General features: G+C 60.3%; 109 protein-coding genes, 3 tRNA genes and 1 pseudogene (2 of these 113 cut by a window edge). 56 read left to right on the top strand and 57 right to left on the bottom strand.

Features of this window, described 5'->3' with window-relative positions; all coding sequences use genetic code 11:
* Positions 1-1097: the 3' portion of a DEAD/DEAH box helicase gene (locus RLW41_RS14835; protein ID WP_414461969.1), read on the top strand. The gene continues 781 nt to the left of window position 1, outside the view; only the last 1097 of its 1878 coding nucleotides appear in the window; its start codon lies beyond the left edge, outside the window; it ends in the stop codon at positions 1095-1097.
* Positions 1098-1226: 129 nt separating this feature from the next.
* Here the strand turns inward: RLW41_RS14835 and RLW41_RS14830 are convergent, their stop codons facing one another.
* The 3 genes from RLW41_RS14830 to RLW41_RS14820 all read right to left on the bottom strand — a co-directional run bounded on the left by RLW41_RS14830 (position 1227) and on the right by RLW41_RS14820 (position 3170).
* A complete protein-coding gene (locus RLW41_RS14830; RefSeq protein WP_409562423.1) occupies positions 1227-1916 on the bottom strand; it encodes a Spy/CpxP family protein refolding chaperone in 690 nt (229 codons plus the stop codon).
* Positions 1917-2115: 199 nt separating this feature from the next.
* On the bottom strand, positions 2116-2580 hold the full coding sequence (locus RLW41_RS14825) for a hypothetical protein (RefSeq protein ID WP_414461968.1): 465 nt from the start codon (positions 2578-2580) through the stop codon (positions 2116-2118).
* A gap of 89 nt (positions 2581-2669) precedes the next feature.
* Positions 2670-3170 carry a hypothetical protein gene (locus tag RLW41_RS14820; protein ID WP_409562421.1) on the bottom strand — a complete coding sequence of 167 codons (501 nt, stop codon included), beginning with the start codon at positions 3168-3170 and terminating at the stop codon, positions 2670-2672.
* An 87-nt stretch (positions 3171-3257) separates the two neighbouring features.
* On the opposite strand from RLW41_RS14820, the gene RLW41_RS14815 reads away from it, so the two are divergent.
* Both RLW41_RS14815 and RLW41_RS14810 read left to right on the top strand, forming a co-directional pair.
* Entirely contained in the window at positions 3258-5063 is a 1806-nt protein-coding gene (locus RLW41_RS14815) for a hypothetical protein (RefSeq protein ID WP_414461967.1), read from the top strand.
* On the top strand, positions 5060-6133 hold the full coding sequence (locus tag RLW41_RS14810; RefSeq protein WP_414461966.1) for an autotransporter domain-containing protein: 1074 nt from the start codon (positions 5060-5062) through the stop codon (positions 6131-6133). The genes RLW41_RS14815 and RLW41_RS14810 overlap by 4 nt, the downstream gene beginning before the upstream one ends.
* 199 nt (positions 6134-6332) lie before the next feature.
* Here RLW41_RS14810 and RLW41_RS14805 read toward each other — a convergent pair whose 3' ends face one another.
* Positions 6333-7403 carry an ROK family protein gene (locus tag RLW41_RS14805; protein ID WP_414461965.1) on the bottom strand — a complete coding sequence of 357 codons (1071 nt, stop codon included), beginning with the start codon at positions 7401-7403 and terminating at the stop codon, positions 6333-6335.
* A gap of 96 nt (positions 7404-7499) precedes the next feature.
* On the opposite strand from RLW41_RS14805, the gene RLW41_RS14800 reads away from it, so the two are divergent.
* From RLW41_RS14800 to RLW41_RS14775, 6 genes are all read left to right on the top strand, one after another.
* Positions 7500-7679 (top strand): hypothetical protein, encoded by a 180-nt coding sequence (locus RLW41_RS14800; RefSeq protein ID WP_414461964.1) that lies wholly within the window; start codon positions 7500-7502, stop codon positions 7677-7679.
* Positions 7680-7721: 42 nt separating this feature from the next.
* Positions 7722-7859: a hypothetical protein gene (locus RLW41_RS14795; RefSeq protein ID WP_414461963.1), complete on the top strand. Its 138-nt coding sequence runs from the start codon at positions 7722-7724 to the stop codon at positions 7857-7859.
* Between the two features lie 270 nt (positions 7860-8129).
* Complete coding sequence (locus tag RLW41_RS14790) at positions 8130-8963, top strand: ribonuclease HII (RefSeq protein ID WP_414461962.1); 834 nt, start codon at positions 8130-8132, stop codon at positions 8961-8963.
* Positions 8964-9167: 204 nt separating this feature from the next.
* Positions 9168-9365 carry a hypothetical protein gene (locus tag RLW41_RS14785; protein WP_155831180.1) on the top strand — a complete coding sequence of 66 codons (198 nt, stop codon included), beginning with the start codon at positions 9168-9170 and terminating at the stop codon, positions 9363-9365.
* A gap of 116 nt (positions 9366-9481) precedes the next feature.
* Positions 9482-9640: a hypothetical protein gene (locus RLW41_RS14780; RefSeq protein WP_409562416.1), complete on the top strand. Its 159-nt coding sequence runs from the start codon at positions 9482-9484 to the stop codon at positions 9638-9640.
* A 52-nt stretch (positions 9641-9692) separates the two neighbouring features.
* Positions 9693-10031 carry a hypothetical protein gene (locus RLW41_RS14775; RefSeq protein WP_414461961.1) on the top strand — a complete coding sequence of 113 codons (339 nt, stop codon included), beginning with the start codon at positions 9693-9695 and terminating at the stop codon, positions 10029-10031.
* A gap of 43 nt (positions 10032-10074) precedes the next feature.
* Here the strand turns inward: RLW41_RS14775 and RLW41_RS14770 are convergent, their stop codons facing one another.
* The 4 genes from RLW41_RS14770 to RLW41_RS14755 form a co-directional block, all read right to left on the bottom strand.
* The gene (locus RLW41_RS14770; protein ID WP_409562414.1) at positions 10075-11100 is read right to left on the bottom strand and encodes a response regulator; all 1026 of its coding nucleotides are present in this window, start codon (positions 11098-11100) and stop codon (positions 10075-10077) included.
* A gap of 2 nt (positions 11101-11102) precedes the next feature.
* Complete coding sequence (locus RLW41_RS14765; protein WP_409562413.1) at positions 11103-11552, bottom strand: response regulator; 450 nt, start codon at positions 11550-11552, stop codon at positions 11103-11105.
* A complete protein-coding gene (locus RLW41_RS14760; protein ID WP_414461960.1) occupies positions 11542-12972 on the bottom strand; it encodes a sensor histidine kinase in 1431 nt (476 codons plus the stop codon). Before RLW41_RS14760 ends, RLW41_RS14765 begins: the two co-directional genes overlap by 11 nt.
* Before the next feature lie 160 nt (positions 12973-13132).
* Positions 13133-13723 (bottom strand): NADPH-dependent FMN reductase, encoded by a 591-nt coding sequence (locus RLW41_RS14755; protein WP_409562411.1) that lies wholly within the window; start codon positions 13721-13723, stop codon positions 13133-13135.
* Between the two features lie 166 nt (positions 13724-13889).
* On the opposite strand from RLW41_RS14755, the gene RLW41_RS14750 reads away from it, so the two are divergent.
* Together RLW41_RS14750 and RLW41_RS14745 are read left to right on the top strand one after the other, a co-directional pair.
* On the top strand, positions 13890-15572 hold the full coding sequence (locus tag RLW41_RS14750) for an FAD-dependent oxidoreductase (protein WP_414461959.1): 1683 nt from the start codon (positions 13890-13892) through the stop codon (positions 15570-15572).
* Between the two features lie 119 nt (positions 15573-15691).
* Positions 15692-16183 carry a hypothetical protein gene (locus RLW41_RS14745; RefSeq protein ID WP_409562409.1) on the top strand — a complete coding sequence of 164 codons (492 nt, stop codon included), beginning with the start codon at positions 15692-15694 and terminating at the stop codon, positions 16181-16183.
* 34 nt (positions 16184-16217) lie between these two features.
* Here the strand turns inward: RLW41_RS14745 and RLW41_RS14740 are convergent, their stop codons facing one another.
* Positions 16218-16511: an MliC family protein gene (locus tag RLW41_RS14740; protein ID WP_409562408.1), complete on the bottom strand. Its 294-nt coding sequence runs from the start codon at positions 16509-16511 to the stop codon at positions 16218-16220.
* 184 nt (positions 16512-16695) lie between these two features.
* Between RLW41_RS14740 and RLW41_RS14735 the strand changes: the two genes are divergently transcribed.
* Entirely contained in the window at positions 16696-17067 is a 372-nt protein-coding gene (locus RLW41_RS14735) for a carboxymuconolactone decarboxylase family protein (RefSeq protein WP_013946492.1), read from the top strand.
* A 141-nt stretch (positions 17068-17208) separates the two neighbouring features.
* Here the strand turns inward: RLW41_RS14735 and RLW41_RS14730 are convergent, their stop codons facing one another.
* From RLW41_RS14730 to RLW41_RS14720, 3 genes are all read right to left on the bottom strand, one after another.
* Positions 17209-18120 carry an alpha/beta fold hydrolase gene (locus RLW41_RS14730; protein ID WP_414461958.1) on the bottom strand — a complete coding sequence of 304 codons (912 nt, stop codon included), beginning with the start codon at positions 18118-18120 and terminating at the stop codon, positions 17209-17211.
* Positions 18117-18578, bottom strand: coding sequence for a DUF1330 domain-containing protein (locus tag RLW41_RS14725; RefSeq protein ID WP_414461957.1), 462 nt, complete (start codon positions 18576-18578; stop codon positions 18117-18119). The genes RLW41_RS14730 and RLW41_RS14725 overlap by 4 nt, the downstream gene beginning before the upstream one ends.
* Positions 18579-18893: 315 nt before the next feature.
* A tRNA-Ser gene (locus RLW41_RS14720) sits at positions 18894-18983 on the bottom strand.
* Between the two features lie 171 nt (positions 18984-19154).
* On the opposite strand from RLW41_RS14720, the gene RLW41_RS14715 reads away from it, so the two are divergent.
* Positions 19155-19610 (top strand): hypothetical protein, encoded by a 456-nt coding sequence (locus RLW41_RS14715; protein ID WP_414461956.1) that lies wholly within the window; start codon positions 19155-19157, stop codon positions 19608-19610.
* A gap of 118 nt (positions 19611-19728) precedes the next feature.
* Positions 19729-20403, top strand: coding sequence for a peptide-methionine (S)-S-oxide reductase MsrA (gene msrA / locus RLW41_RS14710; protein WP_414461955.1), 675 nt, complete (start codon positions 19729-19731; stop codon positions 20401-20403).
* Positions 20404-20625: 222 nt separating this feature from the next.
* On the opposite strand, the gene mepA is transcribed toward msrA, so the two are convergent.
* Positions 20626-22134: a penicillin-insensitive murein endopeptidase gene (gene mepA, locus RLW41_RS14705; protein WP_414461954.1), complete on the bottom strand. Its 1509-nt coding sequence runs from the start codon at positions 22132-22134 to the stop codon at positions 20626-20628.
* Positions 22135-22309: 175 nt separating this feature from the next.
* Here mepA and RLW41_RS14700 point away from each other — a divergent pair, with 175 nt between their 5' ends.
* Together RLW41_RS14700 and RLW41_RS14695 are read left to right on the top strand one after the other, a co-directional pair.
* Entirely contained in the window at positions 22310-23020 is a 711-nt protein-coding gene (locus RLW41_RS14700; protein ID WP_414461953.1) for an alpha/beta family hydrolase, read from the top strand.
* A 95-nt stretch (positions 23021-23115) separates the two neighbouring features.
* Positions 23116-24768, top strand: coding sequence for a lysine--tRNA ligase (locus tag RLW41_RS14695; protein WP_414461952.1), 1653 nt, complete (start codon positions 23116-23118; stop codon positions 24766-24768).
* 22 nt (positions 24769-24790) lie between these two features.
* Here the strand turns inward: RLW41_RS14695 and RLW41_RS14690 are convergent, their stop codons facing one another.
* Positions 24791-26572, bottom strand: a complete 1782-nt coding sequence (locus tag RLW41_RS14690; RefSeq protein WP_414461951.1) for a DUF262 domain-containing protein — start codon at positions 26570-26572, stop codon at positions 24791-24793.
* 195 nt (positions 26573-26767) lie between these two features.
* Between RLW41_RS14690 and RLW41_RS14685 the strand changes: the two genes are divergently transcribed.
* From RLW41_RS14685 to pdeM, 4 genes are read left to right on the top strand one after another with little or no spacing between them, the layout of a single operon-like run.
* Positions 26768-27121 carry a DUF952 domain-containing protein gene (locus RLW41_RS14685; protein WP_414461950.1) on the top strand — a complete coding sequence of 118 codons (354 nt, stop codon included), beginning with the start codon at positions 26768-26770 and terminating at the stop codon, positions 27119-27121.
* A complete protein-coding gene (locus RLW41_RS14680; protein WP_414461949.1) occupies positions 27106-28203 on the top strand; it encodes a quinone-dependent dihydroorotate dehydrogenase in 1098 nt (365 codons plus the stop codon). Before RLW41_RS14685 ends, RLW41_RS14680 begins: the two co-directional genes overlap by 16 nt.
* Positions 28204-28261: 58 nt before the next feature.
* Complete coding sequence (locus RLW41_RS14675) at positions 28262-30898, top strand: ligase-associated DNA damage response DEXH box helicase (RefSeq protein WP_414461948.1); 2637 nt, start codon at positions 28262-28264, stop codon at positions 30896-30898.
* Complete coding sequence (gene pdeM / locus RLW41_RS14670; protein ID WP_414461947.1) at positions 30895-31617, top strand: ligase-associated DNA damage response endonuclease PdeM; 723 nt, start codon at positions 30895-30897, stop codon at positions 31615-31617. Before RLW41_RS14675 ends, pdeM begins: the two co-directional genes overlap by 4 nt.
* A gap of 11 nt (positions 31618-31628) precedes the next feature.
* On the opposite strand, the gene RLW41_RS14665 is transcribed toward pdeM, so the two are convergent.
* The 3 genes from RLW41_RS14665 to RLW41_RS14655 all read right to left on the bottom strand — a co-directional run bounded on the left by RLW41_RS14665 (position 31629) and on the right by RLW41_RS14655 (position 36163).
* Positions 31629-32420: a TIGR02186 family protein gene (locus tag RLW41_RS14665; RefSeq protein WP_414461946.1), complete on the bottom strand. Its 792-nt coding sequence runs from the start codon at positions 32418-32420 to the stop codon at positions 31629-31631.
* A complete protein-coding gene (locus tag RLW41_RS14660) occupies positions 32420-33346 on the bottom strand; it encodes a sulfite exporter TauE/SafE family protein (RefSeq protein ID WP_409562393.1) in 927 nt (308 codons plus the stop codon). Before RLW41_RS14660 ends, RLW41_RS14665 begins: the two co-directional genes overlap by 1 nt.
* A 93-nt stretch (positions 33347-33439) precedes the next feature.
* Positions 33440-36163, bottom strand: a complete 2724-nt coding sequence (locus RLW41_RS14655; protein ID WP_414461945.1) for a sel1 repeat family protein — start codon at positions 36161-36163, stop codon at positions 33440-33442.
* Positions 36164-36515: 352 nt separating this feature from the next.
* On the opposite strand from RLW41_RS14655, the gene RLW41_RS14650 reads away from it, so the two are divergent.
* Complete coding sequence (locus RLW41_RS14650; RefSeq protein ID WP_414461944.1) at positions 36516-37070, top strand: hypothetical protein; 555 nt, start codon at positions 36516-36518, stop codon at positions 37068-37070.
* 9 nt (positions 37071-37079) lie between these two features.
* Here RLW41_RS14650 and pip read toward each other — a convergent pair whose 3' ends face one another.
* The 3 genes from pip to RLW41_RS14635 all read right to left on the bottom strand — a co-directional run bounded on the left by pip (position 37080) and on the right by RLW41_RS14635 (position 40214).
* Positions 37080-38039, bottom strand: coding sequence for a prolyl aminopeptidase (pip, locus tag RLW41_RS14645; RefSeq protein WP_414461943.1), 960 nt, complete (start codon positions 38037-38039; stop codon positions 37080-37082).
* A 69-nt stretch (positions 38040-38108) separates the two neighbouring features.
* Positions 38109-39944 (bottom strand): cation acetate symporter, encoded by a 1836-nt coding sequence (locus RLW41_RS14640; RefSeq protein WP_414461942.1) that lies wholly within the window; start codon positions 39942-39944, stop codon positions 38109-38111.
* 9 nt (positions 39945-39953) lie between these two features.
* A complete protein-coding gene (locus tag RLW41_RS14635; RefSeq protein WP_013946447.1) occupies positions 39954-40214 on the bottom strand; it encodes a DUF4212 domain-containing protein in 261 nt (86 codons plus the stop codon).
* A 245-nt stretch (positions 40215-40459) separates the two neighbouring features.
* Between RLW41_RS14635 and mscL the strand changes: the two genes are divergently transcribed.
* Complete coding sequence (mscL, locus tag RLW41_RS14630) at positions 40460-40849, top strand: large-conductance mechanosensitive channel protein MscL (RefSeq protein WP_013946446.1); 390 nt, start codon at positions 40460-40462, stop codon at positions 40847-40849.
* A 97-nt stretch (positions 40850-40946) separates the two neighbouring features.
* On the opposite strand, the gene RLW41_RS14625 is transcribed toward mscL, so the two are convergent.
* Positions 40947-41246, bottom strand: coding sequence for a hypothetical protein (locus RLW41_RS14625; RefSeq protein ID WP_409562388.1), 300 nt, complete (start codon positions 41244-41246; stop codon positions 40947-40949).
* Between the two features lie 90 nt (positions 41247-41336).
* Positions 41337-41882: an FUSC family protein gene (locus tag RLW41_RS14620; protein WP_414461941.1), complete on the bottom strand. Its 546-nt coding sequence runs from the start codon at positions 41880-41882 to the stop codon at positions 41337-41339.
* 141 nt (positions 41883-42023) lie between these two features.
* On the opposite strand from RLW41_RS14620, the gene RLW41_RS14615 reads away from it, so the two are divergent.
* Both RLW41_RS14615 and RLW41_RS14610 read left to right on the top strand, forming a co-directional pair.
* A tRNA-Gly gene (locus RLW41_RS14615) sits at positions 42024-42097 on the top strand.
* 486 nt (positions 42098-42583) lie between these two features.
* Positions 42584-44404 carry a methanol/ethanol family PQQ-dependent dehydrogenase gene (locus RLW41_RS14610; RefSeq protein WP_409562386.1) on the top strand — a complete coding sequence of 607 codons (1821 nt, stop codon included), beginning with the start codon at positions 42584-42586 and terminating at the stop codon, positions 44402-44404.
* A gap of 137 nt (positions 44405-44541) precedes the next feature.
* Here RLW41_RS14610 and RLW41_RS14605 read toward each other — a convergent pair whose 3' ends face one another.
* On the bottom strand, positions 44542-44718 hold the full coding sequence (locus RLW41_RS14605) for a hypothetical protein (RefSeq protein WP_409562385.1): 177 nt from the start codon (positions 44716-44718) through the stop codon (positions 44542-44544).
* A 146-nt stretch (positions 44719-44864) separates the two neighbouring features.
* Positions 44865-45797: a LysR family transcriptional regulator gene (locus tag RLW41_RS14600; protein WP_409562384.1), complete on the bottom strand. Its 933-nt coding sequence runs from the start codon at positions 45795-45797 to the stop codon at positions 44865-44867.
* Positions 45798-45936: 139 nt separating this feature from the next.
* Here RLW41_RS14600 and RLW41_RS14595 point away from each other — a divergent pair, with 139 nt between their 5' ends.
* From RLW41_RS14595 to RLW41_RS14555, 9 genes are all read left to right on the top strand, one after another.
* Complete coding sequence (locus RLW41_RS14595; RefSeq protein WP_414461940.1) at positions 45937-46965, top strand: ABC transporter substrate-binding protein; 1029 nt, start codon at positions 45937-45939, stop codon at positions 46963-46965.
* Positions 46966-47000: 35 nt separating this feature from the next.
* Positions 47001-47873, top strand: a complete 873-nt coding sequence (locus tag RLW41_RS14590; protein ID WP_414461939.1) for an ABC transporter permease — start codon at positions 47001-47003, stop codon at positions 47871-47873.
* A gap of 10 nt (positions 47874-47883) precedes the next feature.
* Entirely contained in the window at positions 47884-48663 is a 780-nt protein-coding gene (locus tag RLW41_RS14585; RefSeq protein WP_414461938.1) for an ABC transporter ATP-binding protein, read from the top strand.
* Positions 48664-48688: 25 nt separating this feature from the next.
* Positions 48689-49462 carry an SDR family NAD(P)-dependent oxidoreductase gene (locus RLW41_RS14580; protein ID WP_414461937.1) on the top strand — a complete coding sequence of 258 codons (774 nt, stop codon included), beginning with the start codon at positions 48689-48691 and terminating at the stop codon, positions 49460-49462.
* Positions 49459-50172, top strand: coding sequence for an SDR family NAD(P)-dependent oxidoreductase (locus tag RLW41_RS14575; RefSeq protein ID WP_414461936.1), 714 nt, complete (start codon positions 49459-49461; stop codon positions 50170-50172). The genes RLW41_RS14580 and RLW41_RS14575 overlap by 4 nt, the downstream gene beginning before the upstream one ends.
* Positions 50173-50186: 14 nt before the next feature.
* The gene (locus RLW41_RS14570) at positions 50187-50975 is read left to right on the top strand and encodes a creatininase (RefSeq protein WP_414461935.1); all 789 of its coding nucleotides are present in this window, start codon (positions 50187-50189) and stop codon (positions 50973-50975) included.
* Complete coding sequence (locus RLW41_RS14565) at positions 50972-51565, top strand: DUF1989 domain-containing protein (protein WP_414461934.1); 594 nt, start codon at positions 50972-50974, stop codon at positions 51563-51565. The genes RLW41_RS14570 and RLW41_RS14565 overlap by 4 nt, the downstream gene beginning before the upstream one ends.
* The gene (locus RLW41_RS14560; protein WP_414461933.1) at positions 51562-52440 is read left to right on the top strand and encodes a dimethylarginine dimethylaminohydrolase family protein; all 879 of its coding nucleotides are present in this window, start codon (positions 51562-51564) and stop codon (positions 52438-52440) included. Before RLW41_RS14565 ends, RLW41_RS14560 begins: the two co-directional genes overlap by 4 nt.
* 187 nt (positions 52441-52627) lie before the next feature.
* Positions 52628-53911, top strand: a complete 1284-nt coding sequence (locus RLW41_RS14555) for a diguanylate cyclase (protein ID WP_414461932.1) — start codon at positions 52628-52630, stop codon at positions 53909-53911.
* Positions 53912-53935: 24 nt separating this feature from the next.
* Here the strand turns inward: RLW41_RS14555 and RLW41_RS14550 are convergent, their stop codons facing one another.
* Positions 53936-54190: a hypothetical protein gene (locus RLW41_RS14550; protein ID WP_414461931.1), complete on the bottom strand. Its 255-nt coding sequence runs from the start codon at positions 54188-54190 to the stop codon at positions 53936-53938.
* A 394-nt stretch (positions 54191-54584) separates the two neighbouring features.
* Between RLW41_RS14550 and RLW41_RS14545 the strand changes: the two genes are divergently transcribed.
* Positions 54585-54812: a hypothetical protein gene (locus RLW41_RS14545; protein WP_013946428.1), complete on the top strand. Its 228-nt coding sequence runs from the start codon at positions 54585-54587 to the stop codon at positions 54810-54812.
* A gap of 35 nt (positions 54813-54847) precedes the next feature.
* Here the strand turns inward: RLW41_RS14545 and RLW41_RS14540 are convergent, their stop codons facing one another.
* Complete coding sequence (locus tag RLW41_RS14540) at positions 54848-55033, bottom strand: hypothetical protein (RefSeq protein ID WP_035575729.1); 186 nt, start codon at positions 55031-55033, stop codon at positions 54848-54850.
* Positions 55034-55426: 393 nt separating this feature from the next.
* On the opposite strand from RLW41_RS14540, the gene RLW41_RS14535 reads away from it, so the two are divergent.
* Positions 55427-55570: a hypothetical protein gene (locus tag RLW41_RS14535; protein WP_013946426.1), complete on the top strand. Its 144-nt coding sequence runs from the start codon at positions 55427-55429 to the stop codon at positions 55568-55570.
* Between the two features lie 159 nt (positions 55571-55729).
* A complete protein-coding gene (locus tag RLW41_RS14530; protein ID WP_409562374.1) occupies positions 55730-56473 on the top strand; it encodes a lysophospholipid acyltransferase family protein in 744 nt (247 codons plus the stop codon).
* Between the two features lie 15 nt (positions 56474-56488).
* Here RLW41_RS14530 and RLW41_RS14525 read toward each other — a convergent pair whose 3' ends face one another.
* Positions 56489-57745 carry a class I SAM-dependent methyltransferase gene (locus RLW41_RS14525; RefSeq protein WP_409562373.1) on the bottom strand — a complete coding sequence of 419 codons (1257 nt, stop codon included), beginning with the start codon at positions 57743-57745 and terminating at the stop codon, positions 56489-56491.
* A gap of 151 nt (positions 57746-57896) precedes the next feature.
* Between RLW41_RS14525 and RLW41_RS14520 the strand changes: the two genes are divergently transcribed.
* Positions 57897-58259 carry a DUF3175 domain-containing protein gene (locus RLW41_RS14520; protein WP_414461930.1) on the top strand — a complete coding sequence of 121 codons (363 nt, stop codon included), beginning with the start codon at positions 57897-57899 and terminating at the stop codon, positions 58257-58259.
* A gap of 13 nt (positions 58260-58272) precedes the next feature.
* On the opposite strand, the gene RLW41_RS14515 is transcribed toward RLW41_RS14520, so the two are convergent.
* The gene (locus tag RLW41_RS14515) at positions 58273-58959 is read right to left on the bottom strand and encodes a glycosyltransferase family 2 protein (RefSeq protein WP_414461929.1); all 687 of its coding nucleotides are present in this window, start codon (positions 58957-58959) and stop codon (positions 58273-58275) included.
* Between the two features lie 97 nt (positions 58960-59056).
* Positions 59057-59503, bottom strand: a pseudogene (locus RLW41_RS14510) (glycosyltransferase); the annotation flags it as partial.
* Positions 59504-59944: 441 nt separating this feature from the next.
* Here RLW41_RS14510 and RLW41_RS14505 point away from each other — a divergent pair.
* Together RLW41_RS14505 and RLW41_RS14500 are read left to right on the top strand one after the other, a co-directional pair.
* On the top strand, positions 59945-60805 hold the full coding sequence (locus tag RLW41_RS14505; protein WP_409562370.1) for a transporter substrate-binding domain-containing protein: 861 nt from the start codon (positions 59945-59947) through the stop codon (positions 60803-60805).
* Positions 60806-60899: 94 nt separating this feature from the next.
* Positions 60900-62222 carry a glycoside hydrolase family 3 N-terminal domain-containing protein gene (locus tag RLW41_RS14500; RefSeq protein WP_414461928.1) on the top strand — a complete coding sequence of 441 codons (1323 nt, stop codon included), beginning with the start codon at positions 60900-60902 and terminating at the stop codon, positions 62220-62222.
* A gap of 8 nt (positions 62223-62230) precedes the next feature.
* Here the strand turns inward: RLW41_RS14500 and RLW41_RS14495 are convergent, their stop codons facing one another.
* Complete coding sequence (locus RLW41_RS14495; protein ID WP_414461927.1) at positions 62231-62794, bottom strand: nuclear transport factor 2 family protein; 564 nt, start codon at positions 62792-62794, stop codon at positions 62231-62233.
* Between the two features lie 300 nt (positions 62795-63094).
* Between RLW41_RS14495 and rpsU the strand changes: the two genes are divergently transcribed.
* Positions 63095-63448 carry a 30S ribosomal protein S21 gene (gene rpsU, locus RLW41_RS14490; RefSeq protein WP_409562367.1) on the top strand — a complete coding sequence of 118 codons (354 nt, stop codon included), beginning with the start codon at positions 63095-63097 and terminating at the stop codon, positions 63446-63448.
* 78 nt (positions 63449-63526) lie between these two features.
* Here rpsU and RLW41_RS14485 read toward each other — a convergent pair whose 3' ends face one another.
* The 8 genes from RLW41_RS14485 to RLW41_RS14450 all read right to left on the bottom strand — a co-directional run bounded on the left by RLW41_RS14485 (position 63527) and on the right by RLW41_RS14450 (position 73340).
* Positions 63527-64354, bottom strand: coding sequence for an alpha/beta hydrolase (locus RLW41_RS14485; protein ID WP_414461926.1), 828 nt, complete (start codon positions 64352-64354; stop codon positions 63527-63529).
* A gap of 12 nt (positions 64355-64366) precedes the next feature.
* The gene (locus tag RLW41_RS14480; RefSeq protein ID WP_414461925.1) at positions 64367-65755 is read right to left on the bottom strand and encodes a YiiX/YebB-like N1pC/P60 family cysteine hydrolase; all 1389 of its coding nucleotides are present in this window, start codon (positions 65753-65755) and stop codon (positions 64367-64369) included.
* 157 nt (positions 65756-65912) lie between these two features.
* Complete coding sequence (locus RLW41_RS14475) at positions 65913-67337, bottom strand: NAD(P)(+) transhydrogenase (Re/Si-specific) subunit beta (RefSeq protein WP_414461924.1); 1425 nt, start codon at positions 67335-67337, stop codon at positions 65913-65915.
* Between the two features lie 65 nt (positions 67338-67402).
* Positions 67403-67804, bottom strand: coding sequence for a proton-translocating transhydrogenase family protein (locus RLW41_RS14470; RefSeq protein WP_409562363.1), 402 nt, complete (start codon positions 67802-67804; stop codon positions 67403-67405).
* Between the two features lie 11 nt (positions 67805-67815).
* A complete protein-coding gene (locus RLW41_RS14465; protein WP_414461923.1) occupies positions 67816-68955 on the bottom strand; it encodes a Re/Si-specific NAD(P)(+) transhydrogenase subunit alpha in 1140 nt (379 codons plus the stop codon).
* A 109-nt stretch (positions 68956-69064) separates the two neighbouring features.
* Positions 69065-69208: an aa3-type cytochrome c oxidase subunit IV gene (locus tag RLW41_RS14460; protein ID WP_013946414.1), complete on the bottom strand. Its 144-nt coding sequence runs from the start codon at positions 69206-69208 to the stop codon at positions 69065-69067.
* Between the two features lie 176 nt (positions 69209-69384).
* A complete protein-coding gene (locus tag RLW41_RS14455; RefSeq protein ID WP_414461922.1) occupies positions 69385-71298 on the bottom strand; it encodes a potassium transporter Kup in 1914 nt (637 codons plus the stop codon).
* A gap of 194 nt (positions 71299-71492) precedes the next feature.
* Positions 71493-73340, bottom strand: a complete 1848-nt coding sequence (locus RLW41_RS14450; RefSeq protein ID WP_414461921.1) for a M3 family oligoendopeptidase — start codon at positions 73338-73340, stop codon at positions 71493-71495.
* 300 nt (positions 73341-73640) lie between these two features.
* On the opposite strand from RLW41_RS14450, the gene RLW41_RS14445 reads away from it, so the two are divergent.
* The 3 genes from RLW41_RS14445 (at position 73641) to RLW41_RS14435 (ending at position 79570) form a co-directional block, all read left to right on the top strand.
* Complete coding sequence (locus RLW41_RS14445) at positions 73641-75149, top strand: sigma-54-dependent transcriptional regulator (protein ID WP_409562359.1); 1509 nt, start codon at positions 73641-73643, stop codon at positions 75147-75149.
* Between the two features lie 464 nt (positions 75150-75613).
* Positions 75614-77797, top strand: coding sequence for a L,D-transpeptidase family protein (locus RLW41_RS14440; RefSeq protein WP_414461920.1), 2184 nt, complete (start codon positions 75614-75616; stop codon positions 77795-77797).
* Between the two features lie 222 nt (positions 77798-78019).
* The gene (locus RLW41_RS14435) at positions 78020-79570 is read left to right on the top strand and encodes a DUF882 domain-containing protein (protein WP_414461919.1); all 1551 of its coding nucleotides are present in this window, start codon (positions 78020-78022) and stop codon (positions 79568-79570) included.
* Positions 79571-79592: 22 nt separating this feature from the next.
* Here RLW41_RS14435 and RLW41_RS14430 read toward each other — a convergent pair whose 3' ends face one another.
* The 3 genes from RLW41_RS14430 to RLW41_RS14420 all read right to left on the bottom strand — a co-directional run bounded on the left by RLW41_RS14430 (position 79593) and on the right by RLW41_RS14420 (position 81712).
* Positions 79593-80522 carry a hydrogen peroxide-inducible genes activator gene (locus RLW41_RS14430; protein WP_024275407.1) on the bottom strand — a complete coding sequence of 310 codons (930 nt, stop codon included), beginning with the start codon at positions 80520-80522 and terminating at the stop codon, positions 79593-79595.
* Positions 80523-80840: 318 nt separating this feature from the next.
* On the bottom strand, positions 80841-81137 hold the full coding sequence (locus RLW41_RS14425) for a DUF2312 domain-containing protein (protein WP_013946407.1): 297 nt from the start codon (positions 81135-81137) through the stop codon (positions 80841-80843).
* A gap of 266 nt (positions 81138-81403) precedes the next feature.
* Complete coding sequence (locus RLW41_RS14420) at positions 81404-81712, bottom strand: DUF1244 domain-containing protein (RefSeq protein ID WP_414461918.1); 309 nt, start codon at positions 81710-81712, stop codon at positions 81404-81406.
* A gap of 177 nt (positions 81713-81889) precedes the next feature.
* On the opposite strand from RLW41_RS14420, the gene RLW41_RS14415 reads away from it, so the two are divergent.
* The 4 genes from RLW41_RS14415 (at position 81890) to RLW41_RS14400 (ending at position 85942) form a co-directional block, all read left to right on the top strand.
* The gene (locus RLW41_RS14415; protein WP_414461917.1) at positions 81890-83185 is read left to right on the top strand and encodes a glycerate kinase type-2 family protein; all 1296 of its coding nucleotides are present in this window, start codon (positions 81890-81892) and stop codon (positions 83183-83185) included.
* Positions 83186-83259: 74 nt separating this feature from the next.
* The gene (locus RLW41_RS14410) at positions 83260-83706 is read left to right on the top strand and encodes a DUF1036 domain-containing protein (protein WP_409562353.1); all 447 of its coding nucleotides are present in this window, start codon (positions 83260-83262) and stop codon (positions 83704-83706) included.
* Positions 83703-85148: a pyruvate kinase gene (gene pyk / locus RLW41_RS14405; RefSeq protein WP_409562352.1), complete on the top strand. Its 1446-nt coding sequence runs from the start codon at positions 83703-83705 to the stop codon at positions 85146-85148. The genes RLW41_RS14410 and pyk overlap by 4 nt, the downstream gene beginning before the upstream one ends.
* 44 nt (positions 85149-85192) lie before the next feature.
* A complete protein-coding gene (locus tag RLW41_RS14400) occupies positions 85193-85942 on the top strand; it encodes a DUF4336 domain-containing protein (protein ID WP_414461916.1) in 750 nt (249 codons plus the stop codon).
* A 17-nt stretch (positions 85943-85959) separates the two neighbouring features.
* Here the strand turns inward: RLW41_RS14400 and RLW41_RS14395 are convergent, their stop codons facing one another.
* Both RLW41_RS14395 and ykgO read right to left on the bottom strand, forming a co-directional pair.
* Positions 85960-86682 (bottom strand): tetratricopeptide repeat protein, encoded by a 723-nt coding sequence (locus tag RLW41_RS14395; RefSeq protein WP_414461915.1) that lies wholly within the window; start codon positions 86680-86682, stop codon positions 85960-85962.
* Positions 86683-86767: 85 nt separating this feature from the next.
* The gene (ykgO, locus tag RLW41_RS14390; RefSeq protein ID WP_013216601.1) at positions 86768-86893 is read right to left on the bottom strand and encodes a type B 50S ribosomal protein L36; all 126 of its coding nucleotides are present in this window, start codon (positions 86891-86893) and stop codon (positions 86768-86770) included.
* Positions 86894-87414: 521 nt separating this feature from the next.
* Here ykgO and RLW41_RS14385 point away from each other — a divergent pair.
* Positions 87415-87798 carry a cupin domain-containing protein gene (locus RLW41_RS14385; RefSeq protein ID WP_414461914.1) on the top strand — a complete coding sequence of 128 codons (384 nt, stop codon included), beginning with the start codon at positions 87415-87417 and terminating at the stop codon, positions 87796-87798.
* Positions 87799-87939: 141 nt separating this feature from the next.
* Here the strand turns inward: RLW41_RS14385 and RLW41_RS14380 are convergent, their stop codons facing one another.
* The 3 genes from RLW41_RS14380 to cpdR form a co-directional block, all read right to left on the bottom strand.
* Entirely contained in the window at positions 87940-88830 is an 891-nt protein-coding gene (locus tag RLW41_RS14380) for a class I SAM-dependent methyltransferase (RefSeq protein ID WP_409562348.1), read from the bottom strand.
* Positions 88831-89113: 283 nt separating this feature from the next.
* Positions 89114-89188, bottom strand: a tRNA-Val gene (locus RLW41_RS14375).
* A gap of 86 nt (positions 89189-89274) precedes the next feature.
* Positions 89275-89661: a cell cycle two-component system response regulator CpdR gene (gene cpdR, locus RLW41_RS14370; RefSeq protein WP_013946396.1), complete on the bottom strand. Its 387-nt coding sequence runs from the start codon at positions 89659-89661 to the stop codon at positions 89275-89277.
* 283 nt (positions 89662-89944) lie between these two features.
* Between cpdR and RLW41_RS14365 the strand changes: the two genes are divergently transcribed.
* Together RLW41_RS14365 and hisN are read left to right on the top strand one after the other, a co-directional pair.
* On the top strand, positions 89945-90844 hold the full coding sequence (locus RLW41_RS14365) for an N-formylglutamate amidohydrolase (RefSeq protein WP_409562347.1): 900 nt from the start codon (positions 89945-89947) through the stop codon (positions 90842-90844).
* Positions 90845-91410: 566 nt separating this feature from the next.
* Positions 91411-92211 (top strand): histidinol-phosphatase, encoded by an 801-nt coding sequence (gene hisN, locus RLW41_RS14360; protein WP_414461913.1) that lies wholly within the window; start codon positions 91411-91413, stop codon positions 92209-92211.
* A gap of 2 nt (positions 92212-92213) precedes the next feature.
* Here the strand turns inward: hisN and RLW41_RS14355 are convergent, their stop codons facing one another.
* The gene (locus RLW41_RS14355; protein ID WP_409562345.1) at positions 92214-93185 is read right to left on the bottom strand and encodes an alpha/beta fold hydrolase; all 972 of its coding nucleotides are present in this window, start codon (positions 93183-93185) and stop codon (positions 92214-92216) included.
* Positions 93186-93396: 211 nt separating this feature from the next.
* Between RLW41_RS14355 and RLW41_RS14350 the strand changes: the two genes are divergently transcribed.
* From RLW41_RS14350 to RLW41_RS14340, 3 genes are all read left to right on the top strand, one after another.
* Complete coding sequence (locus RLW41_RS14350; protein WP_414461912.1) at positions 93397-93855, top strand: Hsp20 family protein; 459 nt, start codon at positions 93397-93399, stop codon at positions 93853-93855.
* Between the two features lie 546 nt (positions 93856-94401).
* Positions 94402-99129 (top strand): glutamate synthase large subunit, encoded by a 4728-nt coding sequence (gene gltB, locus RLW41_RS14345; protein WP_414461911.1) that lies wholly within the window; start codon positions 94402-94404, stop codon positions 99127-99129.
* A 51-nt stretch (positions 99130-99180) separates the two neighbouring features.
* Positions 99181-100620 carry a glutamate synthase subunit beta gene (locus tag RLW41_RS14340; RefSeq protein ID WP_024275402.1) on the top strand — a complete coding sequence of 480 codons (1440 nt, stop codon included), beginning with the start codon at positions 99181-99183 and terminating at the stop codon, positions 100618-100620.
* Positions 100621-100667: 47 nt separating this feature from the next.
* Here the strand turns inward: RLW41_RS14340 and RLW41_RS14335 are convergent, their stop codons facing one another.
* The 3 genes from RLW41_RS14335 to galE form a co-directional block, all read right to left on the bottom strand.
* Entirely contained in the window at positions 100668-102017 is a 1350-nt protein-coding gene (locus tag RLW41_RS14335) for a DUF459 domain-containing protein (protein ID WP_414461910.1), read from the bottom strand.
* Positions 102018-102116: 99 nt separating this feature from the next.
* On the bottom strand, positions 102117-103376 hold the full coding sequence (locus tag RLW41_RS14330) for a lytic murein transglycosylase (RefSeq protein ID WP_414461909.1): 1260 nt from the start codon (positions 103374-103376) through the stop codon (positions 102117-102119).
* An 83-nt stretch (positions 103377-103459) separates the two neighbouring features.
* On the bottom strand, positions 103460-104461 hold the full coding sequence (galE, locus tag RLW41_RS14325) for a UDP-glucose 4-epimerase GalE (protein WP_409562340.1): 1002 nt from the start codon (positions 104459-104461) through the stop codon (positions 103460-103462).
* Positions 104462-104663: 202 nt separating this feature from the next.
* Between galE and galU the strand changes: the two genes are divergently transcribed.
* Both galU and RLW41_RS14315 read left to right on the top strand, forming a co-directional pair.
* Positions 104664-105560 carry a UTP--glucose-1-phosphate uridylyltransferase GalU gene (galU, locus tag RLW41_RS14320; protein ID WP_013946383.1) on the top strand — a complete coding sequence of 299 codons (897 nt, stop codon included), beginning with the start codon at positions 104664-104666 and terminating at the stop codon, positions 105558-105560.
* A gap of 302 nt (positions 105561-105862) precedes the next feature.
* Complete coding sequence (locus RLW41_RS14315; RefSeq protein ID WP_414461908.1) at positions 105863-106894, top strand: KpsF/GutQ family sugar-phosphate isomerase; 1032 nt, start codon at positions 105863-105865, stop codon at positions 106892-106894.
* A gap of 13 nt (positions 106895-106907) precedes the next feature.
* Here RLW41_RS14315 and RLW41_RS14310 read toward each other — a convergent pair whose 3' ends face one another.
* The 7 genes from RLW41_RS14310 to thiS all read right to left on the bottom strand — a co-directional run bounded on the left by RLW41_RS14310 (position 106908) and on the right by thiS (position 112527).
* Positions 106908-107360 carry an NfeD family protein gene (locus tag RLW41_RS14310; protein WP_024275399.1) on the bottom strand — a complete coding sequence of 151 codons (453 nt, stop codon included), beginning with the start codon at positions 107358-107360 and terminating at the stop codon, positions 106908-106910.
* Between the two features lie 36 nt (positions 107361-107396).
* Entirely contained in the window at positions 107397-108377 is a 981-nt protein-coding gene (locus RLW41_RS14305) for an SPFH domain-containing protein (protein WP_409562337.1), read from the bottom strand.
* A gap of 176 nt (positions 108378-108553) precedes the next feature.
* Positions 108554-109615 (bottom strand): ferrochelatase, encoded by a 1062-nt coding sequence (hemH, locus tag RLW41_RS14300; RefSeq protein WP_414461907.1) that lies wholly within the window; start codon positions 109613-109615, stop codon positions 108554-108556.
* 40 nt (positions 109616-109655) lie between these two features.
* Positions 109656-110708: a CHAD domain-containing protein gene (locus RLW41_RS14295; protein WP_414461906.1), complete on the bottom strand. Its 1053-nt coding sequence runs from the start codon at positions 110706-110708 to the stop codon at positions 109656-109658.
* A gap of 120 nt (positions 110709-110828) precedes the next feature.
* Positions 110829-111431, bottom strand: coding sequence for a thiamine phosphate synthase (locus tag RLW41_RS14290; protein WP_414461905.1), 603 nt, complete (start codon positions 111429-111431; stop codon positions 110829-110831).
* A 28-nt stretch (positions 111432-111459) separates the two neighbouring features.
* Positions 111460-112275 (bottom strand): thiazole synthase, encoded by an 816-nt coding sequence (locus RLW41_RS14285; RefSeq protein ID WP_414461904.1) that lies wholly within the window; start codon positions 112273-112275, stop codon positions 111460-111462.
* Between the two features lie 33 nt (positions 112276-112308).
* Positions 112309-112527 carry a sulfur carrier protein ThiS gene (gene thiS / locus RLW41_RS14280; RefSeq protein ID WP_414461903.1) on the bottom strand — a complete coding sequence of 73 codons (219 nt, stop codon included), beginning with the start codon at positions 112525-112527 and terminating at the stop codon, positions 112309-112311.
* A gap of 168 nt (positions 112528-112695) precedes the next feature.
* Here thiS and RLW41_RS14275 point away from each other — a divergent pair, with 168 nt between their 5' ends.
* A protein-coding gene (locus RLW41_RS14275; RefSeq protein WP_414461902.1) for an acyl-[ACP]--phospholipid O-acyltransferase crosses the window boundary here: on the top strand, positions 112696-114467 show its 5' portion. 1672 nt of this gene lie beyond the right edge of the window; the window shows 1772 of its 3444 coding nt (coding positions 1-1772); it begins with the start codon at positions 112696-112698; its stop codon lies off the right edge, out of view.

Here is a 114467-nt window from a genome sequence, read left to right as displayed (position 1 = left end):
ATCGCGTTGCTGGACGTCTTGGCATGGCAGGCATCAGCGCCTCCGCTTTCCACGGCAACAAGGCTCAGAACGCTCGCCAGCGCGCGCTCAATGATTTCACGATGGGCCACATTCGTGTGCTCGTTGCGACCGATATTGCGGCACGCGGCATCGACGTCTCGAACATCACGCATGTCATCAACTTCGACATGCCTCTCGATCCCGAGACATATGTTCATCGTGTTGGCCGCACGGCCCGCAAGGGCACCAACGGCATCGCGATTTCCCTGTGCGATCCGTCCGAACGCCAGGAAGTCCGCGCCATCGAGCGCATGATGAAGCAGCCGCTCGAAGTCATCGACGATGTCGGTGGCGAAGTCCTGCCGCCGCTGCCGCGCAATCATCAGTCGAACGACGGTGAAGGCGGTCGCCGCGAAGCCAATCGGAGCGGTCGTGGCGGCGAGCATCGTCAGCGCGACGGCGCCCCTCGCGGAGACCGCCAAGCCCATCGCGGCAATCGCGACCGCGGCCGTGACCGCCCCGCCTACCAGGGCGAAGGCCGTGAAGGCCGCCCCGAACGCCCCGCAGTGTTCGGCGTCACCGATCGCGAACGCCCGGCGCGTCCGGAACGTTCAGAGCGTCCTGCTCACCACGAACGTCCGGAGCGGCCCGCACGCGCCGAACGTCACGAACGGTCGGATCGCCAAGAGCGTTCGGCTCGCCCGGAACGTCAAGAACGCCCGCAGCGCCATCGGGACGACAGCCGTCCGCGTGACCGCGATCAGCTGAACGCACGTTCGCATGGCAGCAACGACCATTCGGCTAACGCAGAGCGTCGCGAACACAAGCCGAGCGACCATCATCGCCCGAAAGATCACCGAGGCGAACTCCGCGCCGATCACCGCGGCGAGAACGGTCACGATCATCGCCATGGACCGCGCCATGCCGAAGGCCGCCACCGCAACGAAGCCAACGTTGGCAATCGCGAGGCCGGTCATGGATCGAAAAAACCGCAACGCGACGGCGAGAGCCGCCGGTCGTGGGGCAATGACGGCGGCGCGCCGAAGTTCATGAAGCGCCGCGACGACGATCGCAACCGCGCCCGTCCGGCCCGCTGAGCCTTCACACGGTGCGATCAGCTCACTGATCGAAACAGTATCGAGCCCGGCCATAAAAATGGCCGGGCTTTTTTACGGCCCGGCCAAAGTCGAAACGAAGGGAGTAAGAGCAGAAAAGGTTGCGACGCCTTAGCCCTTCTTGTCGGGCTCGGCAGGAGCCTGCTCCGGTCCGCCGTCATTGTCGTCGTTGTCCTGCATCCGCGGACCATCATGCGAGCCGGGGCCCATCATACCGGGCCCCATGTGCGGGCCATGACCGAACCAGCCATGATCGCGGCCGCCCGGACCCCAGCCTTCGGCGAAGCGGTGACCGCGCGGGCCATGACCTAAGCCGGGGCTCAGTTCGCGGACCAGCGGACGAAGGACTTCTTTCTGCTCATCCGACAGCGATGCATAGAACGGCGAGAAGGCCGTCGAGAACGCCTTCATGCGGTCGGCGCGTTCGCCCATCCGCTTGCTCATCATTTCGAAGCGCGTAGCGAGATCGGGACGCTTGTGTTCGGCTTCATCCTTGCCGCCCTTGGCGTGCTCGGCTTTCCACTCTTCGCGCTTCTTCTGCCATTTCTCGATGCGGGCTTCGCGCGCCTTGAACGCATCGCGAACCTGCGTTTCAACCGGCGCCCAGAGCTTTTCCTGATCCGGCGTAAGTTGCAGCGCCGTCTTCACCATCGCCAGGCGGCCGTCCTCAAGACGTGACCGGGTCTCAGGCGACATCATGCGCCATCCGGCATGGTCGGCCGTCTTAGCGATAGCAACGGTTGCAGGGACTGCTGCGACAGCGGCAATCGCAATCCAGGTGCCACGCGATAAAGTCTTCATGGACATCTCCTTAGGGCCGGGGAAGGCATTTAGGGGGATCGTTGCCCGGCCATCGGAGATAAAAACGCAACTATCTTCGCGATCCGTCGCCGTTTGCGGCTGACATCGCGAGAATGAATAAAGATGAACGAATTCAGGCAGAAAGCGGGCATGAACACAGCCCACCCGTAGATGCCAATGACGCCTTGCGCCGAAGCGTTCAGTTCGTCCCGTTGATGATCGCCAGCGACGTGGGATCAATAGCCGCCGCGCGGCGCGCCCCCGCAACGTTGCCTGACTTCTGCGGATCGGCAGGTCTCATGGTCGACGACAGGCTGCCGCGCAAAGCACTGGATGAGGGCTGCGCATAGACCACGCGATTGCGTCCGGCGTAGCAACCCGCGATGCAGATCACGAGATCTTCGTTCGGGCGCGCAGCCAGGATCTGCTTGACGAGCGGGCTGTCGGTTCCGGGCAGCGAGCGCAAGCTCGCGCCGTCTTCAGGCACGCTGTTGAGATTGCCGGGCTTCGGCACGTAAGAGTCCGGCCCTGCGGGATCGAATTGATCGCCGTCCGCCGTCGAATTTTCAACATCGGCGCTTTCCGCGAATGCCGCCGACACCGGCAGGACAACGAACACGGAAAGGAGAGCGGCGAATCCGATTGACCGCGACGAGCTACGCATAACGGCAGGCTCCAGAACTGAACGAATTGGAAAAGAATGTGCCGTACCGAAGTTAAAGAAACGCTTAAGACATTCTCATGCGCCACGGCTTACGGCGCGATCGTCACCTGGAACGACCGGCTGACCGTCTCCCCGCTAGCAAGCTTTGCAGTAACGGCGAAACTGTCCGTGCCGTCCGTGCCATCCCGCGCCGTGTAGTAAATGCCTGTGCCTATCGCGGTCTTTCCGATGCAAGTGCCTTTCGCCGAATATTCAATCGTCGTCTGTTGGCCGGGAACGAAAGCCAGATCGCCCTTGGCCGGCGGCTGCGTAATCGCGATCTCGGGCGCGGCCAACTGCTCGCACTTGTCGCCGAGGCCCGCAAAAATGAAAACACGGGCACGCCGTCCAGGCACGACCGGAGCCGACCGTACTGCCACATCCGTCGGCGGGGTGCTGGTGGGAGACTGCAGCGTCGCCATGTTGGCCCCCTGCCCCGAACAACCGCCGACGCACGCAGCGATCACCGCCAAAAGCGCGACCGGCAGCCGACACCAGCGCACGCCGCCCGCACAATATTCGTCAGCACTCTGGTTGCCCAAACGCATCATCTGTTCCGGCGTCTCCGATTCTGTCGTCGAACTGTAATCCCCGGCTCCTAAACGCCCCTCGGTAAAGTTCGTTGGGGGTCACTCGAAATGTCTCGTCTGTTGAGTAGCGCGGCACACACCGCGGTTGTTGCTGTTCTCGTGTCCTATCTTCCTGCGCCTTCTGTCCATGCTGCCGATATCGTCGTCAACAGCGGCGATACCAACACAACCGCTCAGACACTCAAAAACCAGGACACACTCACCATTCAGGGTGGAGGAACCCTCGACGTTTCCGCAACTGCGATCAAGCTCAAGGATGATTCCGCAGCGCCGGGGATCGTGATCGACAACTTCGGCACCCTAAAATCCGGAAACCGCGGCGTCGATACGAGCGGTAGCAGCACCATCCGGACGTTCACCTTCAACAACGAAAAGGGCGCCACCGTCGACACGTTTGATGACGGCATCCGCATCGATACAGACGTCACCGACGGAAAAGTAACAATCAACAACGCGGGAACCATCAACTCGCAAACCGGCCAGGCGATTGATCTCGACTCGATTTCGACCAATGGCGCCACGATCAACAATTATGCGACCGGTGTAATTAGCACCCAGGATTCCGACGCCATCCGCGCCGGAGGAAACGGCACAGTCAACAACTGGGGCAAGATCATCTCTAACGCTGCCGCGCCGGATGACTCCAAGGACGGTATCGATTTTCAAGACCACGCGGGCACGGTCAATAACTACGCGGGCGGCGTCATCTCAGGTGCGCGCCACGGCATCACCAGCGACGTTGACGTGAACGTCTACAACGAAGCCGGCGCCAGCATCACCGGCCGCAACGGCTCCGGTGTCGGCTCCGACGGCAACGGCACGGTCCTGAACTACGGCACCATCACCGGCACTATCGACGACGTCTCAGAGAACGGCGATGGCGACGGCGTCGATATCGACTTTAAAGCCAAGATCACCAACTACGGCACAATCCAGGGCACGGGCGCGAAGGGTGAAAAAGACGGCTCGCCGAACACCAGCGAAGGCATCGCGGCGGGCGGTGGCACCATCATCAACGGCTCGGCCAATGCCGTCATCAGCGGCAAGGACAACGCCATCCTTATCGATGACAGCAATGCGGGCAACGCCCCGTACGCGACCCAGATCACCAACCTCGGCACCATCCGCGGCGAAGACGGCTTCGGCATCCGCATCATCGGCACTCAAAACGATACCATTCAGAACGCCGGCCTGATCGAGGGCGCGAACGGCGAAGCGGTCGATCTCGGCGGCGGCGACGATACGCTGATCGTCAACACGGGCGGCAAGTTCATCGGCCTTGTCGATGGCGGCGCCGGAACCGACACGGTCGATCTCGACGGCACCGGCACCTTTGCGGGCGGCGTCAACTTCGAAATCCTTGACGTCAAAGGCGACTGGACGCTGACTGGCACGCAAAGCTACAGCAACGGCGCCACACTTGAATCGGGCAAGCTCAGCGTCGATGGCACGCTCGACGCCGACTTGACCACGAAGGCCGGAACGATCCTCGCCGGCAACGGCACCATCGGGTCGGCGTCCATCTTCGGCACCATCGCGCCTGGCCATTCGATCGGCACGTTGACCTTCACGGGCGATTATCAGCAGCAAGCCGGTTCGACTTACGAAGTCGAACTCGACAGCACTGGTAAATCCGATCTCATCACCGTCGACGGCGCCACGACGCTCGCTGGCTCCGTCGTCGTGAAGCCCGCTTCGGGCCAGTATAAGCTCGGAACGCAATACACGATCCTGACGGCGCAGACCGGCATTACTGGTGGCTACACGAGCGCGACGGACTCGATGCCCTTCATCGACTTCGCGCTCGCCTCCGACGCCAACAACATCTATCTCGACGTACGCGCAGCAACGTGACGTTCCAATCGGTTGCCATCACCTCGAACCAACATAAGGTTGCCGCTGCGATCGACAGCCTCGGCGCGACCAGCGCCGTTTTGAATTCGGTCGCGAACGCCACCAGCCAAGAGGCAGCCCGGAGAGCCTTCAATAGCCTGTCCGGCGAGATCTACGCCTCCGCAAACGGCATCATGCTCGAAGACAGCCGCTTCTTACGCGACGCCGTGATGGACCGTGTCAGAAACGATCTGGAAGACAAATCTCGCGGCGGTCTCTGGGGACAAGCGTTCGGCTCGCAAGGCACGTATAGCGGCGACAGCAACGCCGCAGGTGTCGACCGCACCATTGGCGGTGTCTTCGTCGGCGTCGATACCAAAGCCGGAAGCTTCGGCAGCATCGGCATCGCCGCTGGCTACAGCCACGCTTCCCTCGATGACGATGGCCGCAACTCATCGCAAGAGCGCGATGACGCCCACTTCGCCCTCTATGGCGGCGGTCGCTGGGGTGCCCTCGGCGTGCGTTGGGGTGCGGGCTTCACTTGGGCCGATCTCGATACCAAGCGCCGCTTCGATCTTAGCGGAACGACCGACGAAGCGCGCAGCAATCAGACCGCTGGCACGGCGCAGGTCTTCGGCGAACTCGGCTATCACATCGGTCTGGCAGGCGTCGATTTCGAACCGTTCGCCGGCATCGCCTACGTCAACCTCAACACCGACGATTTCCATGAAGCTGGCAGCGACGCTGCCCTCAAGGGCTTCGGCGACAACCAGGACCTGCCGACAACTACGCTCGGCCTCCGAGCCGCAACCAACGTCATCATGCAGAGCGGCACGATCTTGACGACACACGGCATGGTCGGTTGGCGGCATGCGCTCGACGACGTCGACACAAGCCAGACGCTCGCCTTCTCCGGCGGCTCACCGTTCTCGATCGAAGGCGTACCGATTGCGCGAGATACGTTGATGCTAGGCGCTGGCCTCGACGTCAATTTCTCGCCGGATCTCAGCGTCGGCCTCTCCTACAGCGGCGAGATCGGCGACGACGTCCAGGACCACGGCGTCAAAGGCAACCTGTCGTGGAAATTCTGACGCCACTTGTGGAACGTCGAGCACGAAAAATATGACGGGCACCTCCAAAGTTATGATCGCTTAAAGAGGTGCCCGGCCACCAGGCCTGTTGTTTGTGAAGACAAGCGCGGACGGCAGATCGTATCTGCCAGAGAAATCCTAAAAAGCCTGTAACCGCAGAAACTGACGCGGCGGCCAACGCCAAAAATTTTTGCCGCCGTTATGAATCTTTCTTCACGTCGCGATTTGTAAAGCGCGCATTGCCGAGCCCGGTGCCGATTGTCAAAACCGCCCAGCGCTGCCGGTCCTGCATGCGCGGCAGCTCGCTAAGGCCCTGCACCACCGCATCGTTGTGCATGACCACCATCGTCTCCGATCCGCCGATCTCGGGGATCGCTGCCTTGATGGCGCTCGGAAGATGGAAGCCGCGAGCCTCCCAATTCCCCGGAAGGTTCTGACCGCCGCGGTCGATCGAGCCATCCTCGCGGATAATTCCGGGGCAGCCGATCCCGATCACCGGAGCCAACGCAAACTTCTCTTTCTCGTTCCAGCGAATTTGCCCTTCGAGCATTTTGACGAGATGGGCAACCGCCTCGGTCCGATTGGTTTCCGCATCCGCGTGACACCAGATCTCCGAGCCTGCCACTTTGCTCTTCATGAGATCAGAAGATTTCTTGAGGTTGAGTTGTACGGTCCCGGCGCGAATGTTGGTGCCGCCAATATCGACCGCCAACATCGTGTCGTGCCCTTTGAGCATCCAAGCCGGCAGCAGATGCGCTGCCCCGATGAGGCCGGCATCGTCCGGATCGTTGTGGATCATCTCGATGTCGACAGCGATATTCTCAGCTTTCAGCAGCAGCCCGGTCCGACCGGCCACAAGCTCTCCGATCCGGCTGCCACTAAAGCCGCCGCCGACGACGATAGCTTCCGTGTCCCGCCACTCCTGGGTTTGCAGAAAGCGGCGAATGATTTTCGCAAACTGCTGAGAAAACTCTTCGACGGCGCTCTGAACGAGACCCGCAGCCTCCGGATCGCCTTCCTCGAGTTCCGCGACAAGGTCATCCTTCTTGAGCTTGTCCGTGCTCTTGTTTCCGAAGGGATCCTCACCGGCGTCTTTCAACGGCTTGCGCCATTTTTCGACGATTTCCCAGAACGCGCTCTTACTCGCCTTGTCGCCGATGAAGCCATCGCCGTCCCGGATTTCGATGTTGTAGCTGTCGACCGTTACGCTCGGCAAAACGGCGGCGCCATGGGTCGGAAGATCGGATCGAGAAGATATCGGTTTGTCCATCGGCACAACGACGCCGGATGAGGGAAATTGGTTCCCCCTGGAACCAACGAATGTCGGCGCGACTTGCACTAAGCAAAGCGGTGAAAGGGAAAAATAATGCCAAAAACGCCCAGAACACCTGGAACTCACGCCGATGGCGACGCGACGCAGCAACCACGTCAAACAGAAACGCCGACGAAGCGCGAGCGGTCCGCCGTCGCCAACGAAGACCACACCAAGGCGCGCCAGAAACTCGCAGACGAAACCCGCGCCCCAGAACGCAAGCGGCGCGCGTAAATATGTTTTTGAGAACCGTTCCTATCCGAGCGGAGGAAAAAAATGACGATCAGAAAAGTGAACGCCGGATATCGCCTGGTATCCAAGAAAGGAAAGAACCTCGGCACCTATAAAACCAAGGACGTCGCCAAGCAGAGCGAACGCGAAGTTGAATATTTCAAGAAGGCAAAAGCCAAGTGAACGTAGGCCACCATGGGACGGGGCGTCCCGGCAATCCGCATGATCCCGCGACCGACCCCGATTTTGATCCCAATATCGAGCCAAGTGAACCCGAGTCGCTACCCGAGCCCAGTTCGCCCCCGCCGCCGGATCAGCCGCCTGAGGAACCTGACGTCCCGCCGGTAATCCGGCCTCGTTGAAACTGAACCGAGTTGAAAGTTGACGCTCGCGGAGCGCCCGTGCCACGGTCTTGCCGAACAAGACCTCTACGCGTGCCCTGTGAAACTCAATTTGTCAGAACTTACCCTTCGCCATGTGCGCGAAGGCCGGCCTCTCGATAAGGCGCTCGAAGCCGCACTGCGGCGTGATCCGCGCGCTGGCGCCAGAGTCATTCTCTCAGCCATAGAAAAGCGCCGCTTTGATAATCGCTCGGAAGGCCAGAGGCTGCGCAATTTACTGCGCTTCGAAACCGATTTGTGGTCGTCGGGCGTGCTTCTGGTGGCGGGCGTCGACGAAGCCGGCATGAGCCCGCTGGCCGGACCGGTGTGCGCAGCAGCCGTCATCTTCGAACCCGGCACCCGCATTCCCGGCGTAGATGACTCCAAAAAGCTTGACGCCGTCTCGCGCAAGCGTCTTGCCGTCGAAATCAAGAAGGTTGCAGTGACGTGGGCCGTCGGCTGGGCCGAAGTACATGAAATCGACAGCCTGAACATCTACTGGGCCGGTATCCTGGCAATGCGCCGCGCCGTCGAAGGTTTGGCCAACCCGCCCGATCACATTCTGCTCGATGCCCGGCGGATCAAAGACTTGGCTATCCCGCAGCAGGCGATCGTGCGCGGCGACTGCAAAAGCCTGACGATCGCGGCAGCCTCGATCATCGCCAAGACCTCGCGCGACGCCAAAATGCACGATCTTGATGGCGAATATCCCGGCTACGGCCTCAAGACCCACAAAGGCTATCCGGTCCGCGAACATCTCACGGCATTGAAAATGCTGGGCGCTTCACCCATTCATCGCCGCTCGTTTGCGCCAGTCCGCTCCGTGCTCGGCCTGCCTCCGCTTCATGACACAACATCATTCAACGGCGATGACAGCGCCTCGATAGCAGATACAGAAGAACGCTGATCGTCCCCCAGCAGAAAACCCGCAGCGCAACCACGCCATTCGGCTGCTCGGATTTCTCTCAATTTATGACAGTTGTGATACTCGGCCAGAGATGATTTTTGAACGGCGGGGGATCCATTGCGGATGAAATCCGCTATAAGCTGGGGCCTCGCAGTAGCGTAATCAAAACGCGGGGTGAGCGTAATGATGTCGGAAAGCGATCTCATGGAAGCCAGGTCAGAAGCCCGGCTCATACTCGACCTCGGCGACGAAGAGGTGAGCCAAATCTTCTTCCAGCAGACGATGCGGCGCAATCTGACGCGTACCGTCCGCCACCTCGATCGATTGGTGCAAAGCGGCGGCGACGACCGCAGGCTCGGCGAGAGCGCGTTGGAACGACTGGGCTTCGGCGCTCAGAATTAATCCAACCGTGGTCGATGTCCGGCCATCCCAGCGCATAGCTGCCCCGCACCGCTCACATTCGTAAACGGGAACTTATTTCTCCGGTTGAGACTTAATTCGCGGAGAAGGGAGGCGGCATGCTCGCCATCGTTTACGATTTTTTGTTGCTGCTGTCGGTCGCCGCACCCCCGATCGTCTTTTGCTACCTGCTGTATCTCGGTTTGCAAATTTCCGACCGGGATGGAGCGGAGCCCGCCGAGGTTCGCCGTACCAATCAGAAATCTTCGCGCCGATAATTCGGCATTGATGTTCGAGGCTGACATTGGATGAAGCGATAGGAGAACCGTAATGGCTTCCAAATCGTTCGTTGTCGTCGACCGGACTCGCTCATGCGGCCTCGAACTGAGAGACATTGTCGTCAAGTCCGGCGACACAGCCCATATCTTCAGCAGATTTTCTCCCGCGCTCGAAATGATCGAACGCAAACACATCGACGCCGTACTCGTCGAATTCGATACCGACAAACAGACGACGGCGTTTTGTACAGCCGTGCAGGCTCTCGGCGTGCCGGTGATTTTTCTGTCGGCGCCGTTTCATCCGTTCGACATTCGTGAATTCGGATTTGTCGCCTCGTTCCCGGATCTGCCGCACGCGCCGAAACTACCGGTGCAATACGTTCGCCGCTAGCGACGCAAACTGCCTTCCGCAAAACCTGCACGCCGCTCGAGCTTCAAACTGGAAATGTCAGCACGGCCCGCGTGCCGCTGTCTCCGCCGCTGAAGTCCAGCTTGCCGCCGATGCTCGACGTCATCGACGTCATGACACGTGTGCCCAAACCGGTGCCGCCCGCCATCTGCGTTTTGCCGAGACCGACGCCGTCATCCTCGACGGTGAGAACGACTTGGCCCTCCCTCATGGAGACATCGACGCGGATTTCCCCGTCGGCACGATCAGGATAGGCATACTTGTACGCGTTCGTGACAAGCTCGGTGACGACGATGCCGATCGAAACCGCCTTGTCGGTCGGAATGGACAACGGCACGCTGTTGAGATGGACGGGATGGTTGCGACCGGCATCGCCCATCGCCCGCTTCAAATCTTCGATTAGGCTGGTGAGATATTCCTTAAGATCCACCGCCGTCACATCTTGCGACGTGTAAAGTCTGCGGTGCACCCCCGCGATCGCTATGATCCGCGCGCTCATTTGATCGAGCAGATCCTGCGCGCCGGGATCACTGAGCGAATGCCGTTGTAGCGCCAAAAGTCCGGCGACGATTGCCAGCGAATTGGCAACGCGATGATTGACCTCTTTCAGCAGCAGTTCAGCCCTGTCGCGCGCCAAGCGGATTTCCGTCTCGGCCGCTTCCATGTCTCGCCGCAGCCGCTCCTGCTCCAACGATGTCTGGACGGCCTGCATCAACAGCTCTCGGAAATGTCCTTGCACATCCTTCCAGACGTAATCGATCGCTCCCGCCTTGAGCGCTGCGACGGCAACGCGGCTATCTTCCGATCCGGTCACGTAGACGACTGGCGGCGGATTAGGGAGCGCTCGGATTTCCTTCAGCACCTGCAGCCCGACCATTCCGGGCATGTGATGATCGAGCGCTACGATATCGAACGGCTTGGCGCGAACGAGATTTAGTCCATCATCGCCCGAATGAGCGAGTTCGACGTCGAAACCACCCGCCTGCAGCGTTTTTTGAACCAAGCGCCCGATGCCCGGATCGTCATCGATGTAGAGCACCCTCGGCGCCATGATCAGTTGGTTTCCGGTACCTGGATAACAGAAAAGAAAAGCCCCAATTGCCGGATCGCATTCGCGAAGTTCTCGTAGTCGACGGGCTTCGTGATGTAGACGTTGGCGCCGAGATCGTAGCAGCGCTGAATTTCGCGTTCGTCGTCCGTTGTCGTCAACACGACGACGGGTGTCCGCTTGGTATGCTCGTTCGCCTTGATCTTTTCGAGGATACTGACGCCAGTCATGTCGGGAAGGTTGAGATCGAGCAGCACAAGCAGATGCTTCCGCGCGCTCGTCTCGCCGCTTCCATTCGGACCAAACAGAAATGCCAGCGCTTCCGTTCCATTCACAAATGGAATGATGTCGTTGTTGACGCCCGCGCGCCGGATATTCTTTTCGATGAGGCGCGCGTGTCCAGCGTCGTCCTCGATCATGACGATCTGGACCGCCTTACCTTCACTATTGGGCATTCGGCTTCTCCGGTAGTTTACGAGGCAGCATGACGCGGAACGTCGTGCCTCGTTTGAGTTCAGACGTCATCGTGATCTCACCCCCGAGGCGGCGGATCAAAGTCTTGACGTGCGCCAAGCCGATCCCTTCGCCTTGTTTATCCTGTGCTCCAGCGCGCCGAAAGAGGTCGAACACGCGTTCCGCATCGTCGATGGCGATGCCGCGACCGTTATCGCGAACCTCGATGACGATTGCCCCCCAGCGGCTCGGCACCTGCTCAATGATGATCTTGGGCGCGCGTCCCGGCATAGTGTATTTCAGTGCATTATCAATAAGGTTGCCGAAAACCTGCTCAAGAGCCAGACGGTCGGTTTCGATCGTCGGCATCGGCCGCAAAACCTCGACCTCGCCGTCCGCTTCCGTAACCCGGTGCTGCACAGCTGCGATGGCGGAATCAAAAAACTCTTCCAGATCGACCGTCTCGGGCCGGAGAATTCTCTGCCCTTCCCGCGACAGTTTAAGGATCGCCTTGATCAGCCCGTCCATCTTATGTGTCGAAGTCCGGATGAACCCGATCGATTCCGGCAAGTCTTCACGGATCGCGGCCCGGGCGGCTGGCCCCGATTCCAGTTCATCGAGCTTGGGATCCTCGCAAAGGCTCACAAGCGTCCCCAACCCCGCTTCGAGCTCTGACGTATACCCCATGACATTCACGAGCGGCGCCCGCAGGTCGTGACTGACGATATAGGCGAAGCGCTGAATTTCATCGTTGGCACGCTGCAGGTCCGCTGTCCTTTCCTTGACGCGCTCCTCAAGCCCCAAATTGAGCTGCTCCATCTTGCCGCGAGTTGCCAACAGAGCGCGCGTATATCGCAAGATCGTCGCGGCGGCGCCCAGGGCCGCCAACAGGATGACGACACCCGCGCCCACGGTGAACCAACGAGCAAGCATCGCATCGTCCTGCTGGCTTTGGATGCTCTTGGTTAACTCAGCTTCGACCAGCTCCGTCTGCTCTTCGACAAGCGTGCGGATAGTGTCCATCAGGTTCTTGCCACGGTCGGATTTAACCACGGCCAATGCCCGCCCCGAGTCGCCCTCTGTCTTCAGGCGAACCGTCTCGGCAAGCTCCTCGAGCTTGTCTGCCGTCGCTGCCGCCAATTTATCGAAGCCCGCGTTGAGTTGGGTTTGATCTTTGAACTGTCTCCGAACCTCCGCCAGCCGTTGCGGCACATCCGTAACAGCCAAGTTATATGGCTCGAGATACCGGCTTTCGCCCGTCAGCAGATACCCGCGCTGCCCCGTCTCCGCGTCCTGAACTGCCGACAGGAAACGCGTCAGAGCCCCACGTTGCTCACGAGCGGAAATCACGTCGCGCGTCGAGGTGCTGGTCTTCTCCAAAAGCCAGAAAGAAACCGCAACAAGCACGACAAGCGTCAACACGCCAGCCGCCGCGAATACATATGTAACGCGCAAAAGATTCGAAGAATTCGCGCCCATTAACCGCTCGGCTGCCCCAGTCTATTTTTCTCCGATAAGACAGTTTCGACCAAAGTGCTATCTGAAAAATAACTTCGGAACTGCCCAGCGAAGCTTCACAATATCAGTAAGGGGGCGCGCGTTTGGCACGCTGCGCCTTGGCGGCTTCGGTCCACCAGGAGAGATCGTCGGCAAAACGCGGAAACATCTTCTCCAAAGCTTTGCCACCTTCCCCCATCGGCTCGCCGTCGGGGCCGAGCGTCTGCCCGATCGGACCGACCGACAGCGTACTGGAGACGACGATCATTCCCATTTCCGATAGCGTCCCATGCCATGCCGTCGCAGAGCGGACACCGGAAAGCCGCCCGGCCGAATAGCTCGCGATCGCCGCCGGTCTCCAGAACCATTCTTCAAGAAAATGATCGGTGAGGTTCTTGAGGCCGGGCTGCATGCCCCAATTGTATTCGCCGACCACGAATAAAAATGCGTCAGCGGCTTTGATTTTCTGCGCCAGCTCTTCCAGCGCCGCGGGCGCAGTGCCGGGCTTGTGCTCCTTGTACATCCGATCAAGCATCGGCAGGTTCACGGCTTTCGCATCGATCAATTCGACATCGGCGCCCCGCTGCTTCAAGCGCGACACCAGAAAATCAGCAAGCCGAATGCCCATCCGATCGCTGCGATATGAACCGTAAAAAACGAGAATTTTATCGGGCACCCAGATCTCCAGTCCTAGATACATCGCAACGGGACTGAAAACGACGCTGGCGGCGTTTCGGTTCCATGACCTGCCGCTTTTATCCGGGCTTTATCCGCCCTATTTCGTTGCGCAACGCTGCAGTGGTGAATATTGAATACCTATAATGACCTAAATGCGAGTTGCCATGACCTCGAACGTGGGTTCCCTCACCGCAAATCGGCGCGAGCAGATGTTCCCGCATCTCGAAACATACGAGATCGAGCGCGTTCGCCGCTTCGGAGATATCAAATCCTTTGGCGCAGGCGATGCGCTTGCACAGGTCGGCAAGGTCGGCGCCGGTGTGATCATCGTGCTGAGCGGCAGCGTCGATGTCACCCAGCGCGACATGAAGGGGCGCGACACACCCATAGTCACGCACGGACCGGGCTCGTTCATGGGAGAACTTGCTCAGTTGTCCGGCCGTCCCTCGCTCGTCGATGCCGTCGCGACGACGACGGTCGAAGCGCTCGTCATCGCACCATCGAAACTGCGCGCCCTTCTCATCGCCGAAGCCGAGCTTGGCGAACGGATCATGCGTGCACTGATCTTGCGTCGCGTCGGCCTCCTGGAAACGGGAGCAGGCCCTGTCATCGTCGGCCGCGCAGGCAACAGCGACGTTATCCGCCTGCAGAACTTCCTGTCGCGCAACGGTCATCCCCATGTCGACCTCGACCCTGAAAACGATCCGGAAGCACGCTGCCTTATCGAGCGCTTCCACGTCGATCCATCCTCACTTCCAATCGTGCTTTGCCCGAGCGGCGACCTTCTGCAAAACCCGACCGAATTGAAGCTTGCCCGCTGCCTTGGCCTCGTTGGCCCGCTCGATGAAAACCGCCTCTACGACGTAACGATCGTCGGCGCGGGACCGGCGGGCATGGCCGCAGCCGTTTATGCTGCCTCCGAAGGACTGTCAGTGCTTATTCTCGATTGCCGATCGTTCGGCGGCCAGGCCGGCGCATCCTCGCGCATCGAAAACTATCTGGGCTTTCCCACTGGAATAACCGGCATGGCCTTGATGGCGCGGGCCTTCAATCAGGCGCAGAAGTTTGGCGCCGAATTCGCCATTCCCTCGGAGGTCGTCGGCCTCGAAACACATGGCAGCGACAGCACCACCAGTTTCACGCTGCGACTCGCGGACGGCCAATACGTCCGCACGCGCACCGTCGTCGTCGCGACCGGCGTCCGCTATCGCCGCCTTGGCGTCGAGAACCTGCACGATTTCGAAGGCAGCAGCGTCCACTACTGGGCCTCTCCAATCGAAGGCAAGCTGTGCTCGCAGCAGGAGGTCGTCCTCGTCGGCGCCGGAAATTCCGCCGGACAGGCCATCGTCTACCTCGCAGGCCGCGCAAAAAAAGTCTGGTTGCTCGCGCGTGGCGGCGACATCTCGCTCTCGATGTCGCAATATCTCGTTGACCGGATCAAAGGCCTGCCCAACGTCGATATTCTTACAAATTCGGAAATCACGCGCCTCGAAGGTAACGATGGCATCCTCGAAACGATCGCGTGGCGCTCTCCGTCCGGCGACGAAGTCTGCCGTAGCGTCCGCCACCTCTTTCTATTTATCGGTGCCGATCCCGAAACCGGCTGGCTAGCCGAGACCGGCGTCAAGCTCGACCCCAAAGGCTTCGTCTTGACGGGTATCGGCGCGGGCGAAGATTGCGCCTCTCTGGAGACCAGCATCCCCGGCATCTTTGCCATCGGCGATGTGCGCGCCGGCTCGATCAAGCGCGTCGCAGCTGGAGTCGGTGAAGGCGCCCAGGTCGTCGCCGCGCTTCACACGTACCTTTCGTCGGCGACCGCACCCCTTCAGGCCGCCGCAACCGTCTAATAAGTTTGCTGTTTTCTGACGTTCAGCCAACTGCCATAAGTTGGTCGCCCGTTTGGCTTAGCAGACCATCCGCGCCACGATGTGTAGGGTCTCTGCATCGCGGAATTGAGAGGACTTGAATGAGTGTTTGGCGAACGACGATTTTGACCGCAGCTTTGGCTGTCGCCTGGACGGCCCCGACCCGCGCCGACGAGTGTGATGCGCTGGCCGCAAACGTCCACGCCCAAAACCCCGAAATCGCCGTCGCCGAACGCAATACCCAGGATCAATCGGTCGTGGTTGCTCTGAAGACCGATAGCGTCGACGAATTGACCCTGACCTGCGCCAGCGACGTCGACAAAGCGCCCGAGCTGATGGCAAAGGCGAATGCGACATGGCCTTCATCCGACTTCTACGACCGCGTCTCGTCCGCAGGCGCTATCATCATGGCGACCACCAGATCGGCCATCCGCAGCGGCTCGGTCCTTTGCGCGCAGCGTGCCATGGCCTCCGATGACAACAACGCGATCTACGACATCAACGGCGATCGTTTCGAATGCCGGACGACGTCGGGTGTCGGCGGTTCGACACTGATCCGAATTTCAAAACTCAAGACCCCGCCGCCGCAATAAGCTTCTGCGCCGCGCGGCCAGGCAGAGAGGACCGTCAGCTCTTGCAGGTCGTCTGACTGTCGCCGCGCGTCAGCGTCGCGTCCCTGCCTTTGATCCAGAACTCGGTATCGCCCTTCAGATAGCGGCCACCGTCGGCAGACGGTGCTTGCGGCAGGTTCATCGTCTCGCCCGAACCGGCGAACACGAGATGGGCGGCGCTTGGCGACATGTGAAACGTCGCCGTTAACTCCGTCTTGTCGGCGCAAACATAATGGACGGGCTCCATCGCCATCGCAGCCGGAGCGGCCGCAACGATTGCCACGAACGCCACAAACAAACGAAGCCGCATGTTCCCGTCTCCTCAATCTGTGAGAGCCTGATCTTCACGCGTCGATGGTTAGCCGATTTCTAATAGCACCGCCGGTTTGAATTCGTCGAGGCGGACCCCTGCTGATGACGGACCTTGACGCACATCATAGCGGCTCCCTCACGAACGGCGATTTTGTGCGTTAGCTAATGAGGAACGGACGGACATGAAAACCGACTATATGGAGATCACGAAAAACGTCAGCGCCACCTTGAAAGAACTTCGCGCTGGCGCACCTGACGTGATGAAAGGCTTCGGCGCCATCGCTCAGGCCGCGGCCAAGGCTGACGCCCTCGATACCAAAACCAAGGAGCTAATCGCTCTCGCGATCGGCGTCGCCGTCCGGTGTGAAGATTGTATCGCCTTCCATGCCAAAGCGGCCGTCGCTCAAGGAGCGACCGACGCTGAAATCTTCGAAACCCTCGGCATGGCGATCTACATGGGCGCTGGCCCCTCGGTGATGTATGCCGCCCACGCTGTCGACGCCGTCCGTCAATTCGAAGCCGCCAAAGCTGCGGCGACCCCAACGATGGCGTGATCGATCAAGCTCCGAGGCGCATACGTTTCCGATCCTATCTTATGGCTGGGCTTTAGGCGGCGAACGTCCCCGGACGGAAGCTAGAATCCGGCTTTGGTGCCGAACACCTAATGTCATGCCTGTCATGCCGGTGTGTCAGCGTCACCTTGAAACAGCTTGATGCGATCCCTTCTTCGCCACATCGCAGATCGCGTCGATCACTGTCTGCTCGAGTTCGGGAGGCAGGTCGTGTCCCATGCCTTCGATCGGTCGATAGATCGAACTGGGGATCGAGACAGCCGTGTCGTGGCCGCAGGCTGGCGGGATCAGTGGATCATCTGTTCCATGAATGACGAGAGTGGGCGCCTTGATCGTTGCTAGGCGCGCACGGCGGTCTCCCGCCACCGCCATGGCGGCGATCTGGCGCGCCGTACCGTCCGTATCGTAGCAACGCCGTGCTTCCTCGAGCAGCAGGGCACGATGGACGTCCTCGTCGAACGGATAGGCTGTTCCGGCGATCCTGCGCGCGAAGGGCAGACGCATCCTTAGAAAGCCGTCCGGATCGACAGCAGGATCCGGCGCGGGACGCATCATCATCGCCATGACATCGGAGGCGGCCTGAGGGAGAGCCGGATTGCCCGTGCTCGACATGATCGAGGTTAGTGAAACAACACGGTCGGCATGTTCGCTCGCCAGGACTTGCGCGATCATGCCGCCCATCGACCTGCCGACGACATGGACCCGTGCGATGCCGAGAGCATCGAGGAGGCCGATCGCGTCGGTCGCCATATCGTTGAGCGTATAAGGCACGTCGGGCCGGCGTCCGGCCATCAGCGCAGAGACGAGCGCCCCAAAATCAGGCGCGGCCCAGGCCGTGAAATGCGTCGAGCATCCGGCATCCCGGTTATCGAAGCGGATCGCCCGATAGCCTCTTCCGGCCAAGCCCTCACAGAATCCCACGCTCCAGCGGATCATTTGCGTTCCGAGCCCTGAAATCAGCAAGAATGTCTCGGCGTCGGCATCGCCGAAACTGTCCCAGGCGAGTTCAATGCCGTTGGCCATTATTATATTCATGCCTGCATTCCCTCAGCAGGCGTGCGACATGGCATTTCCGATAGCGGGAGAAGGCGGGAGTCCTCTACCGCTGCCGAGCGATGACCAAGCCCCGCGAGATACCCTGCATGGGCGGCGAAGGAGAGAAACGAAGCAACACTGGACTGCCGGACCAGCATTGCCAGATCCCACCGTTCGTCGGCGGGGCCGATCAGGAAGGCGCCGCCCTTGGCGAGAAACAAGATGTCGCCCCCGCTTTCGCGCAAGAAGGGCAGCGTATGCTCAACGTAGCGATCGAATGCTCGTGCACCGCTGATCGGCACAGCAGGCGCCAGTTCGGGATGGCCTGAATAATCGGCGACATCCCTGAACCTCAGCAGATTGAGCATGACGACGGGGCCGGAAAGATCGCGCTGCACGAACTGGCGCCCCGCGGCCTGTGTGGGTTCGAGATACGCTGTCGAGCCGGTTTTGTTCATGGCGGTTCCTTGAATGGGATGCATCGCTGGCCGCGCGACCGCGATGGCCACCTCCGGCAACGAACCAGAAGACAGCAATCGTGGACCCGCAGGGGCTGTTCAGGAAATCGAACGTGTCGCGCTTTGCTAGATGCCCGTGCCATTAATACCCGGGCGAAATACCTTCGTCAATTGTATCCGGGTAATATATCTGAGCCTTATAGAACCAAGCGGGGGTTCACCGCTCGAAGCTCCGCCGCGTTGCGAAAGCGGGTGGCAATATGGAGGAAAACCAGAGGAAGCTAATCGTCGTCAAAACGGCACGTCTGACAACAATGGCGGAGAGAGTGGGATTCGAACCCACGAGACCCTTGCGAGCCTACACGCGTTCCAGGCGTGCGCCTTCAACCACTCGGCCATCTCTCCATCCGGTTCGTGGAAGGGGCGCACTATACGCATCCGCATCCCGAGCGCAACGGCACCCTGAAATGATTTTCCCCAGCTTGACGCTGGGCCGCAGGGGCCGCAAAACTGACGCTGGCTCATGAGCAACTGCCACCTATGACCAGCTCCACGCTTCTCAAGGTCTTTTCAGCTTTGGCAGCCGCTTCGGCGGCCGTTTACTGTTGGCTTTGGTACACCTCGGGCGAACAGCCGACTGCGTGGCTGCTCCGCGTCGCCGCCGCTGCACTGCTGATCGCCTTGGTCGCAGGCTTCGTGAATCCCGAATCGCGCCCGCGCCTCATGCTGCGCTTTCTCGCCGCGCTGTTCGCCCTCTTCACCCTCATCTCTTTCGCCGCCGACGTTTCGCGGCCTCGAAGCGACGGCGAAGGCGCAATCTCGCTGTTGCAGCACCTTCACAACCTTGCTCCGGCGTTCGTGTCGGCCCTGGAGCGTACAGTCAGCCGCATAACAGGGCCGGTCGGCTGGGATCCGGTGCTGACCTCGGTCCTGTCGCTTCCGGCGACGATGATCTTCCTGCTGCTGGCCATCGCCTGCGGCTTTCTGGGTCGCCCACGCCGTCGGATTCGAATTTTCGCCAACGACTATTGAAGCCCGCGACCAGCGCGCCATTTGCACCCCGGAAGCGAGTTGCAGGCTTTCTGAAACGAACGGGGAACGGCCGTCGTATACTGGGGCACCCACCCCAACGATAAAAAGGAGCTAATCCATGTTCGCACGCAAGCGCGTCGTCATGCCGACCGCCGAGACCGCCCCGAAGGGCCGTCCAACCCCGATCCTCTCCGCCAATGCCGAGCACTATCTCTTTTCGCGCCCCCTGCATGGCCCCTACCCGGCCGGCCTGGAAGTCGCGGTTTTCGGCCTCGGCTGTTTCTGGGGCGCCGAACGCCTGTTCTGGCAGTTGGGTGATGGTATCTGGATCACCGCCGTCGGATACGCGGGCGGCTACACGCCGAACGCGACCTACGACGAGGTTTGCACCGGCGCGACCGGCCACGCCGAAGTTGTCATCGTCGTTTATGATCCGAAGGTCATTTCCTACGAGATGCTGCTGAAGACGTTCTGGGAAGCGCACGATCCGACCCAGGGCTTCCGTCAGGGCAACGACATCGGCACCCAGTACCGATCGGCGATCTACACCACCACGCCCGAGCAGTTTGCAGCGGCTGAGGCTTCGAAGAAGGCCTATGAGGCTGCGATCTCCGGCAAGGGCTACGGTGCGATCACGACGGAGATCCAGCCCTCGCCGCCAGTCTACCTGGCCGAAGATTATCACCAGCAGTACCTGGCGAAGATCCCCCATGGCTACTGCGGCCTGAAGGGTACGGGCGTGTCCTGCCCGATGCCCGCTTCTGACGCAGCATCGGCGGACTTAAAGGGCTAAGTCCGCCTAGTCGCTATTCCAACGTCATCCCGGCGCAGGCCGGGATCCAGACAAGTCGAAAGACGACGCGAGCTGATGCTTGCCTGGGTGCCGACCTACGTCGGCATGACGTTGTTGCGAGTGCGCCGACAAACTTCGCCACCGCCCACCATCATGTTGTCTCGCCCGCAAGAGTGCGATGATCGAAATGGCCTCCCGGCACAACCGAGGATGACGTCCGGCCTACTTCGGATCGGCCGTCGCCGATTTATGCATATGCGGACGCAGTGCCGGGCTCTTTGCGAGTTCCGCTGGCGACCCTTTGGCGGCGCCCGCGGTCGACGCCTTGTAGAGAGCCATATTCACGGCCGCCGCCTTGGCCAGCGCTTTCTTCACCTGCACCCTCGTCATCAGGGCAGCCGTCGGAATTTTGATCGGATCAGGCCCGGAAGCCAGCACCGCCTGACACGCCTTCGGCAAATCCGAAAGCATGATCGGTGGGCTCGGCGCCCTTGGCGGCCCAGGCGGACGCGGCGCTGGCGGACCCTTTGCAGGGATGACCTTCGCCAGCCACTGCGTCACTTCCTTGCCGCATCCATCGTCGCCTGTAGGTGGCACTTGCGGCGTACATCCTGTAGAGCCCGGCGGACATTTGATGCGCATATGGAAGTGATAGTAATGGCCGTACCACGGCCGCACTTTGCCGAGCCACGCACGATCTGTTCCCGCTCGCTCGCACAGCGCCTTCTTGATCGCCGGATGTACGAAAATCCGCTCAACCTCGGGATATGACGCTGCGCGCTTGATGAGCGCCACCTGCTTCGACGTGAACACCTTCGGATCGACTTTCAATCCTGTGTCATCAAGCATCGACGTGGCATTCAGCGTCTCGCGCTCTTTCCGCGTAAGCCGTTTCTTAGGCATCGGCGTCAGCCAGAAGTCGGCATCAAGACCGATCTGATGGCTGGCATGTCCCGTCACCATCGGACCGCCGCGCGGCTGCGCGATATCGCCGACCAGCAGGCCCGGCCAACCGTCGAGCTTCTGGGCATCCTTGGCGAACCGTTCGATCAGCGCGATCAAGACCGGGTTGCCCCAGTTGCGATTGCGCGAGAGCCGCATTTCCTGCCACGCCGGACCGTCGATCGGCAACGGCACACCGCCCGCCAGACATCCACGCGAATAGCTGCCGATCGAACGCGCCTCCATCGGCGCAGGCTTCTTGGCTTCCCCGAACAGTTGCTTCGCACCGACGAACGTCGGCCAAGTCGGCTTCTTCGGTGCCGTCAGTCCCGGAATCGGCTCAACTTTGATTTTGACGTTGATCGAAACCGGCGGCTTCTTCGACGATTTCGCAGGTGCCGTTGCGGCGCTTGCAGCATCGGGCTTGTCGGAAACGGAGCCGGTCGTCGTTCTGGCGGCAGCAGGAGCCGCTGTATCCGACGGCGGCGCCTCGGCATCGTCACCCGGCGGTTCGCTCGGCTCGGAATCAGACTGCGTCAACGCGTGCGGCCGCGCCACAAAAGCGGGAAGCGTCGAACCTTGCGCTCCATCTGCATGCCCAGGATCGGGCGCTGACGGAACATCGCTTGCGTCATCGCTCGGACCGGACGCAGCATTCTGCGCGGATTCCGCCTGCGACGGCTGGATGAAACCAAACAAACTCGGCGTGTCGGATGCCTGAACCAGCGAACTACCGATCGCCGCCAATGCGCAGACGACCGCGAGCGCCAAGACCTTTGCGGCTCTCATGCTTCGTCCCCGTTTACCTCATGACGCCTACTTTAGCTCAATCTCGGGCGAAAATCAGACCCTGCCTGCAATTTTAAGGCGCAACGGCACGCCTGTCACATCCGCACCCTGCAATTTCGCTGGTACGCCAACCGCCGGCACTGTATCAGCTCGTCTTTTTCGCATCGTGACCACCATGACCCGCGTTCAAAAATCACCCGGCGCAACAGCAAAAAAGTCTGCGTCGTCGGCTCTGCCAGCATTCCGTATCGACCGCGGAAACGCTGCAGCCGACACGCGACTGATCTTAGCGCATGGCGCAGGCGCGGGGATAAGTTCGCCGTTCCTCGACACAATGGCTGCTCTCTTGGACGAACGCGGCCTGGCGCTTACGCTCTTCGAGTTTGGCTACATGGCCGGACGTCGCAATGGAGGCCCGAAACGCCCGCCGCCGCGCGCAGAAGCCCTCGTCGAAGAATACCGCGCGTGCATCGACGCCATCCACGCCGCGTATCCGCGCGCCACCCTCGTGATCGGCGGCAAATCCCTCGGCGGCCGAGTCGCGAGCCTCGTCGCCGACGAGCTCTTTGCGAAAAAGGCGATCGCCGGCCTCGTCTGCCTCGGCTATCCGTTCCATCCGCCCGGCAAACCCGATCAGCTACGGACCGAGCACCTCAAAAATCTTCGTTGCCCGGCCCTGATCGTTCAGGGCGAACGCGACCCATTCGGCAGCCGCGCCGAAGTGGAAAAATATCCGCTTTCGAACAAAATTGCGTTCGCCTGGATGGACGACGGCGACCACGATTTCGGGCCGCGGGGCGCGTCGGGCTTCACCCGCAAAGGCAATCTTGCAGCCGCCGCCGACGCCGTTGCGGCATTTGTCACGGAGATTTCGAAGGCGCGTTGACGCTGCCCGCCCGTGCACCTACGGTGCGCGCCTTCGCCGCAAAGCCAGCCTTTGTACCTTTGCCATCTCGTGACCATTCGAACAGCCATAGCCAAATGACCGCAGTCGTCTTCACGCCCGAGCAGTCCACCGCCAGCGCCGACTCCAAGGCTTGGCCCTTCGAAGAAGCGCGCCGGCTGCTCAAGCGCCTGGAGAAGATTCCCGGCGGCGACACCAAGACGGTCCTGTTCGAGACAGGCTACGGACCTTCGGGCCTGCCGCACATCGGCACGTTCGGCGAGGTCGCACGCACGACGATGGTGCGCCATGCCTTCGAGACGCTGACCGAAGGCAAGCGCAAGACCCGCCTTCTCTGCTTCTCCGACGACATGGACGGCATGCGCAAGATTCCGGAAAACGTTCCGGACCGGAAGGCGCTCGAACCGTATCTGCAGATGCCGCTGACGACGGTCCCCAATCCGTTCGGCGGCGATTACGCAAGCTTCGGCGATCACAACAACGCCATGCTCCGTCGCTTCCTCGATACCTTCGGCTTCGAATACGAATTCGCGAGCGCAACCGAATACTACAAGGCCGGACGCTTCGACGACATGCTGCTGCGCGCCGTTGAACGCTACGACGCCATCATGAAGGTCATGCTGCCGACACTCGGCCCGGAACGGCAGGCGACGTACAGCCCCTTCCTGCCGATCTCGCCGAAGAGCGGTCGCATCCTTTATGTGCCTATGAAGGAAGTGAACGCCAAGGACGGCACCATCACCTTCGCCGACGAAGACGGCCGCGATGTCACGCTGCCCGTCACCGGCGGCCGCGTAAAGCTGCAATGGAAGCCCGACTTCGGCATGCGGTGGGTCGCGCTCGGCGTCGACTTCGAAATGTTCGGCAAGGACCATCAGACCAACGCGCCGATCTACGATAAAATCTGTGAGATCCTGGGCGGCGTGCCTCCTCAGCATTACGTCTACGAGCTGTTCCTCGACGACAAGGGCGAGAAGATTTCGAAGTCGCGTGGCAACGGCCTGACGATCGACGAATGGCTGACATACGCCTCGCCGGAAAGCCTCGCGCTGTTCATGTATCAGAAGCCGCGTAGTGCCAAGCGCCTCTACTTCGACGTCATCCCGCGCGCAGTCGACGAATACCTGCAGTTCCTGTCGTCGTTCCCGAAGCAGGACTCAAAGCAGCAGATCGACAATCCGGTATGGCACATTCACGCCGGCAGGCCGCCGAAGCCTGAAATCCCGGTGACGTTCGGCTTGCTGCTCAATCTGGTGTCGGTATCGCATGCCCACACCAAGGACGTGCTGTGGGGCTTTCTGCGCCGCTACGCGCCGGGTGCCGAGCCCGAGAATGCGCCGATCCTCGACAAGCTTGCCGGCTACGCGATCCGCTACTACGAAGACTTCGTCAAACCGACGAAGAAGTTCCGCGCACCCGACGACGTTGAGATCGAAGCCTTGAAGAGCCTCGACGCGGCGCTCGCAGCTTTGCCGTCAGGCGCCGACGGCGACACCATCCAGAATGCGCTGCTCGACGTCGGCCGCTCCATTCCGCGCTATCAGGACACGACCAAGACCAGCCCCAGCGGCGGCCCCGGTGTAAAACTCGATTGGTTCCAGGCGATCTATGAGATCTTGCTGGGCCAGGAGCGCGGCCCGCGTCTCGGCACCTTTGTTGCGCTGTACGGCATTCCCGAAACCCGCGCGTTGATTGCGAAAGCGCTCGGCGGCGAACTTGCCGCTGCCTAAGCATGCGGCTCCCGTCATCCCCTCACGCGAGATGCCGTAGAGGCTCCGTCGGCTCTTCGACATCGACAGGCTTGAGCGGCGGCGGGCGAACGCCCGGCCGTTGCCCGAGAAGGTCGATCCGCCAGAGCTTGCCGACCAATTCGATCAGTCGAAGCTCGCGCGCCTCGATCTGCTCCTTGCACCACTCCGTTTCACCGAGAACGTCGCGCGTGATCGCAAGAAGCGGCACCCGGCTCGAAGCCTTAGCGTAAATCTGCTTCTTGTCCTCCCACGATGCGTTGCGCGCCCGGTCGTTCTCCTGCTGCGTGATCAGCACAAGGTTGCCGAGGCTTTCCACGAGTTGCGCGCGCTCTTCCGAACTCGCGAACTTCTGGCGCCACGGACTAGACGCGGCCGGGCGCTGCGGCAGCACGTGCTCGATGGTGTAGAGGTCGGGATCGACCACATCCATCTCACCTGCCAGCTCGTCGCCAAGCCGCATCAAAAGCAGCTTGCACACCTTCGGATTGCGTTTGTGAAAATCCTTGAGATGGAAGGCGACGCCGCGAACTTCATCGCGCGACATCTGCAGAACCGGATGCGACGCGTCGATCGGCACTCCGGACCGCATAACTTTAATAAGCTCCGCAAAGCGCCGCACACGCTTGCCTGACCCGGCGCAAAGCAGCCGCGTCAGCATCGCCAATCGTTCGATCTCGTCCAAAAGAAACGCGGCCCGGCGCGGATCGTGCTTCCAGTCCTTGAGCGCAACGATAGCCGCAGGCGCCCAGTCGGCTTCCGGCAACCGATTGAGATAGATGAGCGTCCGCTGCATGCTGTGCGACAGCACGTCTGCGCCGTTATTCCTAACCAGCACATACGCTTTCGCAAGCGGCAGGAACACATCCTTGAAGAACGCTTCCGATCCGCCGCTGTCGCGAATGACTTGCCGCACGCCCGAGACGATTTGCAGACGGCCATGACCGTAGATCGTGCGCAAATGGCCGAAGAACGGCTCGAATCCTTCGCCGAGCGCCAGGCTCATATCGTCCCACATCCCGACGGCCCACTTCGCATCGCTCGTCGACATGCGCGCCAGAATGTCGGACTTCAGGATGTCGTTGCGCTGCAGCTTCTTCCCGCGCTCGTTCAACACCACGAACATCTGATGCGACCGGTCGATGTCGTTGCCGACGATCACGACGACATAACAACTGTCCGCGATGAAATCGGCAAGTGTCCGCCGTGCCGTATTGGTCATCTCGGACAAAACGGCCTTGAAGCGGTCGCGCACTTCGAGCAGCGTCGCTTCCGGCAAGGACGGCGCGGCGAGATAGGTCGGCTGCACCGAACTTCCCGGCAGCAGAATATGATCTTCGAACACGGCGCGCTCGCGCGTCGAAAGATGCATTCGGAACCGCTCGGTACGAAAGAAGCGCGTCCCAAGTTGCGCAATGAGCATATTGTGTACGCGCTTGCCGACCGGCCTGCGCGTATCGGTTTCAAGATCGCGCAACACAGCAAGCAGCGTCATCAGCGTAACGAGCCGCTGCTGTCCGTCAATCACTCCGAACTCGCGAGGCGTCATCTTCGCGGTGAGCTTCGAAGTCTCGGCGCCAGGCGCATCCATCAACACAACGGCGCCCAGAAAATACGTCTGATCGGCCTCTCCGCCCGAGCAGACGCCGGCAGCCTCCATCAAATCGTCGAGAAGCTGCTCGGCCTGTTCTCGTCCCCACGAGTACGGCCGTTGGAACAGCGGAATGTTCAACAGATAGGGTCCGAAGAACAGTTCCGAAATCGTTAGCGACGCCGTTGGATACACGAAAACGAAGACCTCTATCTGCCATCCGCGGGTACCGCATCCCCGCGACCCGAAATTGAAAACCCGCGATACACGAAACGGGTTGCACGCATATGCAGCCGTGATAGCAACGGGCTTGCATCGGCGCCACACTCTCCGTGTCGCTGCGGCGTAATGATATCAGTGAGAGAGCGCCATCAAAATTCAAACTCTGCAATGAACAAAATCGTATTCAAAATTGCTACCGTCCGTGAATGGTCTAAGGCGACCATAGATGGAGTATATACCGGATCGGTCGATGATCGTCGCGATGGCTTCATACATCTTTCGGCGCAACATCAGCTTCCCGGCACATTAGAAAAACATTTCAAAGACAAAGGCGATCTTGTTCTCATCGCGTTTGAGGCCTCGACATTAGGCCCCGAACTCAAATGGGAACAATCGCGCGGCGGAGACCTTTTCCCGCACCTCTACAGCAACTTGTCGGTGTCCAAAGCAATGTGGCAGCGTCACCTTCAAAACGATGAGAATGGCATACCGCGAATTGAAGAGGAATGGTTCGTGTGCTGAAAAATTTCTACCGCTTCGCGCGCTCCGCGCTTTTCGCACTCGGCCCAGAAGAGGCCCACGAGGCTTCCCTCAAGGCACTGGAATGCGGAATTTACCCGCGCCCACTCAAACCCGACGATAGCGTGCTGGCGCAATCCGTCTTTGGTCTTGAATTCCCCAACCCCATCGGCATCGCCGCCGGCTACGACAAAGACGCACGCGTACCCGACGCAGTCCTTGGAATGGGCTGCGGCTTCGCCGAAGTTGGTACGGTAACACCGAAACCGCAGAGCGGAAATTCACGCCCGCGTGTATTCCGCCTCCTGGAAGACAAGGCCCTGATCAACCGGCTCGGCTTCAACAACGGCGGCCACACCGCGGCATTGGACCGGCTCGAAGCGCGAAAAAATCGCGGCGGCATCGTCGGCGTCAACATCGGCGCGAACAAAGACAGCGACGACCGCGGCGAAGATTATGTTCTGGGATTGATGCGGTTCACATCGCTTGCCAGTTATTTCACCGTCAACATCTCCTCGCCGAACACGCCAGGCCTGCGCGACCTTCAAGCGCCCGAAGCGCTCGACGAACTTCTGACGCGGATCATGGCGACGCGCACGCGGCTGGTCAAAGATGGTGCGTTACGCCGTCCGATCATCGTCAAGATCGCGCCCGACATCGCCGAGGCCGACATCGCGCCGATCGTCGAACGCCTCGTCGCGCACCGCGTCGATGGCATCGCAGTCTCCAATACGACCCTCACCCGCAACGGCGTCAAATCGCCGTTGGCGCACGAGACAGGCGGCCTCTCCGGACAACCGCTGTTTGCCCGTTCGACCGCCATGCTCGCCCGCATCTACCGGGAAACCGGTGGAAAAATTCCGCTCATCGGCATCGGCGGCATTGGTTCCGGCAAGCAGGCCCTGGAAAAAATCGAAGCCGGCGCCACATTGTTGCAGCTCTATACGGGTCTTGTGTACGAAGGGCCAAGCCTCATCAGTGAGATCAAGTCCGTCCTGACCGACGCCCTGAAGAGCAGCGGCCAGTCGAGTCTCGCCGCCATCCGCGGCCGCCACGCCGACTACTGGGCGAAACAGCCGCTTTAGAGATAGAATGCCGCGGGGACGGTACCAGTCGAACGCTTATCGCAACGAAGTCTGATACGTGCCGCGTAAAACCACCGACAAGCCCCCCCGCAAAGCGCGCCCGCCAACCTCGCGCGCAAAGCCGAAGCCGCGCAGCGCTGCGTTGGTCGCACCGCTTCCGAAAAAGAAATCACGTCGCGCCGAAGCTGCTCTCGATACGGCACACCTCCCGCCAGAAATCGCGGACTGGTTTGCGCATCGCGGCTGGACGCCAAGGCCACATCAGCTGGCACTTCTTGATGCCGCCCGCGAGCGCCGCTCGACACTGCTGATCGCTCCGACCGGCGCGGGCAAGACGCTCGCGGGCTTCCTGCCGAGCCTGATCTCCATTCATAACGGCGGCCGGAAGAAAACCGGCGCCGGGCTGTACACGCTTTACATCTCTCCGCTGAAGGCGCTTGCCGCCGACGTGGAGCGCAATCTCAACACACCAATCGAAGAGATGGGGCTGAAGGTCCGCACCGAAACGCGTACCGGCGATACGTCCCTCGCGCGCCGCCAGCGCCAGCGCGTGAAGCCGCCGCACATCCTGCTGACGACGCCGGAGCAGGTTGCGCTCCTGCTAAGCCACCCGGACGCGCCCTATCTCTTCGCTGATCTCGATACGATCATCCTCGACGAGCTTCACGCGCTTGCCGCCTCGAAGCGCGGCGATCTGCTCGCGCTCGACATCGCCCGCCTTCGAAAGCTCGCGCCTAACGTCATGACCATCGGCCTGTCGGCAACCGTCGCGCGCCCGAGCGAATTGCGCGGCTACCTGGTAGCGCAGACCGATCCCGAAACGATGACGAACCTCGCCGGTCTCGTCACCGTCAAAGGCGGCGCCAAGCCCGTCATCGAAATCCTGGAAGCGGAAAACGATATCCCCTGGACGGGCCATACTGCCCGCTACGCCATGCACGAGGTCTACGACGCAATCCGCGCGCACAAGCTGACGCTCCTCTTCGTCAACACGCGCATGCAGGCCGAATATGCCTTTCAGGAACTCTGGCGCATCAACGACGAAAACCTGCCGATCGGCCTGCATCACGGTTCGCTCGAAGCCACCCAGCGCAAGAAGGTCGAAGCGGCGATGGCCGAAGGCCGCCTGCGCGCCGTCGTCGCCACCTCCACACTCGACCTCGGCATCGACTGGGGCGACGTCGATCTTGTCATCCATCTCGGTGCGCCCAAAGGTGCAAGCCGCTTACTGCAACGCATCGGCCGCGCCAATCACCGGCTCGACGAGCCGTCGCAAGCAATCCTCGTTCCCGGCAATCGCTTCGAAGTTTTGGAATGCCGCGCCGCCCAGCAAGCCGCCGAAGCTGGCGATCAGGACGCGCAGCTGTCCCGCAGCGGCGCACTCGATGTCCTCGCCCAGCACGTGCTCGGCATGGCCTGCGAAGCCCCCTTCGATCCGGACACGCTGTTCGATGAAGTCCGCTCTGCCCTCCCCTACGCGGGTCTCACACGAAATCAATTCGACCGCACCGTCGATTTCGTCTCGACCGGCGGCTACGCCCTTCGCTCCTACGAACGTTTCGCCAAACTCCGCCCAACCGACGACGGTAAACTGCGTGTCGCCAATCCCGGCATCGCGCAACAATACCGTCTGAACATCGGCACCATCGTCGATGCGCCACATCTCAAAGTCCGCCTCATCGCCCATCGCGGCGCCAAGCGAATGCCGAACATGGGCGGCCGGGTGCTGGGCGAAGTCGAAGAATATTTCGCCGAGCAACTGACGCCGGGCGATACATTCGTCTTCGCCGGACAGGTGCTGCGCTTCGAAGGCATTCGCGATACCGAAGTCTTCGTCACGCGGGCCAACGCCGAAGACCCGATGGTGCCGAGTTACGACGGCGGCAAATTCCCGCTGTCCACGCATCTCGCGCGCCGCGTTCGCGATATGCTCGCCGACCCCAGCGTCTGGTCGGCGCTTCCAAATCCTGTCGCCAACTGGCTTGAGTTGCAGACCGAATTCTCAGTCATGCCTGCGCCCGATGAGGTGCTGGTCGAAACCTTCCCCCGGGGCAACCGCCACTTCCTCGTCGCCTATCCGTTCGAAGGCCGCCTCGCGCACCAGACGCTCGGCATGCTGCTGACCCGCCGCCTCGACCGTATCGGCGCCCAGCCTGTCGGCTTCGTGGCGAACGATTATGCGCTCGCCGTCTGGACGCATGGCGACATGTCCGATCTGATCGCCAACGGCCGGCTTTCGCTCGCCGAACTCTTCGACGAAGACATGCTTGGCGACGATCTCGACGCCTGGTTGGCCGAAAGCGCCTTGATGAAGCGGACATTTCGCCTTGCGGCCGTCATCGCCGGTCTGATCGAGCGCCGCCACCCCGGCAAGGTCAAATCCGGCCGCCAGGTGACGATCTCGACCGACCTGATCTATGACGTGCTGCGCCGCCACGACCCGGACCACCTGCTGCTGGAAGCCGCCTGGGCCGACGCCGCCACGGGCCTGCTCGACATCAAGCGGCTCGGCGCGTTTCTCGCTCGCATTAAAAACCGAATCAGGCACCAACTTCTCGACCATGTGTCGCCGCTCGCCGTGCCGGTGCTGTTGGAGATCGGCGTTGAGCTGGTCTACGGTCAGGATCGCGATGCGGTTCTGCGTGCGGCGGCCGACGAATTGATACGCGAAGCGACGGGGGATGCAGAGCAATGAACATGCTGAAACCGGAGCGCATCGGGCTCGATGATTTCGCCGATCAGCCGGTCAACATCTGCGGAAAGACCTTCCTCGCCCATAAATTCGGCGCACTCTACTGGCCTGCCGAGCGCGCGCTGATCGTCTCCGACCTTCATCTCGAAAAAGGCTCGGCGTTCGCGGCGCGCGGCCAGATGCTGCCGCCTTATGACACGCGAGAGACCCTGAGCAAGCTGGCAGCTCTGATTGATCGCTACCAGCCCGAAACGGTCATTTCGCTCGGCGACAGCCTGCACGATTCCGATGGCGCGGCGCGCATGGATCAAGCCGATATCGAAAGCCTGCACATGCTGCAGGAGGATCGCGATTGGATCTGGATCACCGGCAATCACGATCCCAAGATCGACCGCACGCTGGCGGGCTATGTCGTCGAGGAAGTCATCGTCGGCGGTATCGCGCTCCGTCATGAGCCACGTTCCGGCGCGGCGACGCATGAGATTGCCGGACATTTTCATCCCGCCGCCCGCCTCGTGTTTCACGGCACGTCACTGCGGCGGCCATGCTTCGTCGGCAATCGCCTGCGTCTCGTGATGCCAGCGTTCGGTGCCTATACGGGCGGTCTCAATATTCTCGACATGGCCTTCGAACCGCTGTTCGGCGATGATGGTCTTGACGTCTGGATGCTCGGCCACGAAGGCCTCTATCCCGTCGCCCCCCGCCTGCTGCGCGACGATTGAGATCGAAGCGATCAGGCCGGCTTGCGGAATGCGAACGCCGCAGCAAGCCCTGATGACACCGCAAGCAGCACCGTCACGATGCCGTACAGAAACGGCTGCGTCATTGCAGTCTCGTGAATGTAACGCTCGACACCTTCACGTTGCAGCATGACGCGATTGCTGTATTCGCCGAGCATGTGGCCGCCTTTGAACAGATACACATGCGCCGTCAGCGGCCCGACCGGGACATTGGGTGGCAACGCAATCGTTGCACGGAAAAGACTGCTGCCGATGAACGACGCGCCGAAGTCCGATTTGACGTAGACGCGGTCTCGCTCCTTCAAACGGATCAGCGCTTCCTTGAACGCTTGCAACTCCGCCGGATCGGTCGCATCCGTTCGGCTCTGCGCAGCGCGAACCATCCGCACATGATCGAACCCGATCCCTTGCGCATCGAGCACCGCCTTGTCCGCGATCTCATCAATTGGCCGCGTCGAGGCAATGGCATAATAGCTCGGCACCGACGCAAAGCGCATCGACTGCGTGTTGACCCATATGCCGCCCACGCGCGACTTTCGGCGCACGACGACCGGCGCCGGAATGCCTTCGACCACCACAATCACGTCATAGGTACCGGCCTCTGGACTGGATTGCACGCTGTTCGTGACCGCTCCGAAGACCAGAATTTCCGTGCCCGTGAAGCTCGATGTGATGGCGACCTGCCGCGTCGAGGCGTCGGCTTCGACGCCTTCTTTCGGCACCTCCGCCGCCGCAGCGCCTGCGAAACCGATCATCACGGCCATCGTTGCTAAAAACCACCGCATCAGGATGCCCCCGCCACAGCCGCGAGCGAGAACAGATCGGCAGGCGGTACGACAAGCTCGTACGCCATCCGCGCAGCAACGAGCAAAATGACCGCGCCCAACAACGCGCGCAGATGTTCGCCGCGCAATTTCTCCCCAATCATCGTTCCGAATTGCGCACCAATCACCCCGCCGACGATCAAGATCAAAGCGAGCACCACATCGACCGTCTTGTTCTCGACAGCGTGCAGCACGGTTGCCAGCGCCGCAACGAATACGATCTGAAACAGCGACGTGCCGATAACGAGCCCTGTCGGCATCCGCAAGAGGTAGATCATCGCCGGGATGATGACGAACCCCCCGCCGATGCCCATGATCGCCGACAGGCAGCCAATGAACATGCCGATGATCACCGGCGGAACGGCGCTCATGTAAAGCTTCGAGCGTGGGAACCGCATCTTGAGCGGCAAGCCTTCCATCCAGCCATGCTGACCGGATTTTCTGGCCGTCGTCCCGCCAGTCGAGCGCACCCGGCGCGACGCGTTGATGCCCTCTACGAAAATCACCGTGCCGACCACGCCGAGAAAAATGACGTACATGAGCGCGACAGTGAAATCGAAGTATCCCAGACGCCGCAAGATCTTCACCGCACTGACGCCGAGATAGGTTCCCGTCAGGCCGCCCATCAGCATGACGAGCCCCATCCGGATATCGACGTTGCCGCGGCGATAATGTGTGATCGCGCCCGATACCGAAGACGCCACGACATGCGAGGCGCTGGTCGCCACCGCGACCGCCGACGGAATGCCCAGAAACGTCAGCAGCGGCATGAGCAGAAAGCCGCCGCCGACACCGAAAAGACCTGAGAGAAAACCGACACTCATCCCGAGAGCCAAAAACACGATGACGGAAACCGACATCTCGGCGATCGGCAGGTAAAGGGTCATCCTCGGATCCGAAACGGCATGGTACAGGCGATGGAACTAGCGTCTAACAGGATTTCCCGCCAGGAGACACCACGCGGCGCGTCGCGGCAAGCTCTAGCCGTTGAGGCCGTTTCTGGGATTTTGTTTCCATAGATCGCCGGCAACGTGGGCATCGTTGATCGCGCGATCGGTAGGCGTCATCCGCCAGGCGTCAATCATCTTTCTCGCAACGGTAATATCCTGCGCCGTCAGCTTGCCGCGAAGAATATCGCGGCGGCGGACTGCATCTGCGTCACCACCTTGCGCGGCAAGCGAAAGCCACATGAACGCCGTCCTCAGATCGCGCGTCACGCCAAGACCGTTCTCATAAAGAACAGCCAGATTGAATTGGCTGTCGGGCAGGCCGCGCTTGGCAGCTTCCTCGAACCATTGCGCCGCCGTCGTGTAATCGGGGGCGCGATCCGATTGGTTGGCCGAGAGCACAGCGAGATTGTGCATGGCCTTGATGTTGCCCTGCTCGGCTGCGCGCAGATACCAGGTGCTCGCTTGCTTCCGGTCGGCCTTCAAACCGAGACCACGTTCATAAAGCGTGCCGAGACGATACTGCGCCAAGGCGAAACCCTGTTCGGCCGAGCGCTGATACCATTTCGCGGCCTCAGCGAAATTCTGCGGCACGCCCTCGCCTTCCGCGAACCGCGCGCCGACTTCGAACTGAGCCGATGAATCCCCGTTAGCCGCCGCGAGCCGAAACGACAGCGGACCGATCATCGCCGGCGGCATATCGAGCCGCGATGACTTCTGCCCCCCGACCGGTGCGCTTGTGTTTTGCGCCGGCGGCGCGATGCCTTCCGTTTCCGCTTCCGTCGGAATCATCGACGCCGGGACCACGGCAGATTCGTCTGGCCGCGCCGCAGCGCTTCCAAGCTCACCCGAAATGTTCGCCATCGCCTGATGACGCCGCGCCTGGATCAGCTCGGCTTCCGTTACCGGATGATCGAGATCGACCGCAACGCCTGTCATCGGCAGCGTCGTCCGCGGTGTAGAATCCGGGTCGATCGAGGCCGTCGTCGCAGGCGCGCCGCCGTCATGCGGACTGAGATCGCTGCGCGGACCATTGACCCCGCCTTGCGCGTTCGGTTCACCAGCGGGCGCCGAAGGGGCTTGCGACCCCGACGACGGCTCGGAAGCCGACGGTGCACCCGAAGCCTTTGCTGCATCAGTGGCGTTGCCCGGTTGGACTGTCTTGCTTTGCGTGGTGGTTGCAGGAGCGGCCTCCTGCACGGCCGCCGACTGGGGCTTGCTTTCGAAGCCGAAGGCATACCAAAGCCCGGCAAGCGCCAAGAGCACGAAGCCCGCGATGATCATCAGCCGCGGCGACGGCGCAGTGGGTCCCGACGTGTTCTTTGCAAGCGCGCTCGAAGGCCGGATTGGCCGGCTGCCGGCTGGCGCCGAGCCGCTTGCATACGCCATCCGCGTTGCCGACAGCGATGGCGCGACGGAATCGTCAATGTCGTCGCCCTCGGCGCTGAGACGCATCTTGGCCCGGCGCGCATCAGCAATGAATTCCTGCCGCATCTTTTCGCTGCGCAGCGCCATTTCTTCCGGCGACATTCCCGTCTCGCTGACCGCCGAAAGCGGTGGCGGCGAGACGGCATCGGGAAAGGCGCCATGGCTATCGTCTTCGTCGAAAGCAAACGGCTGAGCACCAAAGTCGTCATCGCGCAGTGCATCGCTGCCGAACATTTCCGTTCGCGCGCCGTAGTTGACCGCATGGTCGGCCTCGAAGATCCGCGGCGGCGGTTGCTGCGGCGGAAAGTCGATCGCTTCCACCCTGTCGAGCAGACGAACCATAGCTTGCTGCATGGTATCGAGAAGCATTGCGGTTTGTTCGCCGCCCTGACGGTTTTCCGTCATGAGCTGCTCGATCAGCGGACGAAGCTCGTCCGCTGCTGCATTTCGCTCATCCGGAGGCCGGCTCGCAAATCGCTGCGCCGTTTCTTCCGCTACCGCCCGAGCGACCGCACCGATGTCTGCCGATTTGGCGTTCGCCGCCTGCATCTCCGCGAGTGTTTGCGACACGTTCGCAAGCTGCGCTTCGATAGTGTTGAGCCGATCGAGCTGATCGTTCGTCTTTTCGAGACGATTGACGATCTCTTCCATGTGCGCCTCGATCTGCTGCACAGTAGCGAGGTCGTCATGGGTGGCTACGCCTGCGAACACTTTCGCGAACTGGCGCTCGAACTGATCGAAACGCTGATCGAAGTCTGAGAACTTGCTCTCGGGCTTCACATGCGCGAGCGAATATTCGATGCCGCGCGCAATCTCGGCGAACCGGCTTTCAAGCCATGCCTCGTCGATGTTCGAAGTGCCGCCCGTGGCCTCGTCGGCATCGCGTGCAGAGGCTGCAGACGGCGGATAGGCGGACGCTTCGTAGACACTCGCGAGCGCTTCCGCGTCGTCCCGGTCCCAAGGGTTGTTCAGATCGGCATGGCCCGAACGTGCTGCCGCCCGATGCTGGCGCGTCCGCGCCGCTCCACGCGTGCCAATTCGATCGACATCGACCAGGCGATGAGCCAGCTCGCCAATGCCTGCTTCGATCTGCTCGAAGGCCGGCGCGAATTGATCGGGAATGCGCATACGCAGGAGATCGGCCTCGCGCCCCATCCCCGAAATCCGATCCTGCATTTCGCTGAGCGCAGCCGTGTGCCGACGATCGGCGTCCTGAAGCTGGGCGGCAATCGTATCGAGGATCGATTTGAGTTCGTCGCGGCTGTCGTCACCGGACTCGTGCGGGTCCCTTCCCTCCCGACGCTCAGCACCCATTTCCGATTTCGACATCTTCCCCTCGAGACAGCGCGATTGCGAACGGTCCGGGAGAGCGCAGCCGCCGCGCGCTCGGGACATCGGGGGGTCCGTACCGCGCAGGTCAAATGCGATCGTTGGCGGACGCGACACAAATCAGCTTCGAAGGCAACTTTTGGTCGCCGGGAGTAAACGTCGAGTTAAGGAGCGTGCCAGGACGATAAAAATCGCGACTTTTCAATATATTATTAGAGGAAACTTTTGATCTGGCGGCCGCCGACACCACCGCCTCGCACGGGTTGATTCGCTGAAATGGCTGTGGCCAGCGGTCTTGCCATAGTTCCGGCATATGACCATTTCGCTGGTAACGGTCAGCGGAGGACTTTCAATGACCTTGAGGGCGACGCGGGCAACCATGCTCGGTCTTTCCATTCTGCCGATACTGGCAGCGGCTTCAGTTGCAGAACCATCGGGTGACACCGCCGAACGGTTCACGATGTCCCCAGTCGAGGGCGGCTTCCTGCGTCTCGACAAGCAGACAGGCGCCGTCGCCATGTGCGCCAAGAGCGGCAACGAATGGGCCTGCAAATCCGTCGACGATCGGACCACCAACACACCCGCCGACAAGCTTTCACGCCTTGAATCGGAGAACCACGATCTGAAGGCGCGCGTGAAAGAACTTGAAGAGATGATCGAGACACGACCGCCCGGTGTTCCGTCGCCGCCCGGTCCGCTTGCCGATGCGCCACCGCCGGACGACAAGGTCCAGCTCCCGACGGATGAGGAAGTCGATCAGGCGCTCGACTACATCTCGCGCGTCTACAAGAAGATCCGCGATCACGTCAGGGATTTGGATAAGCCTCTGCCGCCGGACGACCACGCCGCGCCGTCACCGCCGCCCGTGCCACCATCGGCCACGCCGGGTCCAAAAGGCTCGCTCTAGATAAAGATATCAGTCCGCAAATTTGCGCGTAGCGCGGATGAGTTCGTGCAAGAGCCCCGGCTCCGTCATCGCGTGTCCAGCGTCAGGCACAATGCGCAGATCGGCGTTACCCCAGGCCTTGGCGAGCATCACCGCGTTCCGCACGGGCGTCACGACATCGTAACGTCCGTGCGCAATGACGCCGGGAATATCCTTCAGGCGGTGGGCTTCAAGAAGCAACTCGCCGTCCCTCCAGAAGAAACCAGCGTTGACGAAGTAATGGCTTTCAATTCGGGCGAAGGCCAGCGCATAGCTGTCTGCGCCGAACCGTGCCACGCGATCGGCTTCCGGAATGAGCGAGAGCGTCGTCCCTTCCCAGATGCTCCAGGCACGCGCTGCGGCAAGGCGGACGCTGAGATCGTCGGACGTCAACCGGCGGTGATAGGCGCCGATCATGTCGTCGCGTTCGTCGGGCGGAATCGGCCGCTGGAATTCGGCAAAGGCTTCCGGGAAAATCCAGCTGCATCCGTCCTGATAGAACCAGCGCAGTTCCGCTTGCGTCAGCAGAAAAATGCCGCGCAGAACCATCGCGGTCACTCGCTCGGGATACGCTTCCGCGTAAGCGATCGCCAGCGTCGACCCCCACGAGCCGCCGAACAACTGCCAGCGGTCGATGCCGAGTTCGCTGCGAATGCGCTCGATGTCGGCGACGAGATCGTGCGTCGTATTGTGATCGAGCGACGCGTTCGGCGTCGAACGCCCGCACCCGCGCTGGTCGAACAGCACGATGCGATAACGGTCGGGATCGTGAAACCGCCGCATCGTCGGATTGCAGCCGCCGCCCGGACCGCCGTGCAGAATGACGACCGGTCGACCATTCGGGTTTCCGCATTCCTCGACGTAAAGCGTATGCCCGCCGCCGACCGGCAGCCGGGTCTCGCGGTACGGCGTCAATGGCGGATAGAGATCGAGGCGATCGCGAATGGTCATGGATTGCTCTTTAGAGGCCCCAAACCGCCCGAGCAATCCTGAACGGCCCGCAAGTCGCCATTCGAGCCATCACGTGCGCGAATGTTTACGAAGCTGGAGCCGCTGCATCTCGCGGTCGTAGATGATCTCGCCGCCCGGAACCCGGATGTCGCGTACCATCTCGACGGTGTGACGGCTGACCTCCGGCCGCATCAAGCTCGTGCCGATGGCCAGCGCGAACGACACGGGCAGCCCGAGAATGCCCGCGATGGCGCCTGGCGTCGAAAGCGTCCCCATCTCGCCCATCATGATGGCGAACGCTCCGGCGACAAAGCCCGAGATGACCCCGACGATCGCACCGCCGACCGTCAGTCTCTTCCACCAGATCGACAGGACCATGACGGGGAAGAGGCTCGCACCCGTCAGCGACAGCGCCCACAGCACGAGCCGCAACGGATCGCTCGGCGCCGTGACGCACAGCATCGCACCACAGAACGCTACGACCACGATGAAGCCGCGCACGATCCACACCCGACTCTGCGTCGTCGGCGGCTCCCACGACATGCCTTGAATAACGTCCTCGCCAAGAACGGCCGCCAGCGACACGGTCGTGGCGGACGCCGTGACCAATGCAGCGGCCACAGCGCCCGCCAGCAGGAGATAAGAGAACGCCGACGGCAGATCGACCAGCAGCGGCAAAGCAAACAGCACGCCGTCGCGATCGAACTTCAGGCCTGCAAATCCCAGCCGTGTCGCTGCCTGATCGAAGGTCACGATATGATGCGCCGCTGCGTTATGCAGCCATTGCGGCAACGGCCCGAGCCGCTCGCTCATCACGGCGTCAAGGGTGAAATCTCGAAGGAAGATTGCCGCCGAAGAAATCGTGAGGAGAGCCAGTCCGGAAAAGACCGTCGCCCAGCCGATCGATTTTCGCGCCTCATACACGCCGGGCGTCGCCGCGACGCGCGGCAGCAGCCACGGCGCGGTGCTGACACCCGTCGCAATCGCGAAAACACCAATGATGAAAGCCAACGGCCCGATCGAGCCGAACGGCTGCGTATAAGGCTTTGTCAACGCGGAAAAGCCCTCAGGCGGCAGCTGAAACGCCATCGGCCAGACCTTGATGAGCTGCAATCCTTCGTTGACTTCGTTCCGCACCATCCCGCGCACCATCGGACCGTTCGCGAGCTGCGGAATGGGCAGGCTCGTTACCATCACGCTGATCGTCGTGGCGACGCCAAGCACGGCGAGAAACAGCGCGATCGATTGCGCAACGCCCGTCCAGGTGAAGGAACGCTTGCCGCCTGCCGCCGTCGATATCGCAATCGTCAGCGCGAGGAGAAACACCAGATTGTTGGCGCTGCCGCCGACAAGGCGCTGCGCGACGTGGCCACCAATGCGCAATTCTGCCGACAGCACGAGCAGCATCGGCACAGCCGCGATGCCTGCCGTGATGACCCTCAGTCCCCGGCTCTCAAAACGCCGGCCGAGATAGCTCGGCACGGTGAAGGCGCCGAACTTCCGGTAGAACGGTGCAAGCCCGATCGCCATGATGACGAAGCCCGTCAACGTGCCCATCAGCAGGATGACGGCATCGAATCCTGAGAAAAAGAATGCGCCGGTGCCCGCCACAATGAAGGTGCCACCCAGCGCCGAAGCACCGAGCAAAAGCCCGGTATAGGCGGCGGGAACCCGGCGCCCGGCCGCAAAATAGCATAGGATGTCGTTCGTTCCGACGCACAGGCCGATCGCGGCGTAGATGACGATCGGCCCGGCGAGAAACGCGATGCGCAGGAAGCTCTCATCGAACTTCAACTGCTCGAAGATCAGGACAAGAAGGAACAGCGCCGTATAGAGAGCGGCGAAAATGCTGAAATACGTGCCGAGGCGCGGATTGATCAATCTCGCGCGCGCACCGAACGCCATGCTCCCGCCTCACATATCTTCGTGCGCGCCGTGCCAGTGATCGATGGCATTCTGGCGGTTGACGTAGCTCGCGACCGTTATCAGGGCGATCACGAAAAATCCGTGAGCCGCAAGAAAGTACCCGAGCGGAAACCCTAAGAACCGGCTGGAGTTCAATTGCTCGGCATAGAGCGGCAAAACGATGACCAGCGCCAGAAACGGTATGATGCTCGCAATGACCTGCCACTTGGTATGGCGCCAGTAGGGCTTGCGTTCTTTCCGTTCAATCATCTCGCCGGATCCCCCAAAGTCGCCGCCTTTCGCACGCGGCGCCCCACCGCCTGTCGCCCTCATTATGCCCGCCGGCCAGGGCCTTTGTCCAATGCTACTCCGGTGGAATTTGGCCGCCGTTCCGTTGTCCTGCGCTAGATCATCCCCTAACATTTCGCCGCGGGAATCGCGTGCCAGCCTTCCAGGACGAAGGCGCGATGTGCCCAGGACGGGAACGGCAATATCAGCAGGGAAGGACAATCAGCATGAGCATAATTGACGAATTCAAAGAATTCGCCATGCGAGGCAACGTCATCGACCTCGCCGTCGGCGTAATCATGGGCGCCGCCTTCGCTCCAATCGTTTCTTCCCTCGTCGACAATGTCGTCATGCCGCCGATTGGCTACATGATGGCAGGGATCGACTTTTCCAGTCTCTCGGTTGCGATCCCCACGCCGACCGACCCGGTGCTGATCAGGTACGGCGTGTTTCTCAACGCCGTCATCAAGTTCCTCATCACCGCCTTCGCGATCTTCCTGCTCGTCAAAGCCGTCAACACGATGAAGAAGCCTAAGGCCGCTGCTGGCCCGCCCCCGCCGACACCGACGGAAGAGTATCTCAAGGAAATTCGCGACCTTCTGGCGAAGAAGGCCTGAGGCCGTCCCACAATAATGTTTGAGCTAGCGCGCGACTGTTCCAGCAGAGTGTTGCGCGCTCTCAGACTGTTGCGCCCCTGCCTGATCGGCAAGCACGTTACTTCACGTTGTATAACATTTGCTGATTGACCCAGCCGCTGACGCCGAGACTGATGGTCGGCTTTTTCTGCTGATCGATCTCCGTGCGGGTCGCTTCGAGATCCCTGATCCTCGCGTCCATGTCCGACGACGATGATCCGCCCGATCCGACCGCCTGGTTGATCTGCTGATCGAGCGTCGAAGGCGCACGCTTTGCCGTACTCGTATCGTCGGCAACCGCGGGAGAGACGAGCAAGCCACCGCAAGCGCCCATGACAAGCGCGGCACCGGCCCAAAGCGATTTAGAGGCCCCCGGCATTCATCCCTCTCCCCGAAGTTCGACGCACCATATCTAGCATCTTCGCCGACGCGGCCCCGATCAATTTTTGTAAATACTTCCTCGGAGCACTCAGTCGTCGTGAATCGGCAGGGAAGCGGCTTTAGGCTTCACCGCCTCCGGCTTTTCGGGTGCCACCATCACCATGGCGGAGATGACCGTTTCCGACAGCCCGTGCAGCAGCGCGCCAACGATGCCGCCAAGCAGAACTTCCGCACCCCGCTGAAAGCCGACGACAGCCAAAGGTGTCGCCGCGTCGGTGCTGAGAAAAACGATCGGACACGTCCACATGCAGACCCGGAGCATCGGGTAACGCCGCGCGATGATCGCCGCGACGGCCACCGCGACCGCCATCTGCACGACGACATCGGCATGAAGCGGTTCGAGAAGAGATCCGATTGTAACCGCAACGACGACGCCGACGACCGTGCCGAACAACCGCCCTATCGTCGCGGTTCGCGTCTCGTCCAGCTTCTCCTGCCCGACAATGACGCCGGACATCGCCGCCCACACTGGGTGCGGCAGCCCAATAGCGTTCGCAAGCACATAAGAAAGCGTCGCCGCACCCGAGCAGCGCAGCACGAATGCAACGTGGCGCGCCCATGCTTCTCTTGTCATCGGATCTCTATCATCGTGATCGACGCCTTTCGGCGCGTTGTCGCCCTCAGCGCAGTACCCTAGGGACAACGTGGCGACCAGCGATCGTACGGCTTGCGGGAACATCGTGAAAGTGTCAAAACCCGGAAAATCACGGCCTTCGCGGGCGTAGTTCAATGGTAGAACGGCAGCTTCCCAAGCTGCATACGAGGGTTCGATTCCCTTCGCCCGCTCCATCCCGCCGCTGAATTTTTAATCACATAAAGTCGGCATTGATCCGGAGTTGAGATCGCAATTCATCTAGAATTGTTATTGATCAAAATCAGCGCGCCGAATTTCTCTCTTCATGAAACGCAAGGCTGATATGCCGAGGCACCATCATGATTTCACTCAACAATAGAGAATGGGGGAATTCCTGCCGAGTATTGCAGGCAGCATTTCCAATTGTCGCATCCAACGATCGGCAATCGCTGTTGACGCATTGCAAAATATGAACTTGATTGCGGCCAGTTGCTTCGGTGGGCCTTCTTCCCGTTGGCGCAACATCCTGAGAAGACTTTCAAATCCCGAACGGTCCCAGTGATGATTTTCACATCATCGCTGCCCGAATATATGACAATAATAATATAAAATAGGGAATTTGATGCCGGCTTCCGCCGGCGGTTGTGCACCGCTTTCGGCACCCGCCGAAGGCGTGTCAAGTCGTGAATTGGAGAACTAAAATGCGTGGAAAGATTCTAGCAGTGGGGTTGGCATTGTCCGCTTCGCTGGGTTCGTCCGCTTGGGCGAATGAGAGCGTCATTAAAGCGACGAGCGACCCGAACAATTGGGCCACTCAAAACGGCGATTACGCCGGTCATCGCTATTCGAAACTCAACCAGATCACGACCGAAAACGTCGGCCAGCTCCAGGTGGCTTGGACGTTCTCGACCGGCGTTCTCCGCGGCCATGAAGGCAGCCCGCTCGTCGTCGGCAACGAGATGTACATGGTGACGCCGTTCCCGAACGTCGTCTATGCCCTGAACCTCGCCGACGAACAGAAGATCGTCTGGAAGTATATTCCGAAGCAGGATCCATCCGTTATCTCGGTCATGTGCTGTGACACGGTTACCCGTGGCCTCCAGTACGCCGACGGCAAGATCTTCATGTATCAGGCCGACACGACGCTGGTCGCTCTTGATGCCAAGACCGGCAAAGAACTCTGGAAGGTCGCCAACGGCGATCCGAAGATGGGTGAAACCGGCACGTCCGCTCCGCTCATCGTCAAGGACAAGGTCCTCGTCGGCATTTCGGGCGGCGAATACGGCGTCCGCGGCTCGCTGACCGCATACGACGAAAACACCGGCAAGAAAGTCTGGCGCGCCTACTCGACGGGTCCGGACGCTGAAATGCTTATCGACCCCGAGAAGACGATGTCGCTCGGCAAGCCGGTCGGCAAAGATTCTTCGCTCAAGACGTGGAGCGGCGATCAGTGGAAGATCGGCGGCGGCACGACCTGGGGCTATATGGCTTACGATCCCGACTTGAACCTCGTGTACTACGGAACCGGCAATCCCGGCACGTGGAACCCGGCTCAGCGCGCTGGCAAGGACGGCAAGCCAATCGATCTCAAGTGGTCGATGACGCACTTTGCGCGCGATCCCGACACCGGCATGGCCAAGTGGGCCTACCAGATGACGCCGTTCGACGAGTGGGACTATGACGGCATCAACGAGCCGATCCTCGCCGATATCGACGTCAAGGGCGAGAAGCGCAAAGTTGAAGTCCACTTCGACCGCAATGGCTTCGCCTACACGCTCGATCGCGTCACCGGCGAACCGCTCGTCGCCGAGAAGTTTGATCCGATGGTCAACTGGGCGTCCAGCATCAACCTCGACAAGTCGAGCCCCGACTACGGCCGTCCTGTCCGCGTGAAGAAGTACTCGACCTTCGCTCACGGCACCGACTTCGACACTAAAGGCATCTGCCCTGCGGCTCTCGGCGTCAAGGACGAGCAGCCGGCGTCGTACTCGGAGCTGACGGGCCTGTTCTACGTTCCCGCCAACCACGTCTGCATGGACTACGAGCCGTTCAAGGTTTCGTATGCTGCTGGTCAGCCGTTCGTCGGCGCGACGCTCTCGATGTTCCCGGGTCCGGATAAGCCGGAGCGCATGGGTACGTTCCTCGCTTGGGACGCAGGCAAGGGCAAGATCGTCTGGTCGAAGCCTGAGCAGTTCTCGGTGTGGTCTGGCGCTCTGACGACCGCTGGTGGCGTCGCCTTCTACGGCACGCTCGAAGGCTACTTCAAAGCCGTCGACCAGAAGACCGGCAAGGAACTCTACAAGTTCAAGACCCCGTCGGGCGTTATCGGCAACGTCTTCACCTACATGCAGGGTGGCAAGCAGTATGTCGGCGTTCTCTCGGGCATCGGCGGCTGGGCCGGCATCGGTCTGGCAGCTGGCTTGACGAACCCGAACGACGGCCTCGGGGCTGTCGGCGGTTACTCGGGCCTTGCTTCCTACTCGAACCTCGGTGGCTCGCTCACCGTGTTCGCACTGCCCTAACGATCTGCGAGATGGCCCGGCGCAGCCTGGGCCATCCCACGTCCGCCGGGAAAACCGATCAGACAAAATTTAAGGGAGAGGACCGTGAGTCCTCTCCCTTTTTTGCTGCCGGCACGGACAGGCGGAATGTGTTGGCTCTAAGCCGCCAGTTTTTCCTGGGGCTTCACATGCTCACCTGCACCAGCGGCAGACGACTTTGCTGTCTGCGATTGCTTCCAGCTTTTCCAGCTTATTGCGTTGTAGCTCAGCGCAAACGCGAAAAGGCACATCGCTCCGATGCAGATCGCCAGATAATAAAATTCGATCGTTGTCATGGTCGCCTCCCAAACAATTTGAGACAGCGTAGGAGCGCAGAGCGCGGCGCAATTGATCCGCATCAACGGATGCAGCAATCCGCCCGGATCAAGATCCGCGCTAAATCAGATTTTCCGAAAACGATCTGCCGAAGCTCTGATGAGCGTCAGGCCGCTTTACCAACCGCACCCCCCTTGCGCGTTTGGTTCGCATGCTGACTGAGGAAGCGCACGAAGCTGCGCACGAGCTGCCGGTCACCGTCGCTTTTCCGATAGGCCGCGAAGTGGCTCGACACGAACTGATAGGTTTGCGGCCGGAGCTCGCGCATCGAACCCTGCTTTGACCAGCTCTCGCCGATGTGCCGCGGCAGAAAGCCGATGAAATAGCCGGACAGGATCAGCATCACTTGCGCTTCCATCTGAACGACGTTGCCTGACGCGCGCGGATGATCGGCGCGATAGAGATCGTCGAACTGCCGATAACCGCGTACCGAGAACTGTGCCCTTTCGATCGCCTCCCGCGTGATCGCCGATGTCGGAGCGTCAAACAGCGGATGCCCCTTGCCGCAATAAAGCCCATGCGGCTCGCGGTGCAAAGCAACGTACGTGACACCCGGCGCTTTCTGCGAGAACGGCCCAATGACAACGTCGCGGCGACCGTCTGCGATGGCTTGCTCAAGGTGATTCGGTGTTCCGAGTTCAAGATCGATGAACACGTTCTCGGCGTTTTCCATGAAGCGGCCGACGACGTGCTGCAGCCCAAGCGCCGAATTCGTGACGATGCCATCGACGATTCCGATGCGAAGCCGCCCGACGAGTTGACCGTTGTACTGCCCGACCCGTTCCTCGAAGGAGCTAATCTCCGCAAAGAGCTTTTGGGTCGCGATATAGGTTGCTTCGCCGAAAGGCGTCAGCCGGAACCCTCGTCGTCCGCGTACGCACAATTGCGCGCCGAGCCTGCGCTCAAGCGCCGCAAGGTGGGTGCTGAGGGTGGGTTGGGAGAGATTGAGCGCAATCTGAGCATCGGCGAAGCTACCGGCTTCAACCAGCGTCATAAACACCCGTAAAAGGCGGATATCGATGTTATCGAGCCGACGCATCGAAACTCCTTCGCACAAAGCAGCATCACATCACATCGGCAGTTTTCAATGTATCGTTTAAATAATCAATATTTTCATAGATGTTATTTTAGCCAACTCTCCATTGCCGAAATCGTGTCGTCAGCGAGGGGTTATGACCATGCATATGGCAATAGGGTTCCGCCGGTTCACCGGAGTCGGTCTGGCAGTGGCGCTTTGGGCTGGCGTATCGGTCGCCGCAACCGCTGCACATGCCGACGAGAAAATCCGCATTCTCTGCCCGACATGGAGCGGATACGCGCCGGTCTTCGTCGCGCAGGATCTTGGCTACTTCAAAAAGCTTGGCATCGACGTCGACATCAAGTTTGAGGACGAACGCGCCAACGTCATGGCCGCGATGGACCGCAAGGACATCGAGATGGATATGCGCACCGTCGGCGAATATCAGGGCAAGCCGCGCGATGCCAAGACGCCTGGCGTCGTCATCGGCACCATCGACGAGTCGCTTGGCGGTGACGGCGTCATCGCGCCGGGTGACATCACCTCCGTCGAGCAGCTCAAAGGCAAGACCGTCGCGTCCGAGCCGAACATTCCCGGCCGCCTGCTCCTTCAGATGGCGCTCAAGGCAAAAGGCTTGACGCTTGCTGACCTCGACGTAAAGCAGATTGCGACCGCCGATACCGTCGCCGTCTTTGCCGATCCATCGATCTCCGCCGTCGTTTCCTATCAGCCGAACCTCTCGCAGGCCCTCGACAAGATCAAGCAGCGCAATCCGCACCTGCTGATCTCGTCGGCGCAATATCCCGGCATCATCGTCGACGTCATCATCGTCCGCCAGGACGACTTGAAGGCGAACCCCGAGAAGTACAAGAAGTTCATGATCGGCATCTTCAAAGCGATCGACTACTTCAAGAGCAACAAAGCGGACTTCATCAAGCTGGCAGCACCGCACTTCAACCTGACACCGGAAGAGTTCGCCGCTTCGATTGACGGCAGCCTCGAATACACGGGCTACGCACAGACGGCCGGATATTTCGGCAAACCCGGCGCCCCCGGCTCGCTGTACAAAGTCTTTGGCGAAGTCATGAAGCTGAACCTGGAAAACGGCGCGGCCGATCACGACCTCAAGGCCGCAGACCAAATCGACAATTCGATCGTCTCCGGCATCACTGAAGCCGACCTGAAATAATCAGCCGCGAACCAGCCGAGCCAGGCCATCTCGTGATGAGCAAAGCAACAGCATCGACGGCAGCAGTGGTCGAACGGCGACCGGCGGCGGCGCCAAACGCCAAGGCGCCGCGCGCAGCGTACCGCACCCGGAACCAGTTCTTCGCGTTCCGGGGCACACTGTCGAGACGGGCGCAAATCCTGACATCAATTTGCGCTAGCCTAATCGTCATCGCGGCATGGGAAATTTCGACCCGGCTCGGCTGGATCAACTCGCTCTTCCTGCCGCCCCCCAGCGTCACCGTCGAAACGCTGTGGATCATGATCACGCAGAAGCATCTGCTTTGGAATGCAGGTGTCTCGACCTTGCGCGTGTGGGTGGCCTTCACACTTTCCGTCGTGATGGCGATCCCGATCGGCATCGCGATGTCGAGCTTCCGCGGCGTCGGCGCCGCCCTGGAGCCGATCGTCGACTTCATCCGCTATCTGCCGGTTCCCGCTCTCGTTCCGCTGAGCATCATCTGGTTCGGCGTCGGCGAAACGACGAAGATCTTTCTTCTCTGGCTCGGCACCTTCTTTCAACTCGTCCTGCTCGTCGCAGACGACATGCGCCGCGTGCCGCAGGAATACGTCGAGATCGCCTACACCGTCGGTGCACGTCCCTTCCAGATGCTGAAAGACGTCGCCTTCCGCGCCATGCTACCGAGCCTATTCGACAATCTGCGCATCACGCTCGGCTGGTGTTGGACCTATCTCATCATCGCGGAAATCGTCGCCGCAGATAACGGCCTCGGCTTCGTCATCTGGGCGGCACGACGCTACATGAACACCTCCGAGGTCATGGCAGGCGTCGTCACCATCGGCTTGATTGGCCTGCTGACCGATCAGATCCTGCGCCTCGTCCACAAGCGCTATTTCCGTTATCTCTGAGAGGCGCGCCGTGGCACCAGCTCCCTATCTCGTATTCGACGGCATCGCGAAATATTTCGGCGATCTAGAAGTCGTCGCGCCAACGTTCGACCTCACCGTCAGGCGCAACGAATTCGTCGTCTTCCTCGGCCCCTCTGGTTCCGGCAAGACGACGCTGATGCGCATGGTCGGCGGCCTGGAAACGCCAAGCACCGGTGAAATCCGCCTCGACGGCCAACCAATCCGCGAGCCGGACCGCGACCGCGGCATGGTCTTTCAGTCCTACTCATCGTTTCCTTGGCTGACCGTCGCCGAGAATGTCGCCTACGGCATGAAGTACCGTCTCGATATGACGCCGGAACGCAAGGCGACGCGCCTCGCACATTACTTGCAACTCGTCGGCCTCAGCGACTTCGCCGACGCCTATCCGAACAAGGTCTCAGGCGGCATGCGCCAACGCATCGCCATCGCCCGAACGCTCGCTGCAGGCTCCGACGTTCTGTTGATGGACGAACCCTTTGGCGCATTGGATGCGCAGCGCCGAGAAGATCTTCAGATCGAGCTGCGCCGCATCCAACAGCAGGACGCCAAGACAATCATTTTCGTCACGCACGACGTCGACGAAGCAGTTTTTCTCGCGGACCGCATCATCGTCTTCTCCAAGCGCCCCGCACGCATGCTTGAGGAAGTCGATATTGCGGCAGCTCTCGGCCCTGATCGCACGCTGGAGCTTCGCGACAGCGAACGCTTCTTCAGGTTGCGAACGGAAGTTTTGAAATTTGTCCGCGCCGCAGCGGGCCACGATAACTAGAGCGCAAAGCGCCGCAGGAAAGCAAATGTGCATCAATCTTAAAAACAAAAGCGTCCTCGTGACCGGCGCAAGCCGCGGAATTGGTTTTGGCATCGCTGAAGGCTTCGCCGAGGCGGGCGCGGACCTGGCCATCCTCGCTGACGACGAAACGGTACACGAAGCAGCAGACAAAATCTCAAAGGCATACGGCCATCCTGTCCGCGCCTTTGTCGCCGACATCACTGATAAGTCTGCGGTTACGAATGTCTTTGCGCAAATCCCGAATCTCGACGTCCTCGTCAATAACGCCGGCCTCGAGTTGATCACGCCGCTAACCGACCCTAGCGACGAAGTCGACGCCGCCTTCGCTCGCATCATGGACATCAACGTCCGCGGCACCTGGAACGTCACGCGCGCCGCGCTACCGCTTCTGAAGACCGGCGCGCGTATCATCAACACCGCGTCCGTCTGGTCCAAAAGCGCCGTCGGCGAATTCGCCGCCTACATCGCATCGAAGCACGCTGTCGTCGGCTTGACGCGCACTTTCGCACGCGAGCTTGGACCGCGAGGCATCACCGTCAACGCGGTCTGCCCAGGCTGGGTCCGCACAGTCGCATCGGTTCGTTCGGCGAAAGTCATGGCCACGCGTTCGAAGCGCAGCGAAGCCGACATCTTCGACGATGTCGTCGCCGCTCAGTGCCTCCCCGGCCTGATGGAGCCGCAGGACGTCGCCGGCCTCTACCTTTTTCTCGCCAGCGACCTTGCTGCCAACATCACCGGACAGGCCATTGGCGTCGACCGCGGAGAATTTCTTGGATGAGCAGAGAATTAAAAGATCTGAAAGTCGTCGTTTGCGGCGCCGCAAGTGGCATCGGGCTTGCGACGGCAGATCTCTTCGAGAAGAAAGGCGCGCACGTCGCTCGCCTCGATTTCGAACCGATCGAGGAGGGCCTGTCGTTTCAACTCGACGTCACCGACGAGATCCAAGTTGCAGAAGCGATCGCCGCCGCCGATAGCGCGCTTGGCGGCATAGACGTCATGGCCAATTCGGCTGCCGTCTTTCGCTACGGCCCCTTACTCGAAACGCCCGTTGCCGACGTCCGCAAAGTGTTCGACGTCAATCTCGTCGGCACGTTCCTCGTGACGCGCGAAACAGTACGCATGATGAAAAGCCGCGGCAAAGGCGGCAGGATCATTCTCTTCAGTTCCGAACTAGCCCAGCTCGGACGCGAGCATCACGCCGCCTATTGCGCCACCAAAGCCGGCGTCAGCGCCATGGTGCGCTGCTGGGCGAAGGAATTCGGCCCCGACATTCTCGTCAATGCCGTGGCGCCGGGCCCGACCGACACGCCGCTTCTCGATTTCGAAAACCTGCCCGACGAATGGAAACGGCTTGAAACGTCCAATCCGCTCGGCCGCATCGGCAAACCGGAAGAAGTCGCGGAAGCCGTCCTGTTTCTCGCCAGCGCCGGCGCAACGTTCATCACCGGCCAAGTTCTCGGCGTCAACGGCGGCGCCTCGATGGTTTGAAGGAAAGAACAGTCATGACCGACCGCATCTTTATGAATGAGATGAGCTGGACGACTTACCAGCGGCGTATCGAGGACGGAGCGATCATCCTGCTCCCGACCGGTGCCACAGAGCAGCACGGCCCACATCTGCCGATGGGCACCGATGCCCTGCTCGCGACTGCCGTCGCAGCCGGTGTCGCAAAGCGGATCGACGCCATCGTCGCGCCGGTCCTCTCGTTCGGATACAAGTCGCAGCCGAAGATGGGCGGCGGCAATCACTTCTGCGGCACGACCAGTCTCGATGCCGATACGCTTGCGCACGTGCTGCGTGACGTCATCAAAGAGTTTGCACGCCACGGCGCGCGCCAGCTCGTTCTCATCAACGGCCACTACGAAAACATGATGTTCACGATCGAAGGCGTCGATCTCGCCCGTCGTGAGCTGGCCTATATGGGCATTCACGATTTCGAGGTCATGCGCCTCGAATATTGGGATTTCACCAAGCGCGAGACGCTCGACAAGATTTTTCCTGACGGCTTCCCCGGCTACGATCTCGAGCATGCCGCCGTGATGGAAACGTCTCTGATGCTCCATCATCATCCGCATCTCGTCGATTTGTCGGCACTGCCCGACGACAAGCCCGCGAGCTTTCCGCCCTACGATATGTATCCGACGCGCACCGGACTGGTGCCGTGCTCCGGTGTGCTGTCGCCCGCACACGGCTGCTCGGCAGAAAAGGGCAAGCTGCTGGCGAACGACTATGCCGAAGGCGTCGCCGCCGCGATCCGCAAAGAATTTCCAAACGCAAAGGTGAAGCCATGAGCGATATCCACGTCGTCCCGGCGCGCCAGGGCCGCGCTGTCGCGCTCAAAGCTGGACAATCGATCAAGATCATCAACACGCATGGCCATCAGGTCGTCGATACGTGGGCCTTCAACGCCGACGACTTGGGCGAGTTCCTCTCGATGGAGCACATGCGCGCCGCGATCGACCGCATTCGCCCAATGCCCGGCGACAAGCTCGTCACCAACAAGCGACGCCCGATCCTGACGCTCGTCGAAGACACCTCGCCCGGCATCCACGACACCTTCATCGCCGCATGCGATATCTATCGCTATCAGGGCCTGGGCGTCGCCGATTACCACGACAATTGCGCCGACAATCTACGCTCCGGTATGGCGGGCCTCGGTCTGGCACCGCCTGAAGTGCCCTCCCCGCTCAATCTCTGGATGAACATTCCGGTGAAGACCGATGGCACCATCGGCTGGGAAGAGCCTGTCTCGAAACCCGGCGACTACGTCGTGCTGAAAGCCGAGATGAATTGCATCGTCGCGATGTCCGCCTGCCCGCAGGACATCATCTGCATCAACAAAGGCGCGCCGACGGACGCGCACTACGAGGTTCTGGCATGAGCACGACGACCGTCTCCATTCCGTGGGGACTCGATTCAGAAACCGGCGTGCTCCGGCATGTTCTTCTCGGCAAACCTGACTTTTTCGAATGGCGGCCCGTCGGCGCCGTTTCCCGGCAGACGCTCGCGCTCGGACTCCGCTTCGATGCCCAAGCCGCCATGTCGCAGCATCGCGAAATGGTCGATGCTTTCGAGCAAGCGGGCGTCACCTGTCATTGGCTCGACGCGCGGCCTGAGCTGAAATACGGCGTGTTCGCTCGCGACTCGAGCGTGATGACGCCCTTCGGCGCCGTCATCACCATGCTGCAGACCCGCTACCGCCGCGGTGACTATGCGCTGGTCCTGAAGTTCTACGAAGAAGCCGGAATCCCGATCTGGAACATGATCACCGCCGGCCATTTCGAAGGCGGCGACTTCATGGTCGTCGAACCGGGATTTGTGCTTTGCGGCTACGGCGGCGAACGCTCCGAGCAGGAAGGCGCCGAACAGATGTGCGCGTGGTTCCGGGAAAAAGGCTGGGAGGCTTACGCCGTGCCCTTCCCACCGCATTTCGTGCACCTCGACGTGTCGGTCGGATTCATCAACAAAAAGCTCGTTGCCGTCGCTCCCGACGCGCACCAGCCGTGGTTCCTCGATCTTTTGAAATCGAAGGGCTACGAAATTCTACCCGTCTCCTATCATGACGCGACACAGCTCGGCACGAACATCGTCGCTCTCGGCAACGACCGCGTGTTGTCGACCGCCGCGAACAAGGATCTGAACGCCCGCATGCGCTCCCACGGCATCGAGGTCTTCGATCCTGACCTGCGGATGTTCACGCTGGGCGGCGGCGGCCCACACTGCCTCTGTCAGGCCCTGCGGCGCGATCCGCTTTGATGCGATTTGTGCCCAACGTCTCACAAATGTTCATCAGGCAGCGAGGATAGCAATTCGCTGTCTGTTCATTTAATCTTCCGTGACCGGCCTAATTGGACTGGCCAAACAATACTGAATTGTTGCATATGAGGCGGCCCTGAGGCCCGCCGGTCATTCTCGGCAAAGGATTTGTCGGTATTGTCCGGGTATGATTCTGCTCGATTACAATTCATTGCTGATCGCTCTGAGCTTCTGCAGCGCAGGGGTGGCGCTGACGTTCTTTGTGAGCTGGCTGGTCTCGCAGTCTGACCGCACCCTGATGACGTGGACGCTCGGCTCCACGAGCCTCGTCGTCAGCATTCTGGCCTACAGCAATTTTGTCGCGCACTATTCGCCTTCGGTCGGCATCGTAGCTTTTTCTGCGCTTCAAATCGGATTGGTGTTCTTTCTCGGAGCTGCCTACCAATTCCGCACCGGATTGCTTCCCGCCAAACTGATGATTGCCAGCGCGCTGATCGCCAGCGTTCTCACCACATCCATGATGGTTAGTGGTTATGACGGCCTTTGCTACATCGTGTTCAATCTCGCGGCGATGCTGATCTTATGCCAAACGGGGATCGAATATTGGCGCTGCCGCCACGAATCTCCGCTCCTGCTGACGACACTCACAACCCTTTATGTTGTAGGCGGCCTGTCATTCGGCCTCTGTGCCTTTGCTCTGGCACAGCAGGGCGAATGGATCATGAACCGCCCGCCCGACGACTGGGCCGAAAATCTGAACCTCATCGTTTGCCTCGCCGATACGGCCGCGATCGGCGCGCTCTCCCTCGGCCTCAATCAAATTCGTCTGACACGACGCCACAAGCGCGAGGCCGAAACGGATTCCCTGACGGGCCTCTACAATCGGCGCGCGTTCTTCGATCGCGCCGCCGCATTTCGTGCGCCGACGAGCATCGTGGTCGTCGTTTTTGACGTCGATCACTTCAAGCAAGTCAACGACGTTTATGGCCATCAGATCGGCGATACCGTACTGCAGACGTTTGCCGAAATTCTGAGGGACACCGTACGGGAGGGCGATCTCGCTGCGCGCCTCGGTGGTGAGGAATTCGCCATTCTGCTTCCCGACGCAACACTGAAGGCGGCCCTGCTCGTGGCCGAGCGCATCCGCAAGAAATTCGCCGAGAAGCGCTTTTTTTCCGACGCACAGCTGTTTGGCAGCTCGGTCAGCGTCGGAATATCCAAGGTCGGCGACGAAACGATGTTGAACGACTTAATTATTCAGGCTGACGCCGCCCTCTATGTCGCCAAACGCTCCGGACGCAATCGCGTCATTCTCTTTTCAAGCCGCGAGGACATCCGGCAGCAGAAGGACAGCATTGTTCCGATTGATCTGGAAGGCTCGGAAGCCGAGCGGGCGAACGTCTACGGGGCTGTGGCAGAAGCCGCGCACCATCATTCCCAACGCAAGGCGCGCTTGACCCGCCGCATCTAAGACCCAGTCAGGAAAAAATCCGCACTATCTTCCCGGCAAATGGTCTTGAGGCTGCACCGAGCCCGCGATGTAAGGCCCCGACATCGGTGACGGATGGGCCATCAAGCTCGGATTGGTATCGTCCAGCATCGGACGCAGCGCTCCGCACACGAACCAAAGCGCAAACGAAAATCCGACCAGCAGAAGAATGATCAAGGCATCGAGCACGCCATCACCATCGCGCATGCCAATACCGAATTGAGAGTCGTCGTTACGGTCGCCGCCAGAATAGAGGGCCATGGCTCTTTCCTCTCTTCGTCTCGCCTCCGTCAGTCCCTCAACAGTCTGCAGGCCGTCCGAATCCAACCGGATCCCCGTGACCGATCGCGCAATGGCCGCATCATGAATGTGCGCTCTCGAAAGCGCGGCGAAAAGACCCCAGACAGGCGCCAGGGGTTAAAATCGGTTACCGGATGATTAAAATACCGTTCACCGTCCGCGCGATTGGCAGTTGCCTTGAGCAATGCCTTTGCGCTCCGATGCGTGCCAGCAACCGAGCGCCGACGGAAACGGCCGATCGGTTTTAAACGCTCGGTTTTCCGCATCCATCAGCGACGAACAGCTCACGAAGGCTGGGGGGAACCAAGGCCTCGGCTAACGCGTTTCGTCCAGAATATAAGTTAGGATAATGCTCATGACCGTTGAAAGCATCGCAGTCAGTAATAATCAGCCGGTAGAGCTCTTCGATGCCCGGTCGCGGATCGCCCACCTTGAGGCGAAGGTCGAGCAGGCCGACTACCTGCTCGCGGAAGCTCTCGATTCGTCCGTCGATTACGAGGACATGCTGAGAAAAATGCAGATGGCCCAGAAGACGCTCAAAGAAGCACTCGGCCAGGAGCGGGAACTTATGCGCCTTGCGTGACGCCCGCCGCTCTAACCGCCGTTTCAACTGAAATTTTAGTGCATATCGGCCTGCTCGACGCGGTAGCGGTACGGCAGGTCGAAACAATAATGAGCGCCGGCCTTTTCGGCCTCTTCCCAGGTTTCGAATTGGGCGCCGATAACCTCCGACGATCCCCCGAAACAGCCTTCGTCGTCTCCGCGACAGGATTCACACCAGACGACGACGCGATATTTGTCCATTGCCACCCTCGTAAAGTCCTTGCACGAGCATTTTTAGCTGCGCTGCAGCATGACCTCCTTTTTCTGCCTCTGCCGATGAATTCATCATGAACGCCGCTGTCATCCACGCTTCAATCGCGCCACAGTTGCCTATGATATCGATGCCATTCGGCCTTTGCCTCAAACGGCGTCCTGCACATCAGCGCTGCCCTATCGGGGCCTGAAAGCGGGTTGCTGCCACGGCTTGCTTACCTGCCCCACTCAGAGCCGGAAAACCGTCCTCGGACGAAGCGCCGCAGGCTCCGCGCGAAAACGCAGCCCAGAATTTCTGCTGCCGCAGCTTGTATGGGCTGGCAAAGAGCCCTATGCCGCCCGCTTCAAATTTGGAAAGCCGTTTATCCGTTGGATTTCTGTATGCAAAAGCAGGCCGGAAAAATTCCTCTCTGCGAGGACGATCACGCATCGGACGGCTATTACGTCCTCATTTCCCTGATCTGCATCGTGGTTGCAATGACCTCTGCCCTCATCATCACTTATGGAATTGAAATGCTGATCTAGCAGACCCACCGACCACGGCATAAACGTCTCCTACTAATCACCCGTTGCTAAGTATTGCGATGCAATTGCCTCTTGCCATACTTGAGCTAACTTTCGTTCAAGCGGACAATCCCGTCCCACTATTCAACATTTCGGAACGACGACGCACGCGACAAGATAATGGTTCGTCAGCCTTCCAAAACAAATCGCTTCGCCATCAGTGCGTCCAGCCGCTTCGTCGCCGGCCTTATTCGGACCGTCAGGCGGACATCGTCCACGGTTTATGAGCCGGCCGATTTCTTTGATCGCCTTCGCGCCCAGGTGCCGTTCATCATGGCCATGTGGCACGGGCAATTCATGATGCTGCCGGATCTGAACACCCGTGAATATCGGGTCGAAGCCATGGTCGCCCGCCACGGCGACGCCGAGCTCGTCGCTCAGGTTCTGGCCCGCTTCGGAATCTCGGCGATCCGGGGCGCTGGCGCGGCAGGCCGCAAGCGTGATCGCGGCGGCGCCTACGCTCTTCGCGCGGCAGTGAAGGCCCTCGAAAGCGGCTCCATCGTCGCCATGACCGCCGATGTTCCGCCAAGACGCCCACGGACCGCTGGCGAGGGCATCGTGACGCTCGCACGGCTCTCTGGCCGTCCAATCATCCCGGTTGCAGCAGCGACGTCTCACTTCCTAGTGCTCAATACCTGGAGCAAGATGACGGTGAACTTGCCTTTGTCGCGGTTAGCTTGGGTTGCGGGCGAACCAATTTTCGTCTCCCCCGATGCGGACGACGAAGCGCTGGAGAAAGCCCGCCTTGCGGTCGAGGCTTCGCTGAACGCAGTTACAGCGCGCGCCTACGAATTGGCGAAGGCAACCGACCGCCAGCCCCTCACCGGCAACAAGCAGAGCGGAACGCCGCGCCTGTTTCTTTAAAAGCGGAAGACGCGGCTATTCTGCCGCGACCGTGTGATCCGCATTGGCCTGCTTCTCCCGCTTGCGCAGGCGATCCTCTTCAGCCGAGATGTAATCGCGTGTCCGCGGCACGCTGTCGATTTTTTTGGCAAGCTGGATTTGGAAGACCATCAAGCCGCCGTATCGAAAACCAGCCTCACCCGCGGCCAGATAAAATTCCCACATTCGACAGAAGCGCTCACCGAGCAGTGCGGCGGCTTCAGCGCGCCGTACCATGAAGCGCTTCCGCCACGCCAGCAGCGTATCGGCGTAATGCAGGCGCAAGACCTCAACATCGGTAACGATCAGGCCAGCCTTCTCGATGGCCGGGAACACTTCCGCGAGAGACGGAACGTAACTGCCTGGGAAAATATACTTCTCGAACCACGGGTTCATCGCGCTGCGCCCGTCGAGCCGACCGATCGAATGCAAGAGCATAATGCCGTCGTCCTTGAGGCACCGCCGAACCGTGTTGAAGTAAGTCTCATAGTCCTTGAGACCGACATGCTCGAACATCCCGACTGAAACGATCCGGTCGAACGTCTCCGTCAGCGCCCTGTAATCCTGCAGCCGAAAATCAATGCGTTTCGCAAGACCCCTCTCGCTGGCGCGGCGCTTCGAAACTTTGAGCTGTTCCGGCGAAAGCGTAACGCCGGTCACCTCGGCGCCGGCAATACCCGCCAGATAGAGCGCCATGCCGCCCCAGCCGCTGCCGATATCGAGAACCTTCGCGCCCTGCTTGACGAGAAGCTTCGACACAATGTGCCGCTTCTTCGCGAGCTGAGCAGTCTCCAGATCCTGGTCCGGTGTTTCGAAATAGGCGCACGAATACTGGCGATCGGAATCGAGAAAGAGCTCATAAATGCGATCGTCGATATCGTAATGATGGTGGACATTATCGCGCGACTTGCCCTCGGAATTCGCGCGGTGAAATGGCTCCAGCAGATTGCGCAGCGTGTGCTGCAGCCAACCGAACTGCGGCGGAGTCAGGCTGTGAAGATTGTGCCCTAGCAGTTCCAGGAGATCGTAAACGGTGCCCCCAGATACGGTCAGCCTGCCGTCGGTAAAAAGTTCTCCCAGCGCCATCTGCGGATGGAAGAAAAGTTCACGCGCCGCTTTGTTGTCTTTGAGGGTGACGACGAGAGGGACCCCGGTCCCGTCCCCCGATGAGAGCCTATCACCGTTGGGCATGACGACCGTGAGGCTTCCGGTCTTGATGCACTGTTTCAGAAACGATTGGAGCAGGCGTTTCATGGGCAGGCCGTCGAATATATCTGATACTTAACACAACGAAAGAAATTTGGTTCCGGCCAAATTCCCGTCGGCACCAGGAACTTAACAGATTTGCGCCGGTTTTTCATCATCGTTCTGTCATGCGTCAAAATACTCAAGCAGCGAGGAAGACATGGCGCCAAAAAATCAAATTGCTTCGGTTACGAAGCGTAAAACGCATTCAGCGAAGACGACGAAAAATGCGCGCAAATCCCCGCGCTCGACGCATCGCTGGTCTGCGCAAGTGACGAAGACGAGCGATGCCCTCGATATCAAGGCGCATCTCTTCGAGGGACGCGACCCGTCAGAGATCGCCAAATCGCTGAAGCGATCGGCAGAAAGAAGCAAACGCCGGAAGGGCACGCCTTATCAATCGGCCATGTCGATGCTGACGTTTTACATCAATCGCGCCGGAAAGAATCTCACCTCCCGCCGACGCCAGACGCTCGACCGCGCCAAAGTCGAATTGCGGAAGGCGTTCGGGCGATCTGCATAGCGGCCGTCGCCAATCATGCCCTTTGTCTCGCCATGCGAGCCTGTCGGCGTACGCCGTGGGTCGTCTTCTCCCAGAAGAAAGGTCTCCTGACGAGATCGAGGATCGCGCTATAGGCCGCGAGTGAAATCGCGAGCCAATAGATCGGCAGCAAAACGACGGAGAACACGCGTCCCGATATGCCCGCTGAAACCGACGTCACTAAAATCAGCAGCGCCGCTGAACCATATCCCACGATCAGATTGGCTCCAAAGAGCCAGAAGAGAAATTCGTTCTCCGGCAGGACGCGACCTCTGAGCACGGCCTCCGTCCCAACCAGCACATAGAACCATGGATGCGCGAGCATCGAGATCAGCATGGCGGAGATGGTCACCTGAAAACCAAAGAACCTCCAGGCTCCGAGATCGCGCCAAAGCCGTAGCGGGCGTCGCATGTGCACGAGATAGGTTTGCATCCATCCCTTGATCCAGCGCGTGCGCTGACCGCGCCAGACGCGCCACGTAACCGGTGCCTCCTCCATGGTTTCGGAATCGATGATCGAAACCTCGTAGCCAAGACGTGACAACCGGATTCCGAGGTCGGCATCCTCGGTGACATTGAACGGATCCCAGCCGCCACATTTCAAAAGCACGTCGCGGCGAAAATGGTTCGACGTCCCGCCGAGCGGAATAGGCAATCGCAAATGATCGAGCGCCGGTAACACCCCCTCCGAAAAGCGCCGCGTATTCGAGCGTAAATTGGCGGCTGAGAAAAGAGTCGTCCGGATTGAACACTACAAGCCGCGCCTGCACGCATGCGAGTCTCGGACCGCCGCGAACGAACGCCACTGCCGCCAGACGAAGTTGGTCGGGATCGGGACGATCCTCAGCGTCGAACACCGCCACCAGCGTGCCGCGCGCTTCCTGCAGCGCATAATTGAGCGCTCTAGGCTTTGTCTTGGGTTGACCGCGCGGAACCGTCACCACACGCATGTTGGCGCCGAGCCCGGCGTGCAAAAGCGCATGCCGTGTCACTGCATCATCTACTTCGGTGATGAAAAGAATTTCGAGCCTGTCGCTTGGATAGTCGAGCCGACCCATCGCGCGGACGAGCGCCGGCACGACAGCAACCTCGCGATAGAGCGGAACCAGGACCGAAAATGTCGGCAGCCGGTTATCGTACCGACGGTCAAGCCATCGCGGGTCGACCGCTTCTTGATGGCCGCTCACGACCCGCCAGAGCGCCGCCAACCGCAACACCGAAATCATCAGAAACGGCACCGCAATGGTCAGCGACCAGAGTACGAGACCAAAGTCGTCAAGCAAGAAAAGCCCGGCCGTCAAACCCGCTAGCGTGACGAACAAAAGCACCCGCTGCCACAAAAGCAGCGGAGAAGCGGCGGAAAAGTCCGGTGCCCGCCGTCGCAAATCGTTGACCGCACGGTCCAGTTGCCCAATATCGCGTCGAAAGGGGGGCTGAGCGAACACGCGTCCAGACGGCGGTGGACGACCGCGCGTTACACGTGGCGGCACGCGGAATGTCCGCGTGGTCGGCGTTTTGGGCCGAGTCCCCAGCATGGCATGCACCTGACTGGCCCCTCCGACGGTCACGCCGCCCAGCCAGTGACAAACCATATGCTCAAGATGCGTAAAATTAAAAGCCAAGAATGGGCGTCGATCGCGGACACGAGAACCCGGAGTTCTTTTGAAATGAAAGCGCAACGACTGAGCCGAGATGCACTTCTGGCGATGGCCGTGGCTTTTTTCGCGGCACTCAGCCTTGCAGCACCGGTCGCAGCCCAGGACGCATCAGGATCAGACCCTGCCGTTGCCAACGTCGGCGCGTCCAAGGATGCCGCCCCGCCCCGTCGTGTCGTCATCCGCTTTCTGACTGACAACGACTATCCGCCATTCGATTTCTACGACGAAGACGGCGTGCTCGTCGGCTTCAACGTCGATCTCGCCCGCGCCATCTGCCTCGAACTCAACACTTCCTGCGATATCAAGGTTCGCCCTTGGGACGAGTTGATCCCCGACCTTTTGAAGGGCGAGGCCGACGCCGTCATCGCCGGACACAAGGTGACGGCAGCGGCGCTGAAACAGGTCGATTTCACCGATCGCTACTTCCACACGCCGGGTCGCTTCGCCGCCCGCAAGGACGAGCCGCGCGTGGGGATGACGCCCGGCAAGCTCGAAGGCAAACGCATTGCTGTCGCCCGCGGCACCCCGCACGAAGCGTTCCTCCGAGCGTTCTTCCACGACAGCCCGCTCGTCATTTATGAAAATCCCGACCTGGCGCGAGAGGCGCTGGCCGCCGGCAAGGCCGACTTCCTGTTCGACGACGGCATCTCGCTGGCTTTCTGGCTTAACGGTACACTATCGCGCCAATGCTGCGAAATGCGCGGCGGTGCTTTCCTGGAGCCCAAATTCTTTGGAGACGGCATGGCCATCGCCGTCCCCAAGAATGATCCGCAGATTAGGCTCCTGCTGAACAAAGCACTGGAACGCGTTCGCGCTTCGGGACGTTTCGAAGAACTCGTTCAGCGCTACTTTCCGGTCAGAATTTACTGAAACGAAGCTGGCGTGCACTGCACGGCCATAAAAAAACAAGCTTAATGCTGCATCGGCACGCAACGGCACGATCCGCAAGCTAATTTGACGAGCTATGATTCAAACTGTGATCCGCGCCTTGCTGCTCGCCGTTCTGTCAGCCGCACTGATGGTGCCAGGCGGCAGCTCGTCCGATGCGCGCTCCGGCTATCACAAATCTGGCTCGCGCAAATATCACAAGCGCCACTCGCCGCGTTATCATGCCCGCAATAAAACCAGACGTGCCAAGCTCGCAGTAAAAGCCGAGCCCGCGCAGCCGGCCTTGCCGCAACGGCCGCAAAAACTTCTGACGCGCGACGAAATCCTGGCATCCGATCCGCAGCGGCTCCAACGTCTCGGCGGACGCATCGTCGTCGGCTTCGATAGCTTTTCTCAGGTCAAGCCGCTCGTCGAGAAAAAGGCCATCGCCGGCATCTTCGTCACCGATCACAACGTCCAGGGCCGGAAAATTCAGGACGTCGCCAAAGACATCGACGACCTGCAGATGATCCGCCGTCAGCAAGGCCTGCCCCGCCTCATCGTTGCCGCCGACCAGGAAGGCGGATACGTGTCGCGGCTCTCGCCCCCGCTCAAGTGGCAGCCGACGCTCGGCATGCTCATCGCCAAGCTCAAGACCGACAGCGATCGCGAAAAAGCCGTCCGCCAATATGCCGAAACGCAAGCGCGCGAACTGGAACGCCTCGGCATCACGATGAACTTTGGCCCTGTCGTCGATCTGCGGCTCGGCAAGCCCAATCGCAACGACGGCGAAACCCGCATCTATTGGCGCGCCATTGACGACGATCCATACCTCGTCGCCAAAGTCGCGGGCTGGTACTGCGATACGCTGACGAAATTCAACATCATCTGCACGCTGAAGCATTTCCCCGGCTTGGGTCGCGTGACGCGCGACACACACGTAACGTCGGCAGACATCAGCGCCGGTTCAAGCCAGCTTGAACTGACCGATTGGGTGCCGTTCCGCCGCGTAATGACGGAGCCCGGCGTTGCGACTATGCTTGGCCACGTCCGGCTCGACAGCATTGACAGCACGACGCCGGCGTCCTTCTCCGATATCGTCATCAACAAGGTCGTGCGCCCGCGCTTCGAAAACGACGGCCTCCTCATCACCGACGACTTCAGCATGGGCGCGGTCACGAAATCGCGCGACGGCTTGGGCGGCGCGGCCGTCAAAGCGCTCGATGCAGGGGTCGATCTGATCCTGCTGTGCAGCGTCGACAAGAGCTACGACATCCTGATGTCCGCGTTGATCGAAGCCGACCAGAAGGGCGAAATCTCAATCGCGCGCGAAAACGAGACGCGCGAGCGGCTGAAGCGCTACGTCTTCGTCGACGATCGCGACCTGCCGCCGTCCGCTCCCGTTCAGGCGCAGCAGTAAGACGCGCCTCAAAGATCCGATGCAGGAGCCTTGGTCAGCGTCTTCTCGAACGGCTCGCCGATGGTCCTCGGATCGGCCGCGAGCGAATGGCGAACGATTTCCCACTTCTCGCCGACCCGTTCGAATTCAGTCTTGTACCGCCCGCCAAGCAACATCCGCGTCCCTTTGCGCTCGCCGGTGATGCGATAGATCACAGGACCGCTGACGGTCGCCGAACCGCATCCGGCGACGAGCGATGCCGGGCGGATCGACAGCCGGGGATGCCGGGAAAAGAAATCCTGATAGTAGGTCCGGATCGCATCGCGGCCCTTGTAGACCTTGCCGTCCTTGGTCGCGACCAGCGTTGCATCATCAGCATAAAGGGTCGAAAGCTGTTCCGCGCTCCCGCTCACGAACGCTGCGCGCCAGCCATTGAGCAATTGAACCATCTGGACCTCGGAAAGCTTGGCGCACCCCGGCCCGTCTGTTTGGCCATTCGCAGCCTTGGCCGGGCTGTAGGCTCCTCCGGCACTGGCGATCATCAGAAGACCGATCGCTCGGAGCAATGGCCGGGCATTCCAGGATCCTGTCATAGGCGATCCTTTCGCGGACGAGGCTGTCCCAATCCTCTCTTGATGTTATGATTCCCGCTGTGCGTGAAATTTCGGTTGCCGCCTTAACCGAAAAGGCGAAATTCCGCGGCCGAAAAGGCCCATTCGGCGTATCGTTGGGCCTAGCGGTGCCCTGACGGATTTCCCGTCCTGCCGATTGCCAATCTTCATCGTCTTTGATACAAGGCGGCCCAGAACACGCGCGGACACCGGCGGCCAAACCTCCGGAGTCGGTGGTTTTGCGCATTCAAGAGACAGAATTTCTTCAGAGGATACAACTGCTTGCAGGTTCTCGTTCGCGACAACAATGTTGATCAGGCTCTCAAGGCGCTTAAGAAAAAATTGCAGCGCGAGGGCGTTTTCCGCGAGATGAAGCTCCGCGGTCATTTTGAAAAGCCTTCTGAAAAGAGAGCCCGCGAGAAAGCCGAGGCGGTGCGCCGCGCTCGCAAGCTCGCCCGCAAGAAGCTGCAGCGCGAAGGTCTCCTGCCGAGCAAGCCTGCAACGGCGCGTGGCGCCGGTGGCAAGGGTGGTCCCGGCCGTGGCGGCCAGGGCGGTGCAGGCGGCGGTTTCCGCGGCGGCCAGAACGGCGGCAGCGCTGGCGGAGCCAGCAGCGGCGGCACCGGCAGCAGCTTCTAAGCCATCGCCGCAATGCGACGACACAATCAAGGCTCGCGATGTCCGCGGGCCTTTTTGTATTGCTGAAAGCCGGTCCGTTTAGTCACGCGCCAGCAACTTTCCCGCGCGCAGTCTGTCGATCCAGCCATTCACGAACGCGAAGGTGGGTCCGTCATGGATGACATGCCCTCCGCCGTGAATGATCTTGATCTCCTTCGGCTCATTGGCGGCAGCGAACAACCGGCGGGCCATCTCGACCGGCACCACCTCATCGGCATCCCCGTGCATAATAAAAATCGGCACGTGGACGTCATGGATGTATTTGATCGATTCGTATCGATCCTTCAGGAGCAGCCCGACCGGTAGCCACGGAAACTCCGCCGACGCCAATTCGAGAATGGACGTGTAGGGCGCATCGAGAATAAGCCCCTCGACCTTCTCATCCTTCGCCACCTGTATCGCCACCCCCGAGCCGAGCGATTCGCCATACAAAATGATGTCGCGAGGTTTCACGCCGTCGCGGATCAGCGTCTCGTAAGCGAGTTTCGCATCCGCCACGTTGGCCGTTTCCGTCGGCGACCCCGTGGAACCGCTGAAGCCCCGGTACGCCAGCATGAGCATGCCGCGTCCGTGCTCGATATATTTCCGCATCGTCTCAGCGCGGAACGCCAGCGAGCCGCCATTGCCGTGAAGATAAAGCAGCGTCGGCTGACCTGGCCGCGCCTTGCGGTACCAGGCAATCAGCTTCTCGCCATCAGGTGTCGGAATGACGAGCTCAGACACGCCCACGAGCCCCGCAGCCGCGGGCGCCGTGCGCACGGGATCGGGGAAATACAGGAACCGCCGCTGCGCCACATACATCGCCCCCGCCACGACGACGTAAAGGAGAACGAGAGTGATCAGAATGTATTTGAGAACCAAAAGCACGCCCGCCTTGGGTCAGTCACGATGACGAACCAGATACCCGATCCTGTCACCTTCTCGTTCACGAATGCTTTCGAGCGCTGCCATCGCGTCTAAACCATGAAGCGGGACACCCGTCTCCGCAACGCAATCCTGATTGAGCTTCATGAGTTCCCGATAGATCGGCTCGGCCGTTTTGTGCAGCATCGCAACCACGGCAACGGTCTTGCGCGGCATATTGATCGGGACGCGGGGAAAGACCGACGACAGAACTTCCTTAGCCCCTTCCGAGAAGTGTGACGAAAAGCGGCCTAAAAGAGAAACGAGCTTGACCGCCGTCGTCTCTTCGAAGCGATAGTTGTATCTATCCATCCACTCGAAAAGCTTGTCCATCGTGAAGTCTTGCAGGCGAATGCCGGCCGTATCGCGATAGTCCTGCCATTCGGCGACAAGATCGAAACCCGATTCCATGTCGATGTCGGCAGGCGCAAACGTCAGGTCGGTCGCGACACCGACGCGGTCCAGAAAATCCTTGTTCTTGCGGGCGATGTGCGTCGGATAGGTCGGCAGCCTGAAAGTCCCAAAGCTGCCCTGCTCATAGGCGAGCCGGACCAGCTTCGAACAAAACAAGTTCCGCGTATCGTCAGTGCGCATCGAGAAATCGTAAAGGATGCGCTTGCCGCCTTTCGCGTGCGACGCCGCCACGTAATCGAAAATGTATTTAGCCGCGCGCGCTCCGAGATCGGCATCACGATGACGATAGAGCACAGCGCGCACGATGTTATGGTCGAGCGCCTTCGCGAGCGGGGTGATGGTAGCGCCGTCTTCGATCAGGCTCTCGACCATCCAGTGGTCGCCCTGAGGATCGATGTAGACGATGCCGATATGGCTGAACTGGCTATCGACGTCACCGATCCGGGCGATGGCGGCGCTGTTGTGCGCCGTGCCTCGCACCAGCACGACGTCGCCCGAGCGAAAATGGTGGGCCGCGCCGCTGCGGTAGAAGTCGTAGTTCACGAGCGTGTTGTTGTCAGCGCCGGTGAAGCCGCGCAGCAGATATCCGTTCTCGTTTGTGCGCGGATGCCCTGTCGTGATCTCACCAAGCATGTCCGACACGTATCGGAGCACCCGGAAGACGTCTCGGAAGCCTTGCGTCACCTCAGGCGTCATCAGGCCGAGCATCTCGTAATGCGCCAGGTGATCGCGAAGCCCAACACGCAAATCAAACAGCCGGTACATCAACTGCGGCGCCTGCCGCGCGATGCCCACCACGTCGTAATCGGCAAATCGCGCCTTCGATGCCCGCTCATAGATGAATTGCAGGTTGCGGGCGAGCAGCGCCGAATTCGTTACCGGCGTCGCCGCGAGAATCTCGATGTGCTGGATATCGTTTTCGAAAGACGCCGACGCGACAGGAGCCAACACGGAAAACCCTCAAACTCACCCTTGGCTGCAAGTTATAGCAGACCGGCCCGGTTCTGACCCGAGCCACCGCAATCGGCAACCTCCTGTTGCCGATCCGCCCCATTGGCCGACGATCTACGGCCAGTCGGCTCGCACCGACCCTTGGGCCAGCCCTAGCCTAGTCCGCAGCCAGGGCTTTAACGATCTCTTCCGTCATTTTCTTGGCATCGCCCAACAACATCACGGTGTTGTCGCGGTAGAAGACCGGGTTGTCGATGCCGGCATAGCCCGACGCCAGCGAGCGCTTATTAAAAAACACCGTTCCGGCTTTCCAGACCTGAAGCACCGGCATGCCGTAGATCGGCGACGTCTTGTCTTCCTCGGCCGCCGGATTGACGACGTCATTGGCACCGATGACGTACACGGCGTCAGCCTGTGCGAACTCGCTGTTGATGTCTTCGAGTTCGAAAACTTCGTCGTAGGGCACGTTGGCCTCAGCGAGCAGCACGTTCATGTGACCCGGCATACGTCCTGCAACCGGGTGAATGGCGTATTTGACCTCGACGCCGGCCTTCTTCAGGGCGTCCGCCATCTCGCGCAACGCATGCTGCGCCTGGGCGACCGCCATGCCGTAGCCCGGCACGATGATGACCTTCGACGCATTTTTGAGAACGTAGGCGGCATCTTCCGCCGAGCCGAGCTTGACAGGTTTTTGCTCGCCGCCGCCGGCAGCCCCGGCCGCCGCAGTCTCGCCGCCGAAGCCGCCCGCAATCACCGACAGAAACTGGCGGTTCATCGCCTTGCACATGATGTACGACAGGATGGCGCCCGATGAGCCGACGAGCGCGCCGGTGATGATCAACGCGACGTTGCCGAGCGTGAAGCCGATGCCCGCGGCGGCCCAACCCGAATACGAGTTCAGCATCGAGACGACCACTGGCATGTCGGCGCCGCCGATCGGGATGATGATCAGGACGCCGATCAACAGCGAGAGCGCCACGATCAGCCAGAATAGCCACGCCGACCCGCCCGAAGCGATGAACGCGTAGATCATCAGGATCAGCAGAATGCCAAGGCCTGCGTTGATCAGATGCCGCGACGGCAACATGATGGGCTTGCCCGACATCCGCCCCGACAGCTTCGCAAACGCAATGACCGAACCGGTGAACGTAATCGCACCGATCGCAACGCCGAGCGACATCTCGAGCAGGCTGCCGGCCTTGATCCCCAGATCGGGTGCCGCCGGATCAACGAGAATGCCGAACGCCGATGGCGCGTAAAGCGCGCTGGCCGCAACGAACACCGCGGCGAGACCGACGAGCGAGTGAAACGCCGCGACGAGTTCCGGCATCATCGTCATCGGAATTTCGCGCGCCGTCTTGGCGCCAATGAAACCGCCGATGCCGATGCCGAGCACGATCAGGATCCACGACGTCGCCGTCGGCTCAGCGAGCCCAAGCGTCGTGAGGATCGCGATCGTCATACCGATCATACCGTAGAGGTTGCCCTTGCGCGATGTCGCGGGGCTCGACAGGCCTCTAAGCGCCAGGATGAAGAGAACGCCGGCGGCGAGATAAAGCAGAGCGGCGACGTTTGCGGACATAGGTGCGTTCCCGGGCCTGTTATCGGATTCCTGCGACGGTTCTCATGCGACGAGCGACGCGAGCGTCAGCTCTCTTTCTTCGGTGGAGGCGTTTCTTTTTTCTTGTACATGGCGAGCATCCGGTTGGTGACGAGGAAGCCGCCGAAGATGTTGATCGACGCCATCGTCAATGCGAGGAACCCGAACACGCGAGCGATGCCGCTGTCCGAACCCGTCAGCGAAACACCGACAGCGAGCAGCGCGCCGACCACGATCACGGACGAGATCGCGTTCGTGACGCTCATGAGCGGCGTGTGCAAAGCCGGTGTCACCGACCAGACGACGTAGTAGCCAACAAAAACGGCAATCACGAACACCATCAGCTCGTATACAGACGGGCTGACGCCATGCCCCTCGGCCGCGAAAGCCGACGATGCCGTTAATGCCGTGACCGCAAGAGCGGCGAGCAGAGTTTGGATCAAGCGCATGGCAAGGCTCCTCATGCCGTCTTCGTCGCAAAATTGGGATGCACGATCTGCCCGTCTTTGGCGATCAGCGTTCCCTTGATCAGTTCGTCGTCCCAATTCACCGCCAGCGTCTTTTCCTTCTTGTCGATCATCGTTTCGAGGAAAGCCAAGAGATTGCGGGCGTAGAGACTTGAAGCGTTGACGGCGATAGTGCCTGCAAGATTGAGCGGCCCGAAAATCTTGACGCCATTCGGCGTCTCAATCGTTTTGCCGGGCTCCGTCATCTCGGTGTTGCCGCCGCGCTCGGCCGCGAGGTCGACGATGATCGAGCCGGGCTTCATGCTCTCGATCATGGCGCGCGAAATAAGCTTCGGCGCCGGACGGCCGGGAATGAGCGCCGTCGTGATGACGAGGTCTTGCGATTTGATGTGGTTGGCGACGAGTTCGGCCTGCTTCGCCTGATATTCCGCGCTCATCGGCTTGGCATAACCGGCAGCCGTCTGCGCTTGCTTGAACTCATCATCTTCGACGGCGATGAACTTCGCACCGAGCGACTGCACCTGCTCTTTCGTCGCCGGGCGAACGTCTGTTGCTGTCACCTGCGCACCGAGCCGCCGCGCCGTCGCAATGGCCTGCAAGCCCGCAACGCCGACGCCCATAATGAACGCCTTTGCCGCCGGAACTGTACCGGCGGGCGTCATCATCATCGGGAGCGCCTGACCGAACATCGAAGCGCCATCGACGACGGCCTTGTAGCCCGCAAGGTTCGCCTGGCTCGACAGCACGTCCATTGACTGCGCGCGCGTCGTGCGCGGCATGAATTCCATCGAGAAGACGGTTGCGCCGGTCCCCGCCAACGCGTCGAGACCATCGCGCTCGCCGTAAGGATCGACCATGCCGGCAACGATCGCACCGGGCTTCAGTGCTTTGACATCATCGACAGATGGACGGCGAACCTTCAGCAGAATATCAGCGCCGGAAAGCGCATCGGCTTTGCTGACGATCTCCGCGCCGGCGGCGCGATAAGCGTCGTCGGAGAAGCGCGATCGAAGTCCTGCGCCCTGTTCGATACGAACGAGCGCGCCGAGGCCGGTGAATTTCTTGACCGTGTCCGGCGAAACGGCAACGCGCGGCTCGTCGGCCGGCTCACTGGTGACAGCTATCGTAACCATGTCTCGGTCCAATCGATGGGCGGCAGGGGCAGAACCGGAAAAAGCAAAGGGGCAGTCCATTACCGGCCTGCCCCATGACGTCACCTAATTGGCGTAGGTGAGCCGGGGATCAGACCAGAAAGATCTTCATGAGGACGAGAATGACGGCCACTGTGATGACGCCAATCTTTAGGAAGCGCACGAAATCGCGGTAGGTTTCAAGATGCGCTGCGTAGTCCATTGCCGGGCTACCCTTCGAGGTATCGATATCCAAAGTTTCACTCCCCAGTGGCGTGTTTTAAAATCTGTATGGGGTTAGGTATCTCAAGATGTGGCGAGCTTCAAGGTGTCGCAGTCTGGCCTTTAGCTCAGTTTGCGCCAGAAAATCAGCAGGTGCCGCGCACCCACCGTACGGCATCGAGCCTAGGTTGTAGAAGCGAGCAAGCCTCGCTACACCGCAACCTGCGTACCGACCTCGACGACTCGGTCGGTCGGAATCTGGAAGTAAGTCGTCGCGTCTTCCGCGCTTCCTGCCAGCATAATGAACAGGCGTTCCTGCCAGCGCGGCAGCTCAGACTTCGCTGTCATGCGCAGCGAACGCCGCGACAGAAAGAACGACGTCGAGCCAATGTCGATGTTGCAGTCCTTCCGGCGCGCATGTTCGAGAATCTTCGGCACACTCGGCGTTTCCATGAAGCCGTAGCGCGCAATGATCCGGATGAAATGATCGGAAACGCGCTCGATCGTCAGCCGCTCATGACGGGCTACGCGCGGCGTCTCTTCCGTTCGGATTGAGAGCAGAATGTTGCGCTCATGCATGACGCGATTGTGCTTCAGGTTATGCATCATCGACGTCGGCGCCGCATAGGGATCGCCGGTCAGAAACACGGCCGTTCCCGAAACGCGATGCGGCGGCTTCGCTTCGAGCTTGCGCACGAGCCAATCGAGGTCGGCCTCGTTGCGCTTCGTGACTTTTGCCAAAACGCGCGTGCCGCGCACCCAGGTGAACATGATGATCGCCAGCATGCAGGCGATGGCGAGCGGCACCCAGCCGCCTTCGAGCAGCTTCAATATATTGGCCGAGAAGAACGCCTGCTCGATCAAGAGCAGCGGAATGATGATGAGCGCGACGCGCCACAGCGGCCACTTCCAGCATTTCCAAATGACGAAGAACGCCATCAACGAATCGATGACCATCGCTGCCGTCACCGATACACCGTAGGCCGCCGCCAGATTGGACGACGTCCTGAAGGCAAAAGTCGCGACAAGAACGGCTACGAAAAGGATCCAGTTGACCCTCGGCATATAGATCTGTCCGGCCATGCTCTCCGACGTATGCCGGATCTCGAAGCGCGGCACGAGGCCGAGCTGGATAGCCTGACGGGTCAGCGAAAAGGCGCCCGTTATCACTGCCTGGCTTGCGATCACGGTCGCGAACGTCGACAGGACCAGCATCGGCACAAGCATGAAGTCGGGATAAAGCTTGTAGAACGGGTTCTCGATCGCATTGGCGTCGTTCATGACCAACGCGCCCTGGCCGAAATAATTGAGCACCAGCGCCGGCATGACGAAGTAGACCCAGGCGACAGAGATAGGCTTCCGGCCGAAATGGCCAAGGTCGGCGTAAAGCGCTTCGGCGCCGGTACATGCCAGAAAGACGAGGCCCATCACTGTCAGGCCCAGAAATCCGTGGTGGTAGACAAATGAAATGCCCTCAATCGGATTGAGGGCACGAAGGACGTGCAGATTGTCGGCGATGTGGACGAGACCGCCCAGCGCCAGAACGGCAAACCAGACGCACATGACCGGACCGAAAAATCGCGCGACCCGGTCCGTGCCACGCGACTGCATCCAGAAAAGACCGGCGAGAACAATGACGGCGACCGGAATGACGGCGCGCTCGAATTGCGGCGCGATGAGTTGCAGGCCCTCGACCGCCGACAACACCGAAATCGCCGGCGTAATAACCGCATCGCCATAAAAGAACGAAGCGCCGGCGATGCCGAGCGCGCCGAGCAGCGGCGCGCTGCGACGGGCGACGGTCTGGCCCAGCGCCATCAGCGCGAACATACCGCCCTCGCCCTTGTTATCGGCGCGGAGCAAAAGGAGCACGTACTTCACCGTGACGACGAGCGTCATGCTCCAGAAGATAAGCGACAGCACGCCGACCGCCGCCTCCGCGGCGGTTAGTCCGCGGTGCGAAGCAGCTGTGATAGCCTCCTTGAAAGCATAAAGCGGACTCGTACCGATGTCGCCAAAGACGACACCTACCGAGCCCAGTGCCAATGCCCAGAAGTTCTTACTGTCATGCCCCTCTCCGACGCCATAATCGGCAGCCTGAGAAGAGGCGGGCGCTTGTGCCATTCAGGCACCTCGACCTGTCGAATTGGGCTGCATCGCAGCAAAGTGGCGGGCTTCTACCCTCACGTCGAGCCAATGGAAAGCGTTAAATTCGCCACCCCCGAGTTGCCTTTCCAGCGGACCGTTCGGCAGCACACCTTCGCAGGATTCGCTGCACCGCCGAACAGTCGGTTTTATGAACGCTTTCTAGAGCAGGCTCAAGACATGGTTTCCAGTTCGTCGATCATCCCCTCGATGACCTTAAGTCCCTTATTCCAGAACTGAGGATCGCGCGCATCGAGCCCAAACGGCGCCAGCAGCTCCGAATGGTGCTTCGACCCGCCGGCTTTCAACAGATCGAAGTATTTCGCCACGAACCCGGAGTGGGCTTCGGCGTAAAGGCCGTAAAGCGAGTTTACCAGACAGTCGCCGAACGCGTAGGCGTAGACGTAGAACGGCGAATGAATGAAGTGCGGGATATAGGTCCAGAAGACCTCGTAGCCGGGTTTCAGATCGATCGCCGGCCCCAGGCTTTCCGCCTGTACCTCCATCCAGAAGCCATTGATCTGCTCGGCCGTCAGTTCGCCCTCGCGGCGCGCTTCGTGAACCTTTCGCTCAAAAGTATAGAATGCGATCTGGCGCACGACCGTATTGATCATGTCCTCGACCTTGGCCGCGAGCATCGCTTTCTTTTCGCGCGCATCCTTGGTCTCAGCGATGAGCGCGCGGAACGTCAGCATCTCCCCGAACACGGATGCCGTCTCGGCGAGCGTCAACGGCGTCGGCGCCAGCAGCGGACCCTGATCGCGCGCCAGCCATTGATGGACGCCATGGCCAAGCTCATGCGCGAGCGTCATGACATCGCGCGGCTTACCGAGATAATTCATCATGACGTAAGGGTGCACCGACGGCACCGTCGACGCCGAGAACGCGCCTGGCGCCTTGCCGGGCTTCACCGGCGCATCGATCCAGTTCTTATCGAAGAACTGCTTGGCGATCGTCGCCATCTCGGGTGCAAAGCCATTATAGGCCCGAAGAACGATCTGCTCGGCTTCCGACCACGTGATCGTGCGTTCCGGTTTGTCGGGAAGCGGCGCGTTGCGATCCCAAGACGCCAGCGTCTTCTTGCCGAGCCATTTGGCTTTCATTGCGTAATAGCGATGCGACAGCAGCGGATAGGCCGCGCGGACACTCGACACGAGCGCGTCGACAACCGGGCCTTCGACACGGTTCGCAAGGTTGCGGCTGTCTGAAACGTCTTTGAAATTGTGCCAGCGATCGGAGATCTCTTTGTCTTTCGCAAGCGTATTCGTGATCCGCGAAAACAGCGGCAGATTCGCTTGAAAAACTTTGCTGAGCGCTTTTGATCCTGCCTCGCGCTTCTTCTCGTCAGCGTGCGACAGCAGGTTGAGCGTCGGCTCAAGCGAAAGCGCTTCCTTCTCACCTTCGACCTCAAATCGCAGCGCCGACATTGTCTCGTCGAACAGCCGGTTCCACGCGCCGCGGCTCGTCTGCGATTTTTCGGTGAAAAGCGTCTCGATGCGTTCGTCGAGCTGATGCGGCTTTTCCTTCCGCAGATCATCGAACCACGGCTTATAGCGCTTGAGGCTTTCGTGCTTCAGCGCCGACTCAAGCACGGCGTCGTCGATCTGATTGAGTTCGAGTTCGAAAAAGATGAGATCGGTGTAGAGCTTCGTCAGCGCTTCCGAGACGTCGGCATTGAATTTCGCACGCGCCGGGTCCGTCTGATTGAGAACATAGTAGAGCCCGGAAAACGATCCGAGCTTGCCCGCTAGATCGGACAGCTTCTCGTAATCCTTGACCGGATGGATCAGCTTGTCGCCGTCCTTGGCGAGTTCCGCTAAGCGCCCTTGATACGTCGCCTTGATGCGCGTCGCCTCAGCGGCCGCTTCTTTGAGATCGCGCTGAATGGCCGGATCGTTGGGGCCGGAATAGAGATCACTGAGATCCCATTGCGGCATGTTGCCCAATGCGTCCTTGTCTTCCGCCAACTTGGTCGCGGCTTGTGGAGCGAGAGTGATGTCGGACAACGGCCACCTGCGCATGAGAACCTCTATAGTTAAGAATGCGAGCCGTGGCTTAGCACAGCCTCGGAAAAGATGAAATTTGACGATCTGGACAGATGTAGGGTCGGGACCGGCTGAAAAAAACTTTCGCGAGAGTTCAGCCTCTTAGCGAACAGCGGCGAAATTTGCGTCACCGCGAAACCTTACGTTTACCGTTGTCCGGCAATGATGTGCTCGTTGCGTAAGTTCCGGGTCACCAAGTGTGTGAAGCTGGGGCAGTCTGCTTCCATTGCTCAAAAACGACCCTCGTGTCTGCGTTAGAGTAAAAGTTGCGTGAAAATGTCAAAGCGTATTCTGATCGTCGATGACGATCCTGCCCAACGTCGAATTCTCGAAGAGACCATCAAGCGATTTGGCTTCGAGACCAAATCATGTGGCTCCGGCGAACAAGCCATTCAAGTTCTCGAAGGCCAGGAACGCCCGCAGATCGGTCTCGTCCTGTTGGACTTGATTATGCCGGGGATGGACGGCATGGCCGTTCTTGACCGTGTCGGCCACGTTGCTGGCATGCCGCCGATCATCGTGCAGACCGCGAACGGCTCGATCGAAACCGCGATCAACGCCATGCGCCGCGGCGCAGTCGATTTCGTCGTCAAGCCCGCCTCGCCAGAACGGCTCGAGGTATCCATCAAGAGCGCCCTCAAAATTGAAGCGCTGACGGACGAAATCACGCGCATCAAGAAAACCGCCGAAGGCAAGCTGACGTTCGGCGATCTCGTTCTGCGCGGCGAAGCGATGACGCGTGTCATCACGCTCGGCAAGCGCGCCGCCGCATCGAACATCCCGGTTCTGATCGAAGGCGAAAGCGGCGTCGGCAAGGAACTCATCGCACGCGCCATCCAAGGCGAGAGCGATCGCGCCGGCCAGCCCTTCATCACGGTGAACTGCGGTGCGATTCCCGAAAACCTGATCGAAAGCATTCTGTTCGGTCACGAGAAGGGATCGTTTACCGGCGCCATCGACAAGCGCATCGGCAAATTCCAAGAAGCCGATGGCGGCACCCTCTTCCTCGACGAAGTGGGCGAGCTGCCCCTCGAAGCTCAGGTGAAGTTGCTGCGCGCCCTGCAGGAAGGCGAGATCGATCCGGTCGGCTCCAAGCGTCCGGTGAAGGTCAACTTCCGCCTCATCTCGGCGACGAACCGTGACATGATCCAGCAGGTCAAGGACGGCAAGTTCCGCGAGGATCTCTATTACCGTCTCAACGTCTTCCCGATCTTCGTTCCGCCGCTGCGTGAACGCGTCGAAGACATCCCCGAGCTTGCGCGCCACTTCATTGCCCGCTTCGCCGCCGAGGAAGGCAAACGCGTGACCACGATCTCGGACCGCGCCATGCGTTTGCTGCAGGCCTATTCCTGGCCAGGCAACGTTCGCCAGCTCGAGAATGCGGTCTTCCGCGCGGTCGTCCTGGCCGACGGTCCTGAACTCACGGTTTCGGAATTCCCTCAGATCGCCGCCCACGTCGATGGCTTCGAGGCGGAAATTCCGGCCGCACCTTCGGTCGTCCAGAAGCCGCAGGCCTACACCGGCCCGGCCCTTCTCGGCGCCGAGAACACCGTCCCGCATACCGTCGAGATGAAGACCTCATCGGCGGGAAGTGCGCTCGGTATCCAGGCTATGGCTGAGGACGGCGAAATCCGCTCGCTCGAAGCCATCGAAGCCGACATGATCCGCTTGGCTCTCGGCCGTTATCGCGGCCACATGACGGAAGTCGCCAAACGACTCAACATCGGACGCTCGACGCTCTACCGCAAAATGCAGGAATACGGCCTCGAGCCCCGCACCAACTAGACACGTCACCGAACCTTAGAGGCTGCACGCCAAAGGCGAGAGTGGAGCGCGCATGCACGCGCCCTCCGTTCCCGCCACCATGCGACCAGACCGCACACAACATTCTGTTTACATCCGACCGGTCTTCAAGATCGCCGGCCAGGATGAGAGAGCGAGCCCCTTCGCCCTCGACAGCAAAAGCCCCGGCTGCATCCGGGGCTTTTGCATTTTGGCTATAGCTGTCGCGAAATCCGACGCGCTGCAATCAAATTGAAACTTTCCGCTTTCTATGGTGTTGGAAGTAATCGAATCGGGTGGGCGCATCGGACGCGCCGTATTGGCCCGTTTTCTGTGCATTTAAGGGCACGAAGCAGCAACAGTTTCGCCACAGCGCTGTGCAACACAGTTATGTCCCGCGATCTGGTTGGTCAGACGAAACGCTGGCACCTATCTATCGCCGGGGGAGTTGAAAGGTGGTTTTCGGAATGCGCGTCGCAAAAGTCCTGGCTGTCGGCCTGTTGCTGACGGCCAGCGCAGGATCAGCCGCGTTGGCACTCGATCCCGCCAGTGATCAGCCGACAAGTGATCAACAATCGACAAGTGGGCAGTCCAACAGCACGGATAGCGCGACACAACCTGCCGCTGCTCCCGCAGCCGGTTCCCAGGAAACGGCGCCAGAACATCAACCTGCGGCAGACGCTGCCAAACCGGTACCGGACGCTTACACTGCTGCACAGGCCCCAGCAGCGCCGGCGACCGACAGCGCGGCAGCTCCCGAAAGCAAGCCTGCAGCCGAAGCTCCGGCGTCGGAAGCTAAGGCGCCGGAAGCACCTGCCATTACCGACAAACCGACCGACACGGCTGTAACCGCGCCGGTTGCTGAAACGCCTGCACCTGCTGCCGACGCCGCAGCTGCCCAACAGCCCACAATCGTCGCCGACGATCGGCTGCTCTATCTGCCTATGGAAGACTACATTCAGAACAACGCCAAGAAGGCGCTATCCGGAACCGACGCTGCCGATCGCGACGCGCTCGCAAAATTCTATCACGACCGCATGGGCGCAACGCTGTGGGTCGACAAGCACGGCTTCACCCCCGAAGCCAAGAGCCTTATTTCGGCGCTCCAAGGTGCCGATGATTGGGGCCTGCGCTCGGCCGATTTCAAGATTCCCGATCTGAAGGCGAACGCCGACGGCGGCTTTAATCCCGACGACCTGATGGCCGCAGAAGCCCGTCTATCGCTTGAGGCGATGGAGTATGCGCGCGATGCACACGGCGATCGCATCAGCGATCCGTCCGCACAGCTCGGCACCTACATCGACCGCAAGCCGGTACTGCTTGATCGCAAGACCGTCCTCGACGATCTCGCGGCAGCACCCGACAAAGCTGCCTATCTGACCTCGCTCAACCCGCAGCAGGAGCAGTTCCGCCGTTTGCGCGAGAAGCTCCTCGCACTGCGGGCGTCGAAAAAGGCCGAGGAAGCGCTGAAAATTCCCAGCGGGCCGAATATGAAGCCCGGCCAGAGCGATCCCGCAATCGCCATCCTGCGCAAGCGCCTGAAAGTCACGGTGCCGCCGGTCAAAGCTGACGGCTCGCCCGCCGACGAAAACTATTACGACAATGCGCTGGCCGACGCCGTGAAGGCCTACAAGGAGCAGAAGGGCATTCGCCCGGCGAGCTTCTGGATTACGAACGTGCTGCGCAATTCGTTGAACGCCGGCAATGGCGTCACGACGGACCGCCTAGTCGCCAATATGGAAGAGTGGCGGTGGATGCCCGCCGATCTCGGCAACTACTATGTCATGGTCAACATCCCGGAATTCAAATTCCGTGTGGTGTCGAATGGCCAGGTCATCCATGAAGAGCGCATCGTCTCTGGCCGGCCCGACGCCCAGTCGCCGATCTTCTCCGAGACGATGAAGACAGTCGTTATCAAGCCGCGCTGGAACGTTCCGGACTCGATCAAGATCAAGGAACTGCTGCCAGGCCTTCGATCGGGCTACGATTCATTGCGTCGCCAGGGTCTGGTCATGGAATACAACGGTCGCAAGGTCGATCCGCGTAATGTCGATTGGTCTCGCACCGACATTCGCAATTTCCATGTCTATCAGCCGCCCGGCGGCGGCAACGCGCTCGGCGTCGTGAAGTTCCTGTTCCCGAACAAGCACGCGGTCTATCTGCACGACACGCCGAGCAAAAGTCTGTTCAACGAACCCGTCCGCGCTTTCAGCCACGGCTGCATGCGCGTGCGCAACCCCGTGTCGTTGGCCGAACTCATCCTCGACAAGGATAAAGGCTGGGACAAAGAGAAGGTCGACGATCTCGTCAAGAACGGCCCGGAGGAGAACGAGATCGCCCTCGATCATCCCATTCCCGTACACGTGACGTATTTCACGGCGTGGGTCGATGATAATGGCGAGGTTCAGACCTTCAACGACATCTACGGCCACGAGAAACGCATTACGCTCGCTCTCGCCGGCAAGTGGAACCAGATCGTCAAAGCTGACGAAAAGAAGGTGTCGCCCGAAGACATCCCGAATGAGGGATGGCGCAACGATGGTTTCGCATCGCTCTTCGGCGATGACGACGAATACGACAGCCGCGGGCGCCGCAAGAAGCACAACGGTGGCCTCGGCAGTTTCTTCAAGCAGGTCTTTGGCGGCTTCTGAGCACAGCCAACGACTGACGAAGCAGACATGAGAAGCCGGCCGCGTAAGCGGGCCGGCTTTTTCATTTGCCGAGCCCACTGGCCTTTTTATCGCCCTTTCCGAAGTTTTAGATATCGGCTGGGGATAGTTACTGCCTCTTAACGGTTCGGGGTTAATCGTTAACGGCCGAGCATTTTGGCCCCAGTCGGGCTCGGAATGTTTTTAGTAGGGACGGGGGAATTCGTGGCCGCTCGCCGCTCAGGGCTGGTATTCGGCGCACTCGCGCTGATTTTGTCTGTGTGTCTCAACGCCGACAAGATGACGGCGGCCGGGCAGCCTAACGAGCGCGTGATTTCCCTCTATCACATCCACACACACGAACGCCTGACCATCGTCTACAAGCGGAATGGAAAATACATTCCCGAGGCGATGACCAAAATAAATTACATCATGCGCGACTGGCGCAAGAACAAGATCATCACGATCGCGCCCGCCACTATCGACCTCGCCTGGGAAATGCACGAAGAGCTCGGCTCGAAGGAGCCGATCAACATCATCTGCGGCTATCGCACGGCAAGCACCAATGAAATGCTTCGCGAAACGCGCGGCGGTCAGGCGCGGTTCAGCCAGCACATCACTGGCAAAGCGATCGACATTACCTTCCCCGATATTCCGCTGAAGAAGATGCGCTACTCTGCGCTGATCCGTGAGCGCGGCGGCGTCGGATACTATCCGACGTCCGGCATCCCCTTCATTCACATCGACACGGCCAACGTTCGCATGTGGCCGCGTATGCCGCGCCAGGAGCTTGCCCTGCTCTTTCCGAATGGCCACTCGAAATTCGTGCCCGCCGATGGTCGCCCGATCACCCCGGCCGACGTTAAAATCGCACGCAGCCGGTTCCACGAGCTCGCAACCCAGGTCGCCGAATTCTTCCATGATCGCCGTGAGCCAGGAACCTCGCGCACCATGGTGGCGTCCCTCGAGGTCAGCCCGCCGAAGAAGCATCTCAACGTCGTCGCCTCATTGGGCTTAGGCACGCGCCCGAAAACAGCCGACGGTTCGACCCGGCGCAACGTCAACATAACGACCGAGCCCGATCCGTCGCTCTCGCCGCCGGTACGTCCGTTCGCGCCGCCGTCGACGGTTGCTTCGCTCGAACCCAGCGACGGGCAATCACAGGCTATCGCTGTCCCAAGACTGATCGACCGCTCGTCGCATTTCACGGTTCCGTCGCAAGCCGATCGCAGCAAGCTCAATGATCTGGTTGCGTCCGCCGCCTCCATGCCGCTGCCGGAACTCATCCAAGGTCCAAGACCCGCCGTTCGCCCGCAGAAAGCGCTCGCCGCCGCAGCCTTGGCTGAAAATCGCAAACCTTCGGAAGCGCCGATCGCTCAAGTCGCAAGCCTCGATCCGGCGGCCGGAACCGTCAGCGATATGCGCCCGGCCAGCATGACCGAATGGGCGCAGGCACCGGCCTACGACGAAGACCATCCCGACGAGATGGACTATCGCCCCTTCCCGCTTGCTCCGTTTCTGACCAACGAACCGACAGCCCGCGACAAGCCGCTCGCGCCGATGCAGGCTCCCGACGTCGCCGCTACGCTCGAAGTCCTGGATGATGTCGATACGCTTGAGCCAATGCGGTTTCGACCGGGACGCCAATTGGCGGAAGCAATGTGGTGCGATCAATTCAAAGGCAAGGCCGTGCACGCCGAAGCCCTGAAGGAACTGGAAGACAGCCGCATCGCCACGGGCATCTCGAACCGCCCTGTCCAGACCAGCGCCCGCTGACAAGTCGCTAAGTTGACTGGCGCTAAGCCTCGAGCGCCGCAACGCCGCGCTTGAGCGACACCTGCCCCGCCTCGTTGACGAACTTGCCCAACGCCAGAAAATCCGCGCGCCGCGGACTTGACCGACGCCACGCAAGCCCGATGGACCGCGACGGCTCAGGATCGACGAAGCGGATCATCTTGATGTCGCGGCCACGACTTTCGATGCCGATGCAGATCTCCGGCAGCAGCGTGATTCCGAAACCTGCCGACACCATCTCGACGATGGTCGACAGGCTCGATGCTCCGAACGTGTTGACATCATCGACCTGCTGCAAGCTGCAATAGGTGAGCGCCTGGTCGCGCAGGCAATGCCCCTCTTCGAGCAGCAGAAGGCGGTCGTGCTCGACCATCTCCTTCGTTGCCCGCACGCGGCCGGAGAGCTTTCGGCTTTTCGGCATCGCCAGCAAAAACCGGTCTTCGAAAACGGGTAGCGTTTCGATATCCGGATTTTTGATCGGCAAAGCCAAGAGCAGCACGTCGAGTTTCCCCTCGACCAGCTCATCCGTCAGAACCTGCGTCTGCGTCTCGCGAACATGCAGTTCGAGATCGGGATGATGCTCCTTCAGCAGCGGCAGAAGCGGCGGCAGCAGATATGGCGCAACCGACGGAATGACACCCAGCCGAAGCGTCCCGGAAAGAAGACCGCCCGCGTGCTGCGCATAATCGACGAGATTGCGGACGTCGTTGAGAAGCCGCTGCGCGCGTAGCGCGATTTCCTCGCCCTTCGGCGTCAGCTTGATGCCGCTGCGCGTTCGCTCGACGAGCGCAATGCCCAATGAGGCTTCAAGATCCTGAATCTGCATCGACAATGCAGGCTGCGTGACCGCGCAGGCATCGGCGGCGCGGCCGAAATGCTGTTCGCGCGCGAGCGCGTCAAAATACCGGAGCTGCTTGAGTGTGACGTGAACCATCAGAAGGTCTAATGCCCATCGCAAGAAATAGCGATTTGTCCTTATCACGACCGGACATTAGGGTGAACCTGAAGACGCGCAGAACCAATCACATTTCCGCGCGCACAGAGGTGGCAGTCGAAAGACTGCCGTCGCCAGCACCGCCCTTTCCTCAGCGCCGAATGGGGACTGGGTGGTGCTGTTTTATTACGGGTTGCAGATCGGCGTTACTGCGCCTCGCGGCCGGCAATGAAAGCCCATGCTGGCGACCGGCCAATCGAAGCCGCGCCCCGCAGCCGGCTCGCGGAACGCGAGCGCAGGGCGCAACTAAAAACTCTCTTACTCAGCGGCCATCATCGCGTCGGCAAGCGCTTCCGTATTGGGCGCCTGATCCAGCATTCCCAGCGCATGCATGTAGACTTCCAGGATGCTCTCTTCTTCTTGGCGCTCCTGGTTGCTCTTCTTGCGCAGCCGAACGATCTGGCGCAGCGCCTTGACGTCGAAGCCGACGGCCTTGGCTTCCGTGTATTTGTCACGGATATCGGCCGCGAGCTGCTTCTTTTCCTCTTCGAGGCGTTCGATCTGTTCGACGAACTGGCGCAGCTGATTTTGCGCCGAGGCTTGAAGCGTGCTCATGGGAACTCCTGCTGTCTTGTTCCGCCGACGCTAACGGCGAGCGTCGGCCACAGCAAGGCGGCGATCCTCGCTATCCAAAGGGATAAATTTGGTCCGCCATCTTGACGTTGTATATGTCGCGGAGCGTTTTTGAGTCGCTGCGGTGCCGCGCCTTGCGGCCGGCTCTCCAAAGGAGAGTCGCAAGGCGCAAAAAAGCCGGCCGACTGCTTGCTCCAAAGCCGTCCCCGGCGGCCGGCTCGCGGAACGCGAGTCGCCGGGGACCACGATTAATGATCTCTCGGCCGGTTCTGTTCGAAGGCCGCCTGTTTATCGGGCGACGCTTCGGTCTGATGCTTGGCTTTCCACTCCTGGAACGGCATGCCGTAGACGATTTCGCGGGCGTCATCCTTGGACAATTCAAGCCCCTTGGCCTCCGCCGCGTCCGACATCCAGGTCGCCAGGCAATTCCGGCAGAATCCGGCCAAATTCATCATATCGATGTTCTGAACGTCCGTTCGCGACCGCAAATGCTCGACCAGACGCCGGAATACCGCCGCTTCGAGTTCGATTGTCGTTTGCGGATCGAAAGTCTTCATGGCCAACTCCTTGACCGGCAGGGTCCTGCGACAGGCCTTACGACATAAGCACCATGCCGGCCACCCGAAAGGCCCGCATAAGCTGCGGCCTCTGATGCCTTGACGGAGACGGAGCGTTTGCGCAAACCAGACCCCCAATAATGAGATAACAAGCAGGCATCGGCCTAGGGAGACACTATGAAAGACGGCACGAACGGCGGCGTCCGCGAGACTTTGAGCACGCTGTTCGAAACCGCTTATCGGACGGCCCACCCCGCGGTTTGCCTGCCTGCGCACCTGCCCAAGGTCCCCGGAGGCGGCCGGATCATCATCATCGGTGCCGGCAAGGGCTCTGCCGCGATGGCCGTCGCAGCCGAAGAGCATTACATCGCAACCGGCGAAGCCGGCAAAATCTCGGGCCTTATCTCGACGCGCCACGGCTTCGGCTTGCCGACCAAGATCATCGAAATCCTGGAAGCGGGCCACCCCGTTCCCGACGCAAATTCCATCGTTGGTGCCGAACGCGCCATTGCGCTGGCGAAGAGCGCCGGTCCGAACGATCTCGTTCTTTGCCTGTTGTCGGGTGGCGCTTCGGCGATCTGGGCGGCTCCGGTGCCAGGCGTCAGCTTCGAAGCCAAGCAGGCCCTGACGAAACAGCTGCTGAAATCCGGCGCACCGATCTCGGAAATGAATTGCGTGCGCAAGCACCTCTCCGAAGTCAAAGGCGGCAAGCTCGCAGCCGCCGTCTATCCGGCGCGCTTGCTGACGCTCGCTATCTCCGACGTGCCGGGCGACAATCCCGACGAGATCGGCTCCGGCCCGACCGTCGCCGACCGCTCGACGCTGGCGGACGCGCGCGCCGTGCTCGCCAAATGGAAGATCACACCGTCGCCCGAGATCGCGAAAGCGCTCGACGATCCGAAAAACGAAACGCTGAAAGCCGGCGATCCCAAGCTCGCCAATTCGACTTACGAAATCGTCGCCGCACCCCGCGCTTCGATCGAAGCTGCTGGCGCCATCGCACGCGATCTCGGCTATCGCACCATCATGCTTGGCGACGATCTTGAAGGCGAAGCGCACGAAATTGCCCGCAAGCACGCCGAGATGGCCCTCGAAGCGAAAGCTAAGGGCGAAAAGGTCGCGATTATGTCCGGTGGCGAATTGACCGTCACGGTACGCGGCAACGGCTCCGGCGGCCCCAACCAGGAATACGCCCTTGGCCTCGCCATCGCATTGAATGGCACGCCGGGCATCGCCGGCCTCGCTGGCGATACCGACGGCATCGACGGCGGTGGCGGACACCACAGCGATCCGGCAGGCGCCATGGTTTTCCCCGATACGCTCGCACGGGCTGCGGCACAAAATCTCAATGCCGCCAAGTTCCTGGAGAACAACGACTCGACGGGTTTCTTTCGCCCCATAGGCGATCTTATTCTGTGTGGCCCGACCCAAACCAACGTCAACGATTTCCGGGTCATCCTTGTCGATCCGTAAGCAAGACATACGTCGTTGGCGAACGGCTGGGGACACAACCAGAACTCTCCGCTATAGGAATTGGAGCTTCTGACTTGCCATCCCGCAATTCTTCGCGCGCCATTACCCGGCACGTCATCTTTTCGTTGGCCTTATGTGTTTACACGTCGGCGGCACATGCCGACCTGAAGCTTTGCAACGCGACATCGAGCCGGGTGGGCGTCGCCATTGGTTATCAGGACACCACCGGCTGGGCGACGGAAGGCTGGTGGAATATCGCATCGCAAACCTGCGAGACGCTTCTGAAGGGAGCCTTGCCGAGCCGCTACGTTTACGTCCACGCAGTCGATTACGATCGCGGCGGCGAATGGGGCGGCAAAAACGACATGTGCACGACAGAAAAGTCCTTTGCCATCCGGGGGGTTCAGGATTGCGTGAAACGCGGATATAAGCGCACCGGATTTTTCGAAGTAGATACTGGCGAGGCGAAGGAGTGGACCATCCGCCTCACCGATCCGGGCCAAGGAAATGCAGACAAATGAGACGTAATCGGCGGGTCAAGATTGTAGCGACGCTTGGACCCGCGTCTGCCTCCCCGGAGATGGTCGAGCGCCTGTTCATGGCGGGCGTCGACGTCTTCCGTATCAACATGAGCCACTCGACCCACGACGGTTCGAAGGCGCTCTATAACACCGTGCGCGCCTGCGCCGCGCGCCATCGCCACCCCATTGGCATCCTTGCCGACTTGCAGGGTCCGAAGTTCCGCATCGGCAATTTCGACACCGGCCGCATCAACGTGCCGACCGGCGCGATCTTCAAGTTCGACCGCGACGAAACGCTCGGCACGGAAGAACGCGTTTACCTGCCGCACGAGCAGATTTTTGAAGCCATCCAGCCGGGCCACAACCTCGTCCTTGACGACGGCAAGCTGCGCATGCGCGTCATCGAAGCGTCGCCCGTGCAAATCAAGGCCGAGGTCACGACCGGCGGCATGCTCGCAAGCCGCAAGGGCATTTCGATGCCCGACACGCTGCTGCCGATCAGTCCGCTCACGGAAAAAGACAAGGCTGACCTAGCACACGCACTGAAACTCGGCGTCGATTGGGTTGCCTTGTCGTTCGTCCAGCGCGCCGAAGACGTGCACGAGGTGCGCCGTCTGATCGGCAATCGCGCCGCCATTCTCTCCAAGATCGAGAAGCCGTCCGCTGTCGCAGCACTCGAAGAGGTGATCGCGGCGTCCGACGCAATCATGGTCGCACGCGGCGATCTTGGCGTCGAAATGCCGGTCGAGAAGGTGCCCGGCATCCAGAAGAAGATCACGAGACTGTCGCGCGCCGCTGGCAAGCCCGTCATCGTCGCGACGCAGATGCTCGAAAGCATGATCTCCTCGCCGATGCCGACGCGCGCCGAAGTCTCCGACGTGGCGACTGCAGTGTTCGACGGTGCCGACGCGATCATGCTGTCGGCAGAAAGCGCCGTTGGCCAATACCCGGTCGAAGCCATCCAGATGATGGACAAAATCGCCCGCGAGGTGGAGCACGATCCGGTTTACGAGCCGATGCTCTACGCGACACAGACCGAGCCTCTGCCGACCGGTGCTGACGCTATCGCCGCCGCCGCATCCGCCATCGCCGACACGGTGAAGCTCGGCGCCATCGTCTGCTACACAGCGACCGGCTCGACCGTGCTACGCGTCACGCGCGAACGCCCCGGAATTCCGGTCATCGGTCTGACGCCGGTTGAATCGACGGCACGTCGGCTGGCTCTGGTCTGGGGCGTCCATACCATCCTGACGGGCGACCCCGAAAACCTCTCGCACATGGTGCGCAAGGCATGCCGCATCGCGTTCGAGGAAGGCTTGGTCAAAGCACGCGAGGGCATTTTAATCACCGCCGGTGTTCCGCTCGGTAGCCCCGGTGCGACGAATATGATCCGCATCGCCTTTATCGACGATTCCGGCGCACCGATCGCGGAAGAGGTGTAAGCCGCCCTTATTGCATCTCGCCGGTCTTCACCCACCTTTTGAAGATGCACGGCGATGATGCAAAACAAACCTATCCGCCGCTCAACACCCTGAAGCCGGTCGCGGAAAACGTGTGGCTCGTCGACGGTCCGCTGATCCGCTTCGGCCCCCCGCTTTTGAAAATGCAGTTCCCGACCCGGATGACGCTCATCCGGCTCAAGACCGGCGACGCGTTTATTCATTCTCCAACGCCGCTGAAGCCCGAACTCCGCGCCGAGATCGAACGCATCGCAAAGCCCCATTGGATCTTGGCGCCGAACCGCTTGCACTACTGGTGGACGCCGGACTGGAAGGCGGCCTTCCCGGCAGCCGAGGTTTACCTCGCACCACGCATCAAGGAGCAAGCCGGTAAACGGATCGACTTTCCTTCTCTGCCGTTGGATCGCGATAGCGGCTATCCGTGGGATGGAGAGATCGCGACGATCTCCGTCGCTGGCCGGTACATGACCGAATTCGACTTCTTCCATCGGCCGAGCCGCACTCTGATCCTTGCTGACCTGATCGAAAATTTCGAACCCGACAAACTTTCAATCGGAATGCGCTTGCTGACCCGCCTCGGCGGTTGCCTCGCTCCGGACGGCGGCATGCCGCGCGATCTCCGCGCAACGTTTTCGAATGAAAAAACGGAGCTTCGCAAAGCCGTCGAAACGATGATCGGCTGGAACCCGGAACGCATCATCGTGGCGCACGGCCGCTGGTACGAATCCCACGGCGCAAGCGAACTGAAACGCGCCTTCCGCTGGCTTTTGACCTAGGCGCGCAAACGAAGGCTTCAGATCCCCTGCCCTTCAACTTCCTTTTTCAACTCGTCGCGTGCCGTCTGGCCGCCCTCGATGTTGGGGTGCACTTTGAGAAGCTGGTCGTAGACTTCCAGCGCAGCTTTTTTCTCGCCCATCTGCACGAGGATCTTGGCCATGCCGTCAAGCGCCCGGAAATTATTCGGCTCAAGGGCGAGCGCCCGTCTTAGATCGCCCAGCGCCGCCGCGTAGTTGTTCATCCGGTATTCGATATAGGCGCGATGGCTCCAGGCCTCCGCATACTGCGGCTCGAGTTCGACGGCCGCATCGAGGAAAGGCAGAGCCTTCTCGTTTTGATTCTGCGCCGAGAACAGCTCACCGCGGTCGATCAGCAGATTGACGGTATCGCCGCCCTGCAGGCGCCAAAGCCGCTCGATGACGCCGCTGATCTCGCCCGCCTGACGATGGTCGCCTTCGGTCGCGAGATAGGCGTAGAGATTGTCGAGGGTCTTGGAGACCTGTTCCGGTGTCTGCGGCCACGGCAGGCCCATCAGCCCAGGCGGCCCCTTCTGACGCGCTTGAGCACCGGGAGACGGCGCCACGGGCGGCGCTTTCTTGACGGCAGGAGGCGGTTGCGGCGCCGGCGCCGGCTCGGCAGGGAACGGCTGGGTCTTCAGCAGCTCATCATCGGCGGCAGCGTTTGCCGCCCCGCCCGTGAGGATCAGAAGACCGATAAGAAGGCGCGCAGGAAAAATCATGCCCCGAAATTAATCCGGGGCATGGCGTTTGGTCAAAAAGACTCTGGTGAATTCGCCGTAACGTCGCATAGACGCCGGCAGCGCCTCAGCCCTGACGGGCCTTGAAGCGACGGTGAGTCTTGTTAATGACATAGACCCGGCCTTTACGGCGCACGACGCGATTATCGCGGTGCCGCGAGCGCAGGGACTTCAAAGAGTTTCTAACTTTCATAACGACACCGGTTAAAGCTGGTGGACAGCTGGAGGCTGAACCTCCAACCCCATCGAGACGGGGCGAAGCTGCGGGATGAAGCCTGCGTTTTAGCGATTTTTTGGCCGAGGCCAAGTGCCTTTGTGCGCTTTTCGGAGAATTTCGCCGTGGTTTTTCGGCGCCCCCTCCCCCCAAATCCTGCTGTTTCTCAACATTTCGGCTACTTTGCCTTATGAAGCCACGAAATTTACCCCCGTGGGGGATAAAAACGCTAACGCAACCGCCTTAGACCAAGGAAGGGCCGAGGACTCATCTGAGTTCGGCGGTACAGGCAATTTTCCCGGCGCTGAGCAGGCAAATCGCCGTTGTCATCCCATCTCCGCACCTATTTATGCAGTGCTTCGGCTACTCACATAAAGACGGGGTGAAAGGAAATGAGCATCAGAATTTTGGTGGCAGGATTGGCAAGCGTGGGGGTTGCAGCGCTTTCGACATATGCGTTCGCCCAGGACGACCAAATCCAGCGATTGACGACAGACAAAATGGAAAATTTCGAGCTGGGCACCATCGCATGGAAAGATGAGCCCCTGCTCCCCAAAGGCGCAAAAAGTGCGCTCGTCATAGGCAACCCCAGCAAGCCTGGCGTCTTTATGGCTTATCTTAAATTCCCGGCGAAATATGAGATTCCAGCCCACACTCATCCCTTCGCTGAAGTGATCACCGTTCTACAGGGCACGGTTTGGAACGGCATGGGAGAAAAGCTGGATCGCGAGAAGGGCAGCAAACTCGGCGTCGGCGCTAGCTTCACATTGCCCGCTGGCCACGCACACTATCTGTGGAACCAGAAAGAAACTGTCGTTCTCCTTACTGCGACCGGTCCGTGGAACATCAAATACATCAATCCTGCCGACGATCCGCGCAAATAAGGATCACGCAATCGACACACTTTGCGACAGGCCGGCCATTCACGGCGAAGCCGAAATCCTTTCCGGGGCTCGGCCGACCTGACGTTGGATTTCGAGTGTATGTTGTATCAGTTGCGCCGCCGGTCGGACGCAGGTCTCGGCTCAATTCAACGACGGCTTGTGGATAACGATAGCAGGAAACAGGCCATATCTTCCACACTGTGATGGCAGACAACGCTGCATCGATAGCAAAGTGTTAAGAAACAACCGACCACGCCAATCATTGCTGACGTATCGGCGCATGAACTCATTATCGATCAAACGATAACAGTCGTATGAGTAGGTGAAGGGCCAGTCTTGTTCTTCAAACCATTTTCGCAGTTGCGGCTCATCGGGATCACGTTCCGGAACGTGGTCGGATGCCCTATCCACTTCCGCACCTAAACCAAATTTTGACGCGAGCCTCTCAAGCCGGAATGCAAAGCCGGAGTGAAGCCATCTGTAGACGATCACCGCGACCCCGCCGGGTTTCAAAACGCGCCACAGTTCCAAGATAGCCGACCTCTGCAGATGGACGGGCAATTGATAGATGAGGTGATTGCATGTGATCGCATCGATCGAGCCGCTAACGAGAGGAAGCCTCGTTGCGTCCCCTTGGACGTAAATGCCCCTATCGCTGAGCTTTTGTTTGGCTTGCTGCAGACCGGTGATCGAGAGATCAATGCAAATACGCTTCTTGAAATTTTGCCCGTAGCTGAGAAGTTCCGGATGCGCGATCGGGCCGCTCCCGACGTCAACAATATAGTCGCCACCCTTTTCGAAATATTTGCTCAGGCGGGAAATGCAGTGACTGGTATGCTCGATTTGTACCTGTTTGGATTCGTTGAGAGCGTCTGTTTCTTTGAATTTACCATTGGCATTCTGCGCCCACCCGAATGAATCATACCAATCAATGATATTCGATGGGGTTGTCGGCTCATTCTCCTGCGGAAGAAGCACTGCGATGTCATCGAAGACGCGATAGCTCCCGGCTTCATCGTCGGTGACATACATATCGCCTCGCCGCCGAAGGGGACGGCCAGTTACAGGACACTGAAAAATATTATCCGCGTGCGCCATAGTGCCGATGCTAGTGCGGCAAAATGGTAAAAGCCTATTCGGCTAAAGGACGTATACCGACAATCTCCCTGATGCCCTGCCTAAAGCTCACGAAGTCCACTTTTTTCGGGGTAAATGCGCGGATTCTCGTCCTCGAAGCTCGAGTCGGATCAATAGGCGGGCAATGATGGGAAAGACCGCAGGCGTTCCGGAAAACCAAAGAAACCAGAGGTTTCAATGGTGGGCACTAGAGGGATCGAACCTCTGACCCCTACCATGTCAAGGTAGTGCTCTACCGCTGAGCTAAGTGCCCGGAAGAAACGAGCTTCTAGAGGGTTAGCGATACCCAGGTCAAGCCCCGGAACGCCGCAATTTGACGATTATAGTCGAAACGCCGTTTCAAGCTGCCAGCAAGCGGTCGACTTCCTTGACCAAGTCCTTGAGATGGAAGGGCTTGGAAAGAACACGTGCGTCTTTTGGCGGCTGGTTTTCACTATTGAGCACGACCGCCGCAAACCCGGTGATGAACATGATCTTGAGATCGGGATCGATTTCGCTGGCGCGCCGCGCCAGTTCGATGCCGTCCATCTTGGGCATGACGATATCCGTCAGCAGCAGCGTGAACGGCTCGGATTTCAGCCGGTCGTAGGCGTCTTCGCCGTTTTCGAAAGCGACGACATCGTAGTTCGCTTTCTCCAGCGCCTTGACGAGAAAGCCGCGCATGGAGTCGTCATCCTCGGCGAGCAAGATGCGACGGATCGGCAGGCTAGATGGCTTAGCGGTCATGGCTACTCTGAATGTGCGAAAACCCCGGACGAGCAATACCCCATATCTCGTCGTACGCAAACTTGGCCCAACTTAGGTAAACGGAGCATGAAACTGTGGAAAGGATCGCTCGACTTCGTGGCGAAATGCTTATTTACCTGGAAACGGCATTGTCGCGCGTAAGCTATGTGCAATCCGCATCACGCTAAAAGTCTTGCATGGACTTCGCGCCGCACCGTTGGCAATGTAGGCCGCTCTGAACAAACATTCTCAAGCCGGGATCTGAACGAGACAACGCCGCACCATGCCCGACGATAGATCCCACGACGTGCCCAGCGCATTTTTCCCGTCCTACGATGTCCTGTCGCCGCGGACACAGGGCGTGCCTTTCGTATTCTCGTCACCGCATTCCGGCCGCCTCTATCCGCCCGAATTTCTAGCCATTTCCAGGCTTGACCCAAAAACGCTGCGCCGTTCTGAAGATTGCTTTGTCGACAAGCTGTTCCGCCCCGTAGCGAGCCTTGGCGCGCCGCTCATCAGCGCGCGTTTTCCCCGCGCCTATCTCGATCTCAACCGCGAGCCCTATGAACTTGACCCGGAACTGGTGCTCGAACCGCTGCCCGCCCACGCCAACACGCAGTCGATTCGCGTCGCCGGAGGGCTCGGCACTGTCGCCCGCATCGTTGCCGACGGCGAGGAGATCTATCCCTCGCGGCTGCGCCTCGAAAACGTGCTGGCGCGCATCGAGCAGCTTTATTTTCCATTCCACGCGGAGCTTTCCCGTCTCGTCACGCAGACACGGGAAAACTTCGGCTATGCCGTCCTAATCGATTGTCATTCGATGCCATCGACGGCGATGGCGCCTGGCGGCGCCCAGCGCCCCGACATCGTCATCGGCGATCGCTTCGGCGCATCCGCCGATCCGCGCCTTACCCTTCTTATCCGCGACGAATTCCAGCGGCGTGGTTTCAAAGTACAGTTGAACCGTCCATACGCCGGCGGCTACATCACCGAGCACCACGGCCGTCCCGGACGAGGCACCCATGCCATCCAGCTCGAAATCAACCGCGGGCTCTATATCAATGAACTGACGTTCCAGGAAAACTCAGGCTATCAGCGCCTGTCGGACGTTCTGATTGATATCGTATCGACGATGTTCCGCGAGGTGCCGGGCATTCTCGACTACCGCGCCGCCGCCGAATAAATGGCGCGCTCCGAGGCACCGGATTCACCATAGAAAAAGGGCCGTCCGAATTCCACGAACGGCCCAAGTCTAGGGAGGAAACGCCCAAGGAGGGCTGCGAAGCGCGAGCGGAGCTCACATATCGCACTGCAAAAATTAAAGGTGCAGCGCATCACCAGCAAATGCGTTTTCCGCAAATCTGGTTATCAAAAAGTGCAGGGCTAAAATTCAGGCATTTCAAGCGCCTAAGTTTGGCGCAACCACTGCGGGCAAAAAAATCCCCAATAAAGAAAGGCCGTCCGAAGCCGAACGGCCCAAGTCTAGGGAGGAAACGCCCAAATTGGGCAGCGAAAGCGGTGAAGCGTGTCATCGCACTCGCAGTCATCACGATGAGCCGGTTCGTGGCGCATCGCAATCTAAACGCGTATTGCACTAGCACATTAAAAGGTGGCTGTATCCAGCTCGCCACAACTTACGTTACTAATATGTATCTAGTTCAACCTTGCTCTATAACGGCATAGCGACTGGCGCTATCAGGAGCGTCTGTCAAACAATTGAAATCTCAGGGTGACCGCGTGGCGGAACGTGTGCCGGCGACCGAATTTCAGGCCATTGTCCGCGTCGCGCAGGATCTGGCCGATATTTCCGGCTCCGTTATCCTCAAGCATTTTCGTAAACCAATGCCTGTGGAAAACAAGGCGGCCGGCGGGGCTTTCGATCCCGTGACGAAGGCGGACCGAGGCGCCGAGAAAGCGATCGTCCAGGCGCTCACAACCCGCTTCCCCGATCATGGCATCGTCGGCGAGGAATTCGGCACGCGCCCCGGCACCAGCTCCTATAAGTGGGTCATCGACCCAATCGACGGCACCCGCGCCTTTATCATGGGCTCGCCGCTTTGGGGCACGCTGATCGGGGTGATGAAGGACGACCAGCCAATCTTTGGCCTAGTCGACCAGCCATTTACCGGCGAGCGCTTCTGGTCGGGCGACAAGGCGGCCTACCACAGTCTGCGCGGCGGCCGTCCGGCCCGTATCAAGACGCGCGAATGCACCAAGATCGAAGATGCGATTCTGACCTCGACGCACCCCGACCTGTTTGAGACCCCTGAGCAGTCGGCAGCGCTCGCGGCCCTCAAATCGAAAGCCCGCCTCACCCGTTACGGCGGCGACTGCTACGGCTATTGCCTGCTCGCATCCGGCTTTGTCGACGTCATCATCGAATCGGGCCTGAAGCCTTACGACATCGTCGCCATCATCCCGATCATCGAGCGCGCCGGCGGGGTGATCACCACATGGACCGGCGGCGACCCATCGTCCGGTGGTGACATCATCGCGACCGGCGATCCGCGCCTGCACGAAGACGTGCTGGCCCTGCTCAACAAGCTTTAGTTTTATAGGCGACCTTCCGACGGCAACGTTTCGACGCCCATGTAGGCATCGAAAGCGGCCCAGAACCGCTGCCGGATGGCGTCCGTCTCTTGCAGAATCTCATGCCGCGAACCCGGCATCAGAACGTGGCCGCCGGATTTAAGATCGACGGCAAAATCTTCGATCGCCTGCGTCGAAACGACGTGATCGGCGCCCGCCGCAAAGAGCATCATCGGCACGCACACGTATTTCGGATAATCGGGTCGCGAAAGCATGGCGCAGCTTCTCAGCGCCGCCCGGAGCCAGCCGACCGTCGGCGACCCGAGCGCCAAGTCAGGCGCAGCCTCAATGATCGATTTCACCCGCGACCACCGCACGTAATCGCTCGTCAGCCTGTTATTCTCGAACGCCATGAGATCGTTCGGCTGGTCGGTGCCGCCGCGAACGTAGGCGGTCGCCAGCCCCAGCATCGACGCCGTCGAAGCATAAGCCTTCGCCAGCGGCCGGCTCGCCCCGAGCATGCGCTCGTGGATGTCGATCATCGGCGACAGAAGAATCATGCGCGAGAACGGGCTCGCTTCGTCCTGCGCCCCGCGCAGCAGAATGTTGCCTCCGAGCGAATGACCGAGTCCGACGAACGGCTCCGGCAGGTTCGGCCGTACGATCTCATCGATGAATATCGCCAGATCGCGGTCGTATTCGGTGAAGGCGACAACGTGCCCCTTATGCCGGTTCGACAAGACACGCTCGGACCCACCCTGCCCGCGCAAATCGAAGATTGCCACGGCGAAGCCGCGCCGCCTGAGATCGGCAACGACCTCGAAATACTTCTCGATGAACTCGCCGCGCCCCTGCACGATGATAACGGTGCCGCGCACCGGCCCGCGCGTGGCCTCCCAAAGCGCCGCGCGCAGCTTGCGGCGGTCGTAGCCGTCGAAAGCCAATACCTCGGCACCGCTCGGAACGGGATTGATCGAAAGCGAAACCAGTTTCATCTGCCGCTCTTCATGCTCATGCGCGCAAGGCGAAAATATTGAGGAAGAAACGCGAACCAACGCGATTAACACATGATCTTGGCAGGCAGCCTCTTGAAGCGAATATTCGGCTTCCTACCTCTTTAGTGTGGTTGCCGCAAAGCGGGACCGCACTGGAAAAACCGAGCCAATTGGCCCGTTTTTACATGTCGCTTCTCATGGAGGATATGTCATGCGACACGCTGAATTTGCCCCCTTTTACCGTTCTGCTATCGGCTTCGACCGCCTGTTCCAGGCGCTCGATCGCTCAGTGAGCTTCGATAGCGAATCCACCTACCCGCCTTATAACATCGAACGGACCGGCGAGAACGCCTACCGGATCACGCTCGCTGTTGCTGGCTTCTCCCAGGACGAGCTGAAGATCGAGGTCAAAGAGCAGACCCTCACGATCGCCGGCGAGAAGGCCGCGGACGCCGAAGGCAAAACCTACCTTCACCGCGGCATTGCTGCCCGCGCGTTCGAGCGCCGCTTCCAGCTTGCCGACCACGTCGATGTGACGGGCGCCAAATTCGAGAACGGCCTCCTGCATGTTGATCTCGTCCGCAACGTCCCGGAGAGCAAGAAGCCCCGGACGATCGCGATCGGCACGAGTGAACCCGTCCAGCAGCTCGAAGCCAAAGCAGCTGCGTAACCTCACGTCTCTCGTGTAGCCTGGAACGGCAGCCTTGCTTCGGCGGGGTTGCCGTTTTTTTTGCCTGCCTTCGGGCCTGCGCTGACCATAGGAAATTTTGTTGCCCGGTACTCGCTCGGAGCTTGCCGAAAAAGATCATTGCCACGGCTGCGTGTTACCGCTTGTGCCGCAGTGTCAAATCTGTAGAATTTGCTAGATAGGTCAACATTGCTGTCCTTTGTGCGCCGGTGGGTGGGCGTCTGAGAACAGCTCGGACGTTTGCATCGGCCGTAGCGTCGCTTTACGGCTTCCGAGTGGCGGCGTGGGAGAAATAGAAGTGCTCGAATACAGGATATGCGGTTTGCAGGGCCGTGCGATCGGCGGCGGGCTCCATTCCATTAACCACCACGTGTTATCGCGCCCTGACCGAAAACGGCGGCGCTTGGCGTAATATTCTTCGACCGACGAGATTGCGCAAAAGTCGAACAAACAAAGCGGCCCGCACCCGGGCACGCTTCCGAATAACGAAGTTCTGAATTTGGGCCAACGGGCCATACGAGGCGAGAAATGAGCGAAGGATATCTGTCTCCGCTGGAAGACGAAATCGGCACGGGAAGCCGTCCGGCGGCAGCAGGCCTTTTTGATCCGGCTCTTGAGCGCGACGCATGCGGCGTCGGCTTCATTGCGAACCTCAAGGGTCGCAAATCACACAGCATCGTCGAAGGCGCCTTGAAGATACTCGAAAACCTCGAGCATCGCGGCGCGGTCGGTGCCGACCCGCTTTCCGGCGACGGCGCCGGCATCATGATTCAGATCCCGCATGACTTTCTGGCCGCCGAAACGAAGGCGCTCGGCTTCGATCTTCCAGCACCGGGCGAATACGCTGTCGGCCACATCTTTATGCCGCACGACGAACGCCTGCGCGCGCATTGCGAGCGCGTCTGGGCGCGCTGCCTCAAGGAAGAAGGCCTTGAGCTGATCGGCTGGCGCACAGTGCCGGTTGAAAACGGTTGCTTGTCGGACATGGTGCGCGATGTCGAGCCGGTGCATCGCCACGTCTTCATCCGCCGACCGTCAAGCATGACCGATCAGGAAGAGTTTGAGCGTCACCTTTATATGGTCCGCAAGGTCGTCTCGAATGCGATCCACGACGCCTATAAGGGCCGCGACATCGGCCACTACACCGTGTCGCTGTCGACGCGCACGCTCGTCTACAAGGGCATGTTCCTGTCCTTCCAGGTGAAGGCCTATTACTCGGACCTGTCCGACCCTCGCCTCGTGTCGGCGCTCGCCCTCGTGCACCAACGCTTCTCGACGAACACGTTCCCATCGTGGAAGCTCGCGCACCCCTATCGCATGGTTGCGCACAACGGTGAGATCAACACCCTGCGCGGTAACGTCAACTGGATGGCCGCACGCCAGGCGTCGGTGTCGTCGCCCCTGTTCGGCGACAAGATCTCGAAGCTCTGGCCGATCTCGTATGAAGGCCAGTCCGACACCGCCTGCTTCGACAACGCGCTCGAATTCCTCGTCATGGGCGGCTACAGCCTCTCGCACGCGGCGATGATGCTGATCCCCGAAGCGTGGGCCGGAAATCCGACGATGGATACCAACCGCCGCGCCTTCTACGAATATCATGCCTGCTTGATGGAGCCGTGGGACGGCCCCGCAGCCATGGCCTTCACCGACGGCCGCCAGATCGGCGCGACGCTCGACCGCAACGGTCTGCGTCCGGCCCGCTACCTCGTGACCAAAGACGACACCGTCATCATGTCGTCTGAGTCCGGCGTGCTGCCGGTCGAAGAAGAAAATATCGTCAAGAAGTGGCGCCTGCAGCCGGGCAAGATGCTGCTTATCGACCTCGAAAAGGGTTGCATCATTTCGGACGAAGAGCTGAAGGCTGAGATCGCCGCCAGCCACCCATATGAGACGTGGCTGAAGCGCACGCAGATCAAGGTTTCCGACCTACCGCTGCCGTCGAAGAGCGCCGCGGGCGCCAAGTCGAACGTCGCCCTGCTCGATCTGCAGCAGTCGTTCGGCTACACCCAGGAAAGCATCAAGTTTCTGCTGACGCCGATGGCGGAAAAGGGCGAAGAAGCCACCGGCTCCATGGGCACCGACACGCCGATCTCGGCGCTGTCGTCAAAGTCGAAGCTGCTTCACACGTACTTCAAGCAGAATTTCGCCCAGGTTACAAACCCGCCGATCGACTCGATCCGCGAAGAGCTTGTGATGAGCCTCGTCTCGTTCATCGGCCCGCGCCCGAACATCCTCGATCTGCAAGGCACCTCGAAGCAGAAGCGCCTCGAAGTCGACCAGCCGATCCTGACCAACGAAGACTTGGAGCGCATCCGCGGCATCGGCGCGGTGAAGGACAACGACTTCGAGTCGATCACCATCGACATAACCTACCCCGCCGATAAGGGCGAAGGCGGCATGGGCCCGGCGCTCGACGGCATCTGCGCCGAAGCGGAAGAATATGTCCGCGCCAAGGAATTCAACATCATCATCCTGTCCGACCGCCGCGCCGGACCGGACCGCATTGCCATTCCCTCGCTGCTCGCGACGTCGGCGGTGCACCACCACCTGATCAAGCAGGGCCTGCGCACCTCTGTCGGCCTCGTCGTTGAGACCGGCGAAGCCCACGAGATCAACCAGTTCTGCACCCTTGCGGGCTATGGCGCCGAAGCCATCAATCCGTATCTCGCATTCGAAACGCTCTACACCATGATCCCGGAACTCCCCGAGGGGACGACGCCGGAAATGGTCAAGAAGCGCTTCATCAAGGCCATCGGCAAAGCCATCATGAAGGTGATGGCGAAGATGGGCATCTCGACCTACCAGTCCTATTGCGGCGCTCAGATCTTTGATGCCGTCGGCCTGCGGTCGAGCTTCGTCGAACGCTATTTCACCGGCACGCACACCCAGGTCGAAGGCGTCGGCCTGCGCGAGATCGCGCGCGAAACGGTTGAGCGCCACAAGTCGGCCTTCGGCGATATCCCGGTCCTCGCCAACGCGCTCGATGTCGGTGGCGAATACGCTTACCGCGTCCGCGGCGAAGCCCACATGTGGCGTCCGGGAACGGTCGCCGACCTGCAGCATGCCGTCCGCGCAACCGATAACAAGGAAGCGATGAGCGGCCGCATTCCGCAGAAGTTCCGCGACTTCTCGAAGGCGATCAACGACCAGTCCGAACAGCTCATGACGCTGCGCGGCATGTTCCGCCTGCGCTCGGCGGAAAGCTTCGGCCGCAAGCCCATTCCGCTGGAGGACGTCGAACCAGCCGCCGCCATCGTCAAGCGCTTCTCGACCGGCGCGATGAGCTACGGCTCGATCAGCCGCGAAGCCCACACCACGCTCGCCATCGCGATGAACCGCATCGGCGGCCGCTCGAACACCGGCGAAGGCGGCGAAGAATCCGACCGCTTCAAGCCGATGCCGAACGGAGACTCGATGCGTTCGGCGATCAAGCAGGTCGCCTCGGGCCGCTTTGGCGTGACGACGGAATACCTCGTCAACTCCGACATGATGCAGATCAAGATGGCCCAGGGTGCGAAGCCCGGCGAAGGCGGTCAGCTGCCCGGCCACAAGATCGACGCGACGATCGCGAAGGTCCGTCACTCGACGCCGGGCGTCACGCTCGTCTCGCCGCCGCCGCACCATGACATCTATTCGATCGAAGACTTGGCGCAGCTCATCTACGACCTGAAGAACGTCAACCCGAAGGCTGACGTCTCGGTGAAGCTCGTCTCCGAGGTTGGCGTCGGCACTGTCGCTGCGGGCGTCGCCAAGGCGCGCGCCGACCACGTGACGATCTCGGGCTTCGAAGGCGGCACCGGCGCATCGCCCCTGACGTCGATAAAGCACGCGGGCAGCCCGTGGGAAATCGGTCTCGCCGAAACGCATCAGACGCTCGTCGCTAATCTGCTGCGCGGCCGTATCGCCGTGCAAGTTGATGGTGGTGTCCGCACCGGCCGCGACGTCGTCATCGGTGCGCTGCTTGGCGCCGACGAGTTCGGCTTCGCGACCGCCCCGCTCATTGCGGCGGGCTGCATCATGATGCGCAAGTGCCACCTGAACACCTGCCCGGTCGGTGTCGCCACGCAAGATCCGGTTCTGCGCGCAAAATTCTCCGGCAAGCCTGAGCACGTCATCAACTACTTCTTCTTCGTCGCTGAAGAAGTCCGCGAGATCATGGCTCAACTCGGCTTCCGCACCTTCAACGAGATGATCGGTCAAAGCGATCAACTCGATAAGGATCGCGCCATCGAGCACTGGAAGGCGCGCGGCCTCGACTTCACCAAGCTGTTCCATAAGCCGCACGCCCCGGCTGGCGTCGCGATTTATAACAGCGAGCGCCAGGACCACGGCCTCGAAAAAGTTCTCGACGTCAAGCTGATCGAGCTGGCGAAGCCTGCTCTCGAAGGCAAGAAGCCGGTAAAGGCGGAAGTCGACATCAAGAACGTCAACCGCTCCGCGGGCGCGATGCTCTCGGGCGAGGTTGCGAAGCGCTACGGCCATACCGGACTGCCGGAAGATACTATCTGGATCTCTTTCAAGGGGACCGCGGGCCAGGCATTCGGCGCGTGGGTCGCGCACGGCGTCACGCTCGATCTCATCGGCGAAGGCAACGACTATGTCGGCAAGGGATTGTCGGGCGGCAAGCTGATCGTCCGCCCCGATCCCAAGTCGAGTATCGTTCCGGAAGAAAGCATCATCGTCGGCAACACGGTGCTCTACGGCGCCATCACCGGCGAATGCTATTTCCGCGGCGTGGCCGGTGAGCGCTTCGCCGTCCGTAACTCGGGAGCCTACGCTGTCGTTGAAGGCACGGGCGACCACGGCTGCGAATACATGACCGGCGGCGTTGTCGTCGTGCTCGGTCAAACCGGCCGCAACTTCGCGGCCGGCATGTCGGGCGGCATCGCCTATGTCCTCGATGAGGACGGCAATTTCGAAAGTCGTCTCAACAAGGACATGGTGCAGCTCGAAGCCATCACAGCCGATCCGGGTTCGCTGCAGAAACTCGCCCAGCAGGGCGGCGATGTCGCGATTGCGGTCCACAACGTCATGGTCGACATGCGCGAGCAGGACGCCGAGCGTCTGCACACGCTCATTTCGCGGCACGCGCATTACACGAATTCGCGCCGCGCTCAGGACATCCTGAAGAACTTCCAGGCCTACCTGCCGAAGTTCAAGAAGGTGATGCCGGTGGAATACCGCCGCGCGCTGACCGAGCTCGCCAAAGCCCGCGAAACCAATCGCGAAGCTGAGCTCGAAGCAGCCAAGCAATAACGATCACACCGGCACATCGCGGATAGACAAGACGAAAGAAGAAACACGAGAATGGGCAAGCCGACTGGTTTTCTGGAAATCGAGCGCGCCGACCGTAAGTATCGCCCGGTCGAAGAGCGCCTGAAGCACTATAAGGAATTCGTCGTTCCGCTGTCGGAGCCTGAAATAAAAAAGCAGGCTGCGCGGTGCATGGATTGCGGCATTCCCTATTGCCACAACGGCTGCCCGGTCAACAATCAGATCCCCGACTGGAACGACCTCGCCTATCGCGGCGACTGGAAGGAAGCCGCCGACAACCTGCACTCGACGAACAACTTCCCGGAAGTAACTGGCCGCATCTGCCCGGCGCCGTGCGAAGCGTCATGCACGTTGAACATTGACGACACTCCGGTCACGATCAAAACCATCGAATGCTCGATCGCGGATCGCGCGTGGGAAGAAGGCTGGGTGCAGCCGCTGCCGCCCGAGAAGAAGACGGGCAAGAAGGTTGCGGTCATCGGCTCCGGCCCCGCAGGCCTCGCCGCCGCGCAACAGCTCGCGCGTGCTGGCCATGAGGTCCATGTCTACGAGAAGAACGCTCGTCCCGGCGGCTTGCTCGTTTACGGCATTCCCGACTTCAAGATGGAGAAGGGTGTCATCGCCCGCCGCGTCAAGCAGATGGAAGCCGAAGGCGTGACTTTCCATTGCGGCATCCATGTCGGCCAGGATCTTTCGGCGAAGTATCTGGAATCGAAGCACGACGCCGTGCTGATCGCCATCGGCTCCGAGCAGCCGTTTGACTTCTTCGCCAAGTCGCCGGGCCGCAATCTCGACGGCCTACACTACGCGATGGATTTTCTGCCGCAGCAGAACCGTCGCAACGCCGGTGAACCGCAGAAGCCGAAAACGAAAGAGATTTCGGCGGCGGGGAAGCACGTCATCGTGATTGGCGGCGGCGATACGGGTTCCGACTGCATCGGCACCTCGTTCCGCCAAGGCGCGCTGAGCGTGACGCAGCTCGAAATCATGCCGATGCCGCCGGAGAAGGAAAACAAGGCACTCTCCTGGCCGCACTGGCCGCTGAAGCTGCGCATCTCGACGTCCCAAGCCGAAGGCGCCAAGACCGAATATTCGATCTCGACCACGGGCTTCACCGGCGAAGACGGCAAGGTGAAGAAGCTGAACTACACGCGCGTCAATGCCAACTTGCAGCCGATCAAGGGCACCGAGGGTGCGCTCGACGCTGATCTCGTGCTGTTCGCGATGGGCTTCTCGGGTCCCGTCGAATCCGACATCGTCAAGGAATTCGGACTTCCCGTTGTGCCACGCGGCCGCTTCAAGGGGCTCGACGCGACGGACCGCGACTACAAGCTCAGCACTTCGCCGAAACTGTTCTGCGCCGGTGACATCCGTCGCGGGCAGTCGCTCGTTGTCTGGGCGATCCGCGAAGGCCGCCAGGCTGCGCACGCGATCGACAAGTTCCTGATGGGCTCGACCGTCCTGCCGCGCTGACGCGAGATAAACAGCGCGTCAGCCTCCTCCACCAACGAAAACAAGCGTTACCCGCGCGGCTGCTGCATCGCGGGTTTCGCCTCGCTGGTCGTATCGGGTTTTGGCGGCCACGTCAGATCGTCGGCGCGCCCCGGCTTCGGCTGCAGCCGTTCGCCTTTCACGAGGAGCCGGAAGTAGGGCGCTTGCGTCGGCGACAACCGCCCACGATCCCGATTGCCGGACGGCGAGATCGAACTCATCAGCGTCAGCCCGCCCGCGATTTGATCGACCAGCAAATCTCCTCGCTGGCCAGACGCCTCGCGCCGCGCCATCAAGGCCACGACCGACGCTGGGATCGCCGGACGAACAATCGGGATTGTCTGCGTCTCGGCGCGGCCATTACCGCTGACGATCTTCAAAATGATTTTGCCGTCGTCCTCTTTCTGATCGCCCGAGGCGTCTGCAGTCGCGGACGCTGGAGTGCCGGTCACGCCATGCGCGCGAACAATCGGCGTCTTCGCACTCGCGTCATTGTTGGCAGCTACGGGCGACGACGGCGCCGGTGTTTTCACGGCATTGCCTGGATTGATCTTCGCCTGCTCCGCATCCGACCCGAGCAGCGGAATGTTTCGGTTCTGCTTCGCCTGAATGAGATCCGGCCGCAGCTCCTTCTCGACGAAATGCGCCAGCTTGCGATTGCCTGCGACGGTGAAGTTCACGCCGTCCCGGAGACGAAGCAATCGGATTGCGCCCTCGAGATCCGGGCCATATGCAGAATATCCGCCGTTATCGTCGGTGAACCCTTGATATGCGTCGATGTACTTAAAGCCATTGAGATAAGCCCGTTCGCGGATCACATCGTTGATGCGCTGTGCAAGATCATTGGCGTCCGAGCGCGCGAAATTGGGCAGTCCGACCCAATAGACAGCCGCGCTGCGCGTCTTGAAAACGCGCATAAGCCGGTCGATCCGCCGCGTATATTCAATGAGCCAAGCTTCGCTGCCGATCGGCAGGCGCTTGCCGTCGTCAGTCCGGATCGAAATGCGATCGTCCTGTCCGGTCATGACGATGGCGATGTTGAACGGCTGGCCCGCCACCGCTTTTTCCAGCGCCGCGACTTTGGCGTCGAAGTTGCGCGACGCGATAGCGGCGAGCGGCGTCACCTGCTTCTGGATGTTTAAACGCACATCGGAATTGAACGCCACTTGCAGGCCGCTCAATAGCCCAGGCGCAAAATCGTCACCGAAAACGCTCACCTGATAGACGTCGTTGTCCGGAAAGGGCGTGAGAAACGTTCCGACCTGATCATCGTCGGCAGCCCAAGCATTGGTCGTCCAAGCCAATGGCGCAAGCAAAACCGCAACCACGACGGCAATGGCCGCGCCCAGAAAGCGGAAATGCCGAAGCAAGGACTTCATGCCGTGTTATGTGCCTTTCGTGGGTTTCGATGCCGACGAATCCGGCGATCAGCATACAGCGTCGCGACCTCCGCTCCAACGCCCGCCGCACCCTTTCCGTCAGCGCTTGGCAGCCTGGGACTCCGCATGCGCCAGCACCCGTTCCGACGGCCAGCAATCGATGGAGAGGCCGTTAGCCTTCTCGTAGAGGCCGATCTGCTTGCGCGTGTTGGACCCGATCTTGCCGTCGATCTTGTCCATCGGATAGCCGAGTTGCTGCAGCCGCGCCTGAATGCCGGCCACGGTATGGGTCCTCGGCTGCGCGAACGACGCCCACGGCGTGACGAAATCGCCGCCGCCACGTATGCGGTCGCCGAGGTTGCCAACAAACAGCGCATAGAGGTCGGACGTGTTGTAGAGCCGAATGACGCGGAAGTTCTGCGCCGCCAGAAATGCAGGACCGTAGGCGCCCGCCGGCATCATCAGATAGGCGTCTGAAGCCAGTTCCGTCTTCGTGAACGGCCGCCCGCTGGCTTTCTTGAAGCCCATCTTCACCCAATCGGCAATCGGGCGCGTATCGGGCGGGCCTTCCAGCGAGCAATCGGCATGCTGAGGCGCGATGACCTCGTACCCCCAGCGCGCGCCAGGGACCCAGCCCTTGCCTTTGAGCTGCATTGCCGTGAACGCCAGCGCATCCGCAACGGAGCGCCAGATATCGATCTTGCCGTCGCCATCGCCGTCGATTGCAAATTTGAGATATTCGGTCGGCATCGCCTGCGTCAGCCCGACGGCGCCGGCCCACGACGACTTCATGTCTGAACGCGGAATCCCCTTCTGCAGCATGACGAGCGCCGCGATCAGCTCATCGTGAAAGCGTTCCTTGCGCTTGCCGACATAGGCGAGCGTCGCCAGCATCTGGATGGCATCCTTCGACGGATGATAACTGCCATAAGCCGTTTCACGTCCCCAGATCGCAACGAGCGTATAGCGGTCAACGCCCGTCAGCTTTTCGATCCGCTCGAGCGCCGCCCGATGCTCGGCGAGAAACTTTTTTCCCTGAACACCGAGCTTCTCAAGATAGGGCTTCGACAAATAATCGGCCGCCGTCTTGGTGAACTCGGCCTGTCCAGCGTTGTCGATCTTCGGCCGCCCCGGAATGTCGAGATCTGGAATGCTGTAATCCGGCTTCACGCCCGCAAACGCCGTATCGAACGTTTTGCGGCTAACGCCTGCCGCCTTCGCCTGCGGCCATAGGCTCGCGATGAAACTTGAAAAATCCTGAGTTGGCTTGGCACTGGCGGCGACCGATGTCAGCGCCAGCAGCGCCGATGTGAGCACAGCCGCGGCGCTCGCCCTAAAATACGTGTTCTTCAAGAGCATTGCAGCGCTGCCTTCTTTTAACGTGGCGGCTCGACACGCGCCGCTCTTATGCGCGTGCCCGATGTTAAGGGCATTTTTGCGGCTCAGCTCGCCAGTGCGCCAGCCTTCAGCTCATCGACGCGGCGTTCCCAATTCAGCGCCTGCGCCACGATTTGTTCAAGGTTGTCGTGCTGCGGCTGCCAACCGAGCTGATCGCGGATTTTGGCCGAAGCCGCAACGATCGCCGCCGGATCGCCCGCGCGCCGGGGCGACAGTAAAACTTTGAAATCGACGCCCGATACGCGCTTCACCGCGGCGATAACTTCAATGACGGAATACCCCTTCGAATAACCGCAATTGAAGATGTCCGACGCCCCGCCCCGGCGCAAATGCTCAAGCGCCACCGAATGCGCATTCGCCAAATCACTCACATGGATGTAATCGCGAATGCACGTGCCGTCGGGCGTCGGATAATCGATGCCGAAAATCTCCATATGCGGACGCTTCCCAAGCGCCGTCTCGCACGCGACCTTGATCAGATGCGTGGCGCGCGGCGTCGATTGCCCCGACCGGCCCTTCGGATCGGCTCCGGCGACATTGAAATAACGCAAGGCGATAAACTGGAAATCGTAGGCGCGCGAAGAATCCGACAGCATGATTTCGGTCATCAGCTTCGAGGAGCCATAAGGCGACATCGGGGCCGGTGGCGCTGTCTCCGAGACGGGATTATCCTCCGGATTGCCGTATACGGCGGCGGTGGAAGAAAAAATGAAATGCTTCACGCCGGATTCGACGGCAGCCGCAATCAGCCCCCGTGATTTCACCGTATTGTTGAGATAGTAGCCGAGCGGATCAGCAACCGAATCCGGAACAACGACAGATCCCGCGAAATGAATAATAGCATTTACGTTATGCGAACGGATCGTTTCCCTGACGAGATCGTTATCTGCAATATCTCCGACCACCAGCGCCGCCCGGCGATCGACAGCCCAACGAAATCCCGTGGACAGATTATCGATGACGACAACATCTTCGCCCGCGTCCAGAAGCTCCAGAACCATGTGGCTGCCGATGTAGCCGGCGCCCCCCGTGACGAGCACGCTCATAGTTGCAATGAACTCCTGATGTCTATACCCACAACAACTGTCGATTCCGCTCGAAGACCGGCTCAGACCTAATGGAGGCCGGTGCTTTGTGCAAATAACTCATTCACATTTCTGCGCGACAACTTCGTCTTTCGGGCACGCTTAAATCCAAAATCGTAAACAATTGAACCTGGAGCGCGAGCCGGCGCACTTGGAGCATATGATGAACGCGATCAAGAAACCAATTCGCAAAGCCGTATTTCCTGTTGCCGGTCTCGGCACCCGGTTTCTGCCTGCAACCAAGGCCGTGCCAAAGGAAATGCTGACGGTCGTCGACCGTCCTGTGCTGCAGCACGTCGTCGATGAGGCGCGCGCCGCCGGCATCGAGCATTTCATATTCGTCACTGGACGGAACAAAGGTGTTATCGAAGACCATTTCGATAAACAGTTCGAGCTTGAAGCGACGCTCGCAACGCGCGGCAAGAAAAAGGAGCTTGAGGCCCTCGAACGCGACCTGCCGCAAGCCGGCCAGACGAGCTTCACGCGTCAGCAGGCGCCGCTCGGGCTAGGCCATGCCGTTTGGTGTGCCCGCGAGCTTGTTGGCAATGAACCGTTTGCGTTGCTTCTGCCCGACATGCTTCACCACGGACGCACGTCCTGCCTCGCCGACATGATCGACGCCTATTCGCAAACCGGCGGCAATCTAATTGCGGTCGCGCCAGTCCCCGAAGATCAGACGCACCAGTACGGTATCGTCGGCGTCAAGGACGTGAAGGCCAAAGTCTCCGCAATCACGGAAATGGTCGAGAAGCCCAAGCCCGGTACGGCACCGTCCAATTTGCACATTACCGGCCGCTACGTCCTGCAGCCTGAAGTATTCGATCTCCTCGCGAAGCAAGAGCGCGGCGCCGGGGGCGAAATTCAGCTGACGGACTCCATGATCGCTATGATGAACGGCGCCGGACAACCGTTCCATGCCGTGCGTTTCGACGGCGATATCTACGACTGCGGCTCCAAGCTTGGCTTCCTCACCGCCAATGTCGCCATCGCTCTCGAACGCGATGACCTCGAAAAGGACTTCCGCCGCGAGCTCAAGCGTCTCATCGGCACAAACGTCTGAGCGATCGGTCTGCCGGGTGTTCTCCCGGGCAATTCCCGACGCGAATCAGAGAACGCCGACCTTCGCTACCATTGCGCCGCCACAGACAAAGAGGGTGGCGCAATCGGCCGCCCATCAACAGTGCAAAGCTTCGCTTAGCCCCCGCGGCCGCGCGTCCTCCCCTGAAAACACTTGGTTAATGCACGGCTGCGGCGCCGCTGGACTTGCATGGACCGCGCTAGAACGCGAAAAGTGTTAACGCCAAGCCGCCGGGTCCTTTATGTTCAGGCAGACGCGGCAGGCGAACGGGGGACATAGAGCGCATGCAACGGGTCATTCCATTCCAGTTACCTGAAATTGAGCGACAGGAAGCAGAGGTTGTCTCCGGCGAGGCGACACCGATTTCGTCCGCCCTTCGTACACTCAATCTCGCGGCCGAAGGGCTCGCCCAGGTCGCGCACGATATCGCTGGCCCCCTCTCCGCCGCTTTCGACGAAGCCGTCGGCCGGCTGAAGGCCGTCGACGGTCGCGTCATCGTAACGGGCATCGGCAAGAGCGGCCACGTCGCCCAGAAGATTGCCGCGACTTTCGCATCGACCGGTACCCCCGCGTTCTTCGTCCATCCGAGCGAAGCCTCCCACGGCGATCTCGGCATGATCACGAAGTCCGACATCATCGTCGCGTTTTCCTGGTCGGGCGAAACGGTCGAACTCAAACCGATCATCACTTATTCGCGGCGCTTCGCGGTACCGCTCATCGCCATCACATCGCAGGCAAACTCTGCTCTTGGCAAACAGGCGGACGTCGTTCTGCAGCTGCCGCGTGTGAAGGAAGCCTGCCCCCACGGCCTTGCGCCGACGACATCGACGACCATTCAGCTCGCCCTCGGCGACAGCCTTGCCATCGCGCTTCTCGATGCGCGCGGCTTCACCGCCCACGATTTCAAGATCTTCCATCCTGGCGGCTCTCTCGGCGCCAACCTCAAATACGTTTCCGACGTCATGCACCAGAATGAGCGGATGCCGCTGATCGAGACTGGCGCTTCGATGGCGGATGCGCTTGTTGCGATAACGGCGAAAAGCTTCGGCTGCGTCGGTGTCACCGACGCCGACGGCAAGCTCATCGGCGTCATCACCGATGGCGATTTGCGTCGCCATATGGGGCCGGACTTGCTTCGGGCCAGCGTCAATGACGTCATGACCGCCAAGCCCAAAACCATTGCACCGACGTTGCTGGCATCAGCCGCTCTGGAACTTATCAATTCCTCGCGGATCACGGCGCTCTTCGTCGTCGACAAGCAAAAGCCCGTCGGCATCGTCCATGTCCACGATCTGCTTCGCGTCGGCGTCGCCTAGGAACCGCGGCGCATCAAACCCGTGAAACGACGAGCACGGTACCGTCAGCGCCCGTGACTTTGACATTGGCGCCCTTAGGGCCGTCCTCGCCTTTCGCCACCCAGACGGTGTCGCCGACCCGGACCTTCCCGCGTCCGTTGACGATCGCATCCTCAATCGTCACGATACGGCCGATATACTGCGCGCCGCGAATGTTGAGATCGGCAACGTCAGGATGCGCCGACTCTTCACGGCTCTTGTGCCGAACCCAGAACACTGCCGCCATGGCGATCAGCGCGAACGCAATAAGCTGCCACTCCCAGGCGAGCGGCGTCGTCAGGCCGATAACGCCGACGATTGAGGCCGACAATCCGAACCATACGAAGTGCACGCCGGGAACGATCGATTCCATAATGAACAGAACGACGGCCAGCGCGAACCAGAGCCAAGCCCCGAATTGTCCGATCAGTGACGAAAGACTTTCCATTGACGCCATCGCTCCCTCTGCGAGTAAGCCCTGGCCTTATGTCGTCGGTACCGAGCCGGAGCGCGGCGTACGAGGCGGCGACGACTTCGGAGCATCGCCGCCGAACGCTTCTCCCGCAATCTGCGCGATACCGCCGAGCGATCCGATGACCGACGACGCTTCCAGCGGCATCATAATGATTTTCTGGTTCGGGGACTTCGCCAAGGCTTCGAGCGCCTTCATATAATTGTTTGCGACGAAGTAGTTGATCGCCTGGACGTTTCCGCCCGCAATGGCGTCGGAGACCATTTTCGTGGCCTTGGCTTCGGCTTCCGCCGACCGTTCGCGCGCTTCGGCATCGCGATAGGCAGCCTCACGGCGGCCCTCCGCTTCCAGAACGACGGCTTGCTTTTCGCCTTCGGCTTTTAGAATGGCAGCCTGGCGAAGACCTTCCGATTCAAGGATCTGCGCGCGCTTCTCGCGCTCGGCCTTCATCTGCCGGGCCATGCTGTCGACGAGATCCCGCGGCGGCGCGATGTCCTTGATCTCGATGCGCGTCACCTTCACACCCCACGTCTCGGTGGCGGCGTCCACGACTTGCAACAGCCGGTGATTGATCTGATCGCGGTTCGACAACAGTTCGTCGAGATCCATCGAACCCATCACTGTACGGATGTTCGTCATCGTCAGGTTGACGATGGAATGTTGGAGATTATCGACCTCATAGGCCGCCTTGGCCGCATTCAGGATCTGATAGAAGGCGACGCCATCAACCGTCACCATCGCGTTGTCGCGGGTGATGACATCCTGACTCGGAATATCCATCACCTGTTCTTTCATGTTCAGCCTGTGCGTCACCTTTTCGAGGATGGGGATCAGAATATGCATTCCCGGAACCAGCGTCCGCGTGTAGCGGCCAAGGTTCTCGACCGTGAAGTTCGAGCCCTGCGGAACGATTTTGACAGTCGACCAAAGCCCCCAGATCGCAGCCGCCAAAAGAATAAAGCCAAAAAAACCGAAACCGCCGAAATCGGACATGCCGTCCTCCCCTCACGAACGAATCGAAATGAAAATGGGAAATTCGCGCGTCAGGTTTAAGTCTCGGAAACAAACATTCGGTAAATATTGGGTAATATATCGATATATGGCAGTAAAAAGCAGGAAATTGAACAAGAATTAGTGGCCAATAAGAAGAATTGGCCACTTTCCAGTGTCTAAAGCCATCCCGCCAGCTCGCGTCGAACGACCGCTTCAATAACGTCCACCCCTTCGGGACTATCATTGAGAGCCGGCAAATAGGCGAATTTTTCTCCGCCGTTCGACTCGAAGATATGCCGGTTCTCGCGATCAAGTTCCTCAAGCGTTTCGAGACAATCGGCAGAAAAACCCGGCGCGACGAGTGCGATCTTTTTCACACCCGATTTCGCCAATGCTTCGACGGTCTTGTCGGTATAGGGCTGCAGCCAGGGATCGGTACCGAAACGCGATTGGAATGTCGTCAACCACCGGCTTTCCGGAATTCCCAATTTCTCGCGCACAAGCCGCGACGTTTTCTGGCATTGGCAATGATACGGATCGCCAGCCGCGAAATACTTCTCCGGCATACCGTGAAATGTCGCGATGATTTTCTCGGGCTCGAAATCGAGCTTCGAAAGCGCCGCGCGCATCGACGTCGCCAGAGCCTCGATATAAGCCGGATGATCGTGATAGCTCGGCGACGTCCGGATCGCCGGCTGCCAACGCATCTTCATCAAGGCCCTGAATGCCTGATCATTCGCCGTTGCCGTCGTCGCCGCAGAATACTGCGGATAAAGCGGGACCAGCAGAATACGATCGCAGCCCTGGTCCTTCAGCGCCTTGATCCGGCTTTCTGTCGACGGATTTGCGTAGCGCATCGCCCAATCGACGATGACACGCGGATCGTTGCCGAGCCGCTGCGCCAACCGCTCGGCCTGATTGCGAGTGATCGTCTTCAGCGGACCTTCGTTCTTTTCGTTATTCCAGATCGTCGCGTAGTCGCGACCTTTGCGCGACGGGCGCGTCGTCAAGATGATAAGATTGAGGATCGGCCACCATTTCCACTTGGGTTCCTCAATCACGCGGTCGTCGGATAGAAACTCCTTGAGGTAACGGCGCATCGGCCAATAGCTGGTGCCATCCGGCGTACCGAGGTTGAGCAGCAGAACGCCGATGCGGCCGAGCGCGACGGGTGGATGCTCTCGCGGCAACGCGACCGCCTCGCTAGCGAAATTGCCTTGTTTCGGAACTTCGTTCATCCGCTCTCCCAACGCCGGCGTTTATTGCGATCCTACAGGATCAGGCCCGGCGCTTCGACGGGGTACGTCTTTCGTCTTTCGCGGCCACTCTCGGCTTCGCCGGAGCAGGCCGTAATTCCGGTGCCAGATCCCGGACTTCCGCCGCAACCGGCGCAGCTTCGTCCTGGACACCTACTTGGCCCGAAGGAGGCTGGACTTCAAGCTGCGGATCGATAGAACGGCTGCAGCGCCAATAGGATGCCACGCGGCCAACGAAAGCGTCGGACTTCTCGGCAAAGAGGCGCTTGACGCGATATTCCGCTGTGGCGCGCAAGAGTTGCTGCTGCTGCCGACAGAGCGTTACTGCAGCATCTTTCTGCTCATCGGTCATCGCTGGAGACTTGGCCGCCGCTGCAATCAGTACCGCCAGATCATGATCGTCGCCGAGAAACTGCGAGAGTTCGCGTGCCGCGTGCGCCCTGACGGCAAATTCATCGGGCCACGCCTTCGACAAAAGCGACATCTGCCGCCAATGCCATTGCACCGCCTTGCGCAGATCATGAAAATTCTCGTCGGTCGGTTCTTCGTAGGCATACTTCGATGCCTTCCGCCCTTTGCGATAGCTTTCCGCAAGCCCCCCGGAGAGCGCTGCAAAGCCACGCTTGCTGAAGGGCATCTTCGCAAACTTTGCGGCTTCACGCTCCAACAGATGCTGCGCCCTGCGCGCAATATCGGGCTCGAGCGTTTCCGGCTCGTCTGGCGTCTCGGCCGTCAGCGCCAACTTCAGCGGCGCAAGCGACGCTGCAGCATTCGCAACATCATTCGAAAGTTTGCCGATTGTCTCCAACATCACGGTGCGGTCGCGGCGCGCTGACAGCAGTCTGGCAATCTCACCCAGCGCCTTATTCCGCTGCCGAGCCTTATCGCCGCCGATGGCGCCGGCGGATAACCGCACCAGCGAGCGCAGCCGCTTCAGCGACTTACGGCACTCGTGGACGTTTTTAGCTCCGACATCCGCCCCTGCGAGTTCAGCCAAGGCGGCGTCCAACTGCTCACGCGCAATCCGGCGAAAGCCTTTTTCAACAGGCTCATGGGTTTTGAAGCGATACGGCATACGCAGAAACGGCTCTGAACTCGGGCGAGGACGGGAAATCGTTAGCGTAAATTCGAACCACACAAAACTGTCATAAACGAGTGCGCTGACAAGGTCCTGGTTAACACGAAATTCGTCCGTCTATCGAGTTTGCAACTGTCGCAACCAGAGTTCGATCCGCTCATCGGGGCGGGCGGCCGTAAAGAAATCAGTAATCACGGCGAGGCTATCAGCGCCCGCTTCTAATACTCCGGCCGCACGCTCAGGAGTCAAACCGCCGATTGCCACGAGCGGCAACCTGCCGATCCTGCGCCGCCATTCCTTAATTTTATCAAGACCTTGCGGAGCCCAAGGCATCGCCTTCAGCTTCGTTTCATAGATCGGCCCGAGCGCCACATAATCAGGTTCGGCCGCCAGCGCGTTATCGAGTTCGACAATATCGTGCGTCGAGATCCCGAGCTTGATCCCCGCGAGCTTGATGGCTTCGAGGTCAGCGTCGCGCAGATCGTCCTGTCCCAAATGGATAAAACCGACGCCCGCGTCCAGCGCTGCTTCCCAATAGTCGTTGAGCACCAGCGTACAGCCATGCTCCTTGCAAAACGCATTGGCGCGTTTGGCTTGCGCCGCAACATCCGCGGCGGACGCGTCCTTGATCCGAAGCTGCACGAACGTCACGCCGAGAGGCACGATGCGCTCAAGCCAGCCGACATCCGGCACGATGGGATAAAAGCGATCGAGGATCATCTGCAGAAAACTCTGATACCGCCGCTACTCAATCGAGATCGAAAAACGGCGTGCCTGCGACGGGCGTTGAGGGCACGGCCATATCACGCGCCGGAATGAGACCAGCTTCGTATCCCAGTCGTCCCGCCTGAATCGCAGCTGCGAAAGCGGCCGCCATGCGCACCGGATCGGCAGCCTTGGCGACTGCCGTATTGAGCAGCACCGCGTCGTAGCCTAGCTCCATCGCCAACGCCGCATGGGACGGCGCGCCGATGCCCGCATCGACGACGAGCGTAACGTCAGGGAAATAAGCCCGCAAACTCTTTAGCGCCGGAGCGTTGGCCAAACCGCGTCCGCTGCCAATCGGCGCGCCCCACGGCATGATGACCTCGCATCCAGCACGCTGCAGACGCTCAGCAGCCGACAGATCTTCCGTCGTATAAGGAAGCACCTTGAAGCCGTCGCGCGCCAACACGCCGGCGGCCTCCACCAACCCGAAGACGTCAGGCTGCAACGTGTCGTCGTTCGCGATCACTTCGAGCTTGATCCAATTCGTGTCGAACAGCTCGCGCGCCATTTGCGCGGTCGTAATCGCCTCGCCCGCCGTCCGGCACCCGGCCGTGTTCGGCAGCACGCGCACACCGAGATCACGAATGATTTCGAGAAACCTCTCGCCAAGCTTGCCGCCGGCTGCCTCACGACGCAGCGACACCGTCACGACGCTTGCAGCCGAAGCCGTAACCGCACCTTTCAGGATCGCCGGAGACGGATAACCCGCCGTTCCGAGCAAAAGCCGCGATGCAACCGTCTCGCCGTAGATCAAAAAGCTCTGCGCCGTGTGCAGCTTGTCGTCACGAATGTTCATATCGACCCAAAGGCCTCATCTAGCCGCCCAGATCTAACCACCTTGGCGCGCGGAAACGATCTCAACCCGATCGCCGCCGTCGAGCGCCGTCGTAGCACGCCGTGCCTCGGGCACGAACTGGCCATTAAGCGCGGTCGCGACCTTGGCATCGGCAAGCCCCTGCTCTTCGATCAGAGCTTCAAGCGTACGGGCCACGCTTTCGGTTTTTCGGCCGTTGACGACCAGTTCGATCCTGGCCTCGTGTTGTACCATCGCCCTATCTTCTGACCTGATCGCCGGACATGGGAATTTCAACATCGTTTACCAGAGCGCATGCCGATTTTTTACCTCATATCGTCAAAATCGATCAAAAAGGCCCCGCCAATCCGCCGCATTGCTCCCTTCCATCTCTCCGCTTCGCAGAACAAGGACCGCCCGCACATGTTTGCCCGCCTGTTGTCGTCGCGCCGTTTCGCGCCGCTGTTCTGGAGCCAACTGCTGGCGGCGCTCAACGACAATCTGCTCAAGAACGCGTTGGCCATGCTCGTCGTCTACAAGCTGGCCATGGAGAACGGCGCGGCGTTGGGCACACTGGCAGGCGCCGCGCTCGTGCTGCCGTTCTTCCTCTTCTCTGCACTCGCGGGCCAGCTGGCCGACAAGTTCGATAAGGCTAAAGTCGCAGCGCGCGTCCGGTTGATCGAAATTCCAATTGCGGTCGCTGCCGCCGCGGGCTTCCTGATCCCATCCGTGCCATTGCTGTTCGTTGCGCTGATCCTGTTCGGCACCCTGAGCGCCTTTTTCGGACCGGTGAAATACGGCCTGCTACCATCACACCTCGAAGTGAAGGAATTGCCATCTGGCAACGCCTTGATCGAAGGCGCAACGTTTATCGCCATTCTGATCGGCACCGTCGGCGGTAACTTCGCGTCCGGCAGCCACGCGGAGCTGATCGCGGTCTCCTGCACCATCATCTGCATTTCGGTTCTGGGCTGGCTGTCCGCACGCCAGATCCCGCCAGCGCCGTCATCCGTGCCCGATCTCAAGATCGACAGAAACATCGCAACCTCGACGATCACGTTGCTGAAAGATCTGCGCAGCGACAAACGCATCTGGCAAGGCGGACTGATCACCTCATGGTTCTGGCTCGTCGGTGCAGGCGTTCTTGCGCTGCTGCAGAACCTCATTCCACAGGTGCTGAACGGCGCACCCTCCGTTTATACGTTGGCGCTTTTCACATTCGCGGTAGGCGTCGCTTTCGGATCGGTCGTCGCCGCCCGCGCCAGCTCCAACCGCCCGAACCTCGCCCTCGTTCCGATCGGCGCTCTGCTGATGGGCATTTTCCTGCTTGATCTCGCTTGGCTCGCTTCAAGAATACAGCCCGCCGCGACGCCAATGACGCCGTGGGACGTGCTCACGACGCTCGGCGGACTCCACATGCTTATCGATCTCGCAGGCATCGCAATCGCGGGCGGCTTCTACATCGTGCCCGCGTTTGCCGCGGTGCAGGCTTGGTCGCCGGTCGATCACCGCTCGCGCGTCATCGCAGGCTGTAACGTCCTTTCGGCTGCGTTTATGACCGTTGTCGGCCTGCTGATCGCCGCTCTGCAGTTCGAAAAAATTTCCGTCGCCACGCTTTATGCGGGCCTCGGCCTCGCCAACATCGTCGTCGTCGCACTCGTCCTGCGCGCGTGGGGCGCCGAGGGCGTGAAGGATGTCAGCCTGTTCCTGTTCAAGACGTTCTTTGGGCTCGAAGTGCACGGCCGCGAAAACCTTCCCAAGGCCGGCGAGCGCGCGATCATCGCGCCAAACCACGTCAGCCTGCTCGATGCGGGCCTCATGCACGCCTTGGTGCCGTCGCACACGGCCTATGCCGTCGACACGATGATTGCGCAAACATGGTGGGCAAAGCCGTTCCTGAAGCTCACGCGTTTCTACACCATTGACCCGACACGCCCGCTCGGCATGCGCGGCCTCATCACCGCGGTCAAAGAAGGAACTTCCATCGTCATCTTTCCGGAAGGTCGACTGACCGTCACCGGCGGCCTGATGAAAGTCTACGACGGCACCGCCATGATTGCCGACAAAGCCGACGCGCCGATTATCCCTGTGCGCATCGATGGTCTCGAACGCTCGCACTTCGGCTACCTCAGCAAAGCGCAAACACGCAAAGCTTGGTTCCCGAAAACGACGGTGACGATCCTGCCGCCCGTCTG

The sequence above is a fragment of the Hyphomicrobium sp. DY-1 genome (genome assembly GCF_047497105.1).
Lineage (GTDB): Bacteria > Pseudomonadota > Alphaproteobacteria > Rhizobiales > Hyphomicrobiaceae > Hyphomicrobium_B.
This window is presented reverse-complemented; position numbering and strand designations above follow the sequence as displayed.

Coding starts and splice junctions, on each gene's coding strand:
- RLW41_RS14830 (WP_409562423.1), bottom strand. CDS start 1,916: ATGAAGACTTTATCGCGTGGCACCTGGATTGCGATTGCCGCTGTCGCA.
- RLW41_RS14825 (WP_414461968.1), bottom strand. CDS start 2,580: ATGCGTAGCTCGTCGCGGTCAATCGGATTCGCCGCTCTCCTTTCCGTG.
- RLW41_RS14820 (WP_409562421.1), bottom strand. CDS start 3,170: ATGATGCGTTTGGGCAACCAGAGTGCTGACGAATATTGTGCGGGCGGC.
- RLW41_RS14815 (WP_414461967.1), top strand. CDS start 3,258: ATGTCTCGTCTGTTGAGTAGCGCGGCACACACCGCGGTTGTTGCTGTT.
- RLW41_RS14805 (WP_414461965.1), bottom strand. CDS start 7,403: ATGGACAAACCGATATCTTCTCGATCCGATCTTCCGACCCATGGCGCC.
- RLW41_RS14800 (WP_414461964.1), top strand. CDS start 7,500: ATGCCAAAAACGCCCAGAACACCTGGAACTCACGCCGATGGCGACGCG.
- RLW41_RS14795 (WP_414461963.1), top strand. CDS start 7,722: ATGACGATCAGAAAAGTGAACGCCGGATATCGCCTGGTATCCAAGAAA.
- RLW41_RS14785 (WP_155831180.1), top strand. CDS start 9,168: ATGGAAGCCAGGTCAGAAGCCCGGCTCATACTCGACCTCGGCGACGAA.
- RLW41_RS14780 (WP_409562416.1), top strand. CDS start 9,482: ATGCTCGCCATCGTTTACGATTTTTTGTTGCTGCTGTCGGTCGCCGCA.
- RLW41_RS14775 (WP_414461961.1), top strand. CDS start 9,693: ATGGCTTCCAAATCGTTCGTTGTCGTCGACCGGACTCGCTCATGCGGC.
- RLW41_RS14770 (WP_409562414.1), bottom strand. CDS start 11,100: ATGGCGCCGAGGGTGCTCTACATCGATGACGATCCGGGCATCGGGCGC.
- RLW41_RS14765 (WP_409562413.1), bottom strand. CDS start 11,552: ATGCCCAATAGTGAAGGTAAGGCGGTCCAGATCGTCATGATCGAGGAC.
- RLW41_RS14750 (WP_414461959.1), top strand. CDS start 13,890: ATGACCTCGAACGTGGGTTCCCTCACCGCAAATCGGCGCGAGCAGATG.
- RLW41_RS14745 (WP_409562409.1), top strand. CDS start 15,692: ATGAGTGTTTGGCGAACGACGATTTTGACCGCAGCTTTGGCTGTCGCC.
- RLW41_RS14740 (WP_409562408.1), bottom strand. CDS start 16,511: ATGCGGCTTCGTTTGTTTGTGGCGTTCGTGGCAATCGTTGCGGCCGCT.
- RLW41_RS14735 (WP_013946492.1), top strand. CDS start 16,696: ATGAAAACCGACTATATGGAGATCACGAAAAACGTCAGCGCCACCTTG.
- RLW41_RS14730 (WP_414461958.1), bottom strand. CDS start 18,120: ATGAATATAATAATGGCCAACGGCATTGAACTCGCCTGGGACAGTTTC.
- RLW41_RS14725 (WP_414461957.1), bottom strand. CDS start 18,578: ATGAACAAAACCGGCTCGACAGCGTATCTCGAACCCACACAGGCCGCG.
- msrA (WP_414461955.1), top strand. CDS start 19,729: ATGTTCGCACGCAAGCGCGTCGTCATGCCGACCGCCGAGACCGCCCCG.
- mepA (WP_414461954.1), bottom strand. CDS start 22,134: ATGAGAGCCGCAAAGGTCTTGGCGCTCGCGGTCGTCTGCGCATTGGCG.
- RLW41_RS14700 (WP_414461953.1), top strand. CDS start 22,310: ATGACCCGCGTTCAAAAATCACCCGGCGCAACAGCAAAAAAGTCTGCG.
- RLW41_RS14695 (WP_414461952.1), top strand. CDS start 23,116: ATGACCGCAGTCGTCTTCACGCCCGAGCAGTCCACCGCCAGCGCCGAC.
- RLW41_RS14685 (WP_414461950.1), top strand. CDS start 26,768: ATGAACAAAATCGTATTCAAAATTGCTACCGTCCGTGAATGGTCTAAG.
- RLW41_RS14680 (WP_414461949.1), top strand. CDS start 27,106: ATGGTTCGTGTGCTGAAAAATTTCTACCGCTTCGCGCGCTCCGCGCTT.
- pdeM (WP_414461947.1), top strand. CDS start 30,895: ATGAACATGCTGAAACCGGAGCGCATCGGGCTCGATGATTTCGCCGAT.
- RLW41_RS14665 (WP_414461946.1), bottom strand. CDS start 32,420: ATGCGGTGGTTTTTAGCAACGATGGCCGTGATGATCGGTTTCGCAGGC.
- RLW41_RS14660 (WP_409562393.1), bottom strand. CDS start 33,346: ATGACCCTTTACCTGCCGATCGCCGAGATGTCGGTTTCCGTCATCGTG.
- RLW41_RS14655 (WP_414461945.1), bottom strand. CDS start 36,163: ATGTCGAAATCGGAAATGGGTGCTGAGCGTCGGGAGGGAAGGGACCCG.
- RLW41_RS14650 (WP_414461944.1), top strand. CDS start 36,516: ATGACCTTGAGGGCGACGCGGGCAACCATGCTCGGTCTTTCCATTCTG.
- pip (WP_414461943.1), bottom strand. CDS start 38,039: ATGACCATTCGCGATCGCCTCGATCTCTATCCGCCATTGACGCCGTAC.
- RLW41_RS14640 (WP_414461942.1), bottom strand. CDS start 39,944: ATGGCGTTCGGTGCGCGCGCGAGATTGATCAATCCGCGCCTCGGCACG.
- RLW41_RS14635 (WP_013946447.1), bottom strand. CDS start 40,214: ATGATTGAACGGAAAGAACGCAAGCCCTACTGGCGCCATACCAAGTGG.
- mscL (WP_013946446.1), top strand. CDS start 40,460: ATGAGCATAATTGACGAATTCAAAGAATTCGCCATGCGAGGCAACGTC.
- RLW41_RS14625 (WP_409562388.1), bottom strand. CDS start 41,246: ATGCCGGGGGCCTCTAAATCGCTTTGGGCCGGTGCCGCGCTTGTCATG.
- RLW41_RS14620 (WP_414461941.1), bottom strand. CDS start 41,882: ATGACAAGAGAAGCATGGGCGCGCCACGTTGCATTCGTGCTGCGCTGC.
- RLW41_RS14610 (WP_409562386.1), top strand. CDS start 42,584: ATGCGTGGAAAGATTCTAGCAGTGGGGTTGGCATTGTCCGCTTCGCTG.
- RLW41_RS14605 (WP_409562385.1), bottom strand. CDS start 44,718: ATGACAACGATCGAATTTTATTATCTGGCGATCTGCATCGGAGCGATG.
- RLW41_RS14600 (WP_409562384.1), bottom strand. CDS start 45,797: ATGCGTCGGCTCGATAACATCGATATCCGCCTTTTACGGGTGTTTATG.
- RLW41_RS14595 (WP_414461940.1), top strand. CDS start 45,937: ATGCATATGGCAATAGGGTTCCGCCGGTTCACCGGAGTCGGTCTGGCA.
- RLW41_RS14590 (WP_414461939.1), top strand. CDS start 47,001: ATGAGCAAAGCAACAGCATCGACGGCAGCAGTGGTCGAACGGCGACCG.
- RLW41_RS14580 (WP_414461937.1), top strand. CDS start 48,689: ATGTGCATCAATCTTAAAAACAAAAGCGTCCTCGTGACCGGCGCAAGC.
- RLW41_RS14575 (WP_414461936.1), top strand. CDS start 49,459: ATGAGCAGAGAATTAAAAGATCTGAAAGTCGTCGTTTGCGGCGCCGCA.
- RLW41_RS14570 (WP_414461935.1), top strand. CDS start 50,187: ATGACCGACCGCATCTTTATGAATGAGATGAGCTGGACGACTTACCAG.
- RLW41_RS14565 (WP_414461934.1), top strand. CDS start 50,972: ATGAGCGATATCCACGTCGTCCCGGCGCGCCAGGGCCGCGCTGTCGCG.
- RLW41_RS14560 (WP_414461933.1), top strand. CDS start 51,562: ATGAGCACGACGACCGTCTCCATTCCGTGGGGACTCGATTCAGAAACC.
- RLW41_RS14555 (WP_414461932.1), top strand. CDS start 52,628: ATGATTCTGCTCGATTACAATTCATTGCTGATCGCTCTGAGCTTCTGC.
- RLW41_RS14550 (WP_414461931.1), bottom strand. CDS start 54,190: ATGGCCCTCTATTCTGGCGGCGACCGTAACGACGACTCTCAATTCGGT.
- RLW41_RS14545 (WP_013946428.1), top strand. CDS start 54,585: ATGACCGTTGAAAGCATCGCAGTCAGTAATAATCAGCCGGTAGAGCTC.
- RLW41_RS14540 (WP_035575729.1), bottom strand. CDS start 55,033: ATGGACAAATATCGCGTCGTCGTCTGGTGTGAATCCTGTCGCGGAGAC.
- RLW41_RS14535 (WP_013946426.1), top strand. CDS start 55,427: ATGCAAAAGCAGGCCGGAAAAATTCCTCTCTGCGAGGACGATCACGCA.
- RLW41_RS14530 (WP_409562374.1), top strand. CDS start 55,730: ATGGTTCGTCAGCCTTCCAAAACAAATCGCTTCGCCATCAGTGCGTCC.
- RLW41_RS14525 (WP_409562373.1), bottom strand. CDS start 57,745: ATGAAACGCCTGCTCCAATCGTTTCTGAAACAGTGCATCAAGACCGGA.
- RLW41_RS14520 (WP_414461930.1), top strand. CDS start 57,897: ATGGCGCCAAAAAATCAAATTGCTTCGGTTACGAAGCGTAAAACGCAT.
- RLW41_RS14505 (WP_409562370.1), top strand. CDS start 59,945: ATGAAAGCGCAACGACTGAGCCGAGATGCACTTCTGGCGATGGCCGTG.
- RLW41_RS14500 (WP_414461928.1), top strand. CDS start 60,900: ATGATTCAAACTGTGATCCGCGCCTTGCTGCTCGCCGTTCTGTCAGCC.
- RLW41_RS14495 (WP_414461927.1), bottom strand. CDS start 62,794: ATGACAGGATCCTGGAATGCCCGGCCATTGCTCCGAGCGATCGGTCTT.
- RLW41_RS14475 (WP_414461924.1), bottom strand. CDS start 67,337: ATGTCCGCAAACGTCGCCGCTCTGCTTTATCTCGCCGCCGGCGTTCTC.
- RLW41_RS14470 (WP_409562363.1), bottom strand. CDS start 67,804: ATGCGCTTGATCCAAACTCTGCTCGCCGCTCTTGCGGTCACGGCATTA.
- RLW41_RS14465 (WP_414461923.1), bottom strand. CDS start 68,955: ATGGTTACGATAGCTGTCACCAGTGAGCCGGCCGACGAGCCGCGCGTT.
- RLW41_RS14455 (WP_414461922.1), bottom strand. CDS start 71,298: ATGGCACAAGCGCCCGCCTCTTCTCAGGCTGCCGATTATGGCGTCGGA.
- RLW41_RS14450 (WP_414461921.1), bottom strand. CDS start 73,340: ATGCGCAGGTGGCCGTTGTCCGACATCACTCTCGCTCCACAAGCCGCG.
- RLW41_RS14445 (WP_409562359.1), top strand. CDS start 73,641: ATGTCAAAGCGTATTCTGATCGTCGATGACGATCCTGCCCAACGTCGA.
- RLW41_RS14440 (WP_414461920.1), top strand. CDS start 75,614: ATGCGCGTCGCAAAAGTCCTGGCTGTCGGCCTGTTGCTGACGGCCAGC.
- RLW41_RS14430 (WP_024275407.1), bottom strand. CDS start 80,522: ATGGTTCACGTCACACTCAAGCAGCTCCGGTATTTTGACGCGCTCGCG.
- RLW41_RS14425 (WP_013946407.1), bottom strand. CDS start 81,137: ATGAGCACGCTTCAAGCCTCGGCGCAAAATCAGCTGCGCCAGTTCGTC.
- RLW41_RS14420 (WP_414461918.1), bottom strand. CDS start 81,712: ATGAAGACTTTCGATCCGCAAACGACAATCGAACTCGAAGCGGCGGTA.
- RLW41_RS14415 (WP_414461917.1), top strand. CDS start 81,890: ATGAAAGACGGCACGAACGGCGGCGTCCGCGAGACTTTGAGCACGCTG.
- pyk (WP_409562352.1), top strand. CDS start 83,703: ATGAGACGTAATCGGCGGGTCAAGATTGTAGCGACGCTTGGACCCGCG.
- RLW41_RS14400 (WP_414461916.1), top strand. CDS start 85,193: ATGCACGGCGATGATGCAAAACAAACCTATCCGCCGCTCAACACCCTG.
- RLW41_RS14395 (WP_414461915.1), bottom strand. CDS start 86,682: ATGATTTTTCCTGCGCGCCTTCTTATCGGTCTTCTGATCCTCACGGGC.
- ykgO (WP_013216601.1), bottom strand. CDS start 86,893: ATGAAAGTTAGAAACTCTTTGAAGTCCCTGCGCTCGCGGCACCGCGAT.
- RLW41_RS14385 (WP_414461914.1), top strand. CDS start 87,415: ATGGAAAATTTCGAGCTGGGCACCATCGCATGGAAAGATGAGCCCCTG.
- RLW41_RS14380 (WP_409562348.1), bottom strand. CDS start 88,830: ATGTATGTCACCGACGATGAAGCCGGGAGCTATCGCGTCTTCGATGAC.
- cpdR (WP_013946396.1), bottom strand. CDS start 89,661: ATGACCGCTAAGCCATCTAGCCTGCCGATCCGTCGCATCTTGCTCGCC.
- RLW41_RS14365 (WP_409562347.1), top strand. CDS start 89,945: ATGCCCGACGATAGATCCCACGACGTGCCCAGCGCATTTTTCCCGTCC.
- RLW41_RS14355 (WP_409562345.1), bottom strand. CDS start 93,185: ATGAAACTGGTTTCGCTTTCGATCAATCCCGTTCCGAGCGGTGCCGAG.
- RLW41_RS14350 (WP_414461912.1), top strand. CDS start 93,397: ATGCGACACGCTGAATTTGCCCCCTTTTACCGTTCTGCTATCGGCTTC.
- gltB (WP_414461911.1), top strand. CDS start 94,402: ATGAGCGAAGGATATCTGTCTCCGCTGGAAGACGAAATCGGCACGGGA.
- RLW41_RS14340 (WP_024275402.1), top strand. CDS start 99,181: ATGGGCAAGCCGACTGGTTTTCTGGAAATCGAGCGCGCCGACCGTAAG.
- RLW41_RS14335 (WP_414461910.1), bottom strand. CDS start 102,017: ATGAAGTCCTTGCTTCGGCATTTCCGCTTTCTGGGCGCGGCCATTGCC.
- RLW41_RS14330 (WP_414461909.1), bottom strand. CDS start 103,376: ATGCTCTTGAAGAACACGTATTTTAGGGCGAGCGCCGCGGCTGTGCTC.
- galE (WP_409562340.1), bottom strand. CDS start 104,461: ATGAGCGTGCTCGTCACGGGGGGCGCCGGCTACATCGGCAGCCACATG.
- galU (WP_013946383.1), top strand. CDS start 104,664: ATGAACGCGATCAAGAAACCAATTCGCAAAGCCGTATTTCCTGTTGCC.
- RLW41_RS14315 (WP_414461908.1), top strand. CDS start 105,863: ATGCAACGGGTCATTCCATTCCAGTTACCTGAAATTGAGCGACAGGAA.
- RLW41_RS14310 (WP_024275399.1), bottom strand. CDS start 107,360: ATGGAAAGTCTTTCGTCACTGATCGGACAATTCGGGGCTTGGCTCTGG.
- RLW41_RS14305 (WP_409562337.1), bottom strand. CDS start 108,377: ATGTCCGATTTCGGCGGTTTCGGTTTTTTTGGCTTTATTCTTTTGGCG.
- hemH (WP_414461907.1), bottom strand. CDS start 109,615: ATGAACGAAGTTCCGAAACAAGGCAATTTCGCTAGCGAGGCGGTCGCG.
- RLW41_RS14295 (WP_414461906.1), bottom strand. CDS start 110,708: ATGCCGTATCGCTTCAAAACCCATGAGCCTGTTGAAAAAGGCTTTCGC.
- RLW41_RS14290 (WP_414461905.1), bottom strand. CDS start 111,431: ATGATCCTCGATCGCTTTTATCCCATCGTGCCGGATGTCGGCTGGCTT.
- RLW41_RS14285 (WP_414461904.1), bottom strand. CDS start 112,275: ATGAACATTCGTGACGACAAGCTGCACACGGCGCAGAGCTTTTTGATC.
- thiS (WP_414461903.1), bottom strand. CDS start 112,527: ATGGTACAACACGAGGCCAGGATCGAACTGGTCGTCAACGGCCGAAAA.